Genomic DNA, 115,343 nt, shown 5'->3' with positions numbered 1-115,343 from the left:
ACCAGCACCGACTAGGGATACTTTCGCACAGTTGTTAATCACTTTCGGCTCAAGTCCAAGCTCACCAAGGATATCCTGCGCAAGCATCACCTGCTCGGCAGCAATCGTATATACAACACCATTTGGCGAAATATTGATAAAGTCCACAGAAATATTTGCTTCGGCCATCGCTTTGAAAACACGGGATTGTGTTTTATAAGCATCCGTATCCGTTTCGATCTTGATTTGAGAAATACCAGCAAGATGCGCGATACCGGTAATCAGCCGGTCAGGGATATCCTTGCCTGCAAAATTGTCCCTGGACGATGTAACAAGCGTTCCTTCTGATAGCGAACCTGTAGATCTGACACGCATCGGAACCTTTGCCTGCATCGCAATTTCAACTGCACGCGGATGTACCACTTTTGCACCTTGATAAGCCAAATTACATATTTCCGTATACGTGACAACATCCAGCATACGTGCTTCTTCAACGACACGCGGATCGGCTGTCATGATTCCTTCTACATCCGTGAAGATATCGACATACTCTGCTTGTAATGCAGCGCCGAGTGCAGCTGCGGAAGTATCGCTTCCGCCCCGGCCGATTGTAGTGATTTCTCCATCCTCTGTCATACCTTGGAAGCCAGCTACGACAACGACATCATGTGTCTCTAGCTCCTCCCAAATACGTTCAACTCGCATTTCTTTGATCTTGGCAGCTGTGAATTCTTCATTGGTAATAAAGCCAGCTTGTGCCCCAGTCAATGCAGCAGCTCGGATTCCTTTAGCATTAAGCGCATTCGAGAAGACGACTGATGAGATGACCTCACCGCATGATAGCAGCAAGTCCTTCTCACGTTTTGATATATGCGTCTCACCTGGAATACCGACCAATTGCAGTAAGGAATCAGTTGCATAAGGATCAGGATATCGCCCAATCGCAGATACAACGACCACTACTTTATTCCCTTCCTGGAGCGCCGTTTCAATATGCTGGATGGCTTCCGTCCGATTATCCCTAACAGACGTACCGCCAAACTTCTGGACTAACACTTTCATTTCTACACCTCAGACTGTAAGCAAGTTATGTTGGATCAAGCGTTCTGCGATTTGGACACTATTCCACGCCGCACCCTTCAAAAGGTTATCGGAAACGATCCAAAGGTGGAATCCATTGTCATGATCCGGATCCTTGCGTACTCTTCCTACAAATACTTCTTTCTTGCCAGCTGCAGAAAGCGGTGTTGGGTAAGTCTGTGTACTTGGATCATCCTCTAGCACGATCCCTTCAGCCGCAGCCAGTTTCTCCTGGATTTCTTTAACAGTGAGACCGTTCTGGCCAAGCTCGACATAAACGCTTTCTGCATGGGAAGTGAAGACCGGCAGTCGTACACAAGTCGCCGAAACGTGAAGATCCTCTGCATGCATTATTTTTTTCGTTTCATTGATCATTTTCATTTCTTCATATGTGTAGCCATTGTCTTGAAAGACATCGATTTGCGGCAGCGCATTGAATGCTACAGGGAAGTGGCGTTTATCCCCTTTGACCGGAAGGACGCTTGCTTCCATGTCCTCGCCATTCAGGAATTGCTGTGCCTGATCTTTTAATTCGTCAATTGCCACTGCTCCAGCTCCGGATACAGCTTGGTAAGTAGAGACGATGATTCGGGAAAGACCATAAGCTTCTTTCAACGGCTCAAGCGCCGCCACCATCTGGATAGTGGAGCAATTCGGGTTAGCGATGATTCCTTTATGAAGCTTCAAATCACCTTCATTAACTTCAGGTACTACTAGAGGCACATCCGGATCCATACGGAATGCACTTGTATTATCGACAACTACCGCTCCTCGTTTTGCTGCTTCCGGTGCCAATGCTTTGGATACAGATCCACCAGCAGAGAATAATGCGATATCCACACCTTCAAAGCTTTCCGGTTTGGCTTCCTTTACTGTATAGCTTTTGCCTTTGTAATCTATTTGCTGTCCAGCAGATCTGCTGGATGATAATAAGGATAGCTCGCTGATCGGAAAATTGCGTTCTGCGAGAGTTTCCAGCATTTTTTGGCCTACAGCGCCTGTCGCGCCTACTACTGCGATATGATAACCTTGCTGTGTCATGAATAACCCTCTCCCTGTCTATCTAAATGGATACGTATACTGGTTGGTACGCTATTTGATTTTAACGCTAGCACTATTCTATCACAATTTTTCTATCATAGGTTACCGTTTAGGGAGTTTAGGAAAAACGTTGGACCAGCACGGGCTGCAGCTGCTTGTATTGCAATGCGGCTTCAATCGTTTCCGGAAGTTTTGTCATATCGGCAACAAGGGAGTTTGGCTTCTTATACGGGTCGTCTTGTCCGAATGGTACGAAATACATATATTTTGCTGCCATCAGGCGCATCAGGTTAACTCCATTCAATCCAAGGGCATCATTTGTACTGATTCCCAGTACGATTGGTTTCTCATTGCGCAAGGTTGCTTTTGTCGCCATCAAAACCGGACTATCCGTGAGCGCATTGGCAAGCTTCGACATACTGTTCCCTGTAAGCGGGGCTATGACCATGCAATCCAGTGGTTCCCGCGGACCTAATGGCTCGGCTTCCGGAATCGTTTTTATTATCTTCGTTTGTGTCAGATCGCTTATTTTCTGCAAATGATCCTTCGCATCTCCGAAATACGTATCAGTAAATTGAACCGTGTTGCTGACAACCGGCACCACTTCCGCTCCAAGTTTCACCAGCTGTTCGATCTGTGGAAATATCTCACTGTACGTACAATGGGAGCCTGTAATACCGAAGCCGATCCGTTTTCCTGCTAAACTCATAAGTTAATCCTCCTTCAGCTGTTGGTTAAAATCTGTTTAATGACGACGGACAAAATATTTCCAGCAGTTTTAGGGGCCACGATACCAGGCAGGCTTAATGCATGGATTGCTTCGATTCCTCGTTTTTTCGCATAGTCGAAGTCTACTCCGCCCGGCTTGGAAGCAAGATCGATGATCAGTGTCTGGGCAGGCAGCTGTTCGATGATTGCTTTCTTTACGACAAGGGCTGGTATGGTATTGATCAGGATATCAGTATCCTTTACCATTTCCGGAAGGCGGTCGAGGAAGAAGGCATGCATTCCCATTTCACTAATCCGTGCTATATCAGCATCGTGGATTGATCCGACTTGCACCTTGGCGCCAAGTGCATCGAATTTGCTTGCCACACTTATACCTACACGACCGAATCCAAGTACAACGACCTTGGAGCCATGAATGGTGAAATCAGTATGTTTGATTGCAGTCATGATAGCTCCCTCGGCAGTCGGGATGGAATTATAAATTGCGACGTCATCTCTGTCGAACAAGGAAATAAGACGCAAATTCCGTTTCTCGCATAATTCTGTCAGATAGTCATTTGTAATACCAGTAAAAATGACACAATCCTTAGGCAGTTGATCTACCCAGCTTTCAGTCAGCTGAATATTCTTATCGGAGAATACTGTTTCGATCTGTCCATTAGAGCCAACTCCGGGAATCGGAAGAATAACCGCATTTAGACTATGCGGATCTATGTCCTCTAACTCCCGCTGGATACCGCCGGTGAAGCTTTGACTGATTTGTTCGAAGCCCACCGCAAATACAGATGCATTCGCACTGCATTGCAAGCTGCGTATCATCTCCAAGTAGCGGGCATCACCGCCAAGGACAGCGATAGTCAATTCAGTGGTCAAACTCTCACCTCGCTCTGCAGCGTATTTTATTAGATCTTCATCAAGAGATTAGTTGCTTTCGAGTTATCATATGAGGATTACCGTAAGGAGTGATTGAATTGGGGCATAGTGCAAACACAAAAAAGCCAGTGCGTTATGCACTGGCTTTTTACGTCCGTATTAAAATCATATGTTTTCCGATTGTCTGGATTTCCTCCCAGGCAATGCGATTATCGCTGCCTTCCTTGCGCAACCCGAACCATTTGTAATTCGGTATGAGAAATGCATCGATTTTTCCTGTGACAGGGTTGAACTCTATATCAGTCTGACCAAGCACACCTAAACGCTCGCCGTTGTTCACATCAATGATCTCTTTATCACCTATGTCCTTGAAACGCAAAGCAGATCAGCTCCTTTTATTTTGGTGCAACAATCGCTCTTGCTTGTTCCTTGCCGAATATCTTCTGGATGACAGCATTGACATCATCCATCGTCACACTATCGATTTTCTCAATCAATTCATTCAAGGAAGGGTGCTTGCCGAGCAGCAATTCATTACGGCCATTTCGGCTCATTCTGCTGTTCGTACTTTCCAGCCCAAGCATATAATTCCCTTTCAGCTGCTCTTTCGTATTGCGGAACTCTTTGTCAGTGATGCCGTCAGCCTTCAGTTTTTCCAGCGTCAAACGGATCGTTTCCTGAAGCTCATCCAGCTGTTCTTTACCAGTTCCAGCATAGATAGTCAGCATGCCGCTGTCCAGGTACGTGCTATGGTAGGAATACACGGAATAAGCCAAACCTTTCTCTTCTCGCACATCCTGGAATAATCTTGAGCTCATGCTGCCGCCCAGTACATTGTTCACAACCATCAGACTATAGCTAGCTGGATCGTCCAGTTCCAAACCTTGATACCCAATCGTTAAATGAGCTTGTTCGGTTTCTTTGGATCGACTGATCGTATTTGGTGTAAATGGCGGTACATCAAGCGCTTTATGGGCAGATTCAGCTTGGAATGTTCCAAACTGGTCTTCTACAGTCTTGATGAAAGATTCATCCACATTTCCAGCGACAGAAATAACCATCTTCTCCGGCACATAATGAGACTCTTTGTAATTTCTTACTGACTCACTTGTGAAACTCATAAGTGTGCTTTCTGTACCGAGAATAGGCAATCCAAGCGGGTGTTTTCCGTAAGCAGCTTCTGCCAGCCAGTCGTGGATAATATCATCCGGCGTATCTTCTGCCATCTTGATTTCTTCTAAGACAACTTTCTGCTCTTTCACAATTTCCTCTTGTGCAAATTGAGATTCAAAGAACATGTCAGCTAGGACTTCCAGTGCGTATTCCTTATGTGTATCCAACACTTTCGCATAATAGCATGTATACTCTTTAGAGGTGAAAGCATTGACCATGCCTCCGATGGCATCGAAAGCTTCCGCTAGTTCTTTGGCGGATCTATTTTTCGTTCCTTTGAAAAACATATGCTCTAAAAAGTGTGACAAACCGTTATTCTTCTCTTCTTCATTTCGTGAACCAGTCAAAATCCAAATGCCGATCGTAACGGAACGTACCGATGGCATGTTTTCTACTACAACTCGTAGTCCATTTTTGCAAGTGTGCGTCTGCAGCAAATTCAAATCCTCCCAATCAGCAGTATATCTCGCTGTACCATTATCTTCCTTCATTCAATATCGTATCCAAAGTCGATACACTGTACCCTTTTTCTTTAATGGCTTTTAACATATCAGCTAATCCAGCCTCTACAACAGGAGTAGGATGCATCAAGATGAAAGCTCCAGGATGCAGTTTTTCGGTCACGCGTTTCATCATAACAGGAACTGTCGGTTTTTGCCAATCAATGGTATCGACAGACCAAAGAATCGTCTCCATCCCCTGTTCATTGGCAGCCTGTATTGTCCCATCATTAAAGCTCCCGCTTGGCGGCGCAAAATAGACTGGTTTGTCACCTGTTATCGCGTGAATGATTTCATTTGTTTGGCTTATCTGTTCTGCCGAATCAGTCTCGCTCATCCGACTCATATCAGGATGGTTATATGCATGGTTCCCGATTACATGTCCTTCTTCTTTAATCATCTCGACTAGCTGGTTATGCTCTTTCGCCCATTTACCCTCGATAAAGAAATTGGCCTTGGCATTTGCATCCTTCAGTGTCTGCAGAATTGCAGGAATATGGTCTTCCCCCCAGGAAACATTGATCAATAAGGCGACCTGCTCCTGATCCTCCCTGGCACGGTATATTGGCGATGCCGGCAGCTCATCAAGTGTGATTTCAGGTTCGACTTCTTCCACTACAAGCAGTTCCCGATCGAATATACCTGCCTTCTTCATCTTTTCCAAAGAAGCGTCGACGTCTACTTTGATGCCAGCCTTTCCAGGCACCTTTTTCCATATCTTATCGATTCGCGCGTTTTCAGCCGGCTGTTCGACTTCTTCGCGCACCGCTTCGATTTCCTGCCGCAGTTCCTGTTCATCTGCTCGTACTGCTATATCAGAAAAAACTGGATGATGGTTGACAGACGCTGCCTGAAAAGGCATATGCCCGCTATCGATGAGCAGAAACAGCAGTGTGATAAATACGACCAGGTGAATGATAATCCGGTGCATTCCCATCCCTCCTCTAGTCTAGCTTATGAGGGGGTAGGACAAGGAAGAACAAGCATAGCATGTTTATCCGCTAAAAAAAAGAAACTGGCTAAACCAGTTTCTTCTCTCTTACATATTATTCAGCAGTTTCCTGCTCTTCTTTTTCTTTCTTAGCTTCGATCAATAACTGTTTGTGAGAAAGGTTGACTCGGCCTTGACGGTCGATTTCCTTGACTTTCACTTTCAGTTTGTCGCCGATCTTGACGACATCCTCAACCTTGCCTACACGTTCTTCTGCAAGTTCAGAGATATGAACCAAACCATCTTTTCCTTTGAACAATTCAACAAAAGCACCGAATTTCTCGATTCGCTTCACTGTACCATCGTAAACTTCGCCGACTTCGACTTCGCGCACGATGTCACTGATAATCTGCTTCGCTTGTTCGTTCTTCTCAGATTCAGTAGAAGAGATGAATACAGTACCGTCTTGTTCGATATCGATCTTAACGCCAGTTTCTTCAATGATCTTATTGATCTGTTTACCACTTGGCCCGATTACATCACGGATCTTATCCGGATTGATTGTCATCGTCAGGATCTTAGGAGCATAAGCGGAAAGCTCTTGCTTCGGTTCGCTGATTGTAGACATCATATGACCAAGGATCTCCAGACGGCCCTTACGAGCTTGTGTAAGTGCCTCTTCCAGGATTTCACGGCTTAAGCCTTCGATCTTAATATCCATTTGCAGTGCTGTTACACCTTTTTCAGTTCCGGCAACTTTGAAGTCCATATCGCCTAGTGCATCTTCCATGCCTTGGATATCGGTAAGGATTGTATAATCATCACCAGAAGCTACCAGACCCATTGCGATTCCGGCAACTGGTGCTTTGATTGGTACACCTGCATCCATCATAGCCATTGTGCTGGCACAGATACTAGCCTGTGACGTTGAACCATTCGATTCAAGTATCTCAGATACAAGTCGAATTGTATAAGGGAAATCCTTCTCATCTGGAATGACTTTCTCCAAAGCACGCTCACCAAGGGCACCATGACCGATTTCGCGGCGTCCTGGTCCTCTTATTGGCCCAGTCTCTCCGACGCTGAAATGCGGGAAGTTGTAGTGATGCATGAAACGCTTCGTTTCTTCTGTATCAAGACCATCCAGAATCTGTACATCACCAAGTGCGCCCAACGTACAAACACTTAGTGCCTGCGTTTGGCCGCGTGTGAATAATGCAGACCCGTGTGTACGAGGAAGTACTCCGATACGGGAAGACAATGGACGGATTTCATCCACTCCGCGTCCATCTGGACGGATCTTGTCCTTCGTGATGGCACGGCGGACTTCTTCCTTCACAAGTTTATCAAGGATACCCTTCACTTGCTTGATTGTATCTTCGTCGGTTTCTTGTTCTTCATAGAACGCAACCATTTCGTTCTTCACTTCAGTGATTGCAGCTTCGCGTGCTTTTTTCTCATGCACCTCGATTGCAGCTTTCAGCTGATCGTAGCAGCGGCTTTTCACATCTTCTGTCAATTCCTTGTCCAAATCGAAGAGCTTCACTTCCATCTTCTCTTTGCCGACAGCAGCAACGATCTCTTCCTGGAAAGCGACAAGTCGTTTGATCTCTTCATGACCGAACATGATTGCTTCCAGCATGATGTCTTCCGGCACTTCCTGCGCACCTGCTTCAACCATGTTGATTGCATCTTTTGTTCCAGCTACAGTTAAATCGATGTCACTTTTCTCTTGCTGTTCTTTCGTTGGATTGATGACGAATTCGCCATCAACACGACCGACTACTACACCAGCGATCGGACCATGGAATGGGATATCAGAAATGCTGATGGCAATGGAAGAACCGATCATTGCAGCAATTTCAGAAGAATAATCCTGATCCACACTCATGACCATGCTGATTACTTGTACATCATTTCGGAATCCATCCGGAAATAAAGGACGAATCGGACGGTCAATCAGACGTGAAGCAAGTACTGCTTTTTCACTCGGGCGACCTTCCCGCTTAATGAAACCGCCTGGTATCTTACCTACTGCATAAAGTCTTTCCTCGTAGTTCACTGTCAGCGGGAAGAACGGTAGGTCCTTCGGTTCCTTCGAACCAGTGACAGTCGATAGTACGGACGTATCGCCGTACTGGATGAGACAAGCGCCGTTCGCTTGCTTGGCAAGTTCTCCAATTTCAACAGAGAAAGTCTGTCCGGAAATTTCAGTGGAGAACACTTGTTTTTGGTCTGCCATGAATAAAGCCCCTCTCATTTATCTTGCATCATGTCCCTGTCTGTATTATGCTCCAGTCCAGGCAACGTTTATCACACTATGTAAAATAGGTTTTCTCCTATAGAAAAAGCGGGAATAATTCCCGCTTCTTAGTCAATCTTATCGGCGTAGGCCAAGTTTTTGAATTAGTTCACGGTAACGTGTAACATCTTTATCGCGAAGATAGTTCAACAAGTTACGACGGCGACCAACCATTTTCAATAGGCCACGACGTGAATGGTGATCTTTTTTGTGTGTACGAAGGTGTTCATTAAGTGTAGTGATTTCCTCCGTCAATACAGCGATCTGTACTTCTGGTGAACCAGTGTCAGTGTCGTGTGTTTTGTATTCTGCGATAAGTTGATTCTTACGTTCTTTAGTAATTGCCATTTGTTATTCCTCCTGAAAATTCTATTTGTAAACCCCATTCCCCGAGCAATCGCCGGAGCAGCAAATTGCCAAGCGAAGGTTTTCCATAGTCCAGATTACACTTTTTACAGACAGATTGCAAGTCTCCCGGACAAGATTCTATGCAAAATATGCGCTAATCTGCTCTTTATCTCGATCAAGCTGCGCAACAAGTGCATCAATTCCATTGAATTTGACTTCTTCCCGAATGAATTTACGCCAAGAGACCGTCACATCTTTACCGTAGATCTGCTCATCGAAGTCAAGGATGTGTACCTCCAGATTCGGCACGACTGCATCCTGCTGGAAGGTAGGTTTGAAGCCGAGGTTTGCCATGCCGGCATATGTCTCCCCATTTACAAGCACTTCTACAGCATAAACACCCACTTTTGGCAGAAAATACTCGTCTGCGATTCGGATATTCGCCGTCGGATAACCGATTGTTCGTCCGCGCTGATCACCTGTGATGACTTCTCCAGTCAATGTAAGCGGATGACCAAGCAAATCCAAAGCACCTTCGATATTTCCTTTGGCTACGAGCTGACGGATTTTGGTGGAACTGATTTTCTCTTCCGCATTTTCCACTTTCGCTACTGCCTCATACGTAAATGCATGCTGCTCGGCAGCTTTCTGAAGAGTATCCGCATTACCTGCACCTTTTTTTCCGTATGTGAAATCAAAACCCGATACTAAGTGACGAACTGCTAATCCGTCGATAAAGCGTTCGATGAAGTTCTCGGGACTAAGACCAGCTAATTCTTTCGTGAAGCCAATCAAATAAAGATAATCGATGCCCATGCTTTCCAGAATTGCTTCCTTTTCACGGAGCGGAGTAAGGTAATCTTCCCTCGTATCCGCTTTACCCAACACAACGGATGGATGCGGATGAAAGGTGATGACCGCACTTTTCAGCTGTTTTTCCTGAGCAGCATCTATCGCATGCTTGATGACTTCTTGATGCCCGCGGTGAATGCCATCGAAAAAGCCAATAGCTGCGCTTACAGCAGGCATATCATGTAGTTTCATCGTTTCTGAATAATCCAGTTTAATCGTTTGCATCTGTGCCACCTGCTTTCCCTGATACGAATACTCGTTTTGGCTTCAGTAAATGTGGATAGTCAGGATGTGTCTCGTAAATACCGAGAAGCTGATCAGCTCTTTGCACCCGGTATAGACTTGCTTCTGCCGGCCGAGAGAGTCGCTGGCCGTACCTGACTTTTAGTTCAATTGCATCATCTGCCTCGATCAGCGGCATGAATTCAATCGCTTTCGTGACGGGCTGCAGCAATTGTTCCATATTCCCTGTAAGCATCGCCTCTTCCATTTTAGCAAAAGTGACTGTATCCTGTGTACGAAATGCTCCAGCCTGGATCCGTACCAGGTCGCTCATATGAGCTGGATAGCCTAGTGCTTTTCCTATATCCACACAAAGGGTCCGGATATAGGTGCCTTTCGAACAGCTTACTGTGAACCGGAACACACTTCCATCTTCGTTTACAGATGCATGGTCCAGTACAATTTCATGAATCGTCACATGGCGGATCGGTCGCTCCACGTGCTCTCCTCTCCGCGCGTATTCATATAGTTTACGGCCGTTTACCTTAACTGCAGAGTACATTGGCGGTATCTGTTCGATTTCACCGGTGAATGATTCGAGTACCTTCTCGATATCTTGCAAAGAAATCGGTTCAGCTACTGGTTTCTCCTCTATTACCTCCCCGCTTTTATCTTCTGTCTCAGTTGAAGAACCCAGTGTGATCTCAGCCACATAGGTTTTGGAGGTATCCGTCAAATAAGGTACGATCTTTGTCGCCTGGCCGATACAAAGTGGCAATACACCCTCTACATCAGGGTCCAGCGTACCTGTGTGCCCGATTTTCTTCGTCTGTAATATCTTGCGTGCTTTGAACACACAATCGTGGGAGGTCATCCCTTTTGGTTTCCATAATGCTAGGATCCCATCCAATGTCAGCACCCCTTTTTGCTATGTAAAAAAAGAACCCCTTCCTCCCATGAAGGGCGAAGGGATTCTCTGTTGTATCTTATCTGTCGGTATCATTAAGCTCTTTTAGAAGATGCTCAATCCGATTACCTTGATCGACCGCTTCATCGAATTCAAATGCCAGTTCCGGTGTTTTACGCAAACGGATGCGTTTGCCGATTTCGGAACGAATGAATCCTTTCGCTTTTGAAAGGCCAAGAAGTGTATTATGCTTCTGCTTCTCCTCGCCAAGGACGGAGATGTAGACTTTCGCCTGCTGCAGGTCTCCAGTCACTTCGACATCCGTCACCGTGACAAAGCCCACTCGCGGATCTTTTATCTTTCTTGAAATGATGTCGCCTAGTTCTTTTTTCATTTGCTCTGCGACACGATTTGCACGTAGTTCACTCATATTATCACCTCATCATCATTCGGAGGGATGCTATAGCCACTGCTTATCAGTAGCTGTTCTCTCGATCTCCGGAAAAGAATCAATCAAAGCAAGCGCTTGGTCCATTACCCGTTCAGCACGAACACGATCAGGAGAAGTCGTTACCAGTTCAAAGCAAGTGCGCTGCCATAAATCATGGTAGTCTGCTTCGCTGATAGCGATATTGAAGGATCCACCTATTCGTGAAGTGATTCGTTTTACGACCGAACGCTTATCCTTGAGAGAATGCGCGTCATAGATCATACATTCTACAACGGCAGCCAGAATCATTTTCTTTCGATTTCTTCCATTACATACGCTTCGAATGTGTCGCCCTCTTTAAGATCGTGGAAGTTCTGCAATGTGATTCCACACTCATAGTTTGTAGCAACTTCACGTACATCATCCTTGAAACGTTTCAAGGAATCAATTTCATCCTCAACGATTACAATACCATCACGGATGACACGGATGGAAGCATCACGTGTGATTTTACCTTCTGTTACATAGCTTCCCGCAATCGTACCGATACGGGAGACCTTGATAATTTGACGAACTTCCGCTTGTCCGATGACTTTCTCCTCGAACTCAGGATCAAGCATCCCTTTCATTGCGGATTCAATTTCTTCAATTACTTTATAGATGATGCGATGCTGGCGGATATCGACATTTTCAGATTCTGCAGCTTTTTTCGCATTTGTATCCGGACGAACGTTGAAACCGATGATAATCGCATTTGAAGCAGATGCCAAAATAACATCAGATTCCGTTATTGCGCCTACACCTGTGTGGATGATGCGGACTTTAACGCCTTCCACTTCGATTTTCTCCAGGGACGCAGCCATCGCTTCTACGGAACCGTGCACGTCCGCTTTCACGATCAAGTTGATATCTTTCACTTCCCCTTGCTTGATCTGGTTAAACAGATCCTCAAGGCTGACACGTGCTCCGCTGGAACGATTTTCTTCCACTTGCTTCTGCTGTCTTGCTTCCCCTACTTGACGAGCTTGTTTCTCGTCTTCGAATACCATGAACTGGTCACCTGCATTCGGTACACTGTTCAAGCCAGTGATCTCAACCGGTGTGGATGGAGGAGCTGTTTTCACACGGCGTCCCAAATCATTCACCATTGCACGCACGCGGCCGAATGTATTACCGACAACAATGCTGTCACCGATATTAAGCGTACCATTCTGTACAAGCAATGTTGCTACAGGACCGCGACCTTTATCCAATTGTGCTTCGATTACAGTACCCTCTGCAGAACGGTTCGGGTTTGCTTTCAATTCTTCAACTTCGGTTACAAGCAAGATCATTTCAAGCAAATCGTCGATACCTTCACGTTTTTTCGCAGAAAGCTGAACGAAGATTGTATCACCGCCCCAATCCTCAGGGATCAGGTTATGCTCAGTAAGCTCCTGCATCACTCGGTCTGGATTAGCGCCTTCCAAGTCGATTTTGTTAACCGCTACGATGATCGGCACTTCCGCAGCTTTCGCATGGTTGATCGCTTCGACAGTCTGCGGCATAACACCGTCATCTGCAGCTACAACTAGAATCGCGATATCTGTTACTTGTGCACCACGGGAACGCATGCTTGTGAAAGCTGCGTGTCCAGGAGTATCAAGGAAGGTGATCTTCTTGCCATTTTCTTCAACTTGATATGCACCGATATGCTGCGTAATTCCGCCAGCTTCTCCTTCGGTCACTTTCGTATCTCGGATAGAATCAAGCAAAGTTGTTTTACCATGGTCAACGTGTCCCATGATTGTGACAACGGCAGGACGTTCCTGCAGTTCATCAGCTTTATCTTCGATTTTGTAGTTATCCAAATCTGTTACGTCAACATCTACTTCTTCTTCTACTTCGACATCGTATTCTGCACAGATCAATTCAATAGCATCTTTGTCCAAGTCCTGGTTCTTTGTTGCCATGACACCTTGAAGGAAGAGCTTTTTGATGATTTCAGTGGACTCCCTATGAAGCTTTGCTGCCAATTCACTAACAGTCAAAGACTCTTTGAAGGTGATTTTATCTGGAGTCGGCATTTCTGGACGCTTCTGCTGCGGTGCTTTACCCCGGTTGTTGTTCCGGCCGCCGCGTCTATTGTTGTTCTGTCCGCCTTTGCCTGGTTTTTTATTACCATTACGCTGCTGGTTGCGGTTCTGTGGACCGCCGCCACTCTTGCTTTTCGGCTTATTGTTCTGTCCGCTATTATTTGCTGAGTTGGTTGTGTTTGTTGAGTTCCCCGTTTTAATCGCTACTTTCTCGCTACCCGCGCTTTTTGCTGTGAAGCTCTTATCCAATTTGTCTTTTGCCGTTTCATTAATCATGGACATATGATTGGATACTTCGATATTCATACTTTTAAGTTTAGTAATGATTTCCTTACTGGAAACGTTCTTCTCTTTTGCGTATTCATAAACACGAATCTTTGACATACGTTCACCTCCGAGTGGATTCAGTGAGCAAAGATTTCAATTTGTCTGCAAAGCCTTGATCCAAAATGGCAATTGCGACTCTGCCGGATTTACCAATCGCTTGTGATAATTGATCCCGGTCCTCCTCTACCTGCAGAAAAGCGATGTTGTAGTAATCGGTCTTGTTGCGAAGTTTCTTCAGGGTTTGGGGACCGACATCACTGGCAGCTATTACTAGCTTTGCTTTCTGCCGCTGGACATCCCGGACAATTGCATCTTCTCCGAAGGTGCACTGCCCGGCACGTACAGCTAAGCCTAACAAATTCAAATAATTTTTACTCATGAGTGCTGACCTTTCGCTAATCGCGCAAGTTCTTCATAAATAGAATCATCGATCTGTGTATTCAAGTGCCGCGCCAGCGTATCTTGTTTTTTCGCTTTTTCTATGATAGCCGCATCCTTCGAGACGTACGCACCGCGACCGTTCTTTTTACCGGTTTCATCCACAAAGACATCGCCTTCTTTGCTGCGGACAACCCGGATCAAATCCTGTTTTGGCTTCATTTCGTTGGAAACCACACATTTTCGAAGCGGAACTTTCTTTTGTTTCATATACAGCGCCCCTTATCAATATGTGTCTTCGTCGTCAAAATCGTCGAAGTCGTCAGCTTCTGCATCCTGCTTAGTCAATATGCCAAGCTCGCGTGCTTCAGTCTCAGATTTAATATCGATTTTCCAGCCTGTCAATTTCGCTGCCAGGCGGGCATTTTGACCACGTTTCCCGATTGCAAGGCTAAGCTGGTAATCAGGTACGATGACCGTTGTCGCTTTTTCTTCCTCATCGACAAGTACAGAGATGACCTTGGAAGGACTAAGCGCATTTGATACGTATTCAACTGGATCTTCCGACCACTCTACGATATCAATTTTTTCACCTTTCAATTCATTTACGATTGCTTGGACACGCTGACCGCGCTGACCAACACAGGAACCGACAGGATCGACTTCCGCTTGGGATGCATAGACAGAAATCTTAGAACGATCTCCAGCCTCACGTGCCACAGAACGAATCTCTACAGTACCATCATAAATTTCTGGCACTTCCATTTCAAATAATCGCTTCAAAAGACCTGGGTGAGTCCTGGAAACGAAGATGCTCGGTCCTTTGTTCGTGTTCTCCACTTTCGTCACGTATACCTTCAAGCGGTCATGGATTTCATATTTTTCCGTAGACATCTGTTCACTTTCCGGCAATTTCGCTTCGATTTTGCCAAGGTCCACATAAATGAATCTTGGATCATTACGGGAGACGATACCAGTCATGACATCTTCTTCCCGATCTGCATATTCGCTGAAGATGACGCCGCGCTCTGCCTCACGCACACGCTGTGTAACGACTTGCTTCGCTGCTTGCGCTGCAATACGGCCGAAGTCCTTCGGTGTCACTTCGATTTCAACGACATCGCCGATATCGTACGTACCAGAGATAGCACGAGCTTCATCCAGTGTCATTTGCTGCTGGCTGTCCTCGACTTCCTCGACAACATCCTTACGGGCGAAAACTTTCATGGACCCAGTTGTTTCATTCAAATCAACACGAACATTCGTTGCAGACTTGAAGTTCTTTTTATAAGCGGAGATCAAGGCTGCTTCCAGCGCTTCGATCAGGACGTCTTTATTAATCCCTTTCTCTTTCTCCAAATAAGTAATGGCATCAAAAAGCTCGCTGCTCACTCGTATATCCCCCTTTAGTTAAACGTTACAGCCAGACGTGCCTTCGCGATTTTCTCATATGGAAGGGACACTTCCTTTTTCCTCGCTTTGATCATGACTTCCAATGTCAATACATCGTCTTCGAACGCCTTCAATGTACCTTGATACTCTTTCTCGTTATCGATCGGCTCATATAGCTTTACATGTACAGTCTTACCGATGCTTTTTGTGATTGCTTGTTTCGTTTTCAGTGGTCTTTCCGCTCCTGGCGAAGAAACCTCCAGAAAGTACGGAAAATCAACCGGGTCATTCTCATCTAGGATTTCACTCAACTTCTCAGAGACGATGGCGCATTCCTCGATATCGATGCCTTCCGTTTTGTCGACATAAACACGCAGGAACCAATTCTTGCCTTCCTTGACGAATTCTACATCAACCAACTCAAGCTGCAGCTCTTCCACGATCGGTTGTAGATAGCTTTCCGTAACTTCCGTTATATTGGCTGCCAAAATGCTTCCTCCTTTACTGCACGCTTTCAGGCGAATATTACTTTTAAATGGGTAAGGGTGTAGCCTCTCAATAGAAAACCCTTGCCCGAAATGGAAGCAAGGGAACAATGTTTATCATGTGCTTTTTGCTACAAAAAACGAAGAGGCGCTCCCCTTACAAACTTGATGCCGAATCCATGGGTATGAAAAAGAGTGGGTAATCCCACTCTTGATCTGGTTCGTATCAATACCGCTATTGGATAATATACCACAAGTTTCTTATTTAGGCAAGAATCCTGTTAGAATAGCGAAAGCTGGTTCTGGTCGGCCATTCCTTCCAGACAGCCATGCTGATCCATATACTCCAATACCGTTTTACTAATCCTGCTTCGTTCACGTAAATCCTCTTTTGACAGAAACTCTCCATCTTCCCGTACTTTCACGATATTGAGCGCAGCATTGGTACCTAGTCCGTCAATTGCATTGAACGGCGGGATCAAGCTGTCTCCGTCAACAAGAAAGTCAGTAGCACTGGATTTGTACAAATCAACCCGCTGGAAATGGAAGCCTCGCTCACACATTTCAAGGGATAGCTCCAGTACAGTCACAAGGTTCTTCTCTTTTGGAGAAGCATCATGACCCTTTTGGTTGATTTCGTTTATACGCTGGCGGATTGCTTCTGGTCCTTTGATCATCGTATCAAGCTCGAAATCACTAGCACGTACACTGAAGTACGCAGCATAGAAGAGAATCGGATGATGCACCTTGAAGTAGGCAATCCGTACAGCCATAAGAACATATGCAGCTGCGTGGGCTTTTGGGAACATGTACTTGATTTTCAGACATGAATCGATATACCAATCCGGTACATTGTTCTTCTTCATCTCTTCGATCCATTCATCCTGAAGCCCTTTCCCTTTTCGGACAGACTCCATGATCTTGAACGCAAGCGATGAATCAAGACCCCGGTGCATCAGATAAACCATGATGTCATCACGACAGCCAATTACTTCAGGTAATGTGCAAATGCCGCTGTTGATCAATTCCTGGGCATTGCCTAGCCATACATCTGTACCATGGGATAGTCCGGAAATCTGGACAAGCTCGGCAAAAGTGGATGGATTCGTATCCTCCAGCATCTGTCGGACAAAACGCGTTCCGAACTCTGGCACGCCGAGTGTACCTGTTTTACACATAATTTGTTCTGCCGTCACACCTAATGCTTCTGGTCCGGAAAAAATCTTCATTACTTCCGGATCATTTGTCGGAATAGTTTTTGGATCGATACCGGACAAATCCTGAAGCATACGGATGACGGTCGGGTCATCGTGTCCGAGTATATCCAGTTTCAGCAGATTATCATGAATCGAGTGGAAATCGAAGTGGGTCGTTTTCCATTCTGAATTGCGGTCATCTGCAGGGAACTGGATAGGTGTGAAGTCATATATATCTTGGTCATCCGGCACAACAATTATACCACCTGGATGCTGACCGGTTGTCCTTTTCACCCCAGTACAGCCTTGAACGAGACGGTCCACTTCCGCATTTCGGATATGAAGCTGATTATCGCTGGCATAGCCTTTCACATACCCATAGGCTGTTTTTTCTGCTACAGTACCGATTGTACCGGCACGATATACCTTGTCTTCCCCAAACAGTACTTTCGTATAGTTATGGGCTTGCGGCTGGTAAGCACCGGAGAAGTTCAAATCGATATCGGGAACTTTATCTCCTTTGAAACCAAGGAAGGTTTCGAAAGGAATATCCTGTCCATCCCGCTTCAAAGATTCACCGCATGACGGACAATTCTTCTCAGGCAAATCGTAACCGCTGGCGACAGACCCATCGTTGAAGAACTCGTTATACTTGCAGCTTGGGCATACATAATGCGGCGGCAGCGGGTTAACTTCGGTAATATCGGTAAGCGTCGCGATCAATGACGAACCGACGGATCCACGTGATCCTACCAAGTAGCCGTCTTCCAGAGACTTCTTCACTAGCTTGTGTGAAATAAGATAAATAACGGCAAATCCGTGGCCGATTATACTTTTCAGTTCCTTTTCGATTCGTTTCTCGACTATTTCCGGTAATGTATCGCCATAAATGCTGCGGGCACGATCATAGCTCATCTGGCGCATCTCGTCCTCTGCACCATCGATATTAGGCGTGTACAGATCTTCTTTTACCGGTTTAACATCTTCCATCATGTCAGACACTTTTTTCGTGTTCGTCACAACGATCTCTTTCGCTTTTTCAGAAGGCAGGAAATCAAAGCAAGCCAACATCTCAGCTGTCGTGCGGAAATGGACATCCGGCAATGTCTGCCTGCTGAGCGGGTTACCATTCTGTGTCTTGATCAGAATGTTTCGGTACTGTTTTTCATGCTCTTCGATATAGTGCACGTTACCTGTCGCAACAACTGGTTTATCCAGATCCTCGCCTAACTCTACAAGATTCCGAAGAATGTCAAATAGATGTGCTTCATTCTGCACCAGCTCTTTCTCGATCAGATGGTAATAGTTGGCTGGGGGCTGTACTTCAATCACATCATAGAAAGCTGCGGCTTCTGCTGCATCCTCCTTCGATTTTTGCATCATCGCCTCGAACACTTCACCTTTGTCACAGCCAGAGCTGATGATCAAGCCCTCCCGATGCTGTTCAAGCTTCGAACGGGGAATTCTCGGAACACGGTAGAAGTAATCAACATGCGACATGCTGACGAGCTTATACATATTCTTTAAGCCGATTTCATTTTGAACATAAATCGTACAGTGGTAGGGACGGGAACGCTGGTACGCATTTCCTTCCCCCATATAGTTGTTAAGCTGATTATGATTCATGATTTCTTTATTGAATGCTTCTTTTAATAAACGCCAAAGCAGATAACTAGTAGCCTCCGTATCGTAAATTGCCCGGTGATGCTGTGTCAATTCGATATCGAGGAACTTACATAGCGTATTCAAACGGTGGTTCTTCAGCTGTGGAAACAGGAACCTGGCAAGTTCCAATGTATCAATAACCGCATTCGACGCCTTCTCCAAACCAATTCGCTTGAACCCTTGATTCAAAAATCCCATATCAAAGCTGGCGTTATGGGCAACTAGAACATCGTCGCCCATCCAGGCGTTGAAATCATTCAGTACATCCTCGATTTCAGGTGCATCAACGAGCATATCATCCGTTATGCCTGTCAGATCGATAATCGTCTGACTTAGCTTTTGGTGCGGATTAGCAAACCGTTCAAAGCGGTCGACAATTTCTCCATCATGGAACTTCACTGCAGCCAATTCGATTATCTTATCATAGGAAGCAGAAAGACCTGTCGTCTCCACGTCGAATACGATATAAGTGGCTTTTTCCAAATTGATATCCTTGCTGTTGTATGCAATCGGAACGCCATCGTCGACAAGGTTGGCTTCCAAGCCATAGATTACTTTTACATTGTTTTTCTTACCAGCAGCAAAGGCTTCCGGATAACTCTGTACGACAGCGTGATCCGTGATCGCTATGCTTTCGTGTCCGAATCTGGCTGCTGTTTCAATCAAACGGCTGGCCGATGTAACAGCATCCATCTGGCTCATAAGCGTGTGCGCATGCAATTCGACACGCTTCTCCCCTTCTTCTGCTTCATCTCGGCGAAGCGTGACAGTGATCTGGTTGATGTCATTTGCCATCATCGTCAGTTCATTTGTGAAGTTGTCTGTCTGGATGCTTCCGCGCGCTTTTATCCACATACCTTTTTTGAGCTGCTTGAATTTATCAGCATCTTCATTGCCCTTAGAGAACATCTTGATTTGGAAACTGTCTGTGTAGTCCGTTACTTTGGCGATGAGCAGGTGACGGCCAGAGCGCAATTCACGAATGTCCACATCAAAAACATACCCTTGAACAGCCATACGACGTTCTTCATCCTGAATATCCCGCATGAGTGTGATTTCGTCATTGATAGCATAACCAATCATAACAGGACCTTGAGGAGTCTCATCCTGCTTCTTCGCACGGTCTTCTGAATCCTTGATAGCCTTTTGGACGAGAAGACTATCTTCAATTGCTTTCTGCTCACGGAATTTCGTCAGTTCTTCCATGTTCTGTTCTTGAACGGTAACAGTAAGCATGTAAAGGCCTGCACCGATTTTCTCACAATACGTTTGAAATGCCGGTTCAAGTCTTTTTTTCAGGGCACTAGCTTCTGCTTCATTCCTAGCAGTTAACATAATCTTATTACCGTTAACTACCGGAACCTGTGTTTGGACAAGATCCTTATAAGCAGGTGACAGTTTTGGATAAGTTAGTACAAAATCCTTCCAATAATCCTGGATGTGTTCAGCTTCCACTGTATTCGTCACACATCGGATCGACCAATTCACAGCTGCAATGTGTGCGAAGGCTTCTGTCAGCTTAGCAGTGAATATTTTATATATGGTTGGAGGCAGCAGATTTGCCAATTGAAAATGAAAGTGCCAGGACTTTTCTTTCGGATCGACTTCCAGTTTCTCCAGCTGACTCTCTTTAAAATGAGCTTCGATAGTTTCTGTATCAAGCTGAATCTGCTCAAGGAGCATGTCCATTTTCTCATTACGGCTTAAACTCATTGTGACTTCTCCTCCCCCGCTACTGGTACTGCGGTCTTGCGAAAGCCCCTGTCAATGGATTGACAAGGGCTTGTACATTTTTATAGGTAAGCAGCTATTTGATCAAGCAAATCATTCTCATGTGAAACTGCTTCTTGTTCTGTATCACGGAACTTCACTTCCACTTGGCCATCAGCGGCAAGTTTGCCTACTGTGATGCGAACTGGAATACCAATCAAATCGCTATCTGCGAATTTGACACCGGCTCGTTCCTTACGATCATCGTACAACACATCGACGCCCGCTTCAAGTAATCTTTCATATAGTCGATCAGCCAATTCACGCTGTTCGTCTTTTTTCGGGTTAAGGCTGATCAGATGGACTTGGAATGGACTGATGGATTTAGGCCATACAATCGCACCTTCCCTGCTATGCTGTTCGACAGCCGCTGCAAGTGTACGCGATACACCAATTCCATAACATCCCATAATTAGGTTCTGCGCTTTTCCTTGTTCATCAAGGAATTTAGCCTGCATTTTTTCCGCATAGAATTCACCAAGCTTAAATACTTGTCCTACTTCGATACCCTCTGCAAATTGGATTGTGCCTTGGCCATCAGGAGAAGGATCACCTGCTTGGATGAAACGCAGATCAGCATATTGCTTTACTTGGAAATCACGTTCTGGGTTCACATTTTTAAAATGGAAGCCATCTTCGTTCGCTCCGCAAGTTACATTAGCTACATATTTAACAGCGTTATCTGCAATAACGTCGATATCTTCATGCACATTGATTGGACCTAGAGAACCAAACCCGGCGCCAAGCAGTTCTTTTACTTCTGCTTCATCGGCAAGTTCGACAATCTGTGCTTGGTAAAGGTTTTTTACCTTAATGTCGTTAATTTCATGATCACCGCGTGAAATAACCATGACAAGACGATCATCCACTTTGAATACAACTGCTTTTAGACCTTCTTCAAGCGTGTGACCAAGATAATCAGCCACTTGCTGCATTGTCTTCACGTTAGGAGTCTCAATCTTCTCAAGGGCAAGTGGTTCTGCATCAGGCTTTTGGCCTTGATCGATTACTTCTGCCATTTCAATATTGGCAGCATAGTCCGATACATCACTGAAGGCGATCGTATCTTCTCCAACAGAAGCAAGTGCCATGAATTCGTGCGTATCCTTACCGCCCATTGCACCTGAGTCAGCCACTACTGCTCGGAAATTCAACCCTACCCGTTTAAAGATGCGATGATAAGCGTCAGAGATAGTCTCATAGGCTTCATCCAAACTTTCGTAGTCCGCATGGAAACTATATGCATCTTTCATGATAAATTCCCGGCCGCGCAATAGACCGAAACGAGGACGCTGTTCATCCCGGTACTTCGTCTGGATCTGATACACCGTAAGCGGTAATTTCTTGTAGCTGTTCAATTCATCACGTACTAAGCTAGTCGTTACTTCCTCATGAGTAGGACCTAGTGCGAATTCCCGATTGTTTCGGTCATGCATGCGCATCAGTTCAGGTCCGTAAACCTTCCAGCGACCTGTCTCTTTCCATAGCTCTGCAGGCTGAAGTGCCGGCATGAGCATCTCGCTCGCTCCGGTGCGATCCAACTCCTCACGGATGATCGCTTCCACTTTTCGCAGCACTCTTGTGCCCAGCGGCAGATAGCTATAGATTCCAGAAGCAGTCTGGCGGATATATCCGCCTTTGACTAGCAGCTGATGGCTGATCGCCTCTGCATCTGCTGGAACTTCTCTTAATGTTGGTATAAATGTTTTACTTTGTCGCATTCTTCCACCTCTGCATCATAAAAATAGCCGCTGTATATCATTCCAGGTGACCACGATCATCAAAAGCATAAGCAGAGCGAACCCAATGAAATGGACCACTGCCTCTTTTTGTGGTTCAACTGGCTTACCTCTCAATGCTTCCACACCGATGAACAACAAACGTCCTCCGTCAAGTGCGGGTAGCGGGACGAGGTTAACGATACCAAGATTGACACTGAGCAGTGCTGTCCACTGGATCAAATTGATCAATCCCGTTTTTACTACTTGATCTGTCGCATCATATATACCAACTGGGCCGGAAAGCGCATCGATACTAAGCTGACCAGTTATGAGCTGTCCCAAATTGGTGATGATCATCGTTCCGAATTCCCATGTTTGCTGGAAAGTATAAGGAATCGCTCCTAAGAAACTCTTCTCCATTGCGAGTGTTACACCGATCTGACCAATTTTTTGGTCGCCATTTTCCACAAGTGCAGGAGTCATCATCAGCTGCTGTTCCTGGCCGTCCCGTACGATTGTTGCCTCAAGCTCTTTTTCAGGGTTCTCTCGAACAATAGTCGTGAATTCTTCCCAAGTTTGTACAGGTGTACCATCGATTGCTGTAATTTCATCACCTGATCGGATTCCAGCTTCTTGTGCTGCAGAACCGTCTTGAACAGTACCTACAGCTGCATTATCAGCTGGCACCCCCTGTATCAGGGCCAGGATGAAAAACAGCACAAGTGCGAGCAGGAAATTCATCATTGGACCGGCAAACAATTGCATCGCCCGCTGGCGCTTGTTCTTTGAAGCGAATTGGCGGTTATACGGAGCGATTTGTGTTTCTGTCTCGTCCATCACGTACATAGCCTTTTCATGGACAGGGAAAGACAGTCGTTCTTCCTCCCCTATTTCATAACCATATATCATTAGGTTATGGTCCAAATCCGCACTTTCAACTTCAATGACACGTGCATACGGATGCTTGGATTTATTATTGACGATAATCTTCGTTACTTCCTGTTTGTCATTGAATTCTAGACCGATATGATGACCAGGCTTTAATTCCACGATCTCCGGATCTTCACCGGCAACGCGGACATATCCCCCAATCGGGAGAAGTCTGATTGTGTAAAGTGTCTCATTCTTCATCCAGGAAAAGATCTTCGGTCCAAAACCGATGGCGAATTCACGAGCTAGCATGCCAGCTCGCTTCGCAAAAATCAAATGTCCGAGTTCGTGCACGAAAACGAGCAGTCCGAACACTAGGATAAACGCAATAATAGTTGTCACAATGGGCACCTGCCTTTATTGGATATAGGACCTCACTTGACTCCGCGTGAGACGATCTGTTTCCATGATTGTTTCCAAAGAAGGGAAAGATTCATAGGCATGTGCATCTAATGCGCGTGCTACATAATCCTCGATTGTCAGGAAAGAGATCTTTCCCGCAAGAAACAAGGCCACAGCCTCCTCATTTGCAGCATTCAATACGGTAGTAGCAGTGCCGCCGGCTCTGCCTGCTTCGTATGCCATACGCAAACAAGGGAATCGTTCCATACTCATTTCTTCAAAGTGGAGTTTGCCTATTTCCACTAAGTTTAACCTTTTTGAAACTGCTAAATCAAGTCTTTCAGGGTAGGTAAGGGCGTACTGGATCGGAACCCGCATATCAGGTGTACCAAGCTGGGCGATGACACTGTAATCCTTGTACTCTACCATGGAATGGATGATACTCTCGCGGTGCTGGACAACCTCGATATCATCATAATCGATACCGAATAGCCAATGTGCTTCGATGACTTCCAAGCCCTTGTTCATCATTGTTGCGGAATCGATGGTTATTTTTTGTCCCATGCTCCAGTTCGGATGGCGCAGAGCGTCCTCCAATGTTACATGCTTGAGCTCATCTCTTGTTTTATCACGGAAACTGCCACCAGAAGCAGTAATGATCAGCTTATTCACATCCTCAAGCTTCTCTCCATTCAGACATTGGAATATTGCAGCATGCTCACTATCTACCGGAAGCAGATTGACACCATGTTTCTTTGCTTCAGCCATGACAAGGTGTCCGGCTGACACAAGCGTCTCCTTATTCGCGAATGCGACTTGCTTCTTGGCACGGATTGCTTCGAGCGTCGCTTCCAGTCCGATACTGCCAAGGACTGCATTTACGACCACATCCACTTCACCTGCTGATGAGATTGCTACCATTCCAGCGGAACCAACCAGTATTTCTGCATTCGGAAGTGTCTGATGAAGCTTCTCTTTGGTCTGTTCATCCTGTACAACTACTACAGCAGGCTCGAATTCCTTGATAAGCGGCATCGCTTTTTCAATGTTACGGCCAAATGCCATACTGTGCAGCCGAAATGCCTCCGGATGGTTGCGGATGACATCCAATGTCTGCAGACCGATCGAACCGGTTGCACCTAATAATGCGATTGTTTTCATCGGACACGCTCCTCTTTATACTCTATTAAATGAATTGAATTAAATGCAGGATTGGGAAAACAAAAATCATACTATCGAAACGATCCAAAATTCCGCCGTGTCCCGGCAGGATTTTCCCAGAATCTTTTACAAGATAATGACGTTTGAAAGCAGATTCGACCATATCTCCAAGCTGCCCGAAGACAGCAATCAGGATACATACACCCGCCACAATTAAAAGGGAGCTGCTTACAGGGGAAATAAACTGGAATACAATTCCTGCTATACAGCCGAGCACGAGGCCGCCTATGCCTCCCTCAATTGTTTTGTTCGGACTGATAGTAGGCCATAGCTTATGTTTACCGAAAGCTTTTCCGAAGAAATAAGCTCCTGAATCAGTTGCCCAAATGACAACCAAGACAAATATGAACTTGGACAATCCGGTAACAATATGATCTCCGATAATTTCATTTGGAGCATTCCTCGTAATAATGAAATAGAGGAAGCCAAAACCGATATACACTACTGTAATCAGCAGGAAGCCTGCATCTTCGAAAGTGAATCGGTTCTTTGCCAGTACCGTATAGCTCAAGAGAAGGATAACGGAGAATAAAAGGATGTCCGTTTTATTGATATGTAAATCGAACATGGTGTTGATCATGCCCAAATCCGGGGCTAAAAGGCCCCATAGCAGGAGCACACTCACGATGGATGGTACTTTATATTTCGCGATTTTGCGCATACGCAGCAGCTCGATGAAGGCTATGGTCGCGATCAAATAAATGAACGCTTCGAACCATGCCCCGCCAAGCAATACAAATATCATGAAGAATATGCCTGCAATAACCGCCGTGATCAATCGTTGCTTCATTGTTTAATATTCACCTCAAATACCGCCATAGCGCCGTTTTCTGTTCTGGAAATCACTGACTGCCTGTTCGAACAGCAATTCATCGAAATCAGGCCACAATACTTCCGTGAACCATAGCTCTGAATAAGCGCTCTGCCAAAGCAGAAAATTGCTTAACCGATGCTCGCCGCTTGTACGGATTATCAAATCCGGGTCTGCTAATTTTTCAGTATATAAATAGCGGGAGATACATGACTCATCGATATCTTCCATTTGCAGCTTCTTGTCAGATACATCCTGCATCATATTTTGCACAGCATGAACAAGCTCATACCGTCCGCCATAATTCAATGCGAAGTTAAGGATAAGACCGTCATTGTGCTTCGTCTGCTCCATCGCTTCCTTGACTGCTTCCCTAGTGAAGGAAGGTAAACCGTCCAGATCTCCGATAGTCTGTACTTTAACGTTCTCTTCGATAAGCTCAGGCAAGTAAGTTGTAAGAAACTCCTTTGGTAGCTTCATCAAAAAGTCCACTTCCGCCTGCGGCCGTTTCCAGTTTTCTTTGGAAAAGGCATATAGTGTAAGTACCTTCACATCGATCCTGTTTGCAGCCTTTACAATCCGCCGGACAGTTGTCATCCCTTCCTTGTGTCCAGCAATCCGGGGAAGTCCGCGCTTTTTCGCCCAGCGTCCATTTCCATCCATGATAATGGCCACATGTTCCGGGATATTCTCAAGCTTCAGTGTCGACGGCTGTAACTCTATTCTTCTTTTCCTATTGAAAAAAGGAAGTTTAATCATTTTGAATCCTCCATTGGGCTATTTTCTCTGCTGACTGAAAAGAGCCAGAGGCGCCCTGTGCAGTACTGCTCTTGTATGTCACAAAAAGAGCAAAAACCCCCTTTAGCAAGAGGGTCTTGTAGTACTTATTTTACATGGTTAAGGGTCAAACTTCCATTATTTCTTTTTCTTTGTCTTTTGCAAGACCTTCAAGCTGGCTGATGTGCTTATCCGTTTCCGTCTGCACTTCATCCTGGAAGCCTTTCAAATCATCCGCTGTGATCTCTTTATTCTTTTCAGCTTTCTTCAACTGATCGTTGCTGTCACGGCGAATATTACGGATTTGAACTTTCGCCTCTTCCAGGTATTTAGAAACGACTTTCACTAAATCCTTGCGTCGCTCTTCTGTCAGAGCAGGGATGCTGAGACGGATTACATTACCGTCACTGGAAGGAGATAGTCCAAGATCAGCCTTTTGGATAGCTTTCTCGATATCGGAGATTGCCGTTTTATCGTAAGGTGTGATAACAAGCATACGCGCTTCTGGAGCAGTGATACTTGCTAACTGGTTCAATGGTGTGGTAGCACCATAATAATCTGCATATACACTATCCAAAAGAGAAGGATTCGCACGTCCTGCACGTACAGTCGCCAGCTGTCTGGAGAAAGCCTGTACTGCATGTGCCATTTTGCTTTTTGCATCAGAAATGATTGCTGTTGACATTATTTATTCCCCCTTATAATTGTTCCGATATTCTCACCGGAAACTGCTCTTTTAATGTTTCCTTTTTCGCTGATAGAGAACACAAGTAGCGGGATATCATTATCCATACATAGAGAGGAAGCTGTCGCATCCATGACTCCAAGTCCTTCATTCAGGACATCCAAATAAGTCAGGGAGTCATACTTCACAGCGTCTGCTACCAATTTAGGATCTGCATTGTACACGCCATCAACATTGTTCTTTGCCATCAGGATTACTTCCGCCTCGATCTCAGCTGCTCTTAAGGCTGCTGTCGTATCAGTCGAGAAGTAAGGGTTTCCTGTACCAGCTGCAAAGATGACGACACGATTTTTTTCAAGGTGACGAATCGCCTTGCGTCGAATGTAAGGCTCAGCTACCTGGCGCATTTCAATAGATGTCTGCACTCTTGTGGGAATACCTAGGTTCTCCAAGCTATCCTGTAACGCTAGTGAGTTCATCACTGTTGCCAGCATACCCATATAGTCAGCATTTGCACGGTCCATTCCCATTTCGCTGCCGACTTTTCCGCGCCAGATGTTACCGCCGCCTACGACGACTGCAACTTCTACTCCCATTTCGGCTACTTCTTTTACTTGTTCCGCGATGGAACGGATGACGGAAGGTTCAATACCATAGCCGACTTGGCCGCTTAATGCTTCTCCACTTAGTTTCAATACGATTCGTTTGTAGCGTGCTGTTGTCATCATTGCCTCCAAAGGTATGTATTTTGTAAAAAAGGGAACACCAAGTGTCCCCTCTTTTGTCGTACTTATTTTTTAACTTGGCTCATTACTTCGTCAACGAAGTTATCTTCACGTTTTTCCATACCTTCGCCCACTTCATAACGAACAAAGTTAACTACAGAAGCACCTTTGTCGGATACGTATTTCTTCACTTTTTGATCTGGATCTTTGATGAAGCTTTGCTCAAGCAAGCAGATCTCCTCGAAGAATTTGCCAAGACGGCCTTCTACCATCTTTTCAACGATGTTTTCTGGCTTGCCTTCGTTAAGAGCTTGTGTTTTCAATACTTCGCGCTCGCGTTCTACTTCATCAGCAGCCACTGCATCACGGGAAACGTAACGAGGGTTTACCGCAGCGATGTGCATTGCAACATCTTTACCAAGCTCTGCATCAGTTGTGCCATCAAGCAATGCCAATACACCGATGCGTCCGCCGCCATGTGTATATGCGCCGAAAGCTTGGTTGTCTTCTTTGCTTACTAGTGCAAAGCGGCGAAGGGAAATCTTTTCACCGATTTTCGCGATAGCAGCATTGATGTATTCACCAACAGTTTGGTCAGCGTTGATTTTTTGTTCTGAAGCTTCTTCTACGCTAGCTGGTTTGTTAGTAAGGATATGTTGAGCAAGATCGTTCAAAAGTGTTTTGAACTGATCGTTTTTAGTAACGAAGTCAGTTTCACAGTTCACTTCAAGCAATACAGCATGATTGCCTTCTGTAGCGATGAAAGTCAAACCTTCAGCAGCGATACGATCTGCTTTTTTAGCTGCTTTCGCAATACCGTTCTCGCGAAGGTAATCAATTGCTTTCTCCATGTCACCATCTGTTTGTGTCAAAGCTTTTTTACAATCCATCATACCTGCGCCAGTTTTTTCGCGCAATTCTTTTACCATTTGTGCCGTGATTGCCATCGTAAATGCCTCCTTAAGGGTTTGGACAATTTATTTCTTGAAAAAAGGGTGATAAAAGGTCCCCCCTTATCACCCTTCATCCATTACTCGCTTACAGCTTCTGTAGCTTCTTCAGCTGGAGCTTCTTGATCTTCCAATTCTTCACCTTGCTTGGATTCCAGGATAGCGTCAGCCATTTTGGAAGTAAGCAATTTGACAGCGCGGATAGCGTCGTCATTCGCAGGGATCACGTAATCGATCTCATCCGGATCACAGTTAGTATCAACGATACCGATGATTGGAATGTTCAATTTGTGAGCTTCTGCAATTGCGATTCTTTCTTTGCGTGGGTCGATAACGAATAGAGCGTCAGGAATTCTTTCCATGTCTTTGATACCGCCAAGGAATTTAACAAGACGTTCTTTTTCTTTAAGCAAACCTACTACTTCTTTTTTAGGAAGTACTTCGAAAGTACCGTCTTCTTCCATGCGCTCGATGGATTTCAAACGGTTGATACGTTTGCGGATTGTCTGGAAGTTAGTAAGCGTACCGCCCAACCAACGTTGGTTAACGAAGTACTGACCAGAACGGATCGCTTCTTCTTTCACAGATTCCTGTGCTTGTTTTTTCGTACCTACGAATAGAATTGTACCGCCATCAGCAGCAAGTTCTTTCACGTAGTTGTAAGCTTCGTCGACTTTCTTCACAGTTTTCTGAAGGTCGATGATGTAGATGCCGTTACGCTCAGTGAAGATATATTTCTTCATTTTCGGGTTCCAACGGCGAGTCTGGTGACCGAAATGAACACCAGCTTCAAGCAATTGTTTCATTGAAATGACTGACATAGTGTTTCCTCCTAATGGTTTTTTCTCCTCCGACTGCTTCATCTTTTATCGGGAACTGACAACTTGTCAGCACCTCCCGTAAAAATCGGCAGACGTGTGTATTAACACCAAAAATAAATATAGCACAGCTATTACCATCAATCAAGCATCTTAGACATGTTTTTGTACTTTCTCAACTTTTTCTGCTATTTTCACCATTTTTCTTCATCAGCAGAATCAATTCTACTTCTGTCTTCCCCATTCCGAGCTGTTTTGCAATCTCTGTAGAATCCAGTCCCTGGTCATGAAGCTGCAAGACACGTCCGAGATTGGACATGGATACTTGGTCTTCCTCCTCTGCTGGCTGGGGAGGGGTGTAATCGGAAACAGAAGGTGTATCTTCTTCTGAAGCAGGAGAAGGTTCGTTGATTATCTCCGCCATGTTTTTTTTCGTATTGACTTCCCGTGGCTGTGAGTCAGCTAGAAGAAGCCGGTCATTTTCTTCTTTCAATTCATCAAGTATGGAGCCTAACATCGCTTCATACGCTTGTTTATCCGTCTGATGGCGGGTTTCCTGCTGCTGTATGTTTGATTGCAACGCGCGGATAGCAATGAAGGTCAGTACATGAAGGAGAAGACTGGCACAGACAAGTAGTGTTAGCATGAAAAACCTTCTTTCTATAAAATAGGGAAATAGCTTTCAGCTGATCGCTGAAAGCTTGGCTAGTGATTCCCGTAATTTGAATATTGCACGTTTGTGAATCTGCGATATTCGTGATGTTGTCAATTCCAGTATGTGCCCGATTTCTGTAAACGTTAATTCTTCCTTATAGAATAGACTGATAACAAGCTGTTCATGCTGATTCAGCTGCTTGATGCTGTCTGTCAGCTGCAGAACAAGCTCCTTCTGCAGCACTGCATCTTCAGGCTGAGGGGTCTTGAGATCAGGAAGGACATAGCTTGTTTCCTGGGTGTCTTGCTTGGGCCGTGCAGGTTTATCATCCATGGAAAGAACATTTGAGAACAGTGCATCCCGCACCGCTTCTTCTACTTCCTCACGGCTTAAGCCCGTCTGTTTCGCAATCTCCCCACTGGTCGGTTTCCGTTCCAGCATTTGTTCGAGCTTACTGGCAGCAGCTTCTATTTTCTTCACTTTATCACGTACGGTTCTCGGAAGCCAATCTTCCTTCCGCAGACCGTCCATTATTGCCCCTCTTACACGGAAGGAAGCATATGTTTCAAATTTGAAATCCCGGCTTGGCTCGAACTTCTGTAAAGCATCATACAATCCTGTATAACCGAAGCTTCTGACATCATCTCTGCTCACACTGGAGGGAAGGTGCGCAGCGATGCGCTGCGTATGGTAATCGACTACATGCATATACATTCGCATCAATTCATTGGCAGCATCGCTGTCTTTTTTATAAAACCAGCTGTTCCAATACTGCTGTTCTGTTTCTGATCCATAATTGATCATGAAACTCCCTCCTTTGTTTGCTGTTACGTCATAAGAATGAAGCTGCTCCATTATATGATCTCTTCCTCTTTGCTAACTGTTTTAATCCTCAAACCACATGTATCTGTATTAAATTCAATCGTGCGTCCATTGCTGCCCCCGACATCCTTGCTTTCGATAGGGATGCGGTATTCCCGCAGCTTCTGTTCCACCGCTTCGATATTACGAGGACCAATTCGCATTTTCTCGTCACTGGACATGAAGGAGAACATCTGGGCTCCGCCTGCAAGCTTCGCTTTAAAGCGACTCCTGCTTCCGCCTTGGCGCAGCAGATTGGCAATCAGGTCGTCCATAGCTGTATCTGCATATTTGTTGCGGTTCATCTGAGTCTGTTTAGCTAAACTGGAGTCTGGGAGCATGACATGCGCCAAGCCAGCAATTCCTCTTTGCTTATCGTAAACGACAACACCGACACAGGATCCAAGTCCTGCTGTCCGAAGATGCTGCGGATAGGAAGCGATTTTTGCATCAGCTATCCCGACATGCAAGATTTCGGCCTCAGTCATCTGCCTCTACTCCTAAAGCATGGAATAAATGACCGAATGCATCTGGATCCAATAGCAGCAGAAATTTCCCCTCAACCATGTGCTGCTGCTCATTCGGATCGCTCAGTGAGATGACCGTGTCGATAACCACGGTATAATCGCTTTCCTGAGCTATCTCAATTAAACCATTCGCTAAAATAGCGCCTCCCATATCGACACTGATTTGTGGAACTGAAGGCTGCATATTCACTTTGGCGAAGTCGCTAATCGCAGATAGATAGCTTCCAGCGAGTATGTTTCCCATTTCATGCAAAGCGGAAAGGTTTATGTCATCATGAGTCGTGCTGGACCATGAAAAGCTCTCATTCCCCGTTATATAATGAACGAATAACTCTGCTTCAGCTGGCTGGAGCAAGAAGAACATATTTCCTGGCGCATCTCCCTGAACCCTGAGATAGATAGCTGCCAGCGGCTGCTCAGCTCCGCCAATCGATTCAATCAATTCATTAAAGTGACAGATTCGGACAGCTGGCACTTTCATATCGATGTCTTGGCGGAGCAAAGTAGAAAGCGCTGTAGCTGCATTCCCTGCACCAATGTTTCCTGCTTCTTTTAAAGCATCCAGCTGATCTTCCGTTATATAGCGAAGATCATACATCAGCTTTCGATGGACTTGATTGCTTCGATTTCATGGAATTTCAAGACTTTTCGAAGATCAAGTAAAATGACAAGTCTGTCCTCAAGTTTCACTACCCCGTCGATGTAATCAATGTTGATCGCCCCAATGACTTGCGGCGCCTCTTCTATTTTATCTACTGGAATATCCACTACATCATTTGCTGCATCCACAATCAAACCGATTGACGTGTCATCCAGATCCACAATGATGATTCTTGTATTTTCATCGACCGGTGTCTCTTCAAGGCCGAGACGGCTTCGCAAATCAACGATCGGCGTCACAACACCGCGCATATTGATAACACCTTTGATAAAGCTTTCTGTGTTCGGGACTCTCGTAATATGTTCCATCTTCTCGATAGACCCAACCTGTGTCACAGGTACTGCATATTCTTCATTTTTCAACTGAAAAACAATAACTTTTACATCTTGTACGATTTCTTCTGCCATGATGAACCCTCCTTATTTGATTAACGCATTGCTGTCGATGATAAGTGCTACTTGGCCATCTCCCAAGATGGTAGCTCCAGAGATAGCAAAGATTTCAGTCAGGTAGTTTCCTAAGGATTTAAGGACGATTTCTTGCTGACCGATAAATCCATCTACAATCAATCCAGCTGATTTGTCACCTTTTTTAATGATGACAACAGAATAGTGATCCGCCTCTTCTTTCACTTCAGGTACTTGGAAAACGTCCTTCAAGGAAACAAGAGGGACGACTCTGCCCCGGAAATCGATTACTGCTTGATTATGGACATACATGATATCCGCTTTCGGAATAATTGCTGTTTCGATGATAGAAGATAGCGGAACAGCATATTTCTCTTTTTGGATCTCAACAAGCAAGACACTGATAATTGATAATGTAAGCGGCAATTCTATGCTGAATACTGATCCTTTTCCTTCTTCGGAATTGATTGTAATAGTACCGCCAAGTGATTCGATCGTATTGCGGACAACATCCAAACCAACACCGCGACCTGAAATATCAGAAATGGTGTCAGCTGTTGAAAAGCCGCTCTGCATGATCAAGCCGAATACTTGATTATCAGTCATGATTGCTGCTTGTTCTTTTGTGATAAGACCATTTTTAATTGCTTTTTCCGTAACTTTCTTCCGGTTAATTCCTGCACCATCGTCGGTAATATCAATAAAAACATGATTTCCGGAATGGTAGGCTTTCAGTTTGATTGTTCCTGTTTCTGGCTTGCCTAGCTCACGTCTTACTTCCGGAGTTTCCACGCCATGATCCAGACTGTTGCGAATCAAATGTACAAGCGGGTCACCAATTTCGTCGATTACTGTACGGTCAAGCTCTGTTTCAGCGCCTTCGATCTGCAGATCAATTTTCTTGCCAAGATCTTTTGCAAGCTGCCTTACCATACGCGGGAAGCGGTTGAATACTTGATCAATCGAAACCATCCGCATAGTCAGTACGATACTTTGAAGGTCACCAGAGATTCTAGCCATCCGCTCAACTGTCTCGTGCAGTTCTGGATGCTTCACATCCTCGGCAATCTGTTCAAGTCTGCCGCGATCTATGACTAGCTCTTCAAACAGATTCATCAGAATATCCAGGCGTTCAATATTCACACGAATCGTCTTGTTGCTTTGTTGGGCTTTTTTCTCATTTGTTGTTTCTTGTACCTTTTCTTCATGCACAGAAGCAGTTACTTCTTCTTTTCCTTCATCCTGTGCGTGCTTATATGTATCGACGAAAAAGTTTTGGATGGAGACAGCATCTATCTCAGATACTTTCAGGACCTTCTCCTCGATAAGTTCTTTCTTCTCTTTTGTCACGAGTAACACTTCAAACGTCAGGTCGAATGCTTCATCCTCAAGCTGGGAAACCTCCGGATTGCTCTTGACTACTTCTCCCAAAGATTCAAGTACTTCGAATACCATGTAAACCCGGGCAGCCTTCAGCATACAATCTTCACGTAACGTAACTTTTGTATAGAAGGTTTGGAATCCTTTTTCTTCGCTTTCCCGTAATACAGACAGCTCGAATTCATCCAGAATAAGACCTGAGGTATCACTAACCTTTTCCTCTGCAACTGCTGCAGCTACCTGAAGCGGTGCTTCGCCAGATTCAATTGCCGCAAGCTGGCTGACCAACTCACTTACCTCTTTTGTTCCTGCTCCACCGGATTCAATATCCAGGACCATCTCTTCCAGACTATCTACAGCCTCAAAAACCACATCAAGAATCTCTGGGTTGATTTTAATCTGATGATTACGAATTGCATCTAGTACGTTTTCCATTTGATGCGTCAAATTGGCTAAATCCTGATAACCCATCGTAGCCGACATGCCTTTCAGCGTATGAGCGGAACGGAAAATTTCATTGACTACTCCAATATCTTCCGGCTGTTTTTCAAGTTCTAGCAAATGCTGATTCAAAGCTTGAAGATGTTCTTTGCTTTCTTCGATGAATACACCTAAATACTGATCTACTTCCATTTGTTGACCCCCTCTAATAGATTGATTCTCTGCTGGATTGCCGAGGCGATTGACTGGACTGGACAAACATGATGCAACAGTCCGGCCTCAGCTGCCGCTCTCGGCATACCGTAAACAACACAAGACTCTGCCGATTCACCGATGCTGTAGACAGATGGCTGTCTATTCTTGATTTTTCGCAGCCCCTCGGTTCCATCCGCTCCCATTCCTGTCATAATAACGGTACATACATCCACATTTTCCAAACTGCTGATAGATTCGAACATTCTGTCTACAGAAGGCCGATGCCCCTTCACAGGGTCTTCCAATGTCAGTTTGGCAATAAGTCTGCTATCTGCCTGGCCAATCGTAAGATGATGTCCGCCTGGCGCGATATAAACCACGCCGTTTTTTAAAGTTTCATTTTGTTCGGCTTCCTTGACTTTTATTGCACTGAGACTATCCAGCCTTTCTGCCAGGGACTTCGTGAATCCTACTGGCATATGTTGAACGACAACAACAGGAGCAGCCAGTGCAGCGGGCAGTTTTCCGATTACTTCCTGCAGAGCTCTTGGACCTCCAGTAGAAGTACCAATCGCTATCAAATTGCGATCCGCCCGTTTCTTCTCGGGAGCCTTTGCGAAAACTTTAACCTCAGCAGCTTTTACTTGTTCCCTGATTGATAGACGAGAGGAAGCTGCTGCCACGACTTTGACGACTAGTTCGTCCCGCACTTTATCCAGGTCCAAAGATATGGAACCAGACGGTTTTGCAATGAAATCAACTGCACCGAGCGACATGGCATGAATGGTCATATCTGCACCTTGCTTCGTCAAGCTGGAGAGCATGACAACCGGCAGAGGGTGCTTCAGCATGATTTGCTTCAGCGCATCCAGTCCGTTCATGATCGGCATTTCCACATCCATCGTTACTACATCTGGTTTCAGTTGGCTGATTTGGTCCAGGCCATCCTTGCCATTGCGTGCTGTTCCGATAACTTCCAAGCGATCATCACTGCTCAGTAAATCCGAAATGATTTTCCGCATAAAAGCGGAATCATCAACGACCAAAACGCGGATCTTTCCCATTACGAGTTCCTCCCATCCATATATCTTTCAATCTGCCAATAAACGATGTTCTTTCTATAGCTGTTGATTCTGCTGCAGGCTTCAGATAGCTGGCTGCAAGCCGCTTAATGACTGGACCCGCTTTTGTATCCTTGTGATTTAGGAATGGCTCCTGCATTTTTACCGACTTTGGAACCTGTTTATCTTCCGGCAGGATACCTAATAGCATTATCTCGGTATGAAGAAATGTCTGTATTACTTCCTTCATCCGAGCTGCTGTATCCTGTCCCTCGCGCTTGTCGATTGCACGATTTACAAGCAGGTGCATCGGCAGCTCAGCATCGCGCTGTTTGATATGTTTTATCAGGGCATATGCATCCATCATGCTAGTCGGTTCAGTTGTCGTTACAACGATACTTTCATCCGCGGCCAAGATGAACGATGCACTTTCTTCTGTTAATCCAGCCCCCATATCCAGGAACACAAAGTCATAGATTTGCTGTGCTCTTTCAAACTCTTTTTGAAAATGGGCGAATCCGGCACCATCCATATGAAAGAGTTCATTCATCGCTGCACCAGCAGCAATGAAGTCAAGATTATCAGGTCCTGCTTCGACAATTTGTTCCAGTTTTAAACGGTTTTGAATCATTTCCACAAAGGAATGCTTGGCCGATTTGCCAAGCAATATCTCGATGTTCCCCATTCCTAAATCCAAGTCGATAAGCAAGACTGATTTTCCAAGCTTGCTTAAGGCTAACGAAAAGTTAAGAGCGAAATTCGATTTGCCTACTCCGCCTTTTCCGCTGGCAACAGCTATGGTTCTTCCAAGTGAAGTGCGCTGAACACTTGCCCGGAGTTTAGCTGCTTGATCATGCACGGGCTGTCGCCTCCATTACACGTTTTGCCAAGTAAGACGCGGATGGTGTGATAATATCATCCGGTACATCCTGTCCGTGGGTTAGATACGCCACACCAATATGTGCTTGCTGTACCAAATTCAGGATACCTCCGTAACGGCTCGCTTCATCTAATTTAGTGAAAATGAACTGCTTGATCGGCAGGTGGGCAAACTGTTCGTAAATCTCCGAAAGATCGCTGGCTCTTGTCGTTATGGACAAAGTTAAATACGTTTCCGCTTCATTCTGCAAATCAAGCGTTTGCTCAAGCTCTTTTACAAAGGCGGAATCTTTGAAGTTTCTCCCTGCTGTATCGACGAATACCACATCATAATCTGCTAGCTTTTCCCTGGCAGCTTGATAATCTTCAAGCGTATATGCAACTTCAAGCGGAACTTCCAGTATTTTGGCGTATGTTCGCAGCTGATCGATTGCGGCAATTCTATACGTGTCAGTCGTAATAAAAGCAACCCTTTTTTTATCGACTAAAGCGCTTTTTGCCGCAAGCTTTGCAATCGTTGTCGTCTTACCAACACCAGTCGGACCTACAAGATGTATAAATTTCTTTTCGAATCGTGCGGGCTGCTGCACCTTATCAAATCGCTTTATAAGCGTATCAAGCAGTCTTTGTTCCTCATCCTCATTCACAGCATCTTCCAAGAGGCGTTCCATAAGACCAGAAGCGATCTGTGGATGAACCTCGTTATGAAGCAGTCGATCATACAATCCTTGCAATGGCAGGGCATAATGTCGGGTCTGGTTAGTAAGCACAGACCTTAATTCCTTTTTAAGATCTGCTATTTCAGCTGAAAAATCTGTTTCTGCTTGATTTGTCTCTTTCTTCTCAAGAGACACCGCAGATGTAATAACTGGTGGCACTGTGCGAGCGCTGCTGGCCACATCCTGCTTGTCCAAAGCCGCAATGACTTCAATCCGTTTCTTTTTAAATAGTCCGAGAAATCCGCCGCTTGTCAGTTCTTTTGTTCGTAGGATGACTGCATCCTTACCTAATTCACGTCTTATCTGAATCATTGCTTCGGGCATTGTGGCAGCTGTATATTTCTTCATTTTCATGCGACATTCACCATCCCGACACTCCTGATTTCTGTTGTATTATCCAATTCGTTGTAGGACAGAACGACTGCATGCGGCAGACTGCGATCGAGCAGCTGTCGCATGTACATCCGGATTGTAGGAGAGCACAACACAATTACTGTTTCTTCCCGTAAAGACAAACGTTCTGCTTGTTCCATAACTGACTGTACGATTTTCTGCTGAGATTCAGGATCCAGTGACAAATAATTTCCATGCTCTGTTTGCTGGATATGATCTGCTATGACCTTTTCAACAGCTCCGGATACGGTAATGACCTGCAGCGGCTGACTATTCTGTACATATTGCTTCGTTATTTGCGGTGCAAGTGCTTGGCGTGCATATTCCGCTAACAAATCTGTATCCGTCGTCATCCTGCCGAAGTCAGCGAGTGTTTCGAATATAACCGGCAGATTTCTAACCGATACATGCTCACGCAGTAGCTTTGCCAGTACCTTTTGTACGTCTCCAACTGAAAGCGGATCCGGTGTTACTTCTTCTGCCAATATTGGGTACGATTCCTTTAAGTGATCGATAAGCTGCTTTGTTTCCTGTCTGCCGAGCAGTTCATGCGCATGGCGCTTAATTGTTTCCGTAAGATGAGTAGATACGACGGAAGGAGGATCAACTACCGTGTAGCCTGAAAGCTCCGCATCATCCTTCGTGTCCTCGCTGATCCATTTAGCAGGCAAGCCGAAAGCTGGTTCGAGTGTTTCAATTCCATCCAGACCATCATCTTCCACACCTGGACTCATTGCTAAGTAATGATCCAGCAGCACTTCACCAGCTGCTACTTCATTTCCTTTTATCTTCAAACGGTATTCATTCGGGCCAAGCTGAATATTATCGCGTATCCGTACAACCGGAATAACGATACCAAGCTCGATTGCCAGCTGTTTGCGTATCATGACAATTCTATCAAGCAAGTCGCCTCCTTGATTCGTATCCGCCAGCGGTATGAGCGCATAACCAAATTCGAATTCGATAGGATCCATGCTTAATAGATTCACAACATTGTCCGAAGACTTCATTGTCGCTTCCTCTTGCACTTCCTCTGTGACTTCTGCCACTGTCTCCTGCTTTTTCTGAATCCTGGACAAGAAGTAACCAGATCCGGCAAGTATGGCAGCAATCGTTGTTGTCAGGAAAAAGTTGATCGGTGTCAAGCCGAGCATGAAGATTGTCCCTGCCGCAATATATAACAAACTTGGGTATCGGAAGAGCTGCTTTGTAACATCACTGCCCAGGTTCCCTTCCGAAGCTACGCGTGTCACCACGATACCTGTTGCAGTAGAAATCAAGATAGCCGGTATTTGTGTGACCAGTCCATCACCGATAGTAAGTCGCATAAACGTATTAATAGCATCCTGGAAGGTCATGCCCATTTGCATCATCCCGATAATCAATCCGAATACGATATTGATTAATACAATAATGATTCCGGCAATAGCATCACCTTTAACGAATTTACTTGCACCATCCATCGCTCCATAGAAATCCGCTTCATTTTCCACTTTTTCACGGCGCTTTTTAGCTTCTACATCTGATATCATGCCAGCATTCAAATCGGCATCTATACTCATCTGCTTACCTGGCATTGCATCAAGTGTGAACCGGGCTGCTACTTCAGATACCCGCTCCGACCCTTTTGTGATGACCAGGAATTGGATGATAACCAAAATGATGAAAACAACAAAACCGACAAGCGGATTATCACCGATTACAAAGCTGCCGAAAGTCTCTACTACACCCCCGGCATGGCCTTCTGAAAGGATTGCTCTCGTAGTCGATATATTCAATGCCAGCCTGAATAGCGTAAGCAAAAGTAAGAGGGTTGGGAAGATTGAGAATTGCAACGCTTCCTCCGTATTCATCGCCACCAGAATGACGATCAAAGCAAGCGAGATATTCGTCAGGATCAGAACGCTGAGAAGCCAATCCGGCAATGGGATGATCAGCATGACGATCACTAATATAACTGCTATAAGTACTGACATATCCTTAAGTTTCATGTTGTAATTCCTCTTCTCTTACATTTTACGCTCTGTGCGGTACACAAAGGCGAGCACTTCCGCAACCGCCTGGAAGAATTCTTCCTTTATCGGCTGATTCAGCTCTACATTCTTATATAATCCGCGTGCCAGCGGTCTGTTTTCTACCATAGTTACATCGTTCGCCTTCGCGATTTCCTTTATTTTCAGCGCTACATGATCCATTCCTTTTGCAATGACGATTGGTGTATCAGACTTTTTGTCGTCATATTGGATAGCAATTGCAAAGTGTGTCGGGTTCGTAATGACCACATCGGCCTTCGGAACCTCACTCATCATCCTCATCATGGACATTTGGCGCTGTTTTTCTTTTATCTTGGAACGAATCAATGGATTTCCTTCCATGTTTTTATACTCATCCTTGATATCCTGCTTGGACATCCGAATATTCTTTGCGAAATCAAATCGCTGATATGCATAATCTAGAACTGCTATAAACAATAGGGCAATCGTTGCTGCAAAACCCATGTATAAAGTAATTTTCCCAAAAAACTGCATTGCGTTTTCAGGAGACTTCAGGAACATAGTCATCACAGTATCCATGTTCTGCCAAAGCACATAGAATGTGACCGCGCCTACCAGCCCAATCTTAAGAAGGGATTTTAGTAACTCGACCAAAGCCCGGACTGAAAAAATCCGCTTTGCTCCTTGAATTGGATCTATTTTCTTCAAGTCAAATTTTATTGCTTCCCCGCTGAACAGCAATCCGAACTGCGAAAAATTAGAGACCAGACCAGCCAGAATAGCAATTCCCATGACTGGACCGACTATTTTCGCAAGGGATATGCTCATCTCCACCAGAAGTGTCTGCACAGTATTCGCGGTAATATCCTGATTGAGATAATGATCGAAAACATGTGTGAAGAGCTGGAGGAACTGATTCTTGAAATAGCCGCCCATCAGCGCTAAGACACCCAAAGAAAATAAAAGCAATATGGCAGTGTTGACATCCTGACTCTTGGCTACTTGTCCTTTTTTCCTAGTATCCTGCTGTTTCTTAGGAGTCGCCTTCTCTGTCTTCTCACCAGCGAAAAACTGCAGGTCTAAACGATATTTCATTTAAGCCCCTCCAAACAGCACCATCAAATCGCGCATTGCTACAAGCATATAGTCGAACAGCTGCCGAACTACTGACATATAGATACCCATCGATAGGAACAGCAGCACAAAAGCTATCAATATCTTAATCGGTGGACCTACGACAAATACGTTCAGCTGCGGTACTGTTCTAGCAACTATACCGATAGCTACATCAACCAAAAACAAACAGCCGACAAGAGGAATGCTCATCTGAAATGCTATGAGGAACATTTGGCTGAAGGTACGGAGCACCAGTTCTACAATTGACTGATTGCCGAATGGTACCATCTCATCCAATGGAATCAGCTGATAACTGTAAAAAATTCCATCAATCAAGAGCAAATGACCGTTGACAGACAGCAGGAACAGTGTAGCAATCGTATATAGGAATTGTCCCGTCAGCGGGCTTTGAGCCCTTGTAACAGGATCAATGACATTGGCAATTGCAAAGCCCATCTGAAAATCGATCAAGCCTCCAGCAACATTTATTGCCTGGATGACGATAAAAGCAAGCAAACCAATTGTCAGGCCTACCATTGCTTCCTTGAAAAGTAATAGGAAATACGTGTGGTCGACTGGAATGGTCGGGCGATCTATCGTAAAGAAAATAATCAAGGCAAGGAAGAAGCTGAACCCAATCTTGAATGTTGTTGGCACGTTTCTATATGAAAACAGTGGTACCGTAACAAAAAAAGCAACAAGGCGAACTAGGATTAAAGCAAATGCTGGTACAACGGTATAATCAATTTGCGACAGCATCTAATCAGCCCACAAACCGATCCAGATTCTCTAGGATACCTGCAGTGAATTCGACCATTCTTGTCAGCATCCAGGGACCGAAGAAAACCAAACCCACTAATACAGCTACTATTTTAGGAATAAACGCTAACGTCTGCTCCTGAATCTGAGTCGTTGCTTGAAATATACTGACAATCAAACCGACGGCAAGTGCCAGAATAAGCAAAGGTCCGCTGACAATCAGTACTGTATAAATTCCGCGTTCTGCGATGGAAATAACAAATTCACTGCTCATATTACTTACGCTCCTTCATTCGCTAAAACCCTCGCAGCAACGAGGATGTGACCAAATACCAGCCATCCACCAGGATGAATAACAAAATTTTGAATGGTAATGAAATGATTACTGGCGGCAGCATCATCATACCCATCGACATGAGAATACTAGCTACTGCCATATCAATGACAAGAAAAGGAATGAAGATCATAAAACCCATTTGGAAAGCTGTCTTCAACTCACTGATTGCAAAAGCCGGGACAAGCGTTGATAGCGGAATATCTTCGACTGATTCCGGTCTTTCCATACCGGCATAATTCATAAATAAAGATAAATCCTTTTGTCGTGTTTCTTCCGCCATGAACATCTTGATTGGACCGCTGGCTTCTGTATAAGCCTCATCAAGTGATATTTCATCATTCATCAATGGCGTAATAGCCTGATCATTGATCTCATTGAAAGTTGGCGCCATGATAAAGAAAGTCATGAATAATGCTATCCCGATCAATACCTGCGTCGGCGGAGTCTGCTGTGTACCTAAACTCATTCGCACAAACGACAGCACAACCACTATTCGTGTGAAGCAAGTCATCAGGATCAGTATTCCTGGTGCCAGGGAAAAAACCGTCAATAATAACAGCAACTTGACCGAGGTAGATACATTCTCGGGGTCGGTTCCAGAAAATATATTGATAAAATCATTCATTGTCTGTATCCTTCCTTTGCTGCTGTTTCAACCTGTTCCGTGACTGCTTCAGCTTCCCTATTTCCTCTTTGAATAAATCCTCAAAATTGCTGGCTGACTCATTTTGTTCCGTTTTTTCTTCTTGGTGCTTCTCTTCTTGCTGTTTTCTGCCTGGAAGAATGTTTGCCAATAAGGCAGATGCCTTCATTTCCTGCTGATCCTGTTCGCTCAGTTCCTTAATTGTCTGCTCATCTTTTATTTCTGTAAGCAAATCGACATTATCGCCGACACCCAGCATGAATACTTTTTCACCGACCCGGACAATCTGGACGGATTTGTTGTTGCCTAGTGCGATTCCGCCAATGTTCTCCATAGCCCGGACCTGCTGAAAAAGTCGATTTCGCTTATTCAAAAACTTCAGTAGGACATAGATCAGTCCGAGCACGACGACTAGCGCCAATGCAAGCTTGACCAGATTCAGAAAGGTCGATGTGCCTCCAGCTGCTGAATCAGCCGAATCTGCTGCTGGTATATTCTCTTGTTGATTTCCGGCTTCGTTCATATCTTTGCATTCATCTGATTGGGCCGCACCTTCTTTCAAGCAATCCTCCACGCTTGCTGCCGCTTCAGCAGTAACCGGGGAAAGGATAAGATGCAGCAATACGACGAGCATGCATGCCCAGACTGTTCTTTTCATCATTTCCTACTCACCTTTTTTTAGCTTAATGCTTTTTGAATTGCCTCTACAACACGATCTGCTTGGAATGGTTTAACGATAAAGTCTTTAGCACCTGCTTGAATTGCATCGATAACCATCGCTTGCTGGCCCATAGCAGAACACATAATAACTTTTGCGTCAGGATATTGGCTTCTGATTTCTTTCATTGCAGCAATTCCATCCATTTCGGGCATTGTGATATCCATTGTCACAAGATCCGGAGTCAATTCCTTGTATTTTTCTACAGCCTGCTGGCCATCCTGTGCTTCCCCTACTACTTCAAAGCCGTTCTTTGTCAAGATATCCTTGATCATCATGCGCATGAATGCAGCGTCGTCTACGATTAAAATTCTGTTTCCCATATTTTCTCTTCCTCTCAATGGTCAAATTAGTTAATTGATTTCAATCTGTCTGTTTGGCTCAAGATGTCAGTTACACGTACACCAAAGTTCTCTTCGATGACGACAACCTCACCTTTAGCTATCAATTTATCATTTACATGTATATCCACAGGTTCACCCGCAAGCTTGTCCAATTCAACAACAGAACCGACAGACAGCTCTAGGATTTCCTTGATGGTGCGCTTCGTTCTGCCCAGCTCAACTGATACCTTCAGCGGTATATCCATCAGCAAGTCAAGGTTGCGCGGCTGTTCAGCAGGCGGAGCTGCTGGTGTATCAAAACTCGCAAATGCTGCTTGCTGTACATTTGGTGCTGGCTGAGCAGGCCGCTGCGGTGCACTCTGTTGTGGCGCAGCTTGCTGCATAGCCGGCTGTGTTTGACTTGGAGCAGCTTGCTGCTGTGGTGCAGCTGTTTCTTCCGGCTCTTCTGGTGCTGGCTGCAACAGCTCGTTCACCATATCCTTGGCAAACTCAGTTGACAAAAGCTGCATGATAGAAGAATCTATCAGGTTACCAATCTTCAAATCAAAGGAGACACTTACTAGTTGTTCATCCTCAGGCAGTTTATCGGCACCAGTACCAGCAGAAAGGTCCATCAGTGCGATCGACGGCGGAGAAATATCAATTTTCTTACTGAATACAGTACTCATACTTGTTGCAGCTGCACCCATCATTTGATTCATCGCTTCCTGTACAGCGCTCTGATGGATTTCATTGAATTCTTCTGCTGGAGCATTTCCGTCTCCGCCAAGCATCAAGTCTGCAATTATAGCTGCATCCCTCTGCTTAATAACAAAAAGGTTGGCCCCAGAAAATCCTTCTGTATAGCTGACCTCTATCGCCACATTCGGCTGTGGGAATTTATCATATAGATCGGATCTTTTAATTACAGCAGTTTTTGGTGTCGTGATATCGACCTTTTGATTTAAAAGTGTCGATAGTGTTGTTGCCGAACTGCCAAATGAGATATTGCCAATCTCACCAAGCGCATCCACTTCCATAGAATCCAAATTTTCCTCAGGGAGGTGCTGCTCATCATCTGTGCTGCTCGGATTGTCGGCTGGTCCATTTAATAATGCATCTATTTCTTCTTGGGACAACATATTGTCACTCATTTTCTTCCCCCCCTGTTTCAATCTCTTCCATTATTTGTATCGCCATTTTATTTTTCTGTTTACCTGGCTGAGCTTTGAATTTCACTTGATTATCCACTCTAACATCAAGAGGTCGGTCGATTTGCTGATTCAGCATTAGCACATCACCTTCCCTAAGGTTGAACAGCTCTTCCACATGAATCGATGTCTCTCCAAGGATCGCCTTCAAATCTATCGAAGCTTTCTGGATACTTGCGGATAGATCCCGCAACTCTGTTTCATTTCCTTGTCTGTCTACTGGAGCCTGCATCCAATAATGTATAGAAAGCTTCGATACAATCGGCTCCAGCACAACATGCGGGATACAAATATTAATCATGCCGGATGTTTCACCGATTGTAGAATTCAGTGTCACAACGACAACAGTTTCGTTCGGTGAAACCATCTGGAGAAATTGCGGGTTGACCTCGAACTCTTCTAATATAGGATCAACATCCTCTACGGATTGCCAAGCCGACTTTAAGTTTTCCATTCCGGATTCGAACAATTGCGTCATGAGTGTCGTTTCTATTTCAGTCAAGTTGTTGATCTTATTTACACTGCTGCCGCGACCGCCTAGAGTCCTGTCCAGCATCGCAAAAGCGATGGTCGGATCATACTCAATCAAAATCTTGCCCTCAAGCGGTGCCAGACTGTAGGTGTTCAATATAGTCATCGTCGGAATGGATCGTATGAACTCCTCATAAGGCACTTGATCCACAGATGCGACTGATATTTGGACAAATGTTCGCAGTCTTGCCGAATAGAACGTAGTCAGCAATCTGGCAAAATTCTCATGAATTCGTGTAAGGCTGCGGATCTGATCCTTCGAAAAACGGAGTGCTCGTTTAAAATCGTACGTTTTTACCTTTTTGGCTTTCTCATCCTGTTTCAGCTCATCTGCATCCATCTCACCGGAAGATATAGCGGATAACAGTGCATCGATCTCATTCTGTGATAAGACCTCTTCTGCCATGCACGTCACCTCCGTTCCTGCTTTTCAGTGGTTTATTGTAGTACTTTGCTGATCGTATATACATCTTCGATCTTGCCTTCTTGCATTTCTTCATTCAATTTTTTCTTAAGGTTTTCTTCCAAGTCAGTCAATCCAGCCTGAAAATCCTCTTTGTTGATCGCAGTCATTTCCTTGATCACGATATTTTTCAGCTGGAACTGTCGTGCGGTTACTTCTTCCTTCGCTTTCTCGCCATCTGTGATGAGCTGGAATTGGATCCGGACGATACTGCCATCCTCCAAATCAGTGGTGATCTCATCTGTTGCTACTGAATATTCAGCAAGCTCAGTTGCCGAAGGTTCTTTAGCCTCTGACGTAGGGCTCGTGAAGAAATTCCATGCTACAAATCCGCCAGCCCCTAAGATCACGACAACCGATAAAATAATAATGATAACTTTAGCGTTCATTTTTTTCTTGTTTCTCCTTCACACCAATCAAACCGATAGATTGATAGAATTCGCGTATTTTTCTCGCTACTTCTATCTCCGACTCCCGCACAATGATCTTCTTGCTGGACGTAAGTGTGATCGTTGTGTCAGGAAAGGATTGTATCTGTTCGATGAATAGTGCATTCAATGTTAATGATTCTCCATTTAATCTTGTTAGCTGAATCATGCTATGAAAGGGAGCTTTTAACTCCCTTCACCCCCCCTTTTAACGTTTCAGGTTAACAAGCTCTTCCAAGATCTGATCGGATGTAGTAATGATTCTAGTATTTGCCTGGAATCCACGCTGCGCGATAATCATATTCGTGAACTCTTCAGAAAGGTCCACGTTGGACATTTCCAAAGCCCCAGGTACGACGTTCGCTGTACCATTTTCACCTGGAGCTGATATAGTTCCACCACCAAGCAAACCTGCGTTAGGCGTGTTTCGATATGTGCTGTTCCCATTCTTGATTAATCCATCAGGATTAGAAAACTTCGCCAGCCCGATAGTGCCAGCTACCTCAAGAGTTCCGTCTTCGTCATTGTAAGTCACTTGCCCTTGTGAATTGATACTTAGACTTGTAGCACCTTCTGGAACCGTTATGGCCTCTCCGTTAGTACCAAGGAGAAATAGCCCGCTGCTATTAACAATTCTTCCGTCTCCATCCAAATAGAAGTTACCTGCTCGAGTAAAGCCAACTTCAGCCGATGTTAAATCGTTATTACCTGTAGGTGAAGAAGAAACGATGAACATACCATCTCCTTCAAGGGCTAAATCAAGAGTTCGATCAGTATTTTGACGGTTACCTTGTGTATGCACATTATCAATTGAACCAATCTTTGAACCCAACCCAACTTGGCTGGCATTTGTACCGCCAGTAGTTGCTGTAGGGTCGTTGGATGCCTTGATTTGCTGATTCATCATATCCTGGAAAGTAATTCTGCTCTTCTTATATCCTGACGTGTTTACGTTAGCGATGTTGTTACCAACCACATCCAAGTTTGTCTGAAAACCTTTCATACCAGAAATACCAGAGTAAAGAGAACGTAACATGCTTCATCATCCTTTTCTTATTTATTATTCGTTGCTTACCTTCGTTACTGCGTCTGCATAAATTGACTTTCCATTTTCGAGCTCCAGCACGGCATAGCCGCCTTGCTGCGTCACAGCTGTAACCTTACTTGTAATGGTGTCGGTGATCTCACCTGTATCTAAGTCATATTCGTTATACGTTACTTGTTTATCGATCATATGACTGTACTGAAGCACAGGCGACATGACTGTCTGATTCCCGGCAAGAGACTGGACAGCTTCCGATATATTCATGACCTGCTCCAGATTAGTGAAGGAAGTCATTTGGTCCACAAACTTTGAATCATCCATTGGACTTGTAGGATCCTGATTTTGCAGCTGAACCATCAAGATCTGTAGAAAATCATCTTTATCCAGCGTTGCACTTGGAGTTCTAGTTTTTTGTGAGTCCAGATAATAGCTGGAGTCTATTGCTCCTGTAGTCGTCATATCTTAATCTCCTTTTGTTCAAGCAAAATGTCCGCAAAGGTGGATTGGTTTTCTTCATGAACTACATTTTCCTTCTGTTTCTGCTGCTGATTCGCCTGTTCCTCATCTTTTTCCTGGAACGTTTGCTGATCATAACTTTCAGCAGACGTTGTCTGGAATTGATCTGCTCGCTCAGCGATTGTTACCTGATGAGGAGAGAACATATGCTTGAGACTTGATATATTGGATTCCAGCAAATCCTTAGCCTGTTTTGATGTTGCGAGAATCTGAACGGTAATGTCTCCGTTCTCACGTACTAATTTCACTTGTAAGTCGCCTAAATTACCCGGCTTCAGCTGAATAGACAATTCCTTCAAGCCGTTTCTGTCAGATAAAATGCCGCTGAACTTCACTGCCTGTTCAAGCTTTTGGATAAGTTCCTCACTAGCTTGCTCCGGCGTCTGATCAGCTTGTTTCAAATGGAACATGAGCTGCTCTTGCTTTGGAACCTGGAACATGCTGACTTGCTTTTGATCTATAACCTGAGAATCACGCTGCTGTGTTACGGCAGTGCTCATCTGTACTTTTTCTTTTCCGCTATCGGCAGCCGCGTCCACAAGCTGACGAACCGCGTTAGCAGTCTCTGTTAGCTTTGTCCCCGACTGCTGCGTCAATGCTGTTTGATTTCTGGCAGCCTGGGATTCCAGCAGGCTGGATCCTGTCAGTGAACGATTCGATAGCACAGCCAGTGTTTCACGTCTATCTAATTTAGCTGACAAGGTATCTGAAACTTCATCACTCACTGCATTCTGGACAGACGTACTATCTATAGCAGACTTAAAAGCTAGTGTATCTTTTATATTTAGCAAAGGGATACTCGAAAATTTTGTACCTGCAGCTATGGCTTGCAGAGAAACCATTCCTTTTTCACTATTGCTTACCATGCCTGTCACCGGAACACTGCCCGTAGACAACTGCTCCTGCAATTGCTCAAGCTGATCCATTAGGTCATTCACCGCTGACTCATTGTCTTTCGGTTTGATATTTCCCAAAACATTTTCTGCCATTTCTTTTAATTGTGCCGGCAGATAAACCGCTAGCTGATTCTCTCCAAATACTTGTTCCAGCAGTTCCCAAGCATCTTCAGGCTGCTCTTCAAGCTCAAGGGTGCCATCGGCCGGAACTTTGTCGAATAATGCATCCAGAATAACCTGCATATCCTGCTGGTCTTGCACATCTAATAGCATCGTTTCACTGCCAGCTTGATCATTCACATCCGGTTCGCCTGTTTTGGAACTGACTTGCTGGAATAAGCTTTGGAACACATCAGACGGTGCAGATGTCTTCTGCGGTACATTAGGAGTGGCGCTTGTCGGGAGCATAGACATAATGACATTATTCAACTGCTTCTGCCTCCTTTTCCGCATCGTCGACCATTGCACTTGTATAAGAAGCTGCTGCCTCCGGATCCATTGCAGCAAGAACTGTACCCCGTTTTTTACCGGATAGTTCCTGAAGCACACCCAAAGCTTTCTCGTTATCCAGCTTACTGATGATTGCTGCTGCCTTTGCATCATCCATCTTACTGAAGGATGCAGCAGCTTCTTTAAATGGAGTCGCTGGTTCTTCTCCAGCAGCTGTCTCCCCATCGGCAGTAGCAGCTTGTGCTGCAGCTGTATCAGCTTCAGGTTCAGTGCCGTTAATTTGATTTTCCAGTTTGACGATTTGCTGATTCAAATCATCAATCTCCGTATTTTTAGCATCCTCTGTTTCTTTCATCATATCGATAGTCGCTTGCTGATCCTTAAGCTGCTGTTTCAGCTTTTCCGCATCTGCAGTATTGCCCGATGTTGCGGCAGAATCATCATTGACCATGTTCCCGATGACTGGAATACCAGAGGCCAGCTTTGCAACAGATACACCTGAGAACTCTAATATTGCAATCACAAGTGCTGCTGCCAGTACGACAGGTAATAAGAAGTAGAGGAGAAATCCTTTTCCTTTGCCTTTTTTCTTTGGTTGATCTTGTTTTTGTTTTGCCATATACTATCGTGCTCCATTTGCTAAGAATTGGCGGATCGATATGTCATCCATCTGCTTATTTTCTTCTTCCTGCAGCTTGCGCCATGCTTCCTGCCTCTTCTTCTCTAGAAGCTTTTCGATCTTTTTCACTTCGATGTATGCTTCCGATAACAGCTCCTGTTTTTCCATCATAGCGTTACGAGCGAACTGTACAGCTATTTGGGTCCGGTCAATACGCCGGTTGATCGTTTCCAGGAAATCATGATGTTCAGACAGCCGCTGGATAGAAACAGAAGCCGCTAAGCCATTGGACAGCTGCTGTTCGGCATCTTCTTTCTTTTTGAGCAGTTCATACAAAGTAGTTGCTGCTGCTTCGAACTGCTGCTGCTTTTCTGCAAAAGCTTGCTGTGCGGTTTTTCGTTCCCGTTCCTTCATACGCAATATCTTTTCGAATACCTTTGCTTCAGCCATTACATCATCCCTTTCCCAGCAGCTGCTTCATAAGCTGAATTGTGTCTGGACGACTGGTAAACTCATGCATACCTTGCTTTAGGAACTCCAGAATCGATTTTTGATAATCAATTGCTTCATCGATCTCATTATTCGTGCCTCTTTTGTATGCACCGATTTGAATCAGTTCACGGTTTTCTTCATATAGTGCAAGCATTGTCCGTAAACGCTGTGCTAGCTGGTAGACTTCGTCATCGGTAATTTGCGGCATCACCCGGCTAATTGACTTAAGGACATTCAAAGCTGGAAATTGCCCTTGTTCCGCTAATTTCCGATCTAAAACGAAGTGACCATCCAAAATACCTCGTACTGTATCGGCAATCGGTTCATTCATGTCGTCACCATCCACAAGCACGGTGTAGAATGCAGTAATTGCCCCAAGTTCATTTGTACCGGTTCTTTCAAGCAGTTTTGGCAAAGCTGCAAAAACAGAGGGTGTATAACCTTTTGTCGTTGGCGGTTCGCCTGAGGCAAGACCGATTTCACGCTGTGCCATCGCTACCCGAGTGACCGAATCCATCATCAAGTTGACATGCATTCCTTGATCACGGAAATACTCACAAATAGCAGTTGCAGTATAAGCACCTTTAATCCGCATAAGAGCCGGCTGATCAGATGTTGCCACAACGATTATCGACCTTTTGATGCCTTCATCGCCCAAATCCTTCTCAATAAATTCGCGAACTTCTCTTCCGCGCTCTCCAATCAATGCAATGACATTGACATCGGCACTTGATTTCCGGGCTATCATTCCCAGAAGCGTACTTTTACCTACGCCGCTTCCGGCGAAAATTCCAACTCGCTGTCCCTGACCGACTGTCAAAAGACTGTCGATTACCCGTACACCTGTTTCCAGCGGTTCTAAGATTCGAGGCCTAGTCATAGGATTCGGCGGATTACGATCTGTCGTAAAGGATTTCAAGCCTTTAGGGAGCATACTGCCATCTAATGGCTGTCCTAGCGGATCAATTATGCTCCCAATCAAGCCATGACCTATCTTGATCGACAATGGTGAACTGGTCGCTTCAACAAGGCAGCCAGGCCCGACATCCTTCAAGGGAGCAAAAGGCATGAGGAGAACTTTTTCGTCATCAAATCCGACGACCTCTGCCAAAAACCTTTCGCCAGAACTTGAAGAAGGATGAATATAACAGATTTCTCCGACACTTGTGACCGGACCGTGTGATTCAATCAGTAATCCAACAACTCTATGGATTCTTCCATATCGTTTATAAGTATCTAATTTATCAAGCTCTTCAATGTATCGCCCTAACATCAGATAGTTTCCTCTCGCCTGATCTCAAATAGCTTCTCGCGCAGGACGGTCAGCTGAGAATCGATACTCGCATCAATTCTTCCATGCTTGGTTTCAAGGATACAGCCGCCTACAGGCAAATCATGCTGAGGCATAATCATAAGGTCAAAGTCTTTTCCAGTGAGTAAAGTCAATTCTTCTTTCTGCTGCAGAACAAGTTCATAGCTATCTGTATGAACGTAAAGGCGTAGATCGCTCCGTTCCTTCCAGTCAGCAATCGCGCCCTTAACGATCGATAGATAGCTTTCCGGCTCTTTTTCAAGCTTTGCATGAAGAATCTTTTCTGCAAGCTTTAGCCCAAGATCAAGCAGTACGTCCTCACTGCTTTCAACCGTTGCCTTATAGTCTTGCTGCGCCAGTTCGATCAACTTTTGTGCTTCTTCCATTTTGGCTTGATAGGATTGCAAACCTTCCTGCTGTCCAGCTTCAAAACCTTTCTGATATCCTTCCAGCTGTGCCTGCTCGATAAATGCCTGCCGCTCTGACTCCCATTGCATCCTTTGCTCTTCTACTGCCTTTTTGGCAGCTGTAAGCATTTGGTCAGCTTCTGTTTTGGCATCCTGGAGGTACTGCTCTGACCGTTCCTTCTCAGCTTGGAAAGATAAAGCTTCTTCGGTATCATCAGCTGTTTCAAGCGATATCTTAATAGGTTTTATACCAATTACTTTTGACTCTTTCACTGCAACTGATTGCCAGATATTAGACAATGATGTCATCTCCTCCGCCACGGGATATGATTATCTCGCCAACTTCTTCCAATCGTCGAATAACTGAAACAATACGGCTTTGTGCTTCTTCTACATCCTTCAAGCGTACAGGACCCATGAATTCCATTTCTTCCTTGAACGTCTGCGCCATCCGGTCAGACATGTTTTGGAATACAATATCTTTCACTTCATCGCTGGCCACTTTCAGTGAAAGCTTAAGGTCATCATTTTCAACTTCGCGAATGACACGCTGTATCGCTCGATTATCCAACGTGACAATATCTTCAAAGATAAACATTCGCTTTTTGATTTCCTCTGCAAGCTCAGGGTCTTGCACTTCCAGTTCATCAAGGATGGTCCTTTCTGTACTGCGGTCAACTCCATTGAGTACTTCTACAACGGCTTGGATACCGCCAGTCTGTGTATAATCCTGTGTCGCAGTTGCAGACAAGTTCTTCTCGAGTATTTGTTCTACCTGACTGATGATTTCAGGTGATGTACTGCTCATTGTAGCGATTCGTTTTGCAACATCAGCCTGCATGTCCTGTGGTAACTCTGACAAAATCTGACCAGATTGTTCCGGATCAAGATAAGAAAGCACCAGTGCAATTGTCTGAGGATGCTCATTTTGAATAAAATTGAGAACCTGCGTTGGATCTGCTTTCCTCGCAAAATCAAATGGCCTTACCTGCAGGGTGGATGTCAGCCTGTTCATAATTGCAGCAGCTTCATCCTCTCCTAAAGCTTTCTCCAGGATTGACTTTGCATAGGCGATTCCGCCTTGGGATATATAATCCTGAGCAATGGCAATCTGGTGGAATTGATCAATGATAGATTCCTTCTCTGCACTGTCCACTTTCTTGACCGAAGAAATCTCGAGAGACATGCGCTCTATCTCTTCTTCTGTCAAATGCTTATATACGTTCGCAGCCGTATCAGCTCCAAGAGAGATCATCAAGACCGCCGCTTTCTGTTTTCCTGTCAAACGTCCTTTCACAGCTGCCATTCCTTCATTGCTCCTTTAATCTTCAGCCATCCAGCTTCGTAATAATTTTGCGAAATCCTCTGGTGACTCTTGTGCTAATTTTTCCAGTTGTTTTTGTTTCAGTGTGGATTCCGTTTCTTGCGTATCATCTATATCTTCGACAACAACAGGTGTTGCTCTCACTTCTTCCTCCAGCAAATCTTCTTCCTCTTCTTGATTCCTTCTGGAGCGGATAAGCATGAATACGAGTACTGCTACAGCAGCCAAGAGAACGCCGCCAGCAATATATGCCCATACTGGAATTCCTGAACCTGCTGTATCATCTGCTTGTGAGCCCTGACTTGCAGCAAATGGCTGAAAGACTACTGAAACACTGTTTTCAGGATTTACGGTCTGAGCTACTTCCGCATCTACAGAAGTCGACACGATCGAATTCAGAATCGAGGTAATGCTTTCTTCTACTTGTGTTTGTTCTTGCTGTGTAAGCTGTTGAGCCTCTCCGTTCTGGGCTTCAGTGTTCTTGTTGCTGTCAACAGCAACTTGAATGCCTATATCACGGATGCTGTAAGGACTCTCGGTAATTTCTTTCTTTATCTTGTTAAATTCATAGTTCACAGATTCTTTCACATTGTTATAAGCGCCGTCTCCGGTAGTTTCGTCCTCGGCAGCTACATTTGGAACCTCTTCTTCACCAGTTCCTGCAACCCCGCCCTCTTCCGTTGGTTCGCCTTCATATGTTTCTGTGATAGTCTCCACACTTACCGGCAGACCTTCGTTATTTTCTTCGTCCACTGGCTCAACAAGTTCTTCCGTACGTGTTTCCTGATCAAAGTCGATATCCGTTGTTACCGACACACGAACATTCTCCGCACCAACCATGGCAGCCAGCATTTGCTGCACGCGCTGCTGTATTCCTTGTTCAACTTCTTGCTTAATGCCCATCTGGTTTGTATAAGCATCTCCGCCAGCATTTGCTGTATCCATGTTGATGTACTCAAAATCCTGGTTAGTAATGACAATATTTTCTTCAGGTAGATTTGGCACGGTCTTCGAAACCAATCGATACATTGCTTCTACCTGTTCGGGCTGAAAGTCATACCCTGTTTCTGTATTCAACACGATCGATGCAGAGGCTTGTTCTTGCTCGTCTGTTACGAATACGGGATCAGTAGGTTTATTTATCAGTACTTCAGCACTCTTGATTCCGTCTATATTGGTCAAAAGCGTAGACAGTTCGGTCTGCAAGGCATCCAATTTAATAACATCGAATTCGTTATCCGTCATACCCCATGAAGCGTTGTTGCTGAAGAAGGAGTAATCAATACTGCCTGTTTCCGGCAGACCCTCTGCTGCTAAATCTACAAGCAGTCCTTCAGCCTGTGTATCTGGTACAAGTATGGTCGATCCATTTCCTTCAAGCTCATACGTTACGCCCTGTGCATCCAATTCTTCTTTTATCTTCCCAGCTTCTTGAGCAGAAAGATCTTTATACAATGGAACCATCGTCTCTTTATTTGCAAAAAAAGATGTGATTCCGATGATTAGAATAAGAACAATCGGGGTACATATTAATAGTGCTTTTTGCCATCCAGGTCTTGTCTGCCAAAAACTAGTTATCTTTTCTTTGTAACTTGCAATTCGCTGATTCATCTTGTTCCCCCAAAGCATAGGTCAAATTCATAATAAAAGCATATCTACTTTGACTGAGGATACGTCCTATATCCTTCTACATAGACATGCGCATCATTTCTGTATAAGCATCGATTGCTTTCTTCTGTACTTGTACAGCTGCATCCAGTGCTACACTTGCTTTTTGAGACGCAATCATAACATCATGCAGGTTATCAATCTTTCCTGCAGCAAGATCTTGAGTCATTTTATCTGATGCTTGCTGTGTTTCATTCAAGCTATCGATTGCAGATTTTAAGCTTTCCGTAAAGCTTGATTGTGCCTGAGCTGGCGTTGTCTGCTTTATGTTAGTCAGACCGCTCGTGCCGGCCAATCCGCCGATTCCTTCAACTGCCATTTGTCATCCTCCTTTATTTTCCGATTTCCAAAGCTTTTTGAAGCATTCCCTTTGTTGCATTCATGGCTGTGACGTTAGCTTCATATGAACGTGTAGCACTCATCAGATCTGTCATTTCCTTCAAAGGGTCAACATTTGGCATTGCTACATAACCCTCCTCGTTCGCATCAGGTGAAGTTGGGTTGTAAACCATCTGAAATTCCGTTTCATCCTCAGTGATTTCAGAAACCCTTACACCGTTAGAACTAGTTGAATTGCCTTGCGCTCGTTCAAGGAATGAAGAGAAACTGTTTGTATTCTGAGTCTCCAGGGAAACCATCTTTCGTCTGTACGGAACATAGTTCCCGTTTTCGTCAATGGTTGCTCGTGTCGTCTCTGCATTCGCAATATTGGATGATACAACATCCATCCGCAAACGCTGCGCCGTCAGCGCACTTGCACTAGTATTTAAGGAAGAAAAAATCGTCAAACTTAATTACCTCCTGTAATTACTTTTGATAGGCTGTTGAATTTTCCGCTCATCCGGTCAACAAGCGCCTGATAGTATAGTTGATTATCCGCTAATTCGGACATTTCCTTATCAATATCTACGTTGTTCCCACTGTTGGTATAGGAGGTATCCTCCTGCTTGGTTACCTGGAATTCCGATGCTGACTCTGTACTGCCGAATACCAAATGCTTCGGATTCGTACGTTTTGCGGTAAATCCTGCGTCCATCGTTTCCTGCAATGTATCTTTAAATGAAACTGTTTCTGTCTTATACCCAGGTGTATCTGCATTAGCTATATTATTAGCAATGGTCTGATTTTTAAGATTGGCATAATCTAATGATCGATCCAACGATTGAATCGTTTTGCCATATAGGTCCATCGTAGTCCCTCCCAGAGTGCTATGTTTACCGTCGAATCAGCTCTAATGTACACGATAATTGTATTGAAACGAGGAAGATGTGTCTATATATTCTATGATAATTTTCTTATATATGTAAAAATGGTCTAAGCATACTAATCCTTTGTACCTATGCATTAACCAGTAGCTTACAGAAATCAAGGTAATATAGGTATTAACTTTTTATATAACCTGATTAAAATCTAATGTTTCCCTATTTTAGACAAGTTATCTTCCCTATAAATGTGTAATTTCTAAACACTTTTTCCTACACTAAACGGAAATATTTGTAAGGGCTTTCTATTTTACGAGTTCAAATACACAAAACATAGTATAAGAGTCACAAATAAAGCCAAATAAAAGAAGCAGGCTATTTGGCCTGCTTCTTCTGGTTTAGCTTGTATGTTTTTGTAATTCAACTAGGAATTTATTATTAAGGACTTTAATATAAGTTCCTTTCATTCCTAGAGAACGTGACTCGATAACTCCTGCACTTTCCAGCTTACGTAATGCATTAACGATAACGGAACGTGTAATGCCGACACGGTCTGCTACTTTACTAGCTACCAGCAAACCTTCGCTGCCATCCAATTCCTCAAAGATATGCTCGATTGCTTCCAATTCACTATAAGAAAGAGAGCTGATCGCCATTTGTACAACGGCTTTGCTGCGCGCTTCTGTTTCGATTTCTGCTGTTTTCTGATGAAGGATCTCCATTCCGACAACTGTAGCGCCGTATTCAGCAAGCAGCAAATCATCATCACTGAAGTTTTCTGCAAGACGGCTAAGGATCAATGTACCGAGGCGTTCACCACCACCAATAATCGGTACAATTGTTGTCAAGCCACCCTGGAAAAGATCTTTGTTCTCGACAGGGAATGCTGTGTAAGGGCTGTCGATACCGATGTTAGCAGTTGTTTGCTGAACCTGGAATAGTCCTTCTGTATATTCTTTAGGAAATTGTCTTTCTTCGAGCATTTGCTTCATTCTGTCATTCTCGATTGCCTGGTTGATCGAAACGCCGAGCAATTTACCACGGCGGCTTACGATGAAGATATTACTCTCTATAACCTGTTGCAATGTCTCTGACATATTGTTGAAGTTGACAGCCTTTCCTGCTGTCTTTTGCAGCATAAAGTTTATATCCCTTGCTTTATCTAATAATTTCATGATTTCCTCCTGTAATGTTATAAAATATACTGACTCAGATCTTTGTTTTTTGCAATTGATGCTAGTTTGTCATCTACATAGCTCGGGGTGATCTGGATTGTCCCCATGGTAATATCAGCCGCTTCGAAACTCAAGTCTTCCAGCAGCTTCTCCAAGATTGTATGCAGACGGCGAGCGCCGATATTATCAGTTTCCTGGTTCACTTCAAAAGCCACTTCCGCTAGTCTGGTAACAGCTTCGTCCGTAAACTCCACATTTATACCTTCTGTTTCCAATAAAGCCTTATATTGCTTCAGCAAAGCGTTGGAAGGCTCGATAAGGATCTTCTTGAAATCCTCGACCGATAGTTTCTCCAATTCAACACGAATCGGGAAGCGTCCCTGCAGCTCCGGAATAAGATCTGAAGGCTTTGCCATATGAAAGGCGCCTGCTGCGACGAATAGAATATGATCTGTCTTAACAGGACCGTACTTTGTAGTCACAGTAGAACCTTCTACGATTGGAAGAATGTCTCGCTGGACACCTTCTCTGGATACATTAGCACCTTGGTCGCCCTTGGCAGCGACTTTATCGATCTCGTCGATGAAGATGATGCCAGCTTGTTCCACAAGCTGTACCGCCTCCTGTGATACTTCGTCCATATCAATCAGCTTTTGCGCTTCCTGCTGAACAAGAAGCGGCCGTGCTTCAGATACAGGCAAACGACGCTTTTTCTTCTTCTTCGGCATGAATTGTCCTAAAGCATCCTGCATATTCATTCCCATTTGCTCCATACCGGATCCTTGGAGCATATCAAACATCGAGGATTGCTGCTCCTCAATCTCTATTGTCACCATCGTGTCTTCCAGCTCGCCCATTTCGAGCATCCGTTCGGTACGAGCTCGTTTGGATTCGATTTCATCAGAAGGTTTTTCTTCTTGCTCTTCACTCTGCTGCTGATTAAAGAGCATCTCGAATGGATTCTTGAAATTGTTCGCCTGCTTTTTCGTTTCAGGTACAAGCAGCTTGACGAGGCGCTTCTTAGCTTGTTCCCCTGCTTTATCCTGCACAGCTTCCATCTTGTTTTCCCGGACAAGCCGTACGGATGCTTCAGCCAAATCCCGCACCATCGATTCTACATCACGGCCGACATAACCGACTTCTGTGAACTTTGTAGCTTCCACTTTAATAAAGGGTGCCCCAACCAGCTTCGCCAGCCTTCTGGCGATTTCTGTTTTACCAACACCTGTCGGCCCGATCATCAGAATATTCTTCGGTGTTATCTCATCGCGCAATTCACTATCGAGCTGCATGCGGCGATAACGGTTCCGTAATGCCACGGCTACTGATCTCTTTGCATTTTGCTGACCAATGATATAACGATCCAGCTGCGCTACGATTTGTTTCGGGGTCAAATTAGCCTCCATCATTACGCCTCCAATGTCTCCAACGTGATTTGATCGTTCGTGAATACACAGATCTCTCCAGCTATCTCAAGGGCAGCCCGAGCAATTTCAGCTGCAGACTTCTCTTCTGAGTATCTTTTCAGAGCGCGTCCTGCGCTTAAAGCAAAATTGCCGCCTGAGCCGATAGCCAGAATATCATCATCTGGTTCAATGACTTCCCCAGTCCCTGATACAAGAAACATTTGCTCTTTGTTCATCACGATCAGCATCGCTTCCAGCTTCCGAAGGACTTGGTCACTGCGCCATTCCTTCGCCAATTCCACTGCAGCCCTGGCGAGGTTGCCATTATAGGCTTCCAGTTTCCCCTCGAACTTCTCAAATAGCGTGAACGCGTCAGCTACGGAACCAGCGAAACCTGCCAGCACCTGGCCTTTGAATAGCCTTCTGACTTTTTTTGCTTTATGTTTCATGACAACTTGGTTGCCGAGTGTCACCTGTCCATCTCCAGACATCGCGCACTCACCTTTATGACGTACGGCGAAAATAGTGGTGGCATGAAATTCCGAACTCATGGCTTTCCATCTCCTTTATTCCCGATTCGCTCTCGGATGGGTATTCATATATATCGTACGCAGCCGATCTTTCGTCACATGCGTATAAATCTGTGTAGAGGACAGATGCTCATGACCAAGTAGTTCCTGCACAGCACGCAAATCAGCACCTTCATTCAGCATGTGCGTGGCAAATGTGTGGCGCAGCTTGTGCGGATGCAGGTGCATATGTACAGCGGACTGCTCAACCAGTTTATTCAGGATGAGACGAATCCCCCGTTCCGTAATCGGTTTTCCTCTGCTGTTCAAAAACAGTTTATCGGTATCTTCCTTCGCCTTTTCCAAAAGACGATTGCGTCCATCCTGTAAATATCTCTGAATTGCTCTTTCCATGAAACTGCCGAACGGAACATATCTCTCCTTACGTCCCTTCCCGCGGACTAGCACAGTCCCTATTGACAAATCTATATCGCCCAATGCAATGCCAGCACATTCACTGACACGCATACCAGTGCCATATAAACATTCAAGGATAGCTTGATCCCGCTGCCCCAGCGGGGATTCCAAATCGGAGGCGTCGAACAGTTTCTCTAGCTCCTGTTCGTATAGGAAGCTTGGTACATAAGCAGGCGCCTTTGGCTGAACCAGCCGCAGAAATGGGTTTGCTGCAACAATATCTTCCCGCTCCAGGAATTTGTAAAAAGAACGAAGACTGGATATCTTACGTGATACCGTTCGTCTTGACAGCTTTTTCTCATATAATTGTGTAAGGAATACGCGTACTACACTTGGATCTACTTGTTCAAACGAAATAGATTCCGAATGCAGGAATTCCAGGAAAAAATTCACATCATTCAGATAATAGTAAACCGTATGCGGGGAAGCATGTTTCTCCACCTGCAGATAAGATTTGAACTCTTGTACGAACTGTTCTGCATTTTTCATTTTTAATCGCCTCACTTCAAGCGTATAAAGCTTATCACAACTTCAAGCACAGAAGCAAACGTTAAAAGTCAAATTGTAGAAAAATTCTGAATTGAAGCCAGCGCTCGGTCAGCATAAGCCTGATTGCGATCATGCTTATTTTTGATCGTCTTGTCCAATTCTTTGATCAGACCGAAGTTAGCGTTCATCGGCTGAAAATTCTTACTGTTCGTATGCGTGATATAGTGCGCAAGACTTCCGATGACAGTTTCCTGCGGCAGAACGACAGGTGCTTCTCCTGCGGCTATTTTAGCTGCATTGATGCCTGCAAGCAAACCTGATGCAGCAGACTCGACATACCCTTCCACACCTGTCATCTGACCGGCAAATAACAGATCATCACGATCTTTATATTGATACGTCGGACGCAGCAAGTCCGGAGAATTTAGGAAGGTGTTGCGATGCATCACACCATAGCGGACAATTTCTGCTTCCTCCAAACCAGGAATTAAACGGATCACTTCCTTCTGCGGACCCCATTTAAGGTGAGTCTGGAAACCGACGAGGTTATAAAGTGTTCCTGCAGCGTCATCCTGACGAAGCTGAACGACTGCATATGGCTTTTTCCGAGTTTTCGGATCTTCCAATCCTACCGGTTTCAATGGACCGAAGAGCATTGTCTTTTCTCCGCGTTCTGCCATTACTTCAATCGGCATGCAGCCTTCGAAATAAATCTCCTTCTCGAACTCTTTCAAAGGTACCGTTTCAGCTGAAATAAGAGCTTGATAGAAACGATTGAATTCTTCTTTCGTCATCGGACAGTTCAAATATGCAGCCTCACCTTTATCATAGCGTGATTTGAGGTACACTTTGTCCATATTGATGCTGTCCTTTTCAATGATTGGAGCAGCTGCATCATAGAAGTAGAAATATTCTTCCCCTGTAAGATCCTTTAAAGCATTGGAAAGATCTGCAGATGTTAGCGGACCAGTAGCGATAATGACCGGACCTTCAGGAATTGAAGCAATCTCTTCATTATAAACCGTAACATTCGGATGGTTCTTTACGTGTTCCGTTACAAATGCACTGAACTCATGACGATCCACCGCCAATGCCCCGCCAGCTGGAATCTGGCAGTGATCTGCAGCTTTAATGATAATGGAGTCCAACTGCCGCATTTCTTCCTTTAGAACTCCGACTGCATTCGTAAGGCTGTTTGCCCGCAAAGAGTTGCTGCATACAAGTTCAGCAAACTTATCAGTATGGTGGGCCGCTGTCTGCTTAATAGGCCGCATTTCATATAGACGAACTTTGACGCCGCGCTTTGCCAGCTGCCAAGCCGCTTCACTGCCAGCAAGTCCTGCGCCGATAACGGTTACGAATCCATTTGTCATCTCGGTATTTCCCCCTCAAGTGTGTCAAGCAAAATCCCTTTCCAATCCGTTATTATAGACCTCGTATAAAACTGTGTCAAATTATTTCCGGTTCCTGCTCTTGTTTTCACAAAGTCTTAACAATTCAAACAAAAGACTCCGGCTTTCCTTAAGCCGGAGTCTTCTTGTACTACTGCTGAACTTCTTCTTTATAGTCACAGCTGGAGCATGTAATCTGCGTTCCTTTTTTCGCTTTCTTTTCGACAAGCATGGAAGCACATTTTGGACATGGTCTGGAAATAGGTTTATCCCAGCTGAGGAAATCACAGTCCGGATAGCGATCACAGCCGTAGAATACGCGATTCTTTTTCGACTTACGTTCGACAACTTCGCCTTCCTTACATTTCGGACATGTAACCCCGATTTTTTTCAAAATCGGCTTCGTATTGCGGCAATCCGGGAAATTGGAACAAGCGAGGAACTTGCCGTAGCGTCCCATCTTGTATACCATCCCATGTCCGCATTCCTCACAGTCGATGCCGGCCGGTTCATCCCGTATTTCGATTTTCTCCATTTCCTGCTCTGCTTTTTCCAGCCTCACATCGAAGCCTTTGTAAAACTCATCAATGATCGTGACCCACTGCGTTTTGCCATCCTCGATATGATCAAGGTCTTCCTCCATCTTCACCGTGAACTCCAAATCAATGATTTCCGGGAAGAATTCCTCCAGGATATCGATAACAATTTCTCCTAGTTCAGTCGGCACAAAACGTTTATTGTCCAGCGTGACATAGCCGCGGCGCTGAATAGTATCCAGTGTCGGTGCAAATGTAGATGGGCGGCCGATTCCCTGCTCTTCCATCGTACGGACCAGCCGAGCTTCTGTATAGCGCGGAGGCGGCTGTGTGAAGTGCTGGTTCGGTGTGATCTCTTCCGCCTTCACTGTCATGCCTTCTTCCAGATTCGGAAGCAGCCTGTCTTTTTCGCTCTTGTTATCATCATTGCCTTCTACATACACCTTCATGAACCCCTTGAATTTAACCTTGGATCCTGTAGCTCGGAACTCTACCCCTTCATTTACAAGATGGACGGTCATCGTATCCAGGACAGCCTGTGACATCTGGCTTGCGATGAAACGCTCCCATATAAGCTTGTAAAGTCTGAATTGATCACGTGACAGAATCGCCTTCACGCTGTCAGGGTGACGGAATGCTGATGTTGGACGAATACCTTCATGGGCGTCCTGTGCACCTTCGGTTTGTTTCGTTTTGGCGCCTGAGCCAAGGAACTCCTCGCCATATGTCTCTTTGATGTAATTAGCTGATTCTTCTTTGGCAGTGTTGGAAATACGCGTGGAGTCAGTACGCATATACGTGATCAAACCTGTGATACCGCCCTCTTTTTTACCCAAATCTATACCTTCATAAAGCTGCTGCGCCACCATCATTGTCTTACGGGCCCGGAAATTGAGTTTGCGTGCTGCTTCCTGCTGCAGGGAAGAAGTCGTGAACGGAGCTGCCGGGTTTCGTTTGCGTTCCCTTTTGTTCACTTTATCGACTTGGAAATCTTTCCCGTTCAATTTACCAAGAATCTCATTGACTTCTTCTTCGGACGCGAGGCCAACCTTCTCTCCATCAACTCCGTAAAATGCTCCTTCAAAGCTGTCTTTGCCGGATTGGAAAGCGGCATCGATCGACCAGTACTCTTCTGGAATGAATTCTTTGATTTCATTTTCACGATCCATGATCATCTTAACGGCTACAGATTGGACGCGGCCCGCACTTAAGCCTTTCTTCACTTTCTTCCATAACAGCGGGCTGATATTATAACCGACCAGTCGATCCAGGATACGTCGTGCCTGTTGGGCATCGACTAAATCCATATCGATGCTGCGCGGATGTTTGAATGATTCCTTGATCGCATCCTTTGTGATTTCATTAAAGACCACACGGCAATCAGAAGTCTCATCGATGTTCAAGCTATGTGCCAAGTGCCAAGCAATAGCTTCTCCTTCGCGATCGGGGTCGGCTGCGAGATATACTTTCTTAACTTTCTTCGCTGCACTTTTCAGTTCTTTAAGCACAGGCCCTTTTCCGCGGATGGTGATGTAGCGGGGTTCAAAGTCTTCCTCTACATTGATACCCATCTGACTTTTCGGCAAGTCCCGAATATGCCCCATGCTTGCTTTTACTTTATATTTTTTACCTAAATAACGTTCAATTGTTTTCGCTTTAGCTGGAGATTCCACGATTACAAGATAATCTGCCATATTGTTTCCTCCCAAGAGGTTTTCTTTTTCTGTTTATTTTTTATATATTGTCCGATAAATCTTCCCTATTATTAAATACTTATATTCCCTTTGTCAAACATAACTTGCTATTTTTTGTAACAGAGCATACATAATAAAACGAGTTTCTACTATATAAAGTGTATCCATTTTGACTTATTACGTTCCCATTCCTCTAGCAGCTGACCCGGTTCAAAAATGATCCCGGCTCCCTCTGAAATCATCTGATGACAGCCTGCTGTTCGGTCCTCCAGAGGATCTCCGGGTATAGCGAATACGTCTCTCCCCTGTTCCAGTGCATGCATAACGGTATGCATTGTACCGCTATGTTTTTTGGCTTCGACCACAAGGGTGCAGAAACCAAGTGCGCTGATGATTCGATTCCGCTCCGGGAAATGATACTTCTGCGGATGCTGATCAGGAAAATATTCACTTAGAACCAGCTGTGTGTCGGCTAAATTGTTAAATAATTCCCTGTTCGAGCGGGGATATAACTGACGCAACCCACCTCCCAATACAGCTATAGTATTGCCATTGCTGCGAATTGCTGCGTGGTGTGCCATACTGTCGATGCCTTTTGCCATACCGCTGACAATTGTCCACCCTGCAGCAGCTAACGGATCCACAAAATAAGTCATTTTGTCAGCAGCAGATTTGGTTGGCTGACGAGTACCAACCACGCTGATTGCAGGCTGGCTTCTAAGCAGCCCGATGTTGCCAGCAGCATAAAGTACAAGCGGTGGGTCTGGTATATGCCTTAGAGCAACGGGATAAGCTTCATCAAGGCAAGTCAGAGTGCAAAAGGTCTGCATGTCCTGTTCCAAGGTGGCACGATGCATTTCGTCCTGCAGTTCATTGAACAAGGTAATTGCAAAAGATTCGGGGAGCTGATAATGACTCATCAGTTCTTGGAAGGATGAATGTAGAAGGATGTCCAATTGAGGGTCAAGTGTGAGGATTCGCTGCATGATCTTACGTCGTCCCCGCAGCACTCGGTGCAGCAACAATAATCTTTTACGTTTCTCCAATTTTCCACTCCTGTCTGAAAAAGATAAGAAAGCGGACCGATTGATCGGTCCACTTTCATCTTAATGCGTTTGACAGATTTCGTACAGTCCCTTTTCTTTCAGCACTTCAATCAAAGTCTCTCCCATAACTGCCGGTGTATCCGCAACTTTTACACCGCAAGCTTCCAAGACCTTGATTTTTTCGTCTGCTGTGCCTTTTCCACCGGAAATGATGGCACCAGCATGACCCATACGTTTGCCTGGAGGTGCTGTTGCACCGCCGATGAAGCCGACGACAGGTTTATTCATATTTTGACGGATCCATTCGGCTGCTTCTTCTTCTGCTGTACCGCCGATTTCCCCAATCATGATGACCGCTTTCGTCTCCCTGTCTTCATTGAATGCTTTTAAAACATCGATGAAATCAGTTCCGTTCACTGGGTCTCCACCGATACCTACCGCGGTAGATTGACCAATGCCAGCCTGTGTGAGCTGATGCACTGCTTCATACGTCAATGTTCCAGAGCGTGACACAACACCGATATGTCCTTTTTTATGGATATAACCAGGCATGATACCGATTTTGCACTCTTCCGGTGTGATGACACCTGGGCAGTTCGGACCGATCAATCTTGTCTTTTTGCCTTCCATCGCACGCTTTACTCGAACCATGTCCATAACTGGAATATGCTCCGTAATACAGATTACCAGATCAAGCTCCGCGTCCACAGCTTCCAAAATCGCATCAGCTGCAAAAGCTGCAGGGACATAAATTACAGAAGCAGTAGCACCTGTTTCGTGAACAGCCTCTTTTACTGTATTATATACAGGCACACCTTCTACTTCGGTTCCGCCTTTTTTCGGCGTGACACCGGCAACAATCCGGGTGCCGTATTCAATCATCTGCTTTGTATGGAAAAGCGCAGTGGACCCCGTAATACCTTGTACGAGCACTCTTGTTTCCTTATTTATAAAAACACTCATGAATATATACCTCCCCCGTTAGTTTACAAGTGCGACGATTTTTTCTGCTGCATCTGCCATGGACGCTGCTGATGTAATATTCAATCCGGACTCCTCGAGCAGCTTCTTACCCTGCTCTACGTTCGTTCCTTCCAAACGTACGACAAGCGGAATATCCAATCCTACTTGACGGGATGCACTGATTACACCTTCTGCAATAACGTCACACTTCATAATGCCGCCGAAGATATTGACTAAGATACCTTTAACATTTTGATCAGCAAGAATGATCTTGAAGGCCTCGGTCACTTTTTCAGTCGTAGCACCGCCCCCAACATCGAGGAAGTTGGCGGGATCTCCGCCGTAATGCTTGATAATATCCATCGTTGCCATAGCTAGGCCGGCACCGTTTACCATGCAGCCGATATTCCCATCAAGGGAGATATAACTCAAATCATGCTTGGATGCTTCGATTTCTTTTTCATCCTCTTCATCCAAGTCGCGGAGCGCGACAATATCTTTATGTCTGTATAGTGCATTTTCGTCAAAGTTCAGTTTGGCATCGAGTGCCAATACTTGACCGTCGCCAGTCGTAACGAGCGGATTAATCTCAGCAATTGAGCAATCCTTCTCTACGAAAGCCTGATATAAGCTCATCATGAACCCGACAGCTTTGTTCAGTGATTCCGGCGGAATATTAATAGCAAATGCCAATCTTCTAGCTTGATAGCCAGTCAAACCGACAACAGGGTCGATCGCTTCCCGGAAGATTTTCTCCGGTGTCTCTGCTGCTACTTCCTCAATCTCTGTACCGCCCTCTTCAGACGCCATCATTACGATTCGGGATGTGCTGCGATCAAGAACAAGACCGATATAGTATTCTTTCTGGATATCACAGCCCTCTTCGATCAGAAGTCTTTTCACTTCTTTTCCTTCCGGGCCTGTCTGATGCGTTACAAGCGTCTTGCCTAAGATTTCCTCCGCGTATGTACGAACTTCATCCAAGCTTTTCGCTACCTTCACTCCGCCTGCTTTTCCGCGTCCGCCAGCGTGGATCTGCGCTTTGACAACGCATACATTTGTGCCCAGGCTTTCAGCCGCTTCCACAGCTTCCTCGACACTGAATGCCACTCTACCAGCAGGAACAGACACACCAAATTCACGTAAAACCTCTTTGCCTTGATACTCATGAATATTCATTCTGTACCCTCCCCGTCAGATTCCGTGCAAGACCATTGTAAACGATTTCTTCTGCAAAAGTCTACCAAAAACTATGGAAAAGACAGAATCTACATAAAACTTATAAGAGCGAATAAAGAAGGGGTTGCCTTTTCACTGAAAATTTATGAAAATGCTTTCATAAGAGAATTTATGGAAAAAGCGTTCAGCTAAACGAACGCTTATTTTCCTGCCTGCTTGTCTGCTTGGTAGATGAATGCAAAGACCTCGGCCACCGCTTCATAAAGATCTGCCGGAATCATCTCGTTTACCTTCAGCTCCGTCAAAAGACCTACTAAAGCAGGATCTTGCTGTACTGGTACACCATTTTCTTCTGCACGTTTTATAATAGCCTCCGCTGTCAGACCTTTACCGCTTGCTGTAAGTACCGGAGCTTGCTTTTTGGCAGCGTCATATTTCAAGGCCGCCGCTTGGCGGACATTCCTTTTCCCTGTCATATTCGAAAGTCGACACCTTTCTGTTCGGTATGTACAGCATTCAAGCTTTTATCGATACGACTTGCTTCTTTCGCATCAGTGCTGACCGTATATTTTACAGAAGAAAGATGATAGCCACTCATATCAAGAGCAGTTTTCAGCTTATTCTGAAGCGGGCGCATGACTTGTTCTGTTTTTTCTGCTGCTGTATAAATATGCAGACTGACAGCTTTTTTCTGTACGTACATATCCACTACCATGTCATCAAGAAAAGGTAGATGCAAATAAAACAAAATACGGCAGTGTTCAGAAGATAACTGTCCATCAGCTTCTTTTCTGCCCTCCAGCTCCATCAGGATATCTTTATCGAACCCTAACGGAGCCCCGGGAAGCTGCAGCTGAATGTAAGCCATTTGCTTATCATCCTGAACCTGAAGCAGCTGGCTTCCGGTTATTTGCTGAAGAAGCTGAGAGGAAAGCTCAGCTCTTTCATTGCCCTGGGCTGCCTGCTGCAGGAGCAAACCTTTCAAAGGAAGATCTGCAGCGTCCGCTTCGTTTAATGTTTGTTCATATGAAAAACCAGTCTGTCGGAAAATATCCTGCAACAGATTTTTGAAGAAATCTCCATCTTTGCTTTCCTCATTCATTTGAGTCACTTGGAGCAACTGAACTAGTTCTGTGCTCCTCGCTAGCAACTGCTGGTTTTCCATGTTCCCTTTTGTCAGCTGGCTGTAAATTTCCTGAACCCTTGGAGCTGACTGGAACGGTTCCAGAGCAGTGCGCAGACTGGTGATCATCTCATCAGGCAAGGACCGGTCAGGGAACATACTAAGCAGCTGTCGTGCAGTCGACAGCGCAGTCTGGAGCTTTTCTTGGGCAGCCGGAGACTGCTTGCTGACAAGCTGCATCTCGGACATGAAACTATCAAGTACTTGTGAAAATGGCAGTGAACGTGCTGATCTGTTTGATGAGCTTCCCGTGTCCGGTATTAACTGCTGCGGAGCACTCCTGCTTTCATCCATTTGCGCGTCATATGCCTGCCAATCTCCTTGCCAAGCAGCAAAGGTAGGCACAGCAGCCGAAAAAAATGGGCGGATAGCTTGATACATACTCTGTTTTCCTGCTTTTGCTTCTTGGACGATCTGCTGTACAAGCTGTTGTTCATGTACTGCTGGTCCAGCGGGTGCCAATTTCCCGAGTATCTGTTGAAGTGCTGTTGTTTTTTCACTCCCAGGAGCTATTGTACGGCTGAGCTCACGTAGGGAAGCCGTCATATCTTGTGACTGACGCGCTGAGATGGCCTGCAGGACATTTTCAGTCAAAGGCAGCTGACGCTGAAGCATTAGCTGTAGTGATTCTTTCCTAACTTCTATGGGCTGTAATTCTTTCTGCTGCAATAGAGCCAGTGCTTGTTTCAGCTGTGGCATCGTAAAAGCTGTTTGCTGCTTTAATAAGCCTTCTACCAAGCTAGTGTTTATTTTATTCGGTTTCATGCCTGCAAGCTCAATCAATTGTGACACATCCGCTTGCTTCCCTGCTGTTTGGGGCAGAACCTGCATGAGAGGACGTTCGCCCCCTTCTTTCACTTCAAACCAGTAGGTGCTGCCTGCAGTCAGTGATGTCTGTAATTGTGCTATAACTTGCTGGGCCCCGATTTGGAGCAATGCCTTATTATCAGGAAAAAACTTCGTAATCCTCCCTGTTACAACCTCTCCAGGCCGGAAATTTCTTTCCTGTTGGGACTGCTGAGCTTGTTTGATAGTTTGAGAGCTTTGGATACTTAGATGATGCATAATGTCACTTCCTTCCTAGACGCGGGAAAGATCCTTAACAGGGGCAAAGCTTAATCGATGTAATGGAGTGATCCCTTGCTTGCGTAATGCTTCCAGATGCTGCTTTGTCCCATAACCCATGTTATCTTTGAAACCATAACCTGGATAGGTTGTATCAGCTTCTTTCATCATTCGATCACGTGTCACTTTCGCAATGATACTTGCTGCTGCAATAGAGACACTGCGCTGATCTCCCTTGATCAATGATTCATAAGTACAAGCCAATTCAGGGAGCGGCATAGCATCTACCAGCACGTGTTCAGGCTGATATTCCAACGCATCTACAGCCTCCAGCATCGCTTGTTTTGCAGCTTGATAGATATTGATTTCATCAATTCTTTTGCTGGTTACGATACCTACTCCATAGGCAATACAATTGTCGATGATCTGCTCATATAAAAATTCCCTTTTTGCCTCGCTCAGCTGCTTGGAATCGTTCAAACCTGCTATGTAAGCATCTCTTGGCAAGATTACTGCTGCGGCAACTACCGGACCTGCAAGGGGCCCTCTGCCTGCTTCATCTATGCCTGCGATATACTGTTTTCCTTTTGCATAATAGGCATTTTCAAAGCTGCACATGCGATCATATTGCTCGCGAAGCTCCTGTTCCTTTACTTGTTTCCTTCTATGTGCATCCAGAAGTTTCTGGACACCTGTACGATGATCCTCCTGCCAGGATGAAAACATCTCTTCTGAAAATGTCCCTTCCTGTAAATGAGTCCGTATCTGCTGGATCGTCAAGACATCTTTCATGCACAATCTCCCTTTTCTCTGATTATCGGTTATGTAGAAAAAAAATAAAGACATACATAAAAGAAATATGTATGTCCGTTCCTTACACTGTTGGCTTCTCAAATGTCACATTCGTAATCCGCTTACTGCGAAGGTCCCGAATGATGATCTCATACGTTTTTTCATAATTGATTGCACCGCCGGCTTCAAGCGCACCTCTGAATTTGCCGATATGGGTAAACATTTCGACTGTGTCCATGGAAATATCCTCAATGGCATATCTTTCTGCAAGCTGCTTTGGATAGTGATCCTTCAAGTAATTGAGGATAAATGTTGCTACTTCTTCCATCGGCAATATTTGATCCTTGATCGTACCTATAGCAGCTAGCACCAACCCAACCTGTGGGTCCTCAAATTTCGGCCAAAGGATACCTGGTGTATCCAACAGCTCGAAATCCTTTTTCACTTTAATCCACTGCTGTTGTGTGGTAACACCTGGACGGTCGCCTGTCTTGGCGATCTTTTTGCTTGCAAGACGATTGATGAGTGTCGATTTCCCAACATTCGGTATACCGATGATCATCGCACGACCAGGCGGGGGATTCTGCACACCTCTGCGCTTCCATTTCTCCCGTTTTGCAGCGTGCATATCATGCGCACGCTGGACAACGCGCTGAATGTCGTTCTTTTCATCAGCATTGACAGAAAGAGCCGGAGTACCTTGTTCCTCATAATATCGGATCCAAGCATCTGTTACTGATCTATCAGCCAAGTCCTTCTTCATAAGTACTACCATTTTAGGTTTGTCGCCGAGCACTTTGCGAAGCATCGGATTTTGTGATGCTTCCGGAGCCCTTGCATCCACCAGCTCGATGACAAAGTCTACGAGCTTCAGTTTTTCTTCTACTTCTCTTCTAGCTTTGGCCATATGGCCGGGAAACCATTGAATCGTCACGAGAAATGTTCCTCCTATTTTGTCAGACCGATGCGATCCAGCGGCCAGAACGTCAGCTGTACTTTACCGACAATCTGATCTTCCGGTATTAAGCCGATATATCTGCTATCGGTTGAGTTTCTGCGATTATCCCCGAGTACGAGCACATAGCCCTCTGGAATCTCCTCGTAATTGCCTGGCAGATCTTCAAGAGTGAAATCATTCGTCAAATTACCGCCATCCTCAAGCGCCGCTTTCTCACTGTCCAGATAAGGCTCATCCACGATTTCACCATTTATATACAATGTATCATCGATCATCTCGACATGATCTCCCGGCACGCCAATCACCCGTTTAATGTAATCCTTCGATTCGGTAGCGTGGAAGACTATAATATCCTTCCGATCTGGTTCACCGAAACGATAGCTTATCTTATTCACGATCATGAAGTCATTATCATGCAAGGTTGGCTGCATGGAAGGTCCGTCAACTACAATCGGAGCAAACAGGAACATCCGAACGACCACCGCAATGATGACAGCGATGATCAGAGCCTTCAGCCAATCTAGCCATTCATTTTTCTGTTTGGCCATCTATAAGCCTCCAATTGTCTATTAGATCTATTTGGTCTATATAGCAAAAAAAAGAGCTTGACGAAGCAAGCTCTCTTTTCTGGTACTTAGCGGATTTCTTTGATACGAGCAGCTTTTCCGCGAAGTTTACGTAGGTAATAAAGTTTCGCACGACGTACTTTACCACGACGGCTAACTTCGATTTTTTCCAAACGTGGGCTGTGTACTGGGAAAGTACGCTCTACACCAACGCCAGAAGAAATCTTACGTACTGTGAAAGTCTCAGAAATTCCACCGTTTTGACGTTTGATAACGACACCTTCGAATAACTGGATACGCTCACGTGTTCCCTCTACTACTTTAACGTGAACTTTAACCGTATCTCCGGGACGGAATTCAGGATGATCAGCGCGAAGCTGTTCTTTTGTAATGTCATGAATTAATTCCTGCATTCTATTCAACTCCTTCTCACCAATGCTCATTCTCGCAATTATACGACAGCGGAACATCGTAATATGGCACTTACCGTTGTAAGCACAGCATTTAATATACCATACTTGGCTTATGAATTCAAAGCATTATTCAATCTTTTTGCCACTTTTTCACTTGATCTCGTTCTTTGTCAGAAAGCTCCGCATCCGAAAGCAGATCAGGCCGTCTTGTAGCTGTTCGATAAAGTGACTGTTCCCGACGCCATGCTTCTATTCTGCCATGATCACCAGAGGTAAGCACCTCCGGCACCTGCATACCTCGGAAGTCGGCAGGACGTGTATAGTGGGGATGTTCCAGCAGTCCGGTCGAGAAGGAATCCTCAGGTGCAGAAGCAGCATTGCCCAATACGTCAGGCAGAAGACGGACTACGCTGTCCATAACCGCCATCGCGCCGATTTCTCCCCCAGTCAGCACATAATCTCCGATAGAGATCTCATCTGTTACAAGATTCTCTCGGATGCGTTCATCATATCCTTCATAATGACCGCAAATGAAAATCAAATGCTCCTCTTTCGCCAATTCCTCTGCTTTTTTCTGATTATACGGTTCACCTTGCGGACACATGAGAATGACCCGGGGCTTAGCTGATCCCTCTGTCACATGCTCAATCGCATCGAAGATCGGCTGCGGCGCCAAAACCATGCCTGCTCCGCCTCCATATGGATAATCGTCTACTTTTTTATGCTTGTTTGTTGTGAATTCCCGGAAGTTCACCAGATTTGGCTGAAAGGCTCCAAGGTCTTGGGCTCTTTTCAGAATGGAATGCTGCAGCACGCCTTCGAACATTTCCGGAAAAAGTGTCAGGATATCGATTTTCATAGATCCAGCAATCCCTCCATCGGTTCAATGACGATGCGCTTACTATCAACATCGATCTGTTTGACGACTTGTTCGATATAAGGTATAAGTAGATCCTTCTGCTTTGGCCGCTGTACAACCCAGACATCATTAGCACCAGGTGACAGGATCTCTTTCACTTTTCCGAGGATTTCTCCATCAGCTGTCTCAACTGTACAGCCGATAATCTCGTGATAATAGAACTCATCCTCTTCCAAATCACTTAGCTGATCTTCACGGACTTTCAGGATACCGCCCTTCAATTCTTCCACTTGATTGATCGATGTATACCCTTGGAAAGTAAGCAAATCGAAAGTTTTATGCTTACGGTGTGTGTTTACAATCAGCTTTTGGGGCTTGCTGTTTTCATCCTGGAACCAATACAGTTCCTCTCCAGGCTCAAAGCGTTCATCGAAATCCGTGATCCTTACGACCCGGACCTCTCCAGCTATCCCGTGTGTATTGACGACTTTTCCTACATTAAACATTTTAATATCCATCGTTTTTCACCTTCATTATTCAATCCGGATGACAATGCCATCTTGGATGACGATTTTTTTCGTTGTAAGCTCGTCCCACTTCATGCCTACTTCAACTTCAACAAGAGCTTCAACCTCTTGGATCATGATCTCACTGCCAATGGGCAGCACGTCCAGCTGTGTAAGCTGGAATGCGATCGTAGCCGCTTTTTCCTCTCGCTTCCGGATTTCTGCCTGGAAACGCTTGTGCACATCCTGTTTGGACACACCTTGTTTCTTTTCGAGTTTCCGTTTCTCGAACAACAGCTGTTGACACTCTTGGTCAAGTTGACGCGCTGTCTTTTGAAGACGTTCTCTGATGGCTGCTTTGCTGGATTCAGTGATTACTTCATCGACGCGCAAGCTTCGGATAATCTTCATCGGACACCTGGCTTTCTGCTGGAAAAGCATTTTTTTACATTGTAAAAAAGGGAAAGGTTTCCCTCTCCCTTTTACATTATGTCCAGATAAATGCGTTTTTCATAATCAGCGGATGCAGCCCGCAGCACTGTGCGAAAGGCACGAGCATTGCGACCGTCCTTGCCGATCACTTTGCCAATATCAGATTCATGCACCTGAAGCTGATAGATGACCTTATGCTGTTCTTCCCTTTGATGCACGACGATCTGCTCAGGAAAATCAACAAGCGGAGCAACCATCGCTTCAATGAGTGCTTTCAGAATCGATCAGCCCTTTACTTCTGGTTTTTTGAGTCGTGGAACTTTTTCAAGATTCCTTCGTTAGAGAAAAGGTTACGAACTGTGTCGCTTGGCTTAGCGCCTTTAGCCATCCAGTCCATAGCTTTCACTTCATCCAATTTAACCTCAGCTGGGTTAACTGTTGGGTTATATGTTCCGATTTGCTCGATAATACGTCCGTCACGAGGAGAACGAGAATCAGCAACTACGACACGATAGAAAGGGTTTCTTTTAGAACCCATACGTTTTAGACGAATTTTAACTGCCATGTTGTTGCACCTCCAAAATAATGTTTCTCACAAGATATGATTGTATCAGATTAAATAATCACTGTAAAGGGTTTTTACATTACATAAAAGGAAATTTCATTCCGCGCCCTTTTTTACCCTTTTGCATGTTCGTCATTTGCTTCATCATCTTCTTCATATCTTCGAATTGTTTCAGCAGACGATTGACTTCGGAAACACTGCGGCCAGAGCCCTTTGCAATCCGTTTCTTGCGGCTGGCATTGATTAAAGACGGCTCCTGCCGTTCCTTGCGTGTCATCGATTGGATGATCGCTTCGACGTACACAAGCTGCTTTTCATCAAGCTGGACGTTCTTCATGCCTTTCATCTTGCCTGCGCCAGGAAGCATATCGAGAAGATCACCGAGCGGCCCCATTTTTTTCACCTGGCTCATCTGCTCCAGGAAATCGTCGAAGGTGAAGCTCATGCTGCGCATTTTCTCTTCCAAGTCCCGCGCTTGCTTCTCATCGACATTTTCCTGTGCTTTCTCGATCAGGGAAAGCACGTCACCCATACCGAGGATACGGGATGCCATACGTTCGGGATGGAAGGCTTCCAGCTGGTCCGTACGCTCCCCCATACCGACGAACTTAATCGGCTTGCCGGTAACAGCGCGGATGGACAATGCGGCACCGCCTCGCGTATCACCGTCAAGCTTCGTTAAGACTACGCCGGAGATATCGAGCTGGCTATCAAAACTTTCCGCAACGTTTACAGCATCTTGACCTGTCATCGCATCGACAACAAGGAAGATTTCCGCAGGTTTTACATCTGCTTTGATCTGTGTAAGCTCATCCATCAGCTTTTCATCCACATGCAGACGACCCGCTGTATCGATGATGACATAATCATGATGCTCTTCTTTCGCTTTCTTGATTGCTTCATTCGCAATATCCACAGGGTTTGCTTCTGTCCCCATTGAGAATACAGGCAGGCTAAGCTGCTTGCCAAGTGTCTCCAGCTGGTCGATGGCAGCCGGACGATATACGTCAGCTGCAACAAGCAATGGATTACGGTTATGCTTTTTGCGCAGAAGGTTTGCAAGCTTGCCGGTTGTTGTCGTCTTACCCGCACCTTGCAAACCAACCATCATAATGACAGTCGGCGGTCTGTCTGCGACAGCGATTTTGCTCTGCTCGCCGCCCATTAGCTGTGTCAGTTCTTCCTGAACAACCTTGATAACCTGCTGACCAGGTGTAAGGCTCTCCATCACTTCCTGGCCGATGGCCCGCTCTTTAATTTTGTTGATCAGTTGTTTAACAACTTTGAAGTTAACGTCTGCTTCTAAAAGAGCAAGTCGTACTTCCCTTGTCATTTCTTTTACGTCTTGTTCTGTAACTTTACCGCGCCCGCGTATTTTCTGTATCGTACTCTGCAGTCGGTCGGCTAATCCTTCAAATGCCATGGAATCGACCTCCTAATCTAATTCTTTTATCTTTTGGATCAGATCTTTTGCATCGGGCTGGCTGCCGGAGTCCATCAATTCTTCCAGCTCATCCAGCAGCGCACTCCTCTCCTTGAAGCGATCGTATAGATGAAGCTTTTTCTCATAGCTTTCAATCATCGCTTCGGTACGCCGGATATTATCATAGACTGCCTGACGGGAAACTTCAAATGTTTCCGCAATTTCCCCGAGCGACAGATCTTCCAGATAATACATTTCCATATAACTGCGCTGCTTCGGAGTAAGCAGTGCCTGATAAAAATCAAATAGATAGTTCATTCGAGTTGTTTTCTCTAACATGCGCCGCACCCCTTGTTAAGTGAAATGCCTTTACAAAATTGTAGCCAACCTAGTGCGCAGCTGTCAAGAAACTGCTATTGTGCTTCTTCCTCATCCTGCATCAAATCAGCGAATAAGCCATATACAAAGGCATTCGGATCGAATTCCTGCAAGTCCTCCATCTGTTCGCCAAGACCGACGAACTTGACCGGGATGTTCATTTCATTCCGGATTGCCAGGACAATACCACCTTTAGCTGTTCCATCCAGCTTGGATAAAACAATACCAGACACATTGGCTGTCTCTTGGAATGTCTTCGCCTGTGCAAGAGCATTCTGACCAGTAGTTGCATCCAACACGAGCAGCACTTCATGCGGCGCTCCTGGAACCTCACGCTCGATGACACGATGTACTTTGTTTAGTTCATTCATCAGATTCACTTTATTCTGAAGACGACCGGCAGTATCACAAAGAAGAACATCTGCCCCTCGTGCCTGCGCCGCTTTAATACCATCATAGATGACAGCCGCAGGATCACTTCCAGCATTATGGCGGATTACTTCAACACCAGTCCGCTCTCCCCATACTTGCAACTGTTCGATCGCTCCGGCCCGGAAAGTATCCCCGGCAGCCATGACGACTTTCTTGCCTTCCCGCTTCAGCTTATACGCCAGTTTACCGATACTAGTCGTCTTACCGACTCCGTTGACGCCGACGAACAAGTAGATGGTAAGGCCATCTTCATTGATTTTCAGCTTCTGCGGCTGTTCCTCTTCATCACCTTGGTAAATTTCAACAAGTTTCTCTGAGATGACATCTTTCAGCTGGATAGTATCTTTGATATTCTGACGTTTTGCTTCCATGCGGAGCTCATCCACCAGATCCATCACTGTGTTCACACCTACATCGGAAGCAATCAGTACTTCTTCCAATTCCTCAAAAAAGTCCTCATCCACTTTTCGATAACGCGCCATCAAATTATTCATTCGATCAGAGAAGGAAGTACGCGTCTTTTTCAGACCTTCTTTGTACTTTTCAGGTGTTTTCTGCTCAGCTTCATTGTTTGTATTAGAGAATTTATTTTTCAGTTTCTGAAAAAAGCTCATTTTGTTCTTCCTTTCTTATACCTTCACTAGTTCAGGCGCATCCTCCAGCCGGACGGACACCAATCTGGAAACGCCCGATTCCTGCATTGTCACACCATAAAGGACGTCCGCTTCCTCCATTGTACCCTTTCTGTGGGTTATGGCAATGAACTGGGTCTTTTCGCTGAATTGCTTCATATACTGAGCAAAACGGCTGACGTTTGCATCATCCAGAGCTGCTTCCACCTCATCCAGAATACAGAATGGCACAGGCCTTACCCGCAAAATAGCAAACAGCAAGGCAATTGCTGTCAGGGCACGTTCTCCGCCTGAAAGCAAACCTAAATTTTGCAGTTTCTTACCTGGCGGCTGTGCGATGATATCGACACCTGTTTCCAGCAGATTATCAGAATCAGTCAGTTTCAGCTCCGCGTGTCCTCCGCCAAAGAGCGAACGGAACACTTCTGTGAATTCTGCCTTTATTTTATTGAACACATCTTCGAACAGACGCTTCATTTCTTCATCCATTTCATCAATTACGGCAAGCAATGTCGCTTTCGCCTGATAAAGGTCGTCCTTTTGTTCGGTAAGGAAGCTGTATCTTTCATTAATTCGGTCAAATTCCTCAATCGCGCCAACGTTGACGCTGCCGAGTTCTGAGATAGCACGTTTGATCAGCTTCACTTCGGTGCGGGCAGTTTCGATATCTTCTGCTCTACCAAACGTCGCCAATGCTTTTTCGAATGTCAGGGAGTAGCTTTGCTGCAAGTTCATCAGGCGGTTTTCCAGCTCTACATCCAAACGGTTCGACCGGACTTCCTGATCTTGCACTTGCTGCACCAGATTTTGGTGGAGACGATTTGCTTCTTTGACAGAAAGCTCCTCTTGCTGCACCCAGTCATAGCGCTCCTGCCGTTCTGCCTTACGCTCTTCGATCAAGGTTGTTGTCTGCTGCTTATGCTGGTGCTTCACTCTAATCAGTTCCGTGATCTCTTCCTCTGTCTGGCCTTTCTCGCCAACTTCGGCCATTTGCTGCAGCACCCGCTGCTGATCTTCATATTTCTGCTTCGTAAGATCCAGCTGCTGTGTAAACTCACTGAGCCGCTGTCGCTGATTTTCAAGCTTAGCAAGGCTTTCAGCAGAACGTATTTGAAGGGCCTGCTGTTCGTCCCGTTTAATTTCCTTTGTCTGCTGCCAAGCCTGGTGAGCTTCCGTCAGCTCACTGATTTCCCGCTGTATATCCTGAAGCTTGATATCCAAATCGACAAGTTCAGTCTGCAGGTGCTCGATACGTTTCTCCACTTCTTCCCGTTCAGCGTCATACTGCGCATTATCCTGGTCATACATGGTGAGGTTATCATTGGCATGCATAAAGCGTATGCTCGTTTCGGTAAATGCTGCCTGGAGTTCCTGTTCCGATTCCTGCAGCTGCTTCAAGCTCTGTCTGGTTTCCTCTGCTGAAGTCTCCAACTGCTGAAGTTCTTCTTTCAGCTGTGCAACTTTACGTTCGAACACTTCTGTCCGGGCTTGGAAATCAGACAGTTTTTCCGTCACTTCCTGCATTTCCTTTTCTCTTGTAAACAGAGATTGACTATTGCGTTTTTGCGCTCCTCCAGTCATGGATCCCCCTGGGTTTACTACATCACCCGTAAGTGTAACAACGCGATACCGTCTGCCAAGTGCAGCAGCAATCGTATTGGCATGCTGCAAGTCTTCTGCGATGACCACATTTCCTAACAGAAAATCGACTGCTCGCTTGTACTGGGGATCAACCTTAATGAGATCCGCGGCAATACCGATGAATCCTTCCCGATTGGAAGCATTCCCCAACACATTGGCCGGTATCTGTTTCGGCTGGATTGATGATAGCGGCAAAAATGTAGCACGGCCATTATGCGTCTGTTTCAGCCAATTGATTGCCTGACGGGCACTTGCCTCCGTATCCACCACGATATGCTGGGCTTGACCTCCAAGAGCGGTTTCCATCGCTGTGACATACGCAGATGGTACATCGATCAACTCGATGACAGCACCCTCGATTCCTTCGAGCTTTTGATCCTGACGTGCTTTGAGGATCGCCTTTACCCCTTGGAAAAATCCTTGGAACTCCTCTTTCATCTCCTGCAGCATCTCCTGCTTGGAACGAAGCTTCTCGATATGCTGATAGCCGGTGTACAGTTTGCTCTGTGCTTCCTGGTACTGCTCCCGTTTTTGCGCTGCTTCCATCCGAAGTGAATCTGCTTTTTCCTCAGCCTGTTCGCGGCTTACGGTGGCATCTTTCAATCTTGCAGCCAATTGTTCTCGTTTTTCACTGATTTCATCGCGATTCAAAACGATATCTTTATATTTTGTACGCTGACGTTCTTTTTTCGCATCGATACCAGTAAGCTGCTGTTTGAGTGAGTTCGTCTCATTCCGCTTTGCTGCTTGTTCATTCAGCAAATCGATATAATCACTCTTCTTTTCTTCTATTTGTTCACTCAAATCTTCCTGTGTGCGGGATAGCTGTTTGTCCAATGCGCGTAAATCTGATTTGATTGCTCTGTTCTCCAAATCCAACGCATCCAGGGCTGCTTGTTCCTGCTCCAGCTGTTTCAGCTGCTGCTCCAGTATGACTCCCAGCTGTTCTGTATCTTTTTCCAGCTTTTCTTTGTTTTCTGCCAGATGCTTGGAGCGTTCATTCAACAGCTGTTTCTTACCTTCCAGATTTTCAAGCTCTTGCGTCACAATTAGCAAGGAGGCTTGCAGTTCGTCGAGAGAAGCATCCAGCGCGTGCAATTCTGTCTTCTCCGATTCCAGCAGCTGTTCTTTTTCGCCTATTGCCTGCTTCTGGACTTCAAGCTCTTGCTTGTTCCCTTCAAGCTCTTGGAGAACCGCTTGCCACTCTTTATGTAATTGCTCGATCTCCGCAACTAGCAATCCGATTTCGACATCTTTCAGCTGTGCTTTTTTCTCAAGGAAATCTTTTGCGATTGCAGCTTGCTCACGCAATGGTTCAAGCTGTCCTTCTATTTCATACGTAATATCTTCAACTCGATTTAAATTTTCCTGTGTTTCTGCCAGCTTATATTCTGCCTTCTTCTTTCGCTGCTTGTATTTCAGTACACCGGCAGCTTCTTCGAAGATAGACCGTCTTTCTTCCGGTTTGGAGCTTAGGATCTCCTCTACCTTTCCTTGACTGATAATAGAGAAGGCTTCCCTTCCCAATCCGGAATCCATGAACAAGTCAATGATATCCTTCAGACGGCAGCTTTGGTTATTGATCAAAAATTGGCTCTCTCCAGAACGGAATACCCGCCTGGTCACACTCACTTCCTGATACTCCAGCGGTAACGTCTGATCGGCATTGTCCAATACAAGTGTCACTTCTGCTACATTAAGCGCTTTTCTCGTATCGCTGCCCTGGAAGATGATATCTTCCATCTTGGATCCACGCAGACTTTTTGCCGACTGCTCGCCTAATACCCAGCGGATGGCATCGGTTATATTACTTTTCCCGCTTCCATTCGGACCTACCACTGCCGTAACACCTGGTACAAAGTCAAGTGTCACTTTTTCGGCAAATGATTTGAATCCGACGGTTTCTAATCGTTTCAGGAACATACTCATTCTCCTATATTGAAAGCTTATCGCTTATTTCTGCATAGTTATTGGTTTCTCTTTCGTTTTTAACTTATTTATTTTATCATAAACTTAGGGTACATAATAGGTATCAATTACGTCAAAGGAGGCTCGCCCATGAAGCTCGAACAGGCATCAGAGGAGAACCTGTCCATCCTCATCAACGGCATAGCCGACCGGCTTGTCGTCGTCAATCGTTCCATCATGCAGCCAGAGGACTACAAGCTGGAGAAATATCATGATATTAAGTTCTTATATGATCATATCGAATCTAAAGGACAGCTCAGTGTATCAGAGACAGAAGCATTCATCCAAGAGCTGGCGAACTACCGAAAATAAAAAAACGGCGGAGACAACTTTACTCTCCGCCGTTTTTCTATTCTGTTAAAGCTTCCAACGCAATACGGGCTGCCTGCTGCTCTGCTTCCTTTTTTGTCCGGCCGGTTCCAGTACCGACAAGTTCTCCCTGAACCTTCAGCTCGGCAACGAATTCACGGCTGTGGGCAGGACCTCTTTCATCAACGATTGTATACGTGATTACTTTATCTTTGTCCTGCTGGATAACTTCCTGCAGCCTGCTCTTGTAATCCATCGCATGTGAAAAAGCACCTTGGCTGATTTTAGGAAAGACGATTTTTTCGAAAAAACCGAGTACCACATCGAAATCCTGATCAAGATACAAAGCACCGACAAATGCCTCGAACACATCAGCCAGTAATGCTGGACGTGTTCTGCCTCCCGTGCGCTCTTCCCCTTTTCCGAGCAGCACGTATGTACCAAGATCCATTTCTTTGGCGAACAATACGAGGGATTCCTCTCTGACTATAGCAGCTCGGAGTTTCGTCATATTCCCTTCCGGCATATCAGGGTAATGCTTGTACAGAAATTGGGATACACCAAGCTCCAATACAGCATCGCCAAGGAATTCCAATCGTTCGTTATCCGTCTTCTTCAGGTGACGATGTTCATTCACATAAGATGAATGGGTCAAGGCATTCTGCAATAAAGCTTCATCGTGGAAATGAATCCCAAGCTTCTCCTGCAGTTTATCTAAGCTCATTCTGCTGTCCCCACTTTCCAGTTGTTGTGATGATGCGGAGAAAGTCCCGCCTGTAAAGTGACGGGACTTTCTCCTATGCATCTTATTTAAATCTTACTGTTTGCTGTTTATGTAGTTTACAGCGTCGCCAACAGTAGCGATTTTTTCCGCATCTTCATCAGAAATTTCCATGTCGAATTGATCTTCCAATTCCATAACCAATTCCACAACATCAAGGGAATCTGCTTCTAGATCTTCTTTGAAAGAAGCCTCTAGTGTTACTTTGGATTCGTCTACATCAAGACGATCAATAACGATTTGTTTTACTTGCTCGAATACATCTGCCATAGGAAATTCACCTCCCTTCAGTATTATAGGACATTTCGTCCCGGAAAACTACAATTATTTCATTGTATTACATCACCATGCCGCCATCGATGTGCAGCGTTTGTCCAGTCATGTAATTGCTGTCCTCGGATGCAAGGAAACGAACGACACGGGCAACGTCTTCCGGCTTGCCTGGTTTACCAAGCGGAATCATGCTTTGCATTGCCTGCTTCTGTTCATCTGTCATTTCATCCGTCATATCAGTCGTGATGAATCCTGGAGCAACGGCATTCACTAAAACGTTTCGCGCAGCAAGCTCCTTGGCTGCAGTTTTCGTTAAACCGATGACTCCTGCTTTTGCAGCTACATAGTTAGCCTGCCCAGGATTACCGCTGACACCAACAATGCTTGCTACATTGATGATGCGGCCAGCTTTTTGTTTCATCATTTGACGTGTTACAGCTTTCGTGCAAAGGAATACGCCTTTCAAATTCGTCTGGATGACTGCATCGAAATCCTCTTCCTTCATGCGCATAAGCAGGTTATCACGTGTGATACCAGCATTATTCACCAGTATATCCAAGCTGCCGAATGCTTCAATAGTTTGCTTGACCATATCTTTTACGCTTGCTTCTTCTGCTACATTCGCTTGAATCACGATTGATTCCTGCCCGAGAGCACGGATTTCCTCTGCAACTGCCTCTGCCTTTTCTTTGCTTCCGGAGTAGTTTACCGCTACATTCACGCCATTACGCGCAAGTTCCAAAGCGATTTCTCGGCCAATCCCGCGGGATGCACCAGTAACGAGAGCTGCTTTACCTGATAGCATTTATTCTTCCTCCTTGTACCACGTCAAAAATGCTTGCAATGTTTCGGGATCTTGTACATTGAAAGTTGTCGTGCGGCGGCTAATTTTCTTTACTAATCCGCTTAGTACTTTTCCGTTTCCTACTTCTACAATCGCATCGATTTCGTCATTTTGCAGCATGTTGACAATAGTTTCTTCAAAACGTACTGGAGAGTAAAGCTGTTGAACGAGCAGCTGTTCAATCTCTTTTTGATCAAGAACCTTCTCAGCTGTTACGTTTGCATAAACAGGAATCGATGCATCGGCTTTCTCCACGTCTGCAAGTACAGATGCAAATTCTTCCGCAGCTTGTTTCATCAATCTGGAATGGAATGGACCACTGACGTTCAGCGGAAGTACGCGTTTAGCTCCAGCTTCTTTCAAAAGCGGCTCTGCAAGTTCAATTCCTTTTTTCGTACCGGAAATGACGATCTGACCAGGGCAGTTGATATTAGCAGCATCGACAATTTCACCATGCTCCTTATCAACTGTTTGGAGAGCTATCTTGATGTCTTCCAGACTTAGCCCTAATACCGCAGCCATAGAACCTTGCCCTGCCGGATAGGCTTTTTCCATCAGCTGACCACGCTTGTTAACGAGCACAGCTGCTTCTTCCGCACGGAAAACGCCAGCAGCAACAAGTGCACTGTATTCTCCCAAGCTGTGACCGGCCGTAACGACTGGTCTAACGCCCTCATTCTGTAAAACTTGATAGATGGCAGCACTAGTAAGAAGCAATGCCGGCTGTGCATTCTCTGTTTTCGTAAGCTCTTCTGCCGGTCCTTCAAACATCAAAGGTGTTATTGGCTGCGGCAATAATTCATCTGCCGCTTGGAAAAGACTTTTCACTTCATCATATGCGTTGTACATTTCCTGAGCCATGCCCACTGCTTGTGAGCCTTGTCCAGGAAATACAAAAGCTACTCGTTTCACTTAACGTCCTCCTCGTCTTTCTTGATGCTCTGGATCGTATCTTTGATAATTCCTGTTACATTATTTTCTGCCATTTGCTTTGTTTGCAGGATAGCAACTTGGATAGCACGCGCATTGGATGAACCGTGCGCCTTTACAAAAGGTGCAGCAAGCCCAAACAAAGCGGCACCGCCATATTCTGCATATTCTGTGCTTGCTTTAATTTCCTTCAGCTGTGGTTTCATCATGGCAGCTGCAAGCTTGGTCTTTGTATTTTTTAAGAAGGCCTTCTTGATCGTCGTGAAGAACATCGATGCTGCTCCCTCTATTGTTTTCAGGGCGATATTGCCGCTGAAGCCGTCCGTCACAACAACATCAAAATCTCCGGAAAGGAAATCCCGTCCTTCTACATTACCGATAAAGTTTATCGGGGCACTGCTGAGAAGCTCGAATGCTTTCTTCGTCAGGTCGTTACCCTTGCCTTCTTCCGTGCCTACATTAAGCAATCCTACACGAGGATTTTTTATCCCGCGAACTTTCTCCGCATAGATGGAGCCCATTACGCCGTATTGTAATAGATGGTTCGCTTTAGCGTCAATGTTCGCACCAACATCAAGCAGGACGAAGCCCTTACCATCCACCGTCGGAAGAGTCGGGGACAGCGCCGGACGCTCGATGCCTTTAATGCGGCCGACTATCATCAGACCTGCTGTCATGATGGCACCTGTGTTTCCTGCTGAAACACAGGCATCAGCACGACCTTCTTTTACTTCCTGGGCAGTCAGTACAAGTGACGACTGCTTCTTGCGCCGGATAGCCCGGACAGGTTCATCGTCTGCTGTAATGTACTCCTCTGTATGTATAATCCGAATGTTAGCCGGACGTATCTCACCTAGATGCGGTTCGATCTTGCTTTGATCCCCAACCAGTGTCAGCTCCAAGGATGCATCCTCTGTAGCTGCAAGAACGGCACCTTTGACTATCTCTTCCGGTGCGTTGTCGCCACCCATTGCGTCGATTGCTATTCGCATAACTTATTTCCCTTCTTTCACGCTCGAGCGGAACATCTCGAACGTACCTTTAAATACTTCTTCTTGATCAACAGCACTATCCACTTGGATGACCGTCCGCTTCCTGTCCTGCCGGATGACCTTCGCTTTGGCTACTACTCTTTCATGGAGTTTCACTTGTCTCGTGAAGGTGATCTCTGAGTGGAAGGTTAGTGCGAACGGATCATCGATCAACGCAACCGCTAAGGAATTGGCTTGCGCAAACAGATGATGCCCTCTGGCAATCTGGTTCCGTGTGAAAACATGCTCTGGTTTAATATCCAATATACTGATCGCCCGTTCATCCAGCTCCAAATCGATGATTTCCCCGATTACCTCATCAATATTGATGGATTTCACGGTTTCATCCCACTGGGAATTAGCGACGTGCTTAATCCGTTCCCGCAGCTCAGGAATTGTCAGCTCCATACGATCCAAACGAATAGTCTGTATGCTGACAGCGAATTTCTTCGCCAATTCCTCGTCTGTAATGAACGGTGTTTTTTCAATCGTTTCCCGCAGTAAGTCCTGTCTGTCTTTTTTGCTTCTTCTCATTTCTCCACCGCCAAAATTAAGACTAGGTACTAAAAGTAATATATAATAGCAGGCCAGAATTTGCAACAGCCGTTTTTAGTCGAGAACGTTCCCGTTCAGCGCAAACTCTGTGTCCAGCGCTTGCAATAAATTACGATAAGCAGGATCATTTTCCAATCTTTCTTCTGCAATGATTTGCTCTGCATCCTTACGTGCTGTTTCAAGTGCCCGGTAGTCGTGCACCATGTCGCCAACCTTGAATTCCGGTATACCGCTTTGCTTTTTACCAAAGAAATCACCAGGACCCCTGAGCTGCAAATCCTGCTCGGACAGTTCGAATCCGTTCGTCGTTTCTGTCATGATGCGCATGCGTTCTTTTCCGATTTCACCTTTTGGTTCAGCAATCAAAATACAATAACTTTGTGCATCCCCACGACCTACACGTCCCCGGAGCTGATGCAGCTGGGATAGTCCGAAGCGCTCTGCATCATAGATGATCATCAGTGTAGCATTTGGAACATTCACCCCGACTTCCACTACTGTGGTAGATACAAGGACTTGGGTTTCATTTTCGGCGAATTCCTTCATAACGGCGTCTTTTTCATCAGCAGGCAAACGTCCATGCATGAGCCCGACTCGAATATCCGGCTCAAAAACTGCAGCCAGCATCTGATGCAGATCGACTGCATTCTGGATATCCAGCTTGTCCGATTCCTCAATCAGCGGGCTTATGACATATGCCTGATGACCGGCTGCGACTTCCTTCCGGATGAAATCCAGCACCCGATCTATGGTATTTTCCTTAACCCAATATGTCTCTATTTCTTTACGCCCAGCTGGCATCTCATCAATAGCTGATACATCCATATCACCGAATGCAGTGATTGCCAGTGTCCGCGGAATCGGTGTAGCTGTCATGAACAGAACGTCCGGGTGAAGACCTTTATCCCGAAGTGTTCGTCGCTGCGCAACGCCAAATCGATGCTGTTCATCGACTATAGCAAGCGCAAGGTTTTTATAATGCACTTCATCTTGAATCAATGCATGTGTTCCAACAACAATATCTACTTCTCCATTGACAATTTGTTCGAGAACGGCTTTCCGGCGCTTGCCCTTCACACTTCCTGTGAGCAATGCTACGGTAGCAAAACCATCCAGCATACTAGATAAGGACTGGGCATGCTGCTCTGCTAGAATCTCTGTCGGGACCATAATCGCGCCCTGTTTACCTGCTGTAACAGCTGCATAAAGCGCAACAGCTGCAACAGCCGTTTTACCGGAGCCAACATCCCCTTGTAAAAGGCGGTTCATCCGGTAAGGAGAATGCAGATCCCGCATAATATCCTTGAGCACTCTCTGCTGGGCGTTCGTCAACGTAAAAGGAAGCGTAGCTACAAAAGCTTGAACCTTCTCTTTATCATAAGCTAAGCTGCCTCCAGCCGATGCTTCCCGTTTTTGTTTACGGATAAACTGCATTTTCAGCTGGAACAATAGAAATTCCTCATAAGTGAATCGTCTCCGAGCATGTGCCAGCGCTTGTCTGTCAGGTGGAAAGTGCATATAATGTAATGCTGTTTTCCTATCTGGCATTTTATAGGATGCTAAAAATGATGCTGGCAGGATTTCCTTGATGTCTTCATCATACTGTTCCAGCGCCTGTTTCACACTTTTTTGCAGCTGACGTACTGTCACTGTACCTTTCACACCATAAACGGGCTGAACCGGAGTCAGCTCATCCGCTCCGCCAACCTTGAAGTTACTGACAGTAAGCTGCAGACGATGCTGATCCCATTTTCCTGTCATCGTCACTTTCTTGCCCGGCATCAGCTGTTTCTGGGCAAATGCACGATTGAACATGATCGCCTTTACTGCAACATTCTCAACGAGGAGCGTTACAGTTAGTTTGTTCTTTTTCCGTCCGTAATATTGCACTTGAGCAGGAGAGGCGATTTCACCTTCAATCGTCACTTTATCATCATGAATCAGTTCAGCTAACGGCTGGACATCGAAGACATCATACCGATACGGCAGATGAAAAAGGAGATCTTCGACTGTGAAGATCCCCATATTCGCCAATCCTTCCGCGAGCTTTGCACCGATTCCTTTTACTTGATCAACCGGTTGCTTCAGCAAATTTCTCACTCTTTCCCTTTGTTTATCCCATAAATCATATCTGCCAGTCTGCGTCCAGTTGGTGTGGCAGCCAAACCGCCTTCCGCTGTTTCGCGAAGTGCTGACGGCATACTCTTACCGATCCGGTACATAGCCCCAATCACTTCATCACATGGTATCCTGCTTGTGACACCCGCAAGCGCCATATCAGCAGATACGATGGCATTAGAAGCTCCGGCGGCGTTTCTCTTAATACACGGCACTTCTACCAGTCCAGCGACTGGATCACATACAAGTCCGAGCATGTTTTTTAACGTTATTGCAAAAGCTTCGGCACTTTGTTCTGGTGTACCGCCAGCCATTTCAACTACAGCTGCACTGGCCATTGCAGCAGCAGAGCCTACTTCAGCCTGGCATCCACCTTCTGCACCGCTGATGGAGGCATTGTTGGCTACAACGAATCCAAAAGCTCCTGCTGTGAACAAGAAACGGATCATTTGCTCACGAGTCGGATTCAGCCTTTCTTTAACAGCAAATAACGCCCCCGGCACACACCCCGCACTTCCTGCGGTTGGCGTGGCGCAAATCATTCCCATCGCTGCATTTACTTCGTTGGTGGCAACAGCTTTACTTACAGCATCTAAAAGCAGATGTCCAGAAAGCGTGTTGCCTTTGGCCATATATTGCTGAAGCAAAACAGCATCATTTCCTGTCAAACCAGAGTGAGATGTCACACCTTGCAACCCTCGTTCCACTGCTTCCTCCATGATTACTAGATTTCGCTCCATCTGTCCCATTACTTCCTCACGGGAACGCTGATGGACATCCATCTCCTGGCGAATCATCACTTCTGATATGGAAATGCTGTCCGCATTTGCTTGTTCAAGCAATTCCGCTACATTGCGAAACATATTCATTCCTCCTGTTTAATTGATCAAGCGGGATACACGGTTGATGTGCGAAGCTGTTTCCAATATATGCATCACATCATCCTCCACGTTTTGATCCGTCTCGATCACCATAAGCGCATCCTTTCCGACATCCTTCCTGGAAACCTCCATATGCGCTATATTAATCTCGTGCTGAGCCAAAATTTGAGTCACGGAAGCTATCGCACCAAAACGATCATTATGCATAATCAAAATAGCCGGCTTATTACCTGACATTCGCAGTTCAAAGCCGTTTAGCTCAGTGATTTCGACTTTTCCGCCGCCGATAGAAATACCGACCAGCTCCATGCTGCTCTCTTCTGTTCCCAGCTTTATTCTTGCTGTATTTGGATGTTCCGTAGCAGCTGTATCTTCAATGAATTCGATTTTCATATTTTGTTTTTTAGCTGTTTCCAACGCGAACCTGATTCGATCATCATCTGTATCGTAGCCAAGCAGACCTCCGGCAATTGCCAAGTCCGTACCATGACCGCGATATGTTTTAGCAAACGACCCATATAGGTGGACCGTCGCCCAAGTCGGTTCTATTCCGAAGATCAGTCTTGCAGCACGTCCGATACGGGCTGCTCCGGCAGTATGCGAACTGGATGGACCGACCATGACCGGTCCGATAATATCAAATACGGATTGATATTTCATAGGCTCACTCCTTCTTCTCCTATTTTAGCATGCATCACACATATGTTCCTACTGTAACCAATGAAAAAAGCTCCTGTTAAGGAGCTTTCCCCGTAATTATTCTACTGCGACCAAGTACGTATAAACAGGCTGATTACCTTCATGGATCTCCAGTTCCGCTTCAGGGAATTTTCCTTCCACAAAATCCTCCAAGCGATCATCGGCATCGATCGCGTCTTCACCGCGAATAACTGTGATCAATTCATCTTCTTCACTGACCATTTGCTCAAGCAGCAGCTCCAGCGCCTGTTCTGCGTCAGAAGCAGCTGAGATGATCTTGCTTTCTTGTATAGCGATGAACTGCCCTTCTTTTATCGATACGCCCTCGATTGTCGTATCACGAACAGCATGTGTCACTTGTCCGGATTTCACCTGCGAAATTGCCTCTGTCATAGCTTCAGCATTGCTGTCTGCTGCCTGCGTCACATCAAAAGCAAGCAAAGAACGCATCCCCTGCGGTATTGTTTTCGTTGGAACGACAAACACCTGCACCTCTGCCATTTTAGCCGCCTGCTCTGCAGCCATGATGATATTCTTGTTATTAGGCAAAATATAAACAGATTCTGCATTAGCTGCTTTAATGGCGTCCGCAATGTCCTGTGTACTTGGATTCATAGTCTGTCCGCCTGAAATGACGACATTTGCTCCAAGGTTCTCAAACAATGCTTTTACACCATCTCCCATTGCGACTGTTACAATGGCGTGCTGATTACGTTCTTTCTTTTCTTTATTACCGACAATCGCCGCATGCTGTTCCCGCATATTTTCGATTTTCATATTGATCAGACTGCCATATTGCTGACTATATGTCATTACTTCACCAGGATACTCGGTGTGAATATGGACCTTTACGACATCTTCGTCTGCTACAACAAGCAATGAATCTCCTCGACCGTTCAATTCCTCACGATAAGCCTGTTCATCAAAGGGTTGCTCCCGAAGCTTGTCTTCTTCGAATTTGACCATAAACTCCGTGCAATAGCCATACGTAATATCAGCTGTATCCAAGAAATCCTGCGCTTGCTTATGATGCTCCGCACTGACGAGATTCTCCATCTTGCCATGCTGCACCTCCGCAGGCAGTTCTTCTCCTGTCAGAGCTGCAAGGAATCCTTCATACACAGTAACCAATCCTTGGCCTCCGCTGTCTACAACGCCGACTTCCTTTAATACAGGGAGCAATTCCGGCGTACGGCTCAGACTTATCTTCGCAGATTCAACCACATACCTGAAAAGCTCTATCGAATCTGCTTCGGTCTTGGATTTTTCGACTGCAGCTGCTGCAGCGTCCTTTGCTACTGTAAGTATTGTTCCTTCTACAGGCTTCATGACCGCCTTATAAGCCGTTTTGACACCTGCATCCAGCGCATTGGCCAATTGTCCAGCTGTCAAATCCTTCTGTCCTTCCAATGCTTTGGCAAAGCCACGGAAAAGCTGAGAGAGAATGACACCAGAGTTTCCCCTTGCTCCCATCAGCAGACCTTTGGCAAAAGCCGCAGCAAGCACTCCGACTTCTTCACTGTCGGCCTCTTGTACAGCCTTTGCCCCAGACGTTATCGTCAAATTCATGTTTGTACCTGTATCGCCATCCGGCACGGGAAATACATTCAGCGCATCAATCGTCTTAGCGTTATTCGCCAGATGATGTGCACCAGTCAGCAGCATCCCCGCAAATGTCTTTCCATCCACATTTCCAACACTCAAACCGTTTCCTCCTTAAATCTGCCGGCTATCCTAGTCTGCAGAAACACTGACGCCTTGTATATAAATGTTCACAGAGCTCGTCAGTACGCCCAATGCCCGATCCAATGTATATTTCACTTGGGATTGCACATTATGTGCAACCTCGGATATCTTCGTTCCATAACTTACAATAATATGTAAGTCGATCTGGACTTTGTTGTCCGCCTGGGTCACAACTATCCCTTTTGAATAGTTCTCCCTGCGGAGAATTTCTGCTATGCCGTCACGTAATTGATGTCTGGAAGCCATACCAACGATGCCATAGCATTTTACCGCGGCACTTCCAGCCAATGTTGCGATCACATCCGTGGCGATCGTAATACTTCCATCTTCTGTAGTCAGATGAAGGGTCATACGGCTCCTCCTAACACTTCTCAAATCTATCCCTACTATACTATATGGAAGCTCCATTTGAAAGCGGATTAAAAATAGCCCTTTTTACAATGCCAGCTAAACAGTTTACTGTCAAGTAATTTTTCTTGATATATTTTTGTTAGATTATTGCATTACGTGCCGAGTTGTGATAAATTTGTTTAGTGTTAAAAATTAACTCGTAATATTAGGAGGGATAACATGGGACGCAAATGTGTAATCACAGGACGTACTACTCGTTCTGGTAATGCTCGTTCTCATGCCATGAACGCTAATAAACGTACTTGGAAAGCAAACGTTCAAAAAGTTCGCATTCTTGTTGATGGTAAACCTAAAAAAGTTTACGTTTCAGCTCGTGCACTTAAAAAAGGTAACATCGAACGCGTATAAATAGCATTTCTAAAATACTTTTATGGTAGCATTCGCATGCGACAAAAAAAGCACCCTTTCTCGAAAGGAGTGCTTTTTTTGTGCTAATCTTTTTTAAACGTTCCGATAATGACGCGGACGAAGCCACCGATGAACCTCGGGAGTTTAAAGGTATAAAATTTCATAAGATCCCCTTCCTCCTTTTTCCTGAGCAGCCTAAACGCTGTAGCTTTTAAACATCCTTGCTCTTTATCATTATTACTATGCCTGAAGCAAATGAATAAGTACCAGATTGTGCAACAAGCTCATTGGAGATGGACAATGTTTCTCCCCAATGGATTGAAGCATCTGTTAAAGGATATTTAAAGCCAGTCAATGTTAGACCAGTAACTTGCTCAGAGAAGGAAAGAAATGATATATAACGATATGCATCATCTTGTTCTGTCCGGTATGTACCCGGTCGATGCATCCTGATATTGTTTTGCTGGTCGATGATGACAGCTTGCTCGAAGCTGTCCAGCAGCCGGTAAAGCATCTGGATGTTGATCAGTTCATGATCCAGCCTTCCGCCGGTCACCCCATACACCGCCACGCTTTCAGCGCCCAACTCTTCGGCTTGACGAATGGCGAGTTCAAAATCCGTTTCATCTTTTTCAGGCGGATACACCAGCACCTGATCTGCGAAACGACGGATCATAATCAATTCTTCTTCCGAGACAGAATCAAAATCACCAACAGCCACTTTCATCCGGATACCCGCAGATGCGAGCGCTAGTGCACCTGCATCTGCTCCGATCCATATGTGATGATGTTCAGAATGTAAGTCCGGCAGTCTTCCTGCACCGCCGACAAGCCCAATACTAAGCTTGGTACCCATGTGTCATTCAGCTGCTTTCCGGATTGCCGCGATTGCCGCAGCCCGGTCTTCCTGATTATAGACAGCACTTCCGGCAACTAGCACATCCGCCCCCGCATCCGTACATAGTCCTGCTGTTTCGATATTCACACCGCCATCAATCTCGATTTCGAAGTCGAGTTCGAGTGCCTCCCGAAGCTTGGATAGCTCTTCTACTTTCTTCAGCACGGAAGGAATGAATCGCTGGCCGCCAAAGCCTGGGTTCACCGTCATCAACAACACCATATCCAGCTCAGGCAGCATTTCTTCAATCAAGCTGACCGGAGTGGAAGGATTCAATACAACACCAGCTCTAACCCCTTGTTCCTTGATCATCATGATTGTGCGGTGCAAATGTATGCAAGCCTCTTGGTGGACTGTAATGATATCGGCTCCAGCCTTGACGAACTCTCCAATGTATCGATCAGGGTTTTCGATCATCAAATGCACATCAAGCGGCAGCTTTGTCACAGGACGGATCGCCTCTACGATAAGGGGGCCGATCGTTATATTCGGGACAAAATGACCGTCCATGACATCGACATGGATGTAGTCGGCTCCGCCTTTTTCTACGTCGCGAATTTCATTCGCCAAATTGGCGAAGTCAGCTGAAAGAATAGATGGTGCGATTTTCGTCATCATTAATACCTCGGCTTTCTCGATTTGATTTCCTCTAGGAACTGCAGGTAATGTGTGTAACGGTATTCAGGAATCTCCCCAGATTCGACCGCTGTCTTTACCGCACATTTCGGTTCCTTGTGATGCATACAGCCTCTGAATTTACAGTCGTCTTCCCGCTCCCTGAATTCAGGGAAACAGGATGGCAGCTCCTCGGCTTCCAATTCGGTAAACTCCAATGAGCTGAATCCAGGTGTGTCTGCAACAAGGCCGCCGCCGATTGGTATAAGCTCCACATGTCTTGTCGTATGGCGTCCGCGTCCCAGACTTTCGGATATCTCATTTGTTTCAAGGTCCAGGCGCGGGTCGATAGCATTCAGCATCGACGACTTGCCGACACCTGACTGACCCGCTATTACTGAAATCTTATCTTTCATATGCAGCTGTACTTGCTCTAGATTCGTTTCCTCTTTAGAGGACAGCATCTCTACCGAATAACCGATTTTTCGATAATCCTCTTTAAATGCTTCGATTATGTCCAATTTATCCGCAGACAGCATGTCCATCTTCGTAATGAAAATAACTGGCTGAATACCTTTTGACTCTACCAATACAAGGAAGCGGTCGAGCAATGCTGTGCTGAAATCCGGCTGTGCAGCTGATGTTACGATAATTGCCTGATCGATATTGGCGATCGGGGGTCTGACTAGCTCATTCTTCCGCGGACGCACATCAAGCACATAACCCTCTTGCTTCGTCTCTGCTTCGAATTCCACTTGGTCACCGACCAAAGGCGTTATTTTCTGTTTGCGGAATACACCTCTGCCACGGCATTGGTAGGTCTCTCCGTCTTCTGTAAGCACATAATAAAACCCACTCAGTGCTTTCATGATCTTACCTGATGGCATTTATTCACCTTCCCTGTCTTCATACGGAACAGTTTTTTCCAAAATCACTTCGTCATCACGCAATATACGATATTCTGCTTCTCCGCCAGCCGGTATGCTGAGCGTGAGCGTAATTTCCTCATCCTCTGTGATAGTACGTTCATCATAGAGCTCGGTCACATCATGGTCTGCGTCACCTACATAGATCTGAACTATCTGAGGGACAGGATCATTTTGTGTCCCTCCGTTCTGATCATCTTCCCCCGCTTGAGCATCATCTGGCTCGTAAGGAACAGTGAATGTTACCGTATGCGTCGCAGGCGGCAGGTTTTCCGGGCCAGTTGATACATACAAATCGACACTGCCATTTTCTTCAATGGATTGCCCTGATCCGGGATCATGCCGGATTACGACACCTTCATCAACTTCATTTGAAGGCTGCTCAATAAAATTCCCATCCAAATCATTTTTATCTAGATAAGACTGAGCTTCCTCTTCTGTCATACCAGTCAAATCTGTCAGTGTCACCGCTTCCGGTCCTTTGCTCACTTCAAAGATGACCGTGGTATCTTCTGGAACCACCTGTGATCCTGCTTGAGGCTGAATTTGGGAGATGATTGTACCAACTGGTTCATCCGAGAACTCCTCGTAAGAGCGGACATTCTTATACCCCTTGTCATCCAAAAGTTTTTCAACTTGGGAGAATGACTTGCCCTCATAATCATCAAATTCTTCTTTTTCCTTGCCGATACTTGTATAAACCGTAACACTGGAGCCTTCCTTGATTTTACTGCCTGCGGAAGGATCAGTCTTGACGACACTTCCTTCTTCTATCGTATCAGAGGCGGTTGCTTCCCTCTTCACGTGCAGATCAAGGTCGGATAGCTTATCGACAGCATCTGCATAGGAATCACCTCTTACGTCGATCATCGTAACTTCTTTCGGAGCTGTAGCAAGTACGATACCCACTCCTGCGCCAGCGAGCAATAAGAGAATGACGGTAATCCATATAAGCACTTTCCATCTTTTTTTCTTCTTTTTCGGCTTTTTCAGATCTTCTTGTTTCGGTGGATTCGTATGACCGTTATGTACGATCGTATCAGCTAACGAAGCTTTGTTCAGATCTTTCTCCGAAATGATCGGGATGGCTTTCGTAGTTTCACCATCATCCTTGGGAGGAGCATAACGCGGTTCGTCCGCCCTTGAAGGATCCAGACATGTTTCCAAGTCTGTCTCCATATCATATGTGCTCATATAACGGTAGAAAGGATCCTTCGTCGTGCTTTTCAAAACGATATTCTCGACACTTTGCGGAATATCTCCTGCCCACCGTCTGACAGATGGTGTGTCAGTCTGTAAATGCTTCAAAGCAATGCTGACAGCTGATTCACCGGAGAACGGCAGACGTCCGGTAAGCAATTCAAACATGACAATACCGAGGGAATAGACATCGGACTTCTTGGTAGCAATGCCTCCCCTTGCTTGTTCGGGCGATAAATAGTGTACCGAGCCCAGCATGGCATTGGTCTGTGTCAAGGATGTTGCGCTCAGCGCTGTTGCTATCCCAAAGTCCGTGACCTTCACTTTTCCATAATCATCAATCAGGATATTCTGCGGTTTGATGTCACGATGGACGATTCCGTTAGCGTGAGCGTGTGAAATCGCGGAAGTGACTTGCTTCATGATATCGACTGTATCAGGCACCACGATGGAACCATGAGTCTGTATGTATTGCTTTAATGTCATGCCGCTGACATATTCCATGATCATATAGTAAATGCCATCCTCATCCCCAACATCATAAATCGTGACGATGTTTGGATGTGAAAGACTGGTTGCCGCGTGGGCTTCCCGATGAAATCTTGCAATGAATTCATCATCATTTGCATATTCCAGCTTTAGGACTTTGATGGCAACTTCGCGATCAAGGATGATATCCTGGCCAAGATAGACATTCGCCATACCGCCTCCGCCGATCAGACGGTGAACTTCATACCGTTCATTCAGCGTACGTCCTTCGAGCATGCTATGCACCCTCCCGGACAGGTGTATCAGCCAAATCGGCAATGATCAGGGAGATATTATCTTCCCCGCCTCGCTCATTGGCAACCGTCACGAGCTGCGAAGCGATATGTTCAATCTCTTCTCCGGATGTGAGGTATTGTAAAAGCTCCTGCTTGTCGAATTTGTTTGATAATCCATCCGAGCACAACAGAAGACGATCTCCGGCTTCCCAAGTGATGGAAACTAAGTCCATCTCCACATCCTGGTCAGTTCCAAGAGCGCGCAGCAAGACATTCTTCCGAGGATGATGCTCGGCATCCTGTTCTGTTATTTCACCAGATCGAACCAGTTCATTTACAAGGGAATGGTCCTCCGTCACTTGCTTGAAACCTTCTTCATTCAGCAAATAGCATCGGCTATCCCCAATATGGGCAATAGTGACAAAATCATCTGTGCACACTGCTGCGACAACCGTTGTACCCATACCTGTCAATTCCTCGCTTTGTCGCGATTCTTCATACACACGAAGATTGACGGCTTTGATCGCTTGCTTGATTGCCTCCTCTGTCTTTTGCGGAGAATCAAAGGCAGTAGCAGACTCCCACCAGCTGCGTAAATGGGAAATAGCTAGCTGACTGGCGACATCTCCTGCTTTATGTCCGCCCATACCATCGGCAATGACAGCAAGATATTGTTCGTTGGAATTGGAAAATACCCCGCCTGCATCTTCGTTATGACTTCTGATCTGACCACGATCGGTAATGAAAAAACCTCTCACGCTTCTCACCTCATCTATATGCAGTCTGTTTGCTGCTCCAAGTTAATCCTACCACATTTTTTACCCTTTTCTAACAAGTCGGACAAGGAAAAAGCCATCGGTATTAAAATCCTGCGGGAATACTTGCAAACCTGCATCAGTTAGACCTGGGGCTTTCTGAACAGCTTGCGGCAAATCAGTTTGGAATTCCGGATCGACTTCAAAATTTGGATGTTGCTTGAGAAAAGCTCGGACAACCTGCTCGTTTTCTGCTTGATCCACTGTACAAGTACTGTAAACCAGTTTTCCGTCTTTTTTCAAAAGCGGTGCTACCTGTTCCAGCAATTCGGCCTGAATAGAGGCAAGTGACAAGACATCTTGTTCTGATTTATGGTACTTGATATCCGGTTTTCCTCTCAGTACGCCCAATCCAGAGCAAGGTGCGTCAAGTAAGATACGATCAAAACTCTCTGGTTCGTGCCGCTCCTGCAAGTTCCGTGCATCTGCCTGATCGGCTTCAATGATCGTCAATTTCAGCTTCTCCGCTTTTTGCTGAACCTGCTTCGCTTTCTTGGCATGCAGATCGTATGCATAAAGCTTGCCTTCGTTTTCCATCGTTTCTGCAATATGTGTTGTTTTTCCACCTGGTGCACTGCATGCATCCAAAACAGTCATACCAGCTGCTGCATCAACCATCTGTCCAGCCAGCATACTCGTCTGATCTTGGACAGTTACTTGATTGGAGAGGAACAAATCACTTTTCAGGATGTTCCCTTCTTCCACGATGATCCCTTGCGGATTGATACTGGAAGGGCGGACTGTAAATCCTTGGGACTCCAGTTCTTCCATCGCTTCATCACGTGTAATCAGCATGGGCTGGACGCGCACACTTATCGGTTTCTCTACTTGGTTAACGGCACACATTTCACGTGCTGTCTTTTCTCCGTATTGCGAGATCCAGCGCTCGACAAGCCACCTTGGGTGACTCGTTTCCAGGGAAATACGCTCGGCTGGGTCTTGGATATCATCCAATTTAGGGAAGCCTTTACGCTGTGCATTACGAAGTACAGCGTTCACAAGTGATGCGATACCTTTATGGCCTCGCTGCTTGGCAATTTCAACAGATTCATGGATGACAGCATGGTCAGGCACCCGGTCCAATGCGTACATTTGATAAAAAGCCGACAGTAAAAGCCATTTTGCCCATGATTCCAATTTCTTTGTTACAAATTTACTGAGAAAATACTCCAATGTCAGCTTATAAGATAATGTTCCATATACGATTTCGGTTAGCAATCCAGTATCCCTGCTGTCAAAACCTTTATTGCGGATTGTCTGATCCAGCAGCAAATGACTGTAGCCGCCCTGATCCCCGATACGACTTAGCAATGTGACTGCTGTGTCACGGAGTTCATACTTCTTCATTCTTGCCCAACCTTTCTCCAGCTTGCATATCTTTGCCGACCCCGCGCAGATAATCTGCTGCAGTCATCTGTTTCTTGCCTGCTGGCTGTACCTTCGTCAGTTTAACTGCTGTATTCTCTCCGCAAACTACGATTATGCCATCGGCTTCAATAGCAGCAATCTCTCCTGGCGCTCCTTCATATTCACGATCCAGAAGCTCACTCCACCAAATCTTGAAAGGTTTTTCCTTGTACGTAGTGAATGCTACAGGCCATGGATGCATGCCTCTGATATGATTGAAAACCTCCCAGTTTGAACGGCTCCAATCTATCACTTCTTGCTCGCGTTTTATCGTTGGAGCAAATGTCACTTTCTCTTCATCCTGTTTGAATGGATTCACGGAACGAGCAAAAATATCAGGAAGGATATCGTGAACCATTTCCGCCCCAAGCGTAGCTAATTTATCGTGCATCGTGCCTACATGGTCCTGCATTGTAATTGGCACCGAACGCTGCAGCAGCATATCACCTGCATCCAGTTTCTCAACCATATACATGATCGTAACGCCCGTCTCGGCTTTCCCTTGCTGAATGGCATAATGGATTGGAGCACCGCCACGAAGCTCAGGCAGCAAACTGGCATGCACATTGATACAGCCATATTGCGGATAATCGAGCAGCTCCTTCGGCAATATCTGTCCAAACGCAGCCGTTACGATCAAATCAGGTTCATAAGAAAAAATTTCTTCATAGCTTTGCTTGATTTTTTCCGGCTGATAAACCGGGATTCCATGCTTCAAAGCTTCCTCTTTTACAGGTGAGCTGGTAAGGATACGTTTGCGTCCTTTCGGGCGATCAGGCTGGGTGACAACGAGCACCACCTCGCAATCTTCCTCTGTCAGCTGTTTAAGTACGGGCACCGCAAAATCCGGTGTTCCCATGAATACGATACGTTTCATTCTAATAAGCTCCCTTCTTACATGAGCGAATACGGCTGTAAATCAACATGTATTTGCAAATCTTCTTTTTTCCGCGCATCTTCGTAGTGATGGAGGATTCTCCTGATCACATCACGGAGATTCGGTTCGTTTTTGTATTTTACCATGCACTGGAAGCGATATCTATCTTTGATCCGTGCTAATGGTGATGGGGTAGGTCCAAGTATCCGTACCTGATCGGACAGGTGCTTCTGGAGCAGCTGTACAATCGTCTGTGTTGTCTGCATTGCCTTCACCTGGTTTTGATGACTGATCGTCAACAGCGCCAAATAATAATACGGCGGATATTGAAAGGCTCTGCGTGTTTGCATTTCCGTCTGGAAAAATGGCCGATAATCCCCTGCCGCTGCAAGTTCAACACTATAATGCTCCGGTGAGTATGTCTGGATGATGACTTCTCCAGGCAAACTGTGCCTCCCAGCTCGTCCGCTTACCTGTGTGAGCAGCTGGAATGTCTTCTCTGCTGCTCGGAAATCCGGCAAATGCAGCATTGAGTCTGCCGCCAGGACACCGACAAGCGTCACTCTTTCAAAGTCCAGACCTTTGGCAATCATCTGGGTACCGAGCAGAATGTCCGCTTCGCCTCTGCCAAATGCGCCAAGCAGTTTTTCATGCGCACCTTTCCGTCTCGTTGTGTCGACATCCATCCGAATGACACGAGCTTCCGGCAGCAGCTGCGTGAGCGCTTCTTCCACTTTTTGTGTACCTGTACCAAAGTAGCGTATCGTATCACTTTCACATGCCGGGCAAATGGAAGGCATCTGCTCTTCATAGCCGCAGTAATGGCATTTTAGCTGTTCACTGCTTCTATGGTACGTGAGTGTAATATCGCAATGCGGGCATTCCACTGTATGACCGCAGTCGCGACACATGACAAATGTGCTGTAGCCGCGACGATTAAGGAAGAGGACTATCTGTTCCTTCCTGCGGATACGTTCTTTCATCTGTTCCAGCAATTCGCGGGCAAAGATCGACCGGTTTCCCGCATGCAGCTCATCCCGCATATCAATGATCTGATAATCCGGCATGGATGCCTGATTCACACGCTCCGGCAGCTCCAGCATCTGGTAGACGCCTTTTTCCGCTCTCGCATATGATTCAAGCGAGGGTGTCGCACTGCCGAGTACAACCGGGGCACGATGATATTTCCCGCGGAAAACAGCAATATCCCGAGCATGATATTTCGGATGATCTTCCTGTTTATAACTCGTCTCATGTTCTTCATCGATAATGATTATTCCTAAATTCTCGAAGGGAGCAAATATCGCAGATCTGGCGCCGACAGCTACCTTGACTTGCTTGCGCTGAATCTTTCGCCATTCATCGTACTTCTCGCCGGCCGATAAAGCACTATGCAATACAGCAACATCAGAGCCGAATCTCCCTTTGAATCGGTTGACAGTCTGAGGAGTAAGCGCAATTTCAGGTACAAGGACAATCGCTTCCTGCCCTTTTTCCAGCACCTGCTGGATTGCCTGCAAATACACTTCCGTCTTTCCACTTCCTGTGACCCCATGAAGAAGGAATACTTCATGTGTTTCCGAATGGATGCTCTCCAATACCGGTTCAAGTGCATTCGCCTGTGAATCAGATAGCTGCAGTGGTTGTGTACGCTCAATTCGTTTATTTTCATAAGGATCCCGCAGTACTTCTTTGTCATAGGAATGCAGCAAGCCTGCATCCAACAGGGGCTTAAGAGTAGAAGCAGTTGTCTGATACATTTCCAGCAATTGTTTCTGAGCAATCTGACCCGGCTCTTCAATGAAATGCTCAAGCAGTGCTTTTTGTTTCATAGCACGGGCGTTGACATTAGCTAACGCCTCTTGAAGTTCTTCAACAGGCTTGTCTGCATCTATCATACGAATTGTTTTCTTCGTTTCCTTTGAGTTTACTTGGTAGCGCAGTTCGACTTGACCTGCTTTGATCGCCTGCTGGAGAACCGCTAAAGGAACACCGCTGTGCTCGAATTGTTCGTACATGCTGGTATCCTCTTCTTGAAATAACGGCCGCAATACTTCTGGAATAGTTCCTGTTCGGACAAGCACTTTTTGATATGTCGCCTTCATCGCTTGCGGCAGCATCGCCTGGAGGGCGGTAATATGGAAGCTTAATGTTTGCTCTCCCATCCATACTCCTAAATCAAGCAGTTCAGGAGTCAACGCCGGAAGCAAGTCCATTGTTTCCTGGATTTCCTTCAGCTTGTCCACTTCAGCAGAACTGCTTATCTCCAGGACGAAGCCCATGATGCGGCGATTTCCGAATGGTACCACCACACGCATCCCCGGCTGGAGGAAGTCAATCAGCTTCTCAGGAATCAAATAATCATACACGCGGTCGGTCTGACTGGCCGGGACGTCAACAACAACCTTCGCGATGTTCATTTTCTCTCAGCTCCTATATCTTCTACGATCTCATCCAGAATCCGGTGGGCAATCTGCTTCTTCGTATCAGAAGGAAGATGCTGTTCCTTGCCTTCCCTATTTAAGTAAATTACTTCATTCGTGTCAGATTGAAAGCCTGCGCCTGTCTTACCGACTGTATTCACACAAATGGCATCTAAGTGCTTACGCTCTAGCTTTCCCCTTCCATATGCTACAGCATCATTTGTCTCCGCTGCAAAACCGACAAGGAACTGATGCTGCTTCCGCTGCCCAAGTGTCATGAGTATATCGGTAGTCCGTTCCATTTCAATCGACATGTTCCCGTCCTGTTTTTTTACCTTGGAATCAAATGTCTGTACCGGACGATAATCAGCTACAGCTGCAGCTTTAATAACGATATCCTGCTCTTCGTATACAGCAAGTACTTGTTCGAGCATCTCCTGGGCAGTCGTTACATCCATTCGTTTTACTCCAAGAGGTGCAGATAATTGGGTTGGTCCGCTTACAAGCGTAACATCAGCCCCGCGTTTAGCAGCAGCTTCTGCCACGGCGTAGCCCATCTTACCTGAGGAATGATTCGTAAAGAAACGAACAGGATCAATCGTCTCTTGAGTCGGTCCAGCCGTTACTAACACTCGTTTACCTTCCAGATCACGCTTGGGTTCTGTTCTTTCTTCCAGGATCCGGATAATGGATTCCGGTTCCTCCAGTCTGCCCTTTCCAACATATCCACAAGCAAGATAGCCTGCTTCTGGTTCGATAAAGTGGTAGCCCCAGTCATCGAGCTGCTGCATGTTTCGGATCACTGCAGGATGTGCGTACATATGGACGTTCATGGCAGGCGCAATGTAAACTGGCGCCTCCGTTGCAAGCAATGTCGTCGTCAGCATATCGTCTGCCATACCAGCTGCAAGTTTACCTATCAGGTTAGCTGTTGCTGGTGCAAGCAGGAATAGATCTGCTTTATCTGCTAAATCTATATGCGCGATTTTCTCCGGGTGTTTTTCGTCAAAGGTATCGGTATATACCGGATTGCGGGATAAAGCCTGGAACGTGAGCGGTGTCACGAATTCTGCGGCATGCTTTGTCATGATCACATGGACATCTGCACCCTTTTGTGTCAGTTTGCTTGTCAACGCGCATGCCTTATAGGCAGCGATGCCTCCGGAAACTCCCAGACAAATCGTCTTTCCAGCTAAATTCATTTCACTTCCCCCTCCTGATGCACAATAAGAAAGAAACCCCCGCTTGGTGTTCACCATCGCGAGGGCATCTCCAGCGGATGCACCTGGCATCCTCACCGTTTATTCTTCTGTATATTCCAATTGGTCAGCTTGAATTTCTTCCAGCGCGATACCAACATATTTATAGGATTTCGGGTTTGCAATCTTCGTTGTCTTTGTCTCCTGCAGCTGACGTGCACGCTGTGATGACAAAGTAACCAAAGTGTATTTCGAATTGATTTTTTCCTGTAGTTTATCAATAGACGGTTCTAGCATCATATCAATTAACCTCCAATGCTTTCTTGTATTCTTTTGCGACGCGTTCGCGTTTGCAATGCTCACTTTGTACAATGGATTGAATCTTCGACACGGCGTGATCCAATTGATCATTGACAACCACGTAGTCATAAGCATCCATCATTTCGATTTCGTCCCGGGCAGCATTCAGTCGGTTCTTCACAAGATCCGGCGTTTCGGTACCGCGTCCGACGATACGATTCTTCAATTCCTCCAGACTTGGCGGAATGAGGAAGATGAAAACACCTTGCGGGAAGTTCTCTTTTACCTGAAGTGCACCTTGTACCTCGATTTCAAGAAAGACATCATGACCTGCTTCCAGCGTCTCTTCTACGTAATCACGAGGAGTGCCATAATAATTGTCCACATAGCTCGCATATTCAAGGAGCTTATTCTGACCAATCAAACGCTCGAAATCTTCCTTCGATTTATAGAAATAGTCCACGCCATCCTGTTCTCCCGGCCGCATGTTTCTCGTTGTCATGCTGATTGAGTAACGCAAATGTGTGTCCTGTTCGAATAATGCCTTCCTAACCGTCCCTTTTCCAACACCCGAAGGTCCGGACAGGATGAAAAGGATCCCTTTCTGTTCAATCATGTGCTTCCTCCTAGCTATTCCTCAGATAGTTCATCGTCACGCAGGACACGCTGTCCCACCGTCTCGGGCTGTACAGCCGAAAGGATGACGTGATCACTATCTGTGATGATGACAGCTCTTGTTCGCCGACCATATGTAGCATCCACCAGCTTATTCGCATCGCGGGCAACCGTGATGATCCGCTTGATGGGAGCCGATTCAGGAGAAACTATCGAGATAATCCTGGTTGCGGAAACAACATTCCCGAACCCGATATTAATCAATCTTAAACTCATCTTGCTTCTCCCTTCTTGCTGTACTGCTCTTTTGACTGGCGTTCCAAACTTCTTATAATGTCATTGGAATTCCCTCTACAGATCTACTAAATAGAAGGATCATCTTATCATTATACCTTTATCATCAAATAAACCATATCTTATTCATTATAATTATATCTTAAACCAAACTCAACACTATTCTATATTTTGCACTTGCTCTTTTATTTTCTCCAGCTCCGATTTCATATTGACTACGATTATACTGATAGAGGAAGCTGTTGATTTGGATCCGATCGTATTTACTTCCCGCTGCATCTCCTGCAGGATAAAATCACAAGTCCTGCCGACAGGGCCTTCTTTCTCCAGATTCATAGCTAGCTGATCCAGGTGACTCTCCAATCGGATGAGTTCTTCCGTTATATCACCTTTTTCAGCCAGCAGCGCTATTTCCTGGAAAAGACGGCTGTTTTCCGGCAATACACCATCAACATAGCTTGTAATCCTATCTTCGATACGGCGCTTGTATGCTTCCATCACCTGCGGCCGCAGCTCTGCCAGCTGCTTCAGCATCGTTTTGATATCAGTCATCCTATTTAGAATATCCTTTGCTAAAGCACTACCCTCCACTGTACGCATTTGGATGAAGGCTGCCAATGCGTCTTGCACGGCTTTTCCCACCAAGTCCGGCAGTTCTGTCAGCTCTGGCTGTGCTTCTTCTATAAGGATGTCAGCAGATTGGGACAGCAGTGTATCAATCGTAATTTCTCCACGAAGATCAAAAGCGGTTCGTATAGCTCTCAGCTTAACCATATATTCCTCTGCTAATTCCCAATCAATGGATAATTCGCGTTTTCGTAAACCGCCGCCATCGATATCAACTGTCAGTTCCAGCTTCCCCCTGCTGACGGCCTGCTGCAGCTGATCCTTCAAAGTGGATTCAAGAAAAGCAGCAGCTTTTGACAGCTTGCATTTAATATCCAAGTACCTGGAGTTCACACCTTTTAATTCCGCTGTGACCGTGAGGCTGTTTCCGGATGCCACACTTCTGCCGTACCCTGTCATGCTTTTCGTCAAGCTAATCCCTCCGGCTTTTTAGTAGTCACAGTGTATCAAAATCAAGACTGTTTGTCCTGTATCAGGAACCCCGAAAAAAAGAAAAGCATGCTGCCCGACGTTACTGGGAGCATGCTTTTCACCTATTTTCTTATAAAACCGAATAGCACAGTAGGAACAGCACTTAGTGCCAAAATCAACAACCAGTCCCGCATAACCAAGTCCGTCGTGTGGAAGATCGGCTGCAGCGGACTGACATAGATGACAGCAAGCAAAAGAACGACAGAGGAGACGACAGCTCCGATCAGCCAGCCATTCCCGAAAGGATTGCGGGCAAATACCGACTTTTCACTGCGACAATCAAATACATGGATCAGCTGAGCCATGACTAATGTAGCAAATGCTGCTGTTTGCGCATAAACAAGTCTTTCCGGATCTCCTTGGTACATCAGCATAAAAGCAATGATCGTAACGGATCCGATCAGAATGCCGCGTGTGACGATCTTCGTACCAAGCCCTCTGGCAAAGATCCCTTCATTTGGATGACGCGGTTTCTGCTTCATCACTTCATCCTCTGCCTTGTCCATACCGAGCGCAATCGCTGGCAGACCGTCTGTCACTAAATTCACCCATAAGATTTGGATAGGTACAAGCGGCATCGGCAGTGCCAGAATCATAGCAAATAGCATCACGAGGATTTCACCGACATTGGAAGCAAGCAAATAACGCACGAACTTTCTAATATTGGAGTAGATTGTGCGTCCTTCTTTGATCGCAGCTTTTATAGTGGCAAAGTTATCATCCATTAAAACAAGCGCACTGGCTTCTTTGGCGACATCGGTCCCAGTAACACCCATGCTGATGCCAATATCACTTGCTTTGATTGCCGGTGCATCATTGACGCCGTCACCCGTCATTGCAACGATATGACCTACATTCTGCAGTGCTTGGACGATTCTTAGCTTATGCTCCGGGGTCACACGCGCAAACACGTACATACTATCGACTTCTGCCTGAAGTTCTTCATCTGTCATACGATCCAATTCCTTGCCTTCCACTACTCTGCCCGCTGGTGGCAGGATATGCAGCATGTTAGCGATTGCAGCAGCTGTCTTTACATGATCACCTGTAATCATGATTGTTTTGATGCCAGCCTTACGGCAGTCGATAATTGCATCCCTAGCTTCCTTGCGCGGCGGATCGATCAATCCATTCAGCCCGATGAATACCATATCTTTTTCGAGCTCTTCTTCTTTCGGCTGGTATCCAGCTGGGAAATGACGGACGCAAACAGCAATCGTCCGCAATGCTTTGGCTGCCATTTGATCTACTGCTTCATACAAGGCTTGCTTATCTTTGCCGGAAAGCAGTTTTTTCTCTGCTCCATGATACGCGGCTTTTTCGATTAAAACGTCCGGTGCACCCTTCGTAATCGCAATCAGTTTTCCTTTAGGCGTTTTGACCAACACAGTCATCCGTTTCCGTTTGCTGTCAAAAGGTATTTCATGGACGATGTTATAGCTGGACAATTCATCTGCTTCAATTCCAGCTTTTTTGCCAGCAACAACGAGCGCTCCCTCTGTCGGATCTCCATCGATCATCCAGCGTTTCTTTTTTCGGAATGCCTTGGCATGGCTTGACAGAACACCATAACGAAGATGTTCCAGGAGCGCCTCTTCTTTCGTCTCATTTCCATCCCGGTAAAAACCACCTGATGGATCGTACCCATCGCCTGTTACCGTATAGGTATTTCCATCGAGGAAAATCTCTTTGACTGTCATTTGATTTTCTGTAAGTGTTCCTGTTTTATCTGAACAAATGACTGTAGCCGAGCCAAGTGTCTCTACAGCAGACAGCCTTCTGACGATAGCTTTTTGTTTAATCATACGCTGCACACCAAGTGAAAGAGCGACCGTAACGATTGCCGGAAGACCTTCTGGAATTACAGCTACTGCAAGTGAGACACCAGCAATAAGCATTTCGTATAACGGATTGCCCCGATAAACCCCTGCAAGAACTGTTAAAGCAGTGAGAAGCAAGGCAATGACAATAAGTATCTTTCCGAGCTTCTCCAGCCTTCGTTCCAAAGGAGTCTGCTTTCGCTTTGTATCCACAAGCAGTTCAGCAATTTGTCCTACTGCCGTATTCATACCGGTTCCAATGACGATTCCGGTACCACCGCCACGCGTCACAAGAGAGCTCATGAATGCAATATTATGCTGATCCTGGGGTCCTAGCTGATCTGCTTGCAATTTCTCTGTCACCTTGGCAACAGGCAGTGATTCTCCTGTGAGTGCAGATTCCTCCGTCTCCAGACTTGTCACACTCACCAGCCGCAGATCAGCTGGTACCCGGTCACCTGCAGTCAACGATACGACATCTCCAACGACAAGTTCTGCCGACGATATCCTTGCCCATTGTCCATCCCGCAGCACACGCGCCATCGGGGCATTTAATTCCTTCAGTTTGCTGAGGGATTTTTCGGCATTTCTTTCCTGAAAGAAGCCGATCAGCGCATTTAATAGAACGATCAGCAGGATGGCAATGCTATCGATATACTCGCCCAACAGTCCTGAGATGACTGTTGCTGCGAGCAGCACCAGTACCATGAAGTCTTTGAATTGTCCGAAGAATAACGCAAGCTGCGAGACTCCTTTTTCTTCTTTCCATTCATTTCTTCCATCCCGCTTCAGCCGCTGCTGCACTTCCTTTGTGCTAAGTCCTTTATGTGTGTCGGAGTTTGTTTGTTTAGCTGTTTCCTCTGCTGAAATTTGATACCATCGCACATTGCATACCTCCACCCTTATTTCTAATGTAAATGTATGCGTGCTTGTCCGATAAAATGCTATACTAGCAGAGAATGAGGTGAAACATATGGCATTTGACGGAATAGTAACAAGAGCGATGGCCAAGGAGCTGCATGACACATTAGCAACCGGCCGTCTGTCAAAAATATACCAGCCGACTGATACGGAGATCGTGCTCACCTTCCGCAGCAAAGGGAAGAATCACGCACTATTATTGTCGGCGCATCCAAGCTATGCACGTGTGCATATCACAAACGATACCTATCAAAATCCCCAGAATCCTCCTATGTTTTGCATGCTTCTGCGCAAGCATCTGGCAGGCGGGTTCCTGGAAAAAGTAGAGCAGTTCGAAAACGAACGAATCATCGAGCTTAGTTTCGTCAGCAAAGACGAGCTTGGTGACCAGACGTCAAAACGAATCATCATGGAAGTGATGGGAAAACACAGTAATATCATGCTGGTTGATAACGAAACAGATATGATCATCGACAGCATCAAACATATCTCATCCAGTGTGAACCGACACCGTACGATCCTTCCAGGGCAAACGTACAAGCTGCCTCCGAGTCAGGAGAAGCTTAACCCGTTTACTTTGGAAGCTGTTGAGTTTGCCCGGAAGCTTGACTTCAATACCGGCCGGATGAATAAACAGATTCTAAATATGCTGCAGGGTGTATCTCCTGTTTTGGCTAATGAAATAGCTGAGCAGGCATATATGGGTGATAAAGAGAAGTACGCTGAGGTTTTCACACATGTTATTGATAAACTGAAGCGAGATGACTATGAGCCTACTTATTTTAAAGGAAAGAAAGAAGACTTTTATGTCATGGATATCGCTTCTATTGAAGGCTCGCGGCAACAGTATAATTCGATGAGCGAGCTAATCGATAGCTTCTACTCCGGAAAAGCAGAACGCGACCGCGTCAAGCAGCAGGCTGGCGACTTGATTCGCTTCCTGAAAAATGAGCGGGAAAAGAATATCCGGAAGCTTTCCATTCATGAAAACACACTGAAAAAAGCAGAAAAAGCCGACAGCTATCAGCGACAGGGAGAGCTGCTGACTGCTCATATGCATCAAATCAAGCAAGGTGATACAGAAGCTGTCGTCACAGATTATTATGATCCCGATCAACAGCAGCTCACCATCACACTTAATCCGCATAAAACACCAAGTGAAAACGCCCAAAGCTATTTCAAGCAGTACAATAAACTGAAGAAATCGCGCACGATGGTGGAATTGGAGCTTGAAAAAACAAATGCAGAAATTGACTATCTAGATCAGCTCATCCAGCAAGTAGAAGGAGCACGTGAGCAGGATGTCGAAGAAATTCGCGAGGAATTGCGGGAGCAAGGCTATCTAAAAGCAAAAGCACAGCAGAAAAAGAACAAAAAACCGAATCTGCCTGAGCCGGAAACGTACACAGCGACAGATGGCACAACGATCCTCGTCGGACATAATAATAAACAGAACGAGTATTTGACGATGAAGCTTGCCCACAAGCAGGATACATGGCTTCATACGAAGGATATCCCTGGATCCCACGTCGTCATCCGCTCGACCGATCCATCAGAGGAAACATTGGAAGAAGCAGCTAAACTCGCAGCCTGGTTCAGTAAATCCAGACTTTCTTCCTCTGTTCCGGTCGATTATACAAAGATTCGTCACGTGAAGAAGCCGAATGGTGCGAAGCCAGGTTTTGTGACATATGATCAGCAGAAGACATTGTATGTGACGCCAGATGAGCAGTTTGTGAAACGTTTGGGGAAGAAATAAGGAAGTGCACCTTTTTTACAGTTCTCTAAATAAGCTATATTAAAACGCAGAGGCTTATGCCTTCTGCGTTTTTTTAATGATATATGTGTATATGGTACCTAGAATCAACCTATTACGGATTAGATTTGTTTGTAAGTGATATCTTTCAAAATAAAGAAGTGATTGTCATCTGCCAAAGCGGGATGCGAAGTTCGCAAGCTGCAAAAGTACCTAAAAAAAATGGGGTTCAATAGTATAACTTATGTCAGAGGTGGTATGAAATACTTGGCGTTAATAGTTAGAAGATAAAACATATAGTGCCAATCTAAAGAGTTGCCATATTTTCCTTGTATTGCGTAGTATCTAATACGAGCATATCCAGTAAGATAATATCTGCTTTCCGATAATCCGTAATAGTATGGAAGTTAAGAAGTTTGAGTATATACGTGTAAATAGTAAAGATCAAAATGAGGACGTTGTGGTGACTATTTAATAATCTTGGATGTTTTTTTCTTGAGATGCTATACGGCGGAAAATCTGAGCTACTCTCCAAGAGTATTCTTTCTTATTGGAAGGTCTTTATAAAAGGAATTGGATATACACACTGAGGAGTTGATTAATTAGGAAGAACAGACAAGAAGCTATAAATTATTGCAAAAAGTATAAAGATGTTTATGAAGATGAACCCTTTCGGGATGATAATTGGACACTTATCAGACATAAGAATAATGATAAAACATTTGCATGGATATTCGAGAGAGAACAGAATCTGGATTAATGTAAAAAACGAACCTGGTATGAATGAACAACTCAGAAATGAATACAATTCTATTGTGCCTGCTTTTCACTTAAATAAAGAGCATTGGAACTCCATAATATTAGACGGTACTGTTCCCGAGAAAGAAATCCATGAATTAATTAGTACAAGCTATGATTTAACAAAGGATAAGTAATTTGAAAGGACCCTTTACTGTGTAAAAGGGTCTTTTTATAGCTGTCAAAACTAAAGGCAGCTCTTTTATTCTTATCCCAACTGTGCTTTTGATTGTACGACAGCAGGTTCTCCTTCCCCACTAACAATATTTGTCACTTCTTAACCTTCCGCCCCTGTTTCAGACATCAGATCTCCTATAAGGTCAATTAAAAAAGCATCATATAAATCACGCAGGAATCAATTACCATTTTCGCCCAAAAAGCAAAAAACTCCCCTTTTCAACTGAAAATTCAAGATGATTGACCACCATTTATTTTTTGGTTAGCTTGTTCAGTTGAATGACAGACATTTACTCATTCTCGCCTTCTATATCAAAAAATCTCATTTTACACCAGTGAATATATTGTTGTACATTACCTACTTCTTTCTAGCCTGTCACACTCTTCCCTAATTAAAATATGAAGATAATTCATTATAATGACGGACGTTTCATCAACTGATTGTTCCAGAAAATGGTATTGACATCTTTATTATTCAATTCTATCATGGTATTGAACTAGAGTTCATAAAAATATACTATAGTTTAATTTAGTGTGAGAGGAAGACAAAAGAAGTGACAAAAATTAGAACTCACCCAATCGACATTTACGGAAATCAATTTAATCGAACAGGATTTGTACTCGTTATAATGGTTGGTACTTTTCTAACCATTATAAATCAGACGTTATTAGTCACGGCTCTACCAAAGATAATGGATGATTTAGACATCAGTGCAGTTAATGCACAATGGCTTATCACTGGATTTATGTTGATCAGTGGCATAATGATTCCCACTTCAGCATTCTTGTTAAATACCATAAATAATAAAAAATTATTTATGGTAGCAATGTTTAGCTTTGCAATAGGAACTGTAATTTGTGCAATCAGTACTACATATAACATGCTACTTATAGGACGCATCATTCAAGCCATTGGGTCAGGATTAATGATTCCTTTAATGCAGACACTGATGTTTTTGGTATATCCTGTTGAACGGCGAGGAGAAGCTATGGGGTTAGTAGGAGTTGTTATAGCGTTTGCACCCGCTATTGCGCCCACTGTATCTGGATGGATTGTTGATTATTTTAATTGGAGATACTTATTTTATATAATTCTTCCAATTACCATGGTTAATATATTGCTTGCATGTTTCTATATGAGAAACGTCATTAATTTAAATAAACCGAAGATTGATGTACTATCTATTATGCTTAGTAGCTTAGGTTTAGGTTTACTTCTCTATGGGATTAGTGTTGCAGGTAATATAGGGTGGCAAAATAAAATCACATGGTTCTCTTGCGTAGCTGGCTTTATTATCATAATCTTATTTTCCCATCGACAATCTAAACTAACACAACCCTTTTTAGAGTTAAGAGTATTTAAAAGTAAAATTTTTACGTTGTCTACAATTATCGTCGCTATTATTTTTATGACAATGATTGGATTTGAAATTCTCTTACCTATTTATACTCAAACTTTAAAAGAGTTGTCAGCACTTCAATCAGGTCTGATATTACTTCCTGGCGCAATTTTGCTGGGTATTATTTCACCAATATCTGGTAAGTTATTCGATAAGTATGGTGTTAAAAAAATATCAATGATTGGCATGTTCATTCTAGCTATAGCAACTTTTCCATTCTTATTCCTCACTAAGGATACTGCTACTTGGTGGATTATTTGTCTTTATTCATTAAGAATGCTAGGTATGGGATTTGTCATGATGCCTTTGGCCACAGCGGGAATAAATGCACTGTCTAATGATTTGATAAGTCACGGCTCTGCAATTACGAATACTGTTCGACAAGTGTTTGCTTCTTTAGGATCCGCAGTAATGGTGGGGATTATGTCTGCTACGGTGACTAAATATTCAAACTCTTATGAAGGCTCTGCACTGACTCCGTTGCTGAATGGACTTAATAAGGCCTTTATGTCCGGTTTCATTCTAATAACCATTGCATTTACATTGTGTCTTTTTATAGCTTCTCCATCAAAAGAAGCTAAATAAACAATATCTTAAAAGAGTGATCCTCTGGAAGCTTATAATCGTGCTAAGAACTCATCTCCTCATATTACAGTAGAAATAATAAAAGGAGTAGGTCATCTGTTATCGATGGAAAAAACTGTGCAGGTTAATAAACGAGTTCTAAGTTTCTTAAATAATTAAAAGATAAAAGCCCTCATCGTTATTCAGAGGGCTTTCTGCATCAATAACATACATCTTGTGACATTCTCACCATATCTCTTAATACAATTTTATTTTCTATTATTTCTTCATCATAATGCCTTGAGAAGTAATCTCTATCTATATGAGTCATTCTAAAACCACATTTTTGATATAAATATAGTGCTCCAAGACTTGTACTTCCAGTACCAATTTCCACTGTTTTAAATTTATGTTCTCTGGCATATTCAAGAGCGTATTCAATTAATAATCTTCCGATGCCTTTATTTTGAAAGTCTTTGTTCACTGCTATGTTAACTATTTCCAGTGTCTCAGGTCGTGTTGGCATAAGAAGAATAACTCCGATTATTTGAAGCCCCCACCTAGCTTCTATACGATGGCTTTTAGATAGATAGGAGTCGACGATCTTCCTCGATGGATCAGCATCTAATAGCAATTCATAATGAGAGTTGGTAGCGATTGTAAATTGTTCAATTATCACACTCATTTTATCACCTCTTTGTTTTATAGACAGGATTCTTATTTGGAATCTGTTCATAATTCTTGGGAAAGGTATTAAACCTCTGGTATGTTCGTTCGATCCTTTCGAACTCATTGAACGCACGTTTATTTTTCTGTACTTCGGTTTATTTTTATGATAATTTGGTATTATGATGATGTCAATAATATTTTAAGGAGTTAGAAATTTATGGGTAAAAAAGAAAAAATTATTGAAGTGGCTAAACAGTTATTTCGAACAAAAGGTTATCACGATACTGCAATCCAGGATATCTTGGAACAAGCCAAAGTTTCCAAAGGAACATTTTATAATTACTTCTCTACGAAATCTCAATTGATTCTTTATATTATTAAAAAAGTTGACGAAAAAGTTGATGAACAACAAAATATGCTGCTACTCGACGGAAGTCTACATGATAAGCAGCTCTTTTATTCTCAGCTTCGCGTGAAGCACTCAGTTTATGGGACTGAGAAAATCTCAGAGTTATATAATATCTCTTTAGGTGAAAATGATGAGGAATTACAAAGTTACATGAAAGAAAGCCATTATAAAGAACTAAATTGGCTTGCAAAACGCCTAATAGACGTTTATGGAAAAGAAATTGAGAAAAGTGCAATGGATTTATCCACTCATTTTATTGGGGGATTGGGTTATCAGTTTAGATATTCCGACCAAATAAAGCTGAATATAAATAGCTCTGATATCTTAGATTACAATATATTACGTTTAGAAAATAACATTGAAATTACAAAGCAAACTAATCAAATTCTATTTCCGTATAAATCGCCTAATTCAGTGGACGATCAAGAATCAGCTATTAGAGAAATAAGAAGATTACTCGACAACATGATAGATTGTGATGAATTTTCACAAGAGGAAAAAGAATTAATGAGTTTTATATTTGAAGAAACTCAAAGTTCATATATAAGATGGGGTGTCTGTGAAGGAGCTATTCGTCAATTACAGATACTATCCTCCTCACAGTTAGCTTATCAACAAATACTGAAAGAATTATTTGACATCATCAATACTCAAAAAAAATTATAAAAAATATTAATGATAATCTTATGTATTAGATAAAAGAAAAGCAGATATTACTCGTTATCTAAGACAAAAATAAGTGTGCTAATTTTATAATACATTTCCTAAATTAGTTGCATTATCGTTATTGTATAAGCTTTCTGATCGAGTGGAATAGCAGTATGACTTGCTAGATAAAAAGATGAGTAAATGTGAAAACAAAATAAGTTGACGAAAAGGCATGCGCTGAAGCGATGTCACTGAAAAACTCCAAATGGATATGGTCGAAGATTTACTCCGTTACAATAAAACCATCTGAATATAAGGAATAGGAGATCTTTTAGGAAATTCCATAATAAAAGGAAAGGCAAAAGAACGCTACAAGATAGAGATCAAGAATAGTTAATTGATGTATATACATCATCTTACTTCTAACAGTTTTATAGCAGCTTCCGTGTACCTTGATATTAAAGCCGCAGCAACCCCATTAGGCGACTGTTAATTGGTTACGTTTTATAAAAGAAATAAGCAAGTATTCTCCTATTTTTTTTAGAATCCTTGCATATACTTAAACGTATAATACATGAGGTGATTATATGCAAATTCAAATAATATCTGGATTACTCGGTATTGCATTTATTGTTGTAGCTTATCTAGTTGCAGTCAAAAAAAAATTACATCTTCTAAGAGGATATAATCAGCAGCGTATACGCAAAAAAAGGCAAAAATTCATTAATCTCGTAAGTTCTTTTTATCTAATTACTGGTGCTGTTTTAATCATTGTGCCTTTCACACTTTCGTGGTCATGGAGTGCAACTGCACTCGAAATTATGCTAATATTAAATTTAATTATCTTAATATATGTTAACAAAACAATGGTTGAAAAA

117 protein-coding genes and 2 pseudogenes (1 of these 119 running past the window's edge) are annotated in these 115,343 nt (G+C 44.9%); 8 read left to right on the top strand and 111 right to left on the bottom strand.

What is annotated here, in order from left to right; all coding sequences use genetic code 11:
* From dapG to smc, 84 genes are all read right to left on the bottom strand, one after another.
* A protein-coding gene (dapG, locus tag CHH91_RS09275; RefSeq protein WP_095223166.1) for an aspartate kinase crosses the window boundary here: on the bottom strand, positions 1-1,041 show its 5' portion. 171 nt of this gene lie to the left of the window's left edge; the window shows 1,041 of its 1,212 coding nt (coding positions 1-1,041); it begins with the start codon at positions 1,039-1,041; the stop codon falls past the left edge of the window.
* Between the two features lie 9 nt (positions 1,042-1,050).
* Positions 1,051-2,100, bottom strand: a complete 1,050-nt coding sequence (locus CHH91_RS09270) for an aspartate-semialdehyde dehydrogenase (RefSeq protein ID WP_095223165.1) — start codon at positions 2,098-2,100, stop codon at positions 1,051-1,053.
* 118 nt (positions 2,101-2,218) lie between these two features.
* Positions 2,219-2,809, bottom strand: coding sequence for a dipicolinate synthase subunit B (locus CHH91_RS09265; RefSeq protein WP_095223164.1), 591 nt, complete (start codon positions 2,807-2,809; stop codon positions 2,219-2,221).
* A 14-nt stretch (positions 2,810-2,823) separates the two neighbouring features.
* Positions 2,824-3,702 carry a dipicolinic acid synthetase subunit A gene (dpaA, locus tag CHH91_RS09260; protein ID WP_095223163.1) on the bottom strand — a complete coding sequence of 293 codons (879 nt, stop codon included), beginning with the start codon at positions 3,700-3,702 and terminating at the stop codon, positions 2,824-2,826.
* Positions 3,703-3,850: 148 nt separating this feature from the next.
* The gene (locus tag CHH91_RS09255; RefSeq protein WP_038560328.1) at positions 3,851-4,081 is read right to left on the bottom strand and encodes a YlmC/YmxH family sporulation protein; all 231 of its coding nucleotides are present in this window, start codon (positions 4,079-4,081) and stop codon (positions 3,851-3,853) included.
* Between the two features lie 16 nt (positions 4,082-4,097).
* Positions 4,098-5,312: a M16 family metallopeptidase gene (locus CHH91_RS09250; RefSeq protein ID WP_095223204.1), complete on the bottom strand. Its 1,215-nt coding sequence runs from the start codon at positions 5,310-5,312 to the stop codon at positions 4,098-4,100.
* Positions 5,313-5,352: 40 nt separating this feature from the next.
* Complete coding sequence (locus CHH91_RS09245) at positions 5,353-6,306, bottom strand: polysaccharide deacetylase family protein (protein WP_286160734.1); 954 nt, start codon at positions 6,304-6,306, stop codon at positions 5,353-5,355.
* A 115-nt stretch (positions 6,307-6,421) separates the two neighbouring features.
* Positions 6,422-8,548, bottom strand: coding sequence for a polyribonucleotide nucleotidyltransferase (gene pnp, locus CHH91_RS09240; protein WP_095223161.1), 2,127 nt, complete (start codon positions 8,546-8,548; stop codon positions 6,422-6,424).
* Positions 8,549-8,686: 138 nt separating this feature from the next.
* Positions 8,687-8,956, bottom strand: coding sequence for a 30S ribosomal protein S15 (rpsO, locus tag CHH91_RS09235; protein ID WP_095223160.1), 270 nt, complete (start codon positions 8,954-8,956; stop codon positions 8,687-8,689).
* 138 nt (positions 8,957-9,094) lie between these two features.
* Positions 9,095-10,033, bottom strand: a complete 939-nt coding sequence (locus CHH91_RS09230) for a bifunctional riboflavin kinase/FAD synthetase (protein WP_095223159.1) — start codon at positions 10,031-10,033, stop codon at positions 9,095-9,097.
* Positions 10,020-10,940, bottom strand: coding sequence for a tRNA pseudouridine(55) synthase TruB (truB, locus tag CHH91_RS09225; protein WP_095223158.1), 921 nt, complete (start codon positions 10,938-10,940; stop codon positions 10,020-10,022). Before truB ends, CHH91_RS09230 begins: the two co-directional genes overlap by 14 nt.
* Positions 10,941-11,016: 76 nt before the next feature.
* On the bottom strand, positions 11,017-11,367 hold the full coding sequence (gene rbfA / locus CHH91_RS09220; protein WP_095223157.1) for a 30S ribosome-binding factor RbfA: 351 nt from the start codon (positions 11,365-11,367) through the stop codon (positions 11,017-11,019).
* A gap of 30 nt (positions 11,368-11,397) precedes the next feature.
* Complete coding sequence (locus CHH91_RS09215; RefSeq protein ID WP_095223156.1) at positions 11,398-11,676, bottom strand: DUF503 domain-containing protein; 279 nt, start codon at positions 11,674-11,676, stop codon at positions 11,398-11,400.
* Positions 11,673-13,826: a translation initiation factor IF-2 gene (gene infB / locus CHH91_RS09210; RefSeq protein WP_095223155.1), complete on the bottom strand. Its 2,154-nt coding sequence runs from the start codon at positions 13,824-13,826 to the stop codon at positions 11,673-11,675. The genes CHH91_RS09215 and infB overlap by 4 nt, the downstream gene beginning before the upstream one ends.
* A 4-nt stretch (positions 13,827-13,830) precedes the next feature.
* Positions 13,831-14,148, bottom strand: coding sequence for a L7Ae/L30e/S12e/Gadd45 family ribosomal protein (locus tag CHH91_RS09205; RefSeq protein ID WP_095223154.1), 318 nt, complete (start codon positions 14,146-14,148; stop codon positions 13,831-13,833).
* On the bottom strand, positions 14,145-14,417 hold the full coding sequence (rnpM, locus tag CHH91_RS09200; protein WP_095223153.1) for an RNase P modulator RnpM: 273 nt from the start codon (positions 14,415-14,417) through the stop codon (positions 14,145-14,147). The genes CHH91_RS09205 and rnpM overlap by 4 nt, the downstream gene beginning before the upstream one ends.
* Before the next feature lie 15 nt (positions 14,418-14,432).
* A complete protein-coding gene (gene nusA / locus CHH91_RS09195) occupies positions 14,433-15,539 on the bottom strand; it encodes a transcription termination factor NusA (protein WP_095223152.1) in 1,107 nt (368 codons plus the stop codon).
* 14 nt (positions 15,540-15,553) lie between these two features.
* Entirely contained in the window at positions 15,554-16,027 is a 474-nt protein-coding gene (gene rimP / locus CHH91_RS09190; protein ID WP_095223151.1) for a ribosome maturation factor RimP, read from the bottom strand.
* Positions 16,028-16,305: 278 nt separating this feature from the next.
* The gene (locus tag CHH91_RS09185; RefSeq protein ID WP_095223150.1) at positions 16,306-20,598 is read right to left on the bottom strand and encodes a PolC-type DNA polymerase III; all 4,293 of its coding nucleotides are present in this window, start codon (positions 20,596-20,598) and stop codon (positions 16,306-16,308) included.
* Between the two features lie 80 nt (positions 20,599-20,678).
* Complete coding sequence (locus CHH91_RS09180) at positions 20,679-22,376, bottom strand: proline--tRNA ligase (protein ID WP_095223149.1); 1,698 nt, start codon at positions 22,374-22,376, stop codon at positions 20,679-20,681.
* A gap of 15 nt (positions 22,377-22,391) precedes the next feature.
* Positions 22,392-23,648, bottom strand: a complete 1,257-nt coding sequence (rseP, locus tag CHH91_RS09175) for an RIP metalloprotease RseP (protein WP_095223148.1) — start codon at positions 23,646-23,648, stop codon at positions 22,392-22,394.
* 15 nt (positions 23,649-23,663) lie between these two features.
* The gene (gene dxr / locus CHH91_RS09170) at positions 23,664-24,809 is read right to left on the bottom strand and encodes a 1-deoxy-D-xylulose-5-phosphate reductoisomerase (RefSeq protein WP_095223147.1); all 1,146 of its coding nucleotides are present in this window, start codon (positions 24,807-24,809) and stop codon (positions 23,664-23,666) included.
* Positions 24,810-24,834: 25 nt separating this feature from the next.
* Positions 24,835-25,659 (bottom strand): phosphatidate cytidylyltransferase, encoded by an 825-nt coding sequence (locus CHH91_RS09165; protein ID WP_095223146.1) that lies wholly within the window; start codon positions 25,657-25,659, stop codon positions 24,835-24,837.
* Positions 25,660-25,674: 15 nt separating this feature from the next.
* Complete coding sequence (locus CHH91_RS09160) at positions 25,675-26,439, bottom strand: undecaprenyl pyrophosphate synthase (RefSeq protein WP_095223145.1); 765 nt, start codon at positions 26,437-26,439, stop codon at positions 25,675-25,677.
* 145 nt (positions 26,440-26,584) lie between these two features.
* Positions 26,585-27,142, bottom strand: a complete 558-nt coding sequence (gene frr, locus CHH91_RS09155) for a ribosome recycling factor (protein WP_095223144.1) — start codon at positions 27,140-27,142, stop codon at positions 26,585-26,587.
* Positions 27,142-27,867 carry a UMP kinase gene (gene pyrH / locus CHH91_RS09150; RefSeq protein WP_095223143.1) on the bottom strand — a complete coding sequence of 242 codons (726 nt, stop codon included), beginning with the start codon at positions 27,865-27,867 and terminating at the stop codon, positions 27,142-27,144. The genes frr and pyrH overlap by 1 nt, the downstream gene beginning before the upstream one ends.
* Positions 27,868-27,932: 65 nt before the next feature.
* Positions 27,933-28,814, bottom strand: a complete 882-nt coding sequence (tsf, locus tag CHH91_RS09145; RefSeq protein WP_095223142.1) for a translation elongation factor Ts — start codon at positions 28,812-28,814, stop codon at positions 27,933-27,935.
* 83 nt (positions 28,815-28,897) lie between these two features.
* Positions 28,898-29,638 (bottom strand): 30S ribosomal protein S2, encoded by a 741-nt coding sequence (gene rpsB, locus CHH91_RS09140; protein WP_095223141.1) that lies wholly within the window; start codon positions 29,636-29,638, stop codon positions 28,898-28,900.
* 172 nt (positions 29,639-29,810) lie between these two features.
* The gene (locus CHH91_RS09135) at positions 29,811-30,281 is read right to left on the bottom strand and encodes a DUF6115 domain-containing protein (protein WP_095223140.1); all 471 of its coding nucleotides are present in this window, start codon (positions 30,279-30,281) and stop codon (positions 29,811-29,813) included.
* A 36-nt stretch (positions 30,282-30,317) separates the two neighbouring features.
* A complete protein-coding gene (locus tag CHH91_RS09130; RefSeq protein WP_095223203.1) occupies positions 30,318-31,094 on the bottom strand; it encodes a FliA/WhiG family RNA polymerase sigma factor in 777 nt (258 codons plus the stop codon).
* Between the two features lie 50 nt (positions 31,095-31,144).
* A complete protein-coding gene (locus tag CHH91_RS09125; RefSeq protein ID WP_095223139.1) occupies positions 31,145-31,639 on the bottom strand; it encodes a chemotaxis protein CheD in 495 nt (164 codons plus the stop codon).
* Positions 31,632-32,276: a chemotaxis protein CheC gene (locus tag CHH91_RS09120; protein WP_095223138.1), complete on the bottom strand. Its 645-nt coding sequence runs from the start codon at positions 32,274-32,276 to the stop codon at positions 31,632-31,634. Before CHH91_RS09120 ends, CHH91_RS09125 begins: the two co-directional genes overlap by 8 nt.
* Positions 32,276-32,746 carry a chemotaxis protein CheW gene (locus CHH91_RS09115; RefSeq protein ID WP_095223137.1) on the bottom strand — a complete coding sequence of 157 codons (471 nt, stop codon included), beginning with the start codon at positions 32,744-32,746 and terminating at the stop codon, positions 32,276-32,278. The genes CHH91_RS09120 and CHH91_RS09115 overlap by 1 nt, the downstream gene beginning before the upstream one ends.
* A gap of 12 nt (positions 32,747-32,758) precedes the next feature.
* Positions 32,759-34,759, bottom strand: a complete 2,001-nt coding sequence (locus CHH91_RS09110) for a chemotaxis protein CheA (RefSeq protein ID WP_095223136.1) — start codon at positions 34,757-34,759, stop codon at positions 32,759-32,761.
* Complete coding sequence (locus tag CHH91_RS09105) at positions 34,750-35,826, bottom strand: protein-glutamate methylesterase/protein-glutamine glutaminase (protein ID WP_095223135.1); 1,077 nt, start codon at positions 35,824-35,826, stop codon at positions 34,750-34,752. Before CHH91_RS09105 ends, CHH91_RS09110 begins: the two co-directional genes overlap by 10 nt.
* Positions 35,798-36,682 (bottom strand): MinD/ParA family protein, encoded by an 885-nt coding sequence (locus CHH91_RS09100; RefSeq protein ID WP_095223134.1) that lies wholly within the window; start codon positions 36,680-36,682, stop codon positions 35,798-35,800. The genes CHH91_RS09105 and CHH91_RS09100 overlap by 29 nt, the downstream gene beginning before the upstream one ends.
* Positions 36,675-37,775, bottom strand: a complete 1,101-nt coding sequence (flhF, locus tag CHH91_RS09095; protein WP_095223133.1) for a flagellar biosynthesis GTPase FlhF — start codon at positions 37,773-37,775, stop codon at positions 36,675-36,677. Before flhF ends, CHH91_RS09100 begins: the two co-directional genes overlap by 8 nt.
* Complete coding sequence (flhA, locus tag CHH91_RS09090) at positions 37,772-39,805, bottom strand: flagellar biosynthesis protein FlhA (RefSeq protein WP_095223132.1); 2,034 nt, start codon at positions 39,803-39,805, stop codon at positions 37,772-37,774. Before flhA ends, flhF begins: the two co-directional genes overlap by 4 nt.
* A gap of 18 nt (positions 39,806-39,823) precedes the next feature.
* On the bottom strand, positions 39,824-40,903 hold the full coding sequence (gene flhB, locus CHH91_RS09085) for a flagellar biosynthesis protein FlhB (protein ID WP_095223131.1): 1,080 nt from the start codon (positions 40,901-40,903) through the stop codon (positions 39,824-39,826).
* Positions 40,904-41,683, bottom strand: a complete 780-nt coding sequence (gene fliR, locus CHH91_RS09080) for a flagellar biosynthetic protein FliR (RefSeq protein WP_095223130.1) — start codon at positions 41,681-41,683, stop codon at positions 40,904-40,906.
* A gap of 4 nt (positions 41,684-41,687) precedes the next feature.
* Positions 41,688-41,957: a flagellar biosynthesis protein FliQ gene (gene fliQ / locus CHH91_RS09075; RefSeq protein WP_038560224.1), complete on the bottom strand. Its 270-nt coding sequence runs from the start codon at positions 41,955-41,957 to the stop codon at positions 41,688-41,690.
* A gap of 22 nt (positions 41,958-41,979) precedes the next feature.
* Complete coding sequence (gene fliP / locus CHH91_RS09070) at positions 41,980-42,645, bottom strand: flagellar type III secretion system pore protein FliP (protein ID WP_095223129.1); 666 nt, start codon at positions 42,643-42,645, stop codon at positions 41,980-41,982.
* Positions 42,638-43,324, bottom strand: coding sequence for a flagellar biosynthetic protein FliO (locus CHH91_RS09065; protein WP_095223128.1), 687 nt, complete (start codon positions 43,322-43,324; stop codon positions 42,638-42,640). The genes fliP and CHH91_RS09065 overlap by 8 nt, the downstream gene beginning before the upstream one ends.
* 17 nt (positions 43,325-43,341) lie before the next feature.
* The gene (locus tag CHH91_RS09060) at positions 43,342-43,704 is read right to left on the bottom strand and encodes a response regulator (RefSeq protein ID WP_095217667.1); all 363 of its coding nucleotides are present in this window, start codon (positions 43,702-43,704) and stop codon (positions 43,342-43,344) included.
* A 26-nt stretch (positions 43,705-43,730) separates the two neighbouring features.
* Entirely contained in the window at positions 43,731-44,858 is a 1,128-nt protein-coding gene (gene fliY, locus CHH91_RS09055; RefSeq protein ID WP_095223127.1) for a flagellar motor switch phosphatase FliY, read from the bottom strand.
* Entirely contained in the window at positions 44,851-45,852 is a 1,002-nt protein-coding gene (gene fliM, locus CHH91_RS09050) for a flagellar motor switch protein FliM (RefSeq protein ID WP_095223126.1), read from the bottom strand. Before fliM ends, fliY begins: the two co-directional genes overlap by 8 nt.
* A 32-nt stretch (positions 45,853-45,884) precedes the next feature.
* Complete coding sequence (locus CHH91_RS09045; RefSeq protein WP_095223125.1) at positions 45,885-46,298, bottom strand: flagellar basal body-associated FliL family protein; 414 nt, start codon at positions 46,296-46,298, stop codon at positions 45,885-45,887.
* Positions 46,288-46,506, bottom strand: a complete 219-nt coding sequence (locus CHH91_RS09040; protein WP_095223124.1) for a flagellar FlbD family protein — start codon at positions 46,504-46,506, stop codon at positions 46,288-46,290. The genes CHH91_RS09045 and CHH91_RS09040 overlap by 11 nt, the downstream gene beginning before the upstream one ends.
* 39 nt (positions 46,507-46,545) lie before the next feature.
* Complete coding sequence (flgG, locus tag CHH91_RS09035; protein WP_095223123.1) at positions 46,546-47,373, bottom strand: flagellar basal body rod protein FlgG; 828 nt, start codon at positions 47,371-47,373, stop codon at positions 46,546-46,548.
* A gap of 24 nt (positions 47,374-47,397) precedes the next feature.
* Positions 47,398-47,841 (bottom strand): flagellar hook capping FlgD N-terminal domain-containing protein, encoded by a 444-nt coding sequence (locus CHH91_RS09030; protein ID WP_095223122.1) that lies wholly within the window; start codon positions 47,839-47,841, stop codon positions 47,398-47,400.
* Positions 47,838-49,223 (bottom strand): flagellar hook-length control protein FliK, encoded by a 1,386-nt coding sequence (locus tag CHH91_RS09025; protein WP_176465739.1) that lies wholly within the window; start codon positions 49,221-49,223, stop codon positions 47,838-47,840. Before CHH91_RS09025 ends, CHH91_RS09030 begins: the two co-directional genes overlap by 4 nt.
* Positions 49,216-49,863: a MotE family protein gene (locus CHH91_RS09020; RefSeq protein WP_095223120.1), complete on the bottom strand. Its 648-nt coding sequence runs from the start codon at positions 49,861-49,863 to the stop codon at positions 49,216-49,218. The genes CHH91_RS09025 and CHH91_RS09020 overlap by 8 nt, the downstream gene beginning before the upstream one ends.
* A 3-nt stretch (positions 49,864-49,866) precedes the next feature.
* Complete coding sequence (gene fliJ / locus CHH91_RS09015; protein WP_095223119.1) at positions 49,867-50,313, bottom strand: flagellar export protein FliJ; 447 nt, start codon at positions 50,311-50,313, stop codon at positions 49,867-49,869.
* 4 nt (positions 50,314-50,317) lie between these two features.
* Positions 50,318-51,628, bottom strand: a complete 1,311-nt coding sequence (gene fliI / locus CHH91_RS09010) for a flagellar protein export ATPase FliI (RefSeq protein ID WP_095223118.1) — start codon at positions 51,626-51,628, stop codon at positions 50,318-50,320.
* Positions 51,628-52,374, bottom strand: coding sequence for a flagellar assembly protein FliH (gene fliH, locus CHH91_RS09005; RefSeq protein WP_176465738.1), 747 nt, complete (start codon positions 52,372-52,374; stop codon positions 51,628-51,630). The genes fliI and fliH overlap by 1 nt, the downstream gene beginning before the upstream one ends.
* Complete coding sequence (gene fliG / locus CHH91_RS09000) at positions 52,367-53,380, bottom strand: flagellar motor switch protein FliG (protein WP_095223116.1); 1,014 nt, start codon at positions 53,378-53,380, stop codon at positions 52,367-52,369. Before fliG ends, fliH begins: the two co-directional genes overlap by 8 nt.
* Positions 53,381-53,395: 15 nt before the next feature.
* On the bottom strand, positions 53,396-55,009 hold the full coding sequence (fliF, locus tag CHH91_RS08995; RefSeq protein WP_095223115.1) for a flagellar basal-body MS-ring/collar protein FliF: 1,614 nt from the start codon (positions 55,007-55,009) through the stop codon (positions 53,396-53,398).
* Positions 55,010-55,085: 76 nt separating this feature from the next.
* Complete coding sequence (fliE, locus tag CHH91_RS08990; RefSeq protein WP_095223114.1) at positions 55,086-55,385, bottom strand: flagellar hook-basal body complex protein FliE; 300 nt, start codon at positions 55,383-55,385, stop codon at positions 55,086-55,088.
* 13 nt (positions 55,386-55,398) lie between these two features.
* Positions 55,399-55,854 carry a flagellar basal body rod protein FlgC gene (flgC, locus tag CHH91_RS08985; protein ID WP_095223113.1) on the bottom strand — a complete coding sequence of 152 codons (456 nt, stop codon included), beginning with the start codon at positions 55,852-55,854 and terminating at the stop codon, positions 55,399-55,401.
* A gap of 2 nt (positions 55,855-55,856) precedes the next feature.
* On the bottom strand, positions 55,857-56,255 hold the full coding sequence (gene flgB, locus CHH91_RS08980) for a flagellar basal body rod protein FlgB (RefSeq protein ID WP_095223112.1): 399 nt from the start codon (positions 56,253-56,255) through the stop codon (positions 55,857-55,859).
* Positions 56,256-56,666: 411 nt separating this feature from the next.
* Positions 56,667-57,443: a GTP-sensing pleiotropic transcriptional regulator CodY gene (gene codY / locus CHH91_RS08975; RefSeq protein WP_095223111.1), complete on the bottom strand. Its 777-nt coding sequence runs from the start codon at positions 57,441-57,443 to the stop codon at positions 56,667-56,669.
* A 17-nt stretch (positions 57,444-57,460) separates the two neighbouring features.
* Positions 57,461-58,849 carry an ATP-dependent protease ATPase subunit HslU gene (gene hslU, locus CHH91_RS08970; RefSeq protein ID WP_095223110.1) on the bottom strand — a complete coding sequence of 463 codons (1,389 nt, stop codon included), beginning with the start codon at positions 58,847-58,849 and terminating at the stop codon, positions 57,461-57,463.
* Between the two features lie 2 nt (positions 58,850-58,851).
* On the bottom strand, positions 58,852-59,400 hold the full coding sequence (gene hslV / locus CHH91_RS08965) for an ATP-dependent protease subunit HslV (RefSeq protein WP_095223109.1): 549 nt from the start codon (positions 59,398-59,400) through the stop codon (positions 58,852-58,854).
* Between the two features lie 15 nt (positions 59,401-59,415).
* The gene (gene xerC, locus CHH91_RS08960) at positions 59,416-60,324 is read right to left on the bottom strand and encodes a tyrosine recombinase XerC (RefSeq protein WP_095223108.1); all 909 of its coding nucleotides are present in this window, start codon (positions 60,322-60,324) and stop codon (positions 59,416-59,418) included.
* Between the two features lie 68 nt (positions 60,325-60,392).
* Positions 60,393-61,697: an FADH(2)-oxidizing methylenetetrahydrofolate--tRNA-(uracil(54)-C(5))-methyltransferase TrmFO gene (gene trmFO / locus CHH91_RS08955; protein ID WP_095223107.1), complete on the bottom strand. Its 1,305-nt coding sequence runs from the start codon at positions 61,695-61,697 to the stop codon at positions 60,393-60,395.
* 169 nt (positions 61,698-61,866) lie between these two features.
* On the bottom strand, positions 61,867-63,945 hold the full coding sequence (topA, locus tag CHH91_RS08950) for a type I DNA topoisomerase (RefSeq protein ID WP_095223106.1): 2,079 nt from the start codon (positions 63,943-63,945) through the stop codon (positions 61,867-61,869).
* 149 nt (positions 63,946-64,094) lie between these two features.
* The gene (dprA, locus tag CHH91_RS08945) at positions 64,095-64,991 is read right to left on the bottom strand and encodes a DNA-processing protein DprA (RefSeq protein ID WP_095223105.1); all 897 of its coding nucleotides are present in this window, start codon (positions 64,989-64,991) and stop codon (positions 64,095-64,097) included.
* A 60-nt stretch (positions 64,992-65,051) separates the two neighbouring features.
* The gene (gene sucD, locus CHH91_RS08940; RefSeq protein WP_038560150.1) at positions 65,052-65,954 is read right to left on the bottom strand and encodes a succinate--CoA ligase subunit alpha; all 903 of its coding nucleotides are present in this window, start codon (positions 65,952-65,954) and stop codon (positions 65,052-65,054) included.
* Positions 65,955-65,972: 18 nt separating this feature from the next.
* Positions 65,973-67,133 (bottom strand): ADP-forming succinate--CoA ligase subunit beta, encoded by a 1,161-nt coding sequence (gene sucC / locus CHH91_RS08935; protein ID WP_095223104.1) that lies wholly within the window; start codon positions 67,131-67,133, stop codon positions 65,973-65,975.
* 200 nt (positions 67,134-67,333) lie between these two features.
* Entirely contained in the window at positions 67,334-67,609 is a 276-nt protein-coding gene (locus CHH91_RS08930; protein WP_095223103.1) for an EscU/YscU/HrcU family type III secretion system export apparatus switch protein, read from the bottom strand.
* Complete coding sequence (locus CHH91_RS08925) at positions 67,606-69,381, bottom strand: hypothetical protein (protein ID WP_095223102.1); 1,776 nt, start codon at positions 69,379-69,381, stop codon at positions 67,606-67,608. Before CHH91_RS08925 ends, CHH91_RS08930 begins: the two co-directional genes overlap by 4 nt.
* Before the next feature lie 15 nt (positions 69,382-69,396).
* Positions 69,397-70,173, bottom strand: coding sequence for a ribonuclease HII (locus tag CHH91_RS08920; protein ID WP_176465737.1), 777 nt, complete (start codon positions 70,171-70,173; stop codon positions 69,397-69,399).
* Positions 70,174-70,255: 82 nt separating this feature from the next.
* Positions 70,256-71,107: a ribosome biogenesis GTPase YlqF gene (gene ylqF, locus CHH91_RS08915; RefSeq protein WP_095223100.1), complete on the bottom strand. Its 852-nt coding sequence runs from the start codon at positions 71,105-71,107 to the stop codon at positions 70,256-70,258.
* A 14-nt stretch (positions 71,108-71,121) separates the two neighbouring features.
* Entirely contained in the window at positions 71,122-71,679 is a 558-nt protein-coding gene (gene lepB / locus CHH91_RS08910; protein WP_095223099.1) for a signal peptidase I, read from the bottom strand.
* 86 nt (positions 71,680-71,765) lie between these two features.
* A complete protein-coding gene (gene rplS / locus CHH91_RS08905) occupies positions 71,766-72,110 on the bottom strand; it encodes a 50S ribosomal protein L19 (protein ID WP_038560133.1) in 345 nt (114 codons plus the stop codon).
* Positions 72,111-72,240: 130 nt separating this feature from the next.
* Positions 72,241-72,969: a tRNA (guanosine(37)-N1)-methyltransferase TrmD gene (gene trmD / locus CHH91_RS08900; RefSeq protein WP_095223098.1), complete on the bottom strand. Its 729-nt coding sequence runs from the start codon at positions 72,967-72,969 to the stop codon at positions 72,241-72,243.
* Positions 72,966-73,487, bottom strand: coding sequence for a ribosome maturation factor RimM (gene rimM, locus CHH91_RS08895; RefSeq protein WP_095223097.1), 522 nt, complete (start codon positions 73,485-73,487; stop codon positions 72,966-72,968). The genes trmD and rimM overlap by 4 nt, the downstream gene beginning before the upstream one ends.
* A gap of 15 nt (positions 73,488-73,502) precedes the next feature.
* Positions 73,503-73,886, bottom strand: coding sequence for a YlqD family protein (locus tag CHH91_RS08890; RefSeq protein ID WP_095223202.1), 384 nt, complete (start codon positions 73,884-73,886; stop codon positions 73,503-73,505).
* Between the two features lie 71 nt (positions 73,887-73,957).
* Complete coding sequence (locus CHH91_RS08885) at positions 73,958-74,185, bottom strand: KH domain-containing protein (RefSeq protein ID WP_095223096.1); 228 nt, start codon at positions 74,183-74,185, stop codon at positions 73,958-73,960.
* Between the two features lie 14 nt (positions 74,186-74,199).
* Positions 74,200-74,472 (bottom strand): 30S ribosomal protein S16, encoded by a 273-nt coding sequence (gene rpsP / locus CHH91_RS08880; protein WP_095217635.1) that lies wholly within the window; start codon positions 74,470-74,472, stop codon positions 74,200-74,202.
* Positions 74,473-74,551: 79 nt separating this feature from the next.
* Positions 74,552-75,895, bottom strand: coding sequence for a signal recognition particle protein (ffh, locus tag CHH91_RS08875; RefSeq protein ID WP_095223095.1), 1,344 nt, complete (start codon positions 75,893-75,895; stop codon positions 74,552-74,554).
* Between the two features lie 12 nt (positions 75,896-75,907).
* Positions 75,908-76,234 (bottom strand): putative DNA-binding protein, encoded by a 327-nt coding sequence (locus CHH91_RS08870; protein ID WP_095223094.1) that lies wholly within the window; start codon positions 76,232-76,234, stop codon positions 75,908-75,910.
* 74 nt (positions 76,235-76,308) lie between these two features.
* Positions 76,309-77,319, bottom strand: coding sequence for a signal recognition particle-docking protein FtsY (gene ftsY / locus CHH91_RS08865; RefSeq protein WP_095223093.1), 1,011 nt, complete (start codon positions 77,317-77,319; stop codon positions 76,309-76,311).
* A 15-nt stretch (positions 77,320-77,334) separates the two neighbouring features.
* Positions 77,335-80,901 (bottom strand): chromosome segregation protein SMC, encoded by a 3,567-nt coding sequence (gene smc, locus CHH91_RS08860; RefSeq protein ID WP_095223092.1) that lies wholly within the window; start codon positions 80,899-80,901, stop codon positions 77,335-77,337.
* Between the two features lie 135 nt (positions 80,902-81,036).
* Between smc and CHH91_RS08855 the strand changes: the two genes are divergently transcribed.
* Positions 81,037-81,258 (top strand): DUF1128 domain-containing protein, encoded by a 222-nt coding sequence (locus CHH91_RS08855; protein ID WP_095223091.1) that lies wholly within the window; start codon positions 81,037-81,039, stop codon positions 81,256-81,258.
* A 37-nt stretch (positions 81,259-81,295) separates the two neighbouring features.
* On the opposite strand, the gene rnc is transcribed toward CHH91_RS08855, so the two are convergent.
* The 11 genes from rnc to CHH91_RS08800 all read right to left on the bottom strand — a co-directional run bounded on the left by rnc (position 81,296) and on the right by CHH91_RS08800 (position 91,464).
* Positions 81,296-81,979 (bottom strand): ribonuclease III, encoded by a 684-nt coding sequence (gene rnc, locus CHH91_RS08850; RefSeq protein ID WP_095223090.1) that lies wholly within the window; start codon positions 81,977-81,979, stop codon positions 81,296-81,298.
* Between the two features lie 93 nt (positions 81,980-82,072).
* The gene (gene acpP, locus CHH91_RS08845) at positions 82,073-82,306 is read right to left on the bottom strand and encodes an acyl carrier protein (protein ID WP_093726628.1); all 234 of its coding nucleotides are present in this window, start codon (positions 82,304-82,306) and stop codon (positions 82,073-82,075) included.
* 67 nt (positions 82,307-82,373) lie between these two features.
* Positions 82,374-83,114 carry a 3-oxoacyl-[acyl-carrier-protein] reductase gene (gene fabG / locus CHH91_RS08840; RefSeq protein WP_095223089.1) on the bottom strand — a complete coding sequence of 247 codons (741 nt, stop codon included), beginning with the start codon at positions 83,112-83,114 and terminating at the stop codon, positions 82,374-82,376.
* A complete protein-coding gene (gene fabD / locus CHH91_RS08835; RefSeq protein ID WP_095223088.1) occupies positions 83,115-84,065 on the bottom strand; it encodes an ACP S-malonyltransferase in 951 nt (316 codons plus the stop codon).
* Positions 84,062-85,075 (bottom strand): phosphate acyltransferase PlsX, encoded by a 1,014-nt coding sequence (gene plsX / locus CHH91_RS08830; protein ID WP_095223087.1) that lies wholly within the window; start codon positions 85,073-85,075, stop codon positions 84,062-84,064. Before plsX ends, fabD begins: the two co-directional genes overlap by 4 nt.
* Before the next feature lie 3 nt (positions 85,076-85,078).
* A complete protein-coding gene (gene fapR, locus CHH91_RS08825) occupies positions 85,079-85,648 on the bottom strand; it encodes a transcription factor FapR (protein WP_095223086.1) in 570 nt (189 codons plus the stop codon).
* A gap of 75 nt (positions 85,649-85,723) precedes the next feature.
* The gene (gene recG / locus CHH91_RS08820) at positions 85,724-87,760 is read right to left on the bottom strand and encodes an ATP-dependent DNA helicase RecG (protein WP_286160733.1); all 2,037 of its coding nucleotides are present in this window, start codon (positions 87,758-87,760) and stop codon (positions 85,724-85,726) included.
* A gap of 5 nt (positions 87,761-87,765) precedes the next feature.
* Positions 87,766-88,650 (bottom strand): L-serine ammonia-lyase, iron-sulfur-dependent, subunit alpha, encoded by an 885-nt coding sequence (sdaAA, locus tag CHH91_RS08815; RefSeq protein WP_095223084.1) that lies wholly within the window; start codon positions 88,648-88,650, stop codon positions 87,766-87,768.
* Positions 88,651-88,665: 15 nt separating this feature from the next.
* Complete coding sequence (gene sdaAB, locus CHH91_RS08810) at positions 88,666-89,328, bottom strand: L-serine ammonia-lyase, iron-sulfur-dependent subunit beta (protein ID WP_095223083.1); 663 nt, start codon at positions 89,326-89,328, stop codon at positions 88,666-88,668.
* A gap of 96 nt (positions 89,329-89,424) precedes the next feature.
* On the bottom strand, positions 89,425-91,071 hold the full coding sequence (locus CHH91_RS08805) for a DAK2 domain-containing protein (RefSeq protein ID WP_095223082.1): 1,647 nt from the start codon (positions 91,069-91,071) through the stop codon (positions 89,425-89,427).
* Positions 91,072-91,101: 30 nt separating this feature from the next.
* Entirely contained in the window at positions 91,102-91,464 is a 363-nt protein-coding gene (locus CHH91_RS08800) for an Asp23/Gls24 family envelope stress response protein (RefSeq protein ID WP_038560079.1), read from the bottom strand.
* Positions 91,465-91,683: 219 nt separating this feature from the next.
* Between CHH91_RS08800 and rpmB the strand changes: the two genes are divergently transcribed.
* Positions 91,684-91,872: a 50S ribosomal protein L28 gene (gene rpmB / locus CHH91_RS08795; protein WP_038560076.1), complete on the top strand. Its 189-nt coding sequence runs from the start codon at positions 91,684-91,686 to the stop codon at positions 91,870-91,872.
* A gap of 83 nt (positions 91,873-91,955) precedes the next feature.
* On the opposite strand, the gene spoVM is transcribed toward rpmB, so the two are convergent.
* The 15 genes from spoVM to CHH91_RS08720 form a co-directional block, all read right to left on the bottom strand.
* Complete coding sequence (gene spoVM / locus CHH91_RS08790) at positions 91,956-92,036, bottom strand: stage V sporulation protein SpoVM (RefSeq protein WP_077309667.1); 81 nt, start codon at positions 92,034-92,036, stop codon at positions 91,956-91,958.
* 47 nt (positions 92,037-92,083) lie between these two features.
* Complete coding sequence (locus tag CHH91_RS08785; RefSeq protein ID WP_095223081.1) at positions 92,084-92,728, bottom strand: thiamine diphosphokinase; 645 nt, start codon at positions 92,726-92,728, stop codon at positions 92,084-92,086.
* Positions 92,729-92,731: 3 nt separating this feature from the next.
* Positions 92,732-93,385, bottom strand: coding sequence for a ribulose-phosphate 3-epimerase (gene rpe, locus CHH91_RS08780; RefSeq protein ID WP_095223201.1), 654 nt, complete (start codon positions 93,383-93,385; stop codon positions 92,732-92,734).
* Between the two features lie 2 nt (positions 93,386-93,387).
* Complete coding sequence (gene rsgA, locus CHH91_RS08775) at positions 93,388-94,272, bottom strand: ribosome small subunit-dependent GTPase A (RefSeq protein WP_095223080.1); 885 nt, start codon at positions 94,270-94,272, stop codon at positions 93,388-93,390.
* Positions 94,273-96,276 (bottom strand): Stk1 family PASTA domain-containing Ser/Thr kinase, encoded by a 2,004-nt coding sequence (pknB, locus tag CHH91_RS08770; protein ID WP_095223079.1) that lies wholly within the window; start codon positions 96,274-96,276, stop codon positions 94,273-94,275.
* A gap of 1 nt (position 96,277) precedes the next feature.
* Positions 96,278-97,033: a Stp1/IreP family PP2C-type Ser/Thr phosphatase gene (locus CHH91_RS08765; RefSeq protein WP_095223078.1), complete on the bottom strand. Its 756-nt coding sequence runs from the start codon at positions 97,031-97,033 to the stop codon at positions 96,278-96,280.
* Between the two features lie 60 nt (positions 97,034-97,093).
* On the bottom strand, positions 97,094-98,437 hold the full coding sequence (rsmB, locus tag CHH91_RS08760; protein WP_095223077.1) for a 16S rRNA (cytosine(967)-C(5))-methyltransferase RsmB: 1,344 nt from the start codon (positions 98,435-98,437) through the stop codon (positions 97,094-97,096).
* Positions 98,424-99,374, bottom strand: a complete 951-nt coding sequence (gene fmt / locus CHH91_RS08755) for a methionyl-tRNA formyltransferase (protein WP_095223076.1) — start codon at positions 99,372-99,374, stop codon at positions 98,424-98,426. The genes rsmB and fmt overlap by 14 nt, the downstream gene beginning before the upstream one ends.
* A gap of 17 nt (positions 99,375-99,391) precedes the next feature.
* Complete coding sequence (gene priA, locus CHH91_RS08750; RefSeq protein ID WP_095223075.1) at positions 99,392-101,794, bottom strand: primosomal protein N'; 2,403 nt, start codon at positions 101,792-101,794, stop codon at positions 99,392-99,394.
* Positions 101,791-102,999 (bottom strand): bifunctional phosphopantothenoylcysteine decarboxylase/phosphopantothenate--cysteine ligase CoaBC, encoded by a 1,209-nt coding sequence (gene coaBC, locus CHH91_RS08745; protein ID WP_095223074.1) that lies wholly within the window; start codon positions 102,997-102,999, stop codon positions 101,791-101,793. The genes priA and coaBC overlap by 4 nt, the downstream gene beginning before the upstream one ends.
* Positions 103,000-103,098: 99 nt before the next feature.
* Complete coding sequence (gene rpoZ, locus CHH91_RS08740; protein WP_281176674.1) at positions 103,099-103,296, bottom strand: DNA-directed RNA polymerase subunit omega; 198 nt, start codon at positions 103,294-103,296, stop codon at positions 103,099-103,101.
* Between the two features lies 1 nt (position 103,297).
* Positions 103,298-103,912: a guanylate kinase gene (gene gmk, locus CHH91_RS08735; RefSeq protein WP_095223073.1), complete on the bottom strand. Its 615-nt coding sequence runs from the start codon at positions 103,910-103,912 to the stop codon at positions 103,298-103,300.
* Between the two features lie 14 nt (positions 103,913-103,926).
* Positions 103,927-104,187: an extracellular matrix/biofilm regulator RemA gene (gene remA, locus CHH91_RS08730; protein ID WP_038560050.1), complete on the bottom strand. Its 261-nt coding sequence runs from the start codon at positions 104,185-104,187 to the stop codon at positions 103,927-103,929.
* A gap of 177 nt (positions 104,188-104,364) precedes the next feature.
* Positions 104,365-105,243, bottom strand: a complete 879-nt coding sequence (locus tag CHH91_RS08725) for a YicC/YloC family endoribonuclease (protein WP_095223072.1) — start codon at positions 105,241-105,243, stop codon at positions 104,365-104,367.
* Between the two features lie 122 nt (positions 105,244-105,365).
* Complete coding sequence (locus CHH91_RS08720; protein ID WP_095223071.1) at positions 105,366-108,008, bottom strand: cation-translocating P-type ATPase; 2,643 nt, start codon at positions 108,006-108,008, stop codon at positions 105,366-105,368.
* An 88-nt stretch (positions 108,009-108,096) separates the two neighbouring features.
* On the opposite strand from CHH91_RS08720, the gene CHH91_RS08715 reads away from it, so the two are divergent.
* The 4 genes and pseudogenes from CHH91_RS08715 (at position 108,097) to CHH91_RS08705 (ending at position 112,760) form a co-directional block, all read left to right on the top strand.
* On the top strand, positions 108,097-109,803 hold the full coding sequence (locus tag CHH91_RS08715; protein ID WP_095223070.1) for an Rqc2 family fibronectin-binding protein: 1,707 nt from the start codon (positions 108,097-108,099) through the stop codon (positions 109,801-109,803).
* Positions 109,804-109,949: 146 nt separating this feature from the next.
* Positions 109,950-110,091 (top strand): annotated as a pseudogene (locus CHH91_RS21230) (rhodanese-like domain-containing protein); the annotation flags it as partial.
* 310 nt (positions 110,092-110,401) lie between these two features.
* Positions 110,402-110,735 (top strand): annotated as a pseudogene (locus CHH91_RS08710) (MmcQ/YjbR family DNA-binding protein).
* Between the two features lie 594 nt (positions 110,736-111,329).
* Entirely contained in the window at positions 111,330-112,760 is a 1,431-nt protein-coding gene (locus CHH91_RS08705) for an MDR family MFS transporter (RefSeq protein WP_095223069.1), read from the top strand.
* Positions 112,761-112,959: 199 nt separating this feature from the next.
* On the opposite strand, the gene CHH91_RS08700 is transcribed toward CHH91_RS08705, so the two are convergent.
* Complete coding sequence (locus CHH91_RS08700; protein ID WP_095223068.1) at positions 112,960-113,424, bottom strand: GNAT family N-acetyltransferase; 465 nt, start codon at positions 113,422-113,424, stop codon at positions 112,960-112,962.
* Between the two features lie 201 nt (positions 113,425-113,625).
* On the opposite strand from CHH91_RS08700, the gene CHH91_RS08695 reads away from it, so the two are divergent.
* On the top strand, positions 113,626-114,483 hold the full coding sequence (locus CHH91_RS08695) for a TetR/AcrR family transcriptional regulator (protein ID WP_095223067.1): 858 nt from the start codon (positions 113,626-113,628) through the stop codon (positions 114,481-114,483).
* Between the two features lie 569 nt (positions 114,484-115,052).
* Positions 115,053-115,343, top strand: a 291-nt coding sequence (locus tag CHH91_RS08690; RefSeq protein WP_095223066.1) for a DUF3784 domain-containing protein, incomplete at its 3' end; no start/stop codon positions are given.

The sequence above is a fragment of the Virgibacillus sp. 7505 genome, from assembly GCF_002272135.1.
In the GTDB taxonomy this organism is placed as follows: domain Bacteria; phylum Bacillota; class Bacilli; order Bacillales; family Amphibacillaceae; genus Terribacillus.
The sequence above is the reverse complement of the archived record's forward strand: the minus strand, read 5'-3'. Positions and strand labels throughout refer to the sequence as shown.

Coding starts and splice junctions, on each gene's coding strand:
- sdaAB (WP_095223083.1), bottom strand. CDS start 89,328: ATGAAATATCAATCCGTATTTGATATTATCGGACCGGTCATGGTCGGT.
- CHH91_RS08800 (WP_038560079.1), bottom strand. CDS start 91,464: ATGACCCTTCATCTGACTACAGAAGATGGAAGTATTACGATCGCCACG.
- infB (WP_095223155.1), bottom strand. CDS start 13,826: ATGTCAAAGATTCGTGTTTATGAATACGCAAAAGAGAAGAACGTTTCC.
- fliI (WP_095223118.1), bottom strand. CDS start 51,628: ATGTTAGGGCGATACATTGAAGAGCTTGATAAATTAGATACTTATAAA.
- CHH91_RS08890 (WP_095223202.1), bottom strand. CDS start 73,886: ATGAAGATTATCCGAAGCTTGCGCGTCGATGAAGTAATCACTGAATCC.
- coaBC (WP_095223074.1), bottom strand. CDS start 102,999: ATGAATTTAGCTGGAAAGACGATTTGTCTGGGAGTTTCCGGAGGCATC.
- xerC (WP_095223108.1), bottom strand. CDS start 60,324: ATGAAAAATGCAGAACAGTTCGTACAAGAGTTCAAATCTTATCTGCAG.
- rbfA (WP_095223157.1), bottom strand. CDS start 11,367: ATGAGTGAACTACGTGCAAATCGTGTCGCAGAGCAAATGAAAAAAGAA.
- flgB (WP_095223112.1), bottom strand. CDS start 56,255: ATGGACCTATATGGCAAAACGATTCAATCGTTGGATCGATCATTAGAT.
- acpP (WP_093726628.1), bottom strand. CDS start 82,306: ATGGCAGATGTATTCGAGCAAGTAAAACAAATCGTTATTGATCGTCTT.
- CHH91_RS08930 (WP_095223103.1), bottom strand. CDS start 67,609: ATGACAGGGAAAAGGAATGTCCGCCAAGCGGCGGCCTTGAAATATGAC.
- pknB (WP_095223079.1), bottom strand. CDS start 96,276: ATGCTCGAAGGACGTACGCTGAATGAACGGTATGAAGTTCACCGTCTG.
- CHH91_RS09060 (WP_095217667.1), bottom strand. CDS start 43,704: ATGGGAAACAGAATTTTAATCGTAGACGACGCTGCATTCATGCGCATG.
- CHH91_RS08925 (WP_095223102.1), bottom strand. CDS start 69,381: ATGCATCATCTAAGTATCCAAAGCTCTCAAACTATCAAACAAGCTCAG.
- fliY (WP_095223127.1), bottom strand. CDS start 44,858: ATGAGTGACAATATGTTGTCCCAAGAAGAAATAGATGCATTATTAAAT.
- CHH91_RS09125 (WP_095223139.1), bottom strand. CDS start 31,639: ATGACTGAGGCCGAAATCTTGCATGTCGGGATAGCTGATGCAAAAATC.
- rnpM (WP_095223153.1), bottom strand. CDS start 14,417: ATGAAACAAAAGAAAGTTCCGCTTCGAAAATGTGTGGTTTCCAACGAA.
- rpsO (WP_095223160.1), bottom strand. CDS start 8,956: ATGGCAATTACTAAAGAACGTAAGAATCAACTTATCGCAGAATACAAA.
- CHH91_RS09045 (WP_095223125.1), bottom strand. CDS start 46,298: ATGAACGCTAAAGTTATCATTATTATTTTATCGGTTGTCGTGATCTTA.
- remA (WP_038560050.1), bottom strand. CDS start 104,187: ATGAGTTTAAGATTGATTAATATCGGGTTCGGGAATGTTGTTTCCGCA.
- CHH91_RS09165 (WP_095223146.1), bottom strand. CDS start 25,659: ATGAAGCAACGATTGATCACGGCGGTTATTGCAGGCATATTCTTCATG.
- ftsY (WP_095223093.1), bottom strand. CDS start 77,319: ATGAGCTTTTTTCAGAAACTGAAAAATAAATTCTCTAATACAAACAAT.
- CHH91_RS09110 (WP_095223136.1), bottom strand. CDS start 34,759: ATGGAAGTAGATCAGTATTTAGGTGTATTCATCGAAGAAAGCAAAGAA.
- CHH91_RS09185 (WP_095223150.1), bottom strand. CDS start 20,598: ATGAGTTTAAGCCGTAATGAGAAAATGGACATGCTCCTTGAGCAGATT.
- flhF (WP_095223133.1), bottom strand. CDS start 37,775: ATGAAAATGAAGAAATATACAGCTGCCACAATGCCCGAAGCAATGATT.
- CHH91_RS09120 (WP_095223138.1), bottom strand. CDS start 32,276: ATGTATGATCTTCGCTATATAACGGAAGATCAGCTGGATGCTTTAAAA.
- fliF (WP_095223115.1), bottom strand. CDS start 55,009: ATGAATCAGCGAATTGCAAGTTACAAAGAAAAGATAACTAGTTTTTGG.
- spoVM (WP_077309667.1), bottom strand. CDS start 92,036: ATGAAATTTTATACCTTTAAACTCCCGAGGTTCATCGGTGGCTTCGTC.
- fliM (WP_095223126.1), bottom strand. CDS start 45,852: ATGGCAGAAGAGGTCTTATCACAGAATGAGATCGATGCACTGTTATCC.
- CHH91_RS08920 (WP_176465737.1), bottom strand. CDS start 70,173: ATGAAAGATGTCTTGACGATCCAGCAGATACGGACTCATTTACAGGAA.
- plsX (WP_095223087.1), bottom strand. CDS start 85,075: ATGCGAATAGCAATCGACGCAATGGGTGGCGACAACGCACCGGAAGAG.
- CHH91_RS09040 (WP_095223124.1), bottom strand. CDS start 46,506: ATGATTCAGCTAACAAGATTAAATGGAGAATCATTAACATTGAATGCA.
- dxr (WP_095223147.1), bottom strand. CDS start 24,809: ATGAAAACAATCGCATTATTAGGTGCAACCGGTTCGATCGGTCTGCAG.
- CHH91_RS09135 (WP_095223140.1), bottom strand. CDS start 30,281: ATGCTAACACTACTTGTCTGTGCCAGTCTTCTCCTTCATGTACTGACC.
- CHH91_RS09270 (WP_095223165.1), bottom strand. CDS start 2,100: ATGACACAGCAAGGTTATCATATCGCAGTAGTAGGCGCGACAGGCGCT.
- CHH91_RS09030 (WP_095223122.1), bottom strand. CDS start 47,841: ATGACGACTACAGGAGCAATAGACTCCAGCTATTATCTGGACTCACAA.
- fliP (WP_095223129.1), bottom strand. CDS start 42,645: ATGAATGATTTTATCAATATATTTTCTGGAACCGACCCCGAGAATGTA.
- sdaAA (WP_095223084.1), bottom strand. CDS start 88,650: ATGTTTCGCAATGTAGCGGAATTGCTTGAACAAGCAAATGCGGACAGC.
- tsf (WP_095223142.1), bottom strand. CDS start 28,814: ATGGCAATCACGGCACAAATGGTAAAAGAATTGCGCGAAAAAACTGGC.
- rimM (WP_095223097.1), bottom strand. CDS start 73,487: ATGGATATTAAAATGTTTAATGTAGGAAAAGTCGTCAATACACACGGG.
- CHH91_RS09265 (WP_095223164.1), bottom strand. CDS start 2,809: ATGAGTTTAGCAGGAAAACGGATCGGCTTCGGTATTACAGGCTCCCAT.
- rsgA (WP_095223080.1), bottom strand. CDS start 94,272: ATGCCATCAGGTAAGATCATGAAAGCACTGAGTGGGTTTTATTATGTG.
- CHH91_RS09105 (WP_095223135.1), bottom strand. CDS start 35,826: ATGGGAAAGATCCGCGTTTTGGTCGTTGATGATTCCGCTTTTATGCGG.
- rplS (WP_038560133.1), bottom strand. CDS start 72,110: ATGCAGGAATTAATTCATGACATTACAAAAGAACAGCTTCGCGCTGAT.
- CHH91_RS09020 (WP_095223120.1), bottom strand. CDS start 49,863: ATGGCAAAACAAAAACAAGATCAACCAAAGAAAAAAGGCAAAGGAAAA.
- topA (WP_095223106.1), bottom strand. CDS start 63,945: ATGGCAGATTATCTTGTAATCGTGGAATCTCCAGCTAAAGCGAAAACA.
- rnc (WP_095223090.1), bottom strand. CDS start 81,979: ATGAGCTTAGATAAACTGCAGGAGAAGCTTGGGATTCATTTCCACGAT.
- trmD (WP_095223098.1), bottom strand. CDS start 72,969: ATGAAAATCGATATCCTGACACTTTTTCCGGAAATGTTCGAAGGCGTG.
- hslU (WP_095223110.1), bottom strand. CDS start 58,849: ATGGAGGCTAATTTGACCCCGAAACAAATCGTAGCGCAGCTGGATCGT.
- CHH91_RS08855 (WP_095223091.1), top strand. CDS start 81,037: ATGAAGCTCGAACAGGCATCAGAGGAGAACCTGTCCATCCTCATCAAC.
- flgG (WP_095223123.1), bottom strand. CDS start 47,373: ATGTTACGTTCTCTTTACTCTGGTATTTCTGGTATGAAAGGTTTTCAG.
- CHH91_RS08715 (WP_095223070.1), top strand. CDS start 108,097: ATGGCATTTGACGGAATAGTAACAAGAGCGATGGCCAAGGAGCTGCAT.
- CHH91_RS08785 (WP_095223081.1), bottom strand. CDS start 92,728: ATGGGTACCAAGCTTAGTATTGGGCTTGTCGGCGGTGCAGGAAGACTG.
- flhB (WP_095223131.1), bottom strand. CDS start 40,903: ATGAAATATCGTTTAGACCTGCAGTTTTTCGCTGGTGAGAAGACAGAG.
- CHH91_RS09180 (WP_095223149.1), bottom strand. CDS start 22,376: ATGCGACAAAGTAAAACATTTATACCAACATTAAGAGAAGTTCCAGCA.
- CHH91_RS08695 (WP_095223067.1), top strand. CDS start 113,626: ATGGGTAAAAAAGAAAAAATTATTGAAGTGGCTAAACAGTTATTTCGA.
- codY (WP_095223111.1), bottom strand. CDS start 57,443: ATGAAATTATTAGATAAAGCAAGGGATATAAACTTTATGCTGCAAAAG.
- rpmB (WP_038560076.1), top strand. CDS start 91,684: ATGGGACGCAAATGTGTAATCACAGGACGTACTACTCGTTCTGGTAAT.
- fabG (WP_095223089.1), bottom strand. CDS start 83,114: ATGCTATCAGGTAAAGCAGCTCTCGTTACTGGTGCATCCCGCGGGATT.
- fliJ (WP_095223119.1), bottom strand. CDS start 50,313: ATGGCTGAAGCAAAGGTATTCGAAAAGATATTGCGTATGAAGGAACGG.
- lepB (WP_095223099.1), bottom strand. CDS start 71,679: ATGGCCAAACAGAAAAATGAATGGCTAGATTGGCTGAAGGCTCTGATC.
- fliR (WP_095223130.1), bottom strand. CDS start 41,683: ATGCTGTCGCAAATTGATTATACCGTTGTACCAGCATTTGCTTTAATC.
- CHH91_RS09215 (WP_095223156.1), bottom strand. CDS start 11,676: ATGATTCTGGCTGCCGTTGTAGAATGTATGATCTATGACGCGCATTCT.
- rpsB (WP_095223141.1), bottom strand. CDS start 29,638: ATGTCAGTCATTTCAATGAAACAATTGCTTGAAGCTGGTGTTCATTTC.
- fliG (WP_095223116.1), bottom strand. CDS start 53,380: ATGGCAGCTGTGAAAGGACGTTTGACAGGAAAACAGAAAGCGGCGGTC.
- fapR (WP_095223086.1), bottom strand. CDS start 85,648: ATGAGAAGAAGCAAAAAAGACAGACAGGACTTACTGCGGGAAACGATT.
- hslV (WP_095223109.1), bottom strand. CDS start 59,400: ATGAGTTCGGAATTTCATGCCACCACTATTTTCGCCGTACGTCATAAA.
- rsmB (WP_095223077.1), bottom strand. CDS start 98,437: ATGAAGAAGTATGAACTCCGTGACACAGCAGTCACATTGCTAAGTCGT.
- rpsP (WP_095217635.1), bottom strand. CDS start 74,472: ATGGCAGTTAAAATTCGTCTAAAACGTATGGGTTCTAAAAGAAACCCT.
- ffh (WP_095223095.1), bottom strand. CDS start 75,895: ATGGCATTTGAAGGATTAGCCGACCGACTGCAGAGTACGATACAGAAA.
- rpoZ (WP_281176674.1), bottom strand. CDS start 103,296: ATGATGCTAGAACCGTCTATTGATAAACTACAGGAAAAAATCAATTCG.
- CHH91_RS08870 (WP_095223094.1), bottom strand. CDS start 76,234: ATGTTAGAGAAAACAACTCGAATGAACTATCTATTTGATTTTTATCAG.
- pnp (WP_095223161.1), bottom strand. CDS start 8,548: ATGGCAGACCAAAAACAAGTGTTCTCCACTGAAATTTCCGGACAGACT.
- CHH91_RS09230 (WP_095223159.1), bottom strand. CDS start 10,033: ATGCAAACGATTAAACTGGATTATTCAGAAACGATGAAACTACATGAT.
- sucC (WP_095223104.1), bottom strand. CDS start 67,133: ATGAATATTCATGAGTATCAAGGCAAAGAGGTTTTACGTGAATTTGGT.
- trmFO (WP_095223107.1), bottom strand. CDS start 61,697: ATGACAAATGGATTCGTAACCGTTATCGGCGCAGGACTTGCTGGCAGT.
- CHH91_RS09245 (WP_286160734.1), bottom strand. CDS start 6,306: ATGCACCGGATTATCATTCACCTGGTCGTATTTATCACACTGCTGTTT.
- CHH91_RS09115 (WP_095223137.1), bottom strand. CDS start 32,746: ATGGCAGAAGAAATCGTACAAGATGTAAAAGTTATTGTTTTTCAGTTG.
- fliE (WP_095223114.1), bottom strand. CDS start 55,385: ATGGCAGTTGAAGGAATCGGCGGATTGGCCGGCACGAGCGGTCTGACT.
- frr (WP_095223144.1), bottom strand. CDS start 27,142: ATGTCAACAGCAATCATTTCTGATGCAAAAAGCAAAATGGCACATGCA.
- CHH91_RS09065 (WP_095223128.1), bottom strand. CDS start 43,324: ATGATGAAAAGAACAGTCTGGGCATGCATGCTCGTCGTATTGCTGCAT.
- CHH91_RS09205 (WP_095223154.1), bottom strand. CDS start 14,148: ATGAGTAAAAATTATTTGAATTTGTTAGGCTTAGCTGTACGTGCCGGG.
- gmk (WP_095223073.1), bottom strand. CDS start 103,912: ATGATTGAACAGAAAGGGATCCTTTTCATCCTGTCCGGACCTTCGGGT.
- CHH91_RS08700 (WP_095223068.1), bottom strand. CDS start 113,424: ATGAGTGTGATAATTGAACAATTTACAATCGCTACCAACTCTCATTAT.
- fliQ (WP_038560224.1), bottom strand. CDS start 41,957: ATGAGCAGTGAATTTGTTATTTCCATCGCAGAACGCGGAATTTATACA.
- CHH91_RS09130 (WP_095223203.1), bottom strand. CDS start 31,094: ATGATCAATTATGGATCAGAAACAGAACAGCAGTATTGGAACAGCTGG.
- fmt (WP_095223076.1), bottom strand. CDS start 99,374: ATGAAACGTATCGTATTCATGGGAACACCGGATTTTGCGGTGCCCGTA.
- flhA (WP_095223132.1), bottom strand. CDS start 39,805: ATGAAACTTAAGGATATGTCAGTACTTATAGCAGTTATATTAGTGATC.
- sucD (WP_038560150.1), bottom strand. CDS start 65,954: ATGAGTGTTTTTATAAATAAGGAAACAAGAGTGCTCGTACAAGGTATT.
- priA (WP_095223075.1), bottom strand. CDS start 101,794: ATGAACATCGCGAAGGTTGTTGTTGACGTCCCGGCCAGTCAGACCGAC.
- CHH91_RS09160 (WP_095223145.1), bottom strand. CDS start 26,439: ATGATTAAACTTCCTTTTTTCAATAGGAAAAGAAGAATAGAGTTACAG.
- rpe (WP_095223201.1), bottom strand. CDS start 93,385: ATGACGAAAATCGCACCATCTATTCTTTCAGCTGACTTCGCCAATTTG.
- smc (WP_095223092.1), bottom strand. CDS start 80,901: ATGTTCCTGAAACGATTAGAAACCGTCGGATTCAAATCATTTGCCGAA.
- pyrH (WP_095223143.1), bottom strand. CDS start 27,867: ATGACAACAGCACGCTACAAACGAATCGTATTGAAACTAAGTGGAGAA.